The organism is Filimonas lacunae (assembly GCF_002355595.1).
Taxonomy (GTDB): Bacteria; Bacteroidota; Bacteroidia; order Chitinophagales; family Chitinophagaceae; genus Filimonas; species Filimonas lacunae.
In genome coordinates this window covers 922,742-1,038,084 of record NZ_AP017422.1, presented here as the reverse complement: position 1 = coordinate 1,038,084, position 115,343 = coordinate 922,742, and the positions used below count along the sequence as shown (strand labels likewise).

88 protein-coding genes and 1 tRNA gene (1 of these 89 cut by a window edge) are annotated in these 115,343 nt (G+C 44.1%); 37 read left to right on the top strand and 52 right to left on the bottom strand.

Annotated elements, in window-relative coordinates:
* The first annotated feature begins 520 nt into the window (after positions 1–520).
* A complete protein-coding gene (locus tag FLA_RS04335; protein ID WP_076383027.1) occupies positions 521–1,144 on the top strand; it encodes a hypothetical protein in 624 nt (207 codons plus the stop codon).
* 363 nt (positions 1,145–1,507) lie between these two features.
* On the opposite strand, the gene FLA_RS31365 is transcribed toward FLA_RS04335, so the two are convergent.
* The 16 genes from FLA_RS31365 to FLA_RS04260 form a co-directional block, all read right to left on the bottom strand.
* Positions 1,508–1,660, bottom strand: a complete 153-nt coding sequence (locus FLA_RS31365) for a hypothetical protein (RefSeq protein ID WP_159445205.1) — start codon at positions 1,658–1,660, stop codon at positions 1,508–1,510.
* A gap of 111 nt (positions 1,661–1,771) precedes the next feature.
* The gene (locus FLA_RS04325; RefSeq protein WP_076382827.1) at positions 1,772–2,503 is read right to left on the bottom strand and encodes a LytR/AlgR family response regulator transcription factor; all 732 of its coding nucleotides are present in this window, start codon (positions 2,501–2,503) and stop codon (positions 1,772–1,774) included.
* A 17-nt stretch (positions 2,504–2,520) separates the two neighbouring features.
* Positions 2,521–3,258, bottom strand: coding sequence for a sensor histidine kinase (locus FLA_RS04320; RefSeq protein ID WP_159445206.1), 738 nt, complete (start codon positions 3,256–3,258; stop codon positions 2,521–2,523).
* Between the two features lie 73 nt (positions 3,259–3,331).
* The gene (locus tag FLA_RS31360) at positions 3,332–3,571 is read right to left on the bottom strand and encodes a hypothetical protein (RefSeq protein WP_159445207.1); all 240 of its coding nucleotides are present in this window, start codon (positions 3,569–3,571) and stop codon (positions 3,332–3,334) included.
* A gap of 42 nt (positions 3,572–3,613) precedes the next feature.
* Positions 3,614–6,670, bottom strand: coding sequence for a lantibiotic dehydratase (locus FLA_RS04315; RefSeq protein WP_076382831.1), 3,057 nt, complete (start codon positions 6,668–6,670; stop codon positions 3,614–3,616).
* Positions 6,671–6,712: 42 nt separating this feature from the next.
* Positions 6,713–7,450 (bottom strand): putative HlyD family type I secretion protein, encoded by a 738-nt coding sequence (locus FLA_RS04310; protein WP_096510736.1) that lies wholly within the window; start codon positions 7,448–7,450, stop codon positions 6,713–6,715.
* Between the two features lie 11 nt (positions 7,451–7,461).
* Positions 7,462–9,687 carry a peptidase domain-containing ABC transporter gene (locus FLA_RS04305; RefSeq protein WP_231940388.1) on the bottom strand — a complete coding sequence of 742 codons (2,226 nt, stop codon included), beginning with the start codon at positions 9,685–9,687 and terminating at the stop codon, positions 7,462–7,464.
* A gap of 122 nt (positions 9,688–9,809) precedes the next feature.
* Entirely contained in the window at positions 9,810–10,016 is a 207-nt protein-coding gene (locus FLA_RS04300; protein ID WP_076382837.1) for a hypothetical protein, read from the bottom strand.
* A gap of 7 nt (positions 10,017–10,023) precedes the next feature.
* Positions 10,024–10,227 carry a hypothetical protein gene (locus FLA_RS04295; protein ID WP_076382839.1) on the bottom strand — a complete coding sequence of 68 codons (204 nt, stop codon included), beginning with the start codon at positions 10,225–10,227 and terminating at the stop codon, positions 10,024–10,026.
* A 28-nt stretch (positions 10,228–10,255) separates the two neighbouring features.
* Entirely contained in the window at positions 10,256–11,146 is an 891-nt protein-coding gene (locus FLA_RS04290; RefSeq protein WP_076382841.1) for a hypothetical protein, read from the bottom strand.
* A 19-nt stretch (positions 11,147–11,165) separates the two neighbouring features.
* A complete protein-coding gene (locus FLA_RS04285) occupies positions 11,166–12,488 on the bottom strand; it encodes a radical SAM/SPASM domain-containing protein (RefSeq protein WP_076382843.1) in 1,323 nt (440 codons plus the stop codon).
* Positions 12,489–12,524: 36 nt separating this feature from the next.
* Entirely contained in the window at positions 12,525–13,064 is a 540-nt protein-coding gene (locus tag FLA_RS04280) for a flavoprotein (protein ID WP_076382845.1), read from the bottom strand.
* Positions 13,065–13,073: 9 nt separating this feature from the next.
* On the bottom strand, positions 13,074–14,162 hold the full coding sequence (locus FLA_RS04275) for a SagB/ThcOx family dehydrogenase (RefSeq protein WP_076382847.1): 1,089 nt from the start codon (positions 14,160–14,162) through the stop codon (positions 13,074–13,076).
* Between the two features lie 106 nt (positions 14,163–14,268).
* Positions 14,269–14,469: a hypothetical protein gene (locus FLA_RS04270; protein WP_076382849.1), complete on the bottom strand. Its 201-nt coding sequence runs from the start codon at positions 14,467–14,469 to the stop codon at positions 14,269–14,271.
* 78 nt (positions 14,470–14,547) lie between these two features.
* Entirely contained in the window at positions 14,548–16,935 is a 2,388-nt protein-coding gene (locus FLA_RS04265) for an outer membrane beta-barrel protein (RefSeq protein ID WP_076382851.1), read from the bottom strand.
* 294 nt (positions 16,936–17,229) lie between these two features.
* A complete protein-coding gene (locus FLA_RS04260) occupies positions 17,230–17,964 on the bottom strand; it encodes a hypothetical protein (protein WP_076382853.1) in 735 nt (244 codons plus the stop codon).
* An 11-nt stretch (positions 17,965–17,975) separates the two neighbouring features.
* On the opposite strand from FLA_RS04260, the gene FLA_RS32115 reads away from it, so the two are divergent.
* A complete protein-coding gene (locus FLA_RS32115; RefSeq protein ID WP_076382855.1) occupies positions 17,976–18,335 on the top strand; it encodes a hypothetical protein in 360 nt (119 codons plus the stop codon).
* A gap of 70 nt (positions 18,336–18,405) precedes the next feature.
* The gene (locus FLA_RS04250; protein WP_076382857.1) at positions 18,406–19,092 is read left to right on the top strand and encodes a DUF6624 domain-containing protein; all 687 of its coding nucleotides are present in this window, start codon (positions 18,406–18,408) and stop codon (positions 19,090–19,092) included.
* A gap of 67 nt (positions 19,093–19,159) precedes the next feature.
* Here the strand turns inward: FLA_RS04250 and FLA_RS04245 are convergent, their stop codons facing one another.
* Together FLA_RS04245 and FLA_RS04240 are read right to left on the bottom strand one after the other, a co-directional pair.
* Positions 19,160–19,918 (bottom strand): helix-turn-helix domain-containing protein, encoded by a 759-nt coding sequence (locus FLA_RS04245; protein WP_076382859.1) that lies wholly within the window; start codon positions 19,916–19,918, stop codon positions 19,160–19,162.
* A 298-nt stretch (positions 19,919–20,216) separates the two neighbouring features.
* Positions 20,217–21,101 (bottom strand): YfhO family protein, encoded by an 885-nt coding sequence (locus FLA_RS04240; protein ID WP_144264214.1) that lies wholly within the window; start codon positions 21,099–21,101, stop codon positions 20,217–20,219.
* Positions 21,102–21,276: 175 nt separating this feature from the next.
* On the opposite strand from FLA_RS04240, the gene FLA_RS04235 reads away from it, so the two are divergent.
* From FLA_RS04235 to FLA_RS04200, 8 genes are all read left to right on the top strand, one after another.
* Positions 21,277–25,362, top strand: a complete 4,086-nt coding sequence (locus FLA_RS04235; protein ID WP_159445208.1) for a hybrid sensor histidine kinase/response regulator transcription factor — start codon at positions 21,277–21,279, stop codon at positions 25,360–25,362.
* A gap of 357 nt (positions 25,363–25,719) precedes the next feature.
* A complete protein-coding gene (locus tag FLA_RS04230) occupies positions 25,720–28,908 on the top strand; it encodes a SusC/RagA family TonB-linked outer membrane protein (RefSeq protein WP_084206576.1) in 3,189 nt (1,062 codons plus the stop codon).
* Positions 28,909–28,943: 35 nt separating this feature from the next.
* The gene (locus FLA_RS04225) at positions 28,944–30,905 is read left to right on the top strand and encodes a RagB/SusD family nutrient uptake outer membrane protein (protein WP_076382865.1); all 1,962 of its coding nucleotides are present in this window, start codon (positions 28,944–28,946) and stop codon (positions 30,903–30,905) included.
* 29 nt (positions 30,906–30,934) lie between these two features.
* Positions 30,935–32,143: a DUF4959 domain-containing protein gene (locus FLA_RS04220; RefSeq protein ID WP_084206577.1), complete on the top strand. Its 1,209-nt coding sequence runs from the start codon at positions 30,935–30,937 to the stop codon at positions 32,141–32,143.
* A gap of 50 nt (positions 32,144–32,193) precedes the next feature.
* Entirely contained in the window at positions 32,194–33,426 is a 1,233-nt protein-coding gene (locus FLA_RS04215; RefSeq protein ID WP_076382867.1) for a DUF4998 domain-containing protein, read from the top strand.
* 18 nt (positions 33,427–33,444) lie between these two features.
* Positions 33,445–34,686: a glycoside hydrolase family 43 protein gene (locus tag FLA_RS04210; RefSeq protein ID WP_096510728.1), complete on the top strand. Its 1,242-nt coding sequence runs from the start codon at positions 33,445–33,447 to the stop codon at positions 34,684–34,686.
* A gap of 87 nt (positions 34,687–34,773) precedes the next feature.
* Positions 34,774–35,595: an SDR family oxidoreductase gene (locus FLA_RS04205; protein ID WP_076382869.1), complete on the top strand. Its 822-nt coding sequence runs from the start codon at positions 34,774–34,776 to the stop codon at positions 35,593–35,595.
* A gap of 38 nt (positions 35,596–35,633) precedes the next feature.
* Positions 35,634–36,536, top strand: a complete 903-nt coding sequence (locus tag FLA_RS04200) for a helix-turn-helix domain-containing protein (protein WP_076382871.1) — start codon at positions 35,634–35,636, stop codon at positions 36,534–36,536.
* Positions 36,537–36,667: 131 nt separating this feature from the next.
* Here FLA_RS04200 and FLA_RS04195 read toward each other — a convergent pair whose 3' ends face one another.
* Complete coding sequence (locus FLA_RS04195) at positions 36,668–37,960, bottom strand: dipeptidase (protein WP_076382873.1); 1,293 nt, start codon at positions 37,958–37,960, stop codon at positions 36,668–36,670.
* A gap of 484 nt (positions 37,961–38,444) precedes the next feature.
* Between FLA_RS04195 and FLA_RS04190 the strand changes: the two genes are divergently transcribed.
* From FLA_RS04190 to FLA_RS04180, 3 genes are read left to right on the top strand one after another with little or no spacing between them, the layout of a single operon-like run.
* Entirely contained in the window at positions 38,445–39,626 is a 1,182-nt protein-coding gene (locus tag FLA_RS04190; protein WP_076382875.1) for a glycosyltransferase family 87 protein, read from the top strand.
* The gene (locus tag FLA_RS04185) at positions 39,623–40,588 is read left to right on the top strand and encodes a glycosyltransferase family 2 protein (protein WP_076382877.1); all 966 of its coding nucleotides are present in this window, start codon (positions 39,623–39,625) and stop codon (positions 40,586–40,588) included. Before FLA_RS04190 ends, FLA_RS04185 begins: the two co-directional genes overlap by 4 nt.
* Positions 40,551–41,369, top strand: a complete 819-nt coding sequence (locus FLA_RS04180) for a polysaccharide deacetylase family protein (protein ID WP_076382879.1) — start codon at positions 40,551–40,553, stop codon at positions 41,367–41,369. The genes FLA_RS04185 and FLA_RS04180 overlap by 38 nt, the downstream gene beginning before the upstream one ends.
* Here the strand turns inward: FLA_RS04180 and FLA_RS04175 are convergent.
* The 3 genes from FLA_RS04175 to FLA_RS04165 form a co-directional block, all read right to left on the bottom strand.
* Positions 41,359–41,829, bottom strand: a complete 471-nt coding sequence (locus FLA_RS04175; RefSeq protein WP_096510726.1) for a hypothetical protein — start codon at positions 41,827–41,829, stop codon at positions 41,359–41,361. The genes FLA_RS04180 and FLA_RS04175 overlap by 11 nt on opposite strands.
* A gap of 38 nt (positions 41,830–41,867) precedes the next feature.
* Positions 41,868–42,131 carry a helix-turn-helix domain-containing protein gene (locus FLA_RS32010; RefSeq protein ID WP_076382883.1) on the bottom strand — a complete coding sequence of 88 codons (264 nt, stop codon included), beginning with the start codon at positions 42,129–42,131 and terminating at the stop codon, positions 41,868–41,870.
* Between the two features lie 758 nt (positions 42,132–42,889).
* Complete coding sequence (locus tag FLA_RS04165; RefSeq protein ID WP_076382976.1) at positions 42,890–43,906, bottom strand: zinc-dependent alcohol dehydrogenase family protein; 1,017 nt, start codon at positions 43,904–43,906, stop codon at positions 42,890–42,892.
* Positions 43,907–44,006: 100 nt separating this feature from the next.
* On the opposite strand from FLA_RS04165, the gene FLA_RS04160 reads away from it, so the two are divergent.
* From FLA_RS04160 to FLA_RS04150, 3 genes are all read left to right on the top strand, one after another.
* Positions 44,007–44,354: a winged helix-turn-helix transcriptional regulator gene (locus FLA_RS04160; protein ID WP_076382885.1), complete on the top strand. Its 348-nt coding sequence runs from the start codon at positions 44,007–44,009 to the stop codon at positions 44,352–44,354.
* A gap of 32 nt (positions 44,355–44,386) precedes the next feature.
* Positions 44,387–45,328, top strand: a complete 942-nt coding sequence (locus FLA_RS04155) for an AraC family transcriptional regulator (RefSeq protein WP_076382887.1) — start codon at positions 44,387–44,389, stop codon at positions 45,326–45,328.
* Between the two features lie 79 nt (positions 45,329–45,407).
* On the top strand, positions 45,408–46,247 hold the full coding sequence (locus FLA_RS04150) for an oxidoreductase (RefSeq protein ID WP_076382889.1): 840 nt from the start codon (positions 45,408–45,410) through the stop codon (positions 46,245–46,247).
* Positions 46,248–46,306: 59 nt separating this feature from the next.
* Here FLA_RS04150 and FLA_RS04145 read toward each other — a convergent pair whose 3' ends face one another.
* A complete protein-coding gene (locus FLA_RS04145) occupies positions 46,307–46,888 on the bottom strand; it encodes a porin family protein (protein ID WP_231940454.1) in 582 nt (193 codons plus the stop codon).
* A 38-nt stretch (positions 46,889–46,926) separates the two neighbouring features.
* On the bottom strand, positions 46,927–47,292 hold the full coding sequence (locus FLA_RS04140) for a winged helix-turn-helix transcriptional regulator (protein ID WP_076382893.1): 366 nt from the start codon (positions 47,290–47,292) through the stop codon (positions 46,927–46,929).
* Positions 47,293–47,427: 135 nt separating this feature from the next.
* Between FLA_RS04140 and FLA_RS04135 the strand changes: the two genes are divergently transcribed.
* Positions 47,428–48,492: an NADH:flavin oxidoreductase gene (locus tag FLA_RS04135; protein ID WP_076382895.1), complete on the top strand. Its 1,065-nt coding sequence runs from the start codon at positions 47,428–47,430 to the stop codon at positions 48,490–48,492.
* Positions 48,493–48,595: 103 nt separating this feature from the next.
* Here FLA_RS04135 and FLA_RS04130 read toward each other — a convergent pair whose 3' ends face one another.
* Positions 48,596–50,890 carry a hypothetical protein gene (locus FLA_RS04130; protein ID WP_076382897.1) on the bottom strand — a complete coding sequence of 765 codons (2,295 nt, stop codon included), beginning with the start codon at positions 50,888–50,890 and terminating at the stop codon, positions 48,596–48,598.
* On the bottom strand, positions 50,820–51,839 hold the full coding sequence (locus FLA_RS04125; RefSeq protein WP_144264216.1) for a hypothetical protein: 1,020 nt from the start codon (positions 51,837–51,839) through the stop codon (positions 50,820–50,822). The genes FLA_RS04130 and FLA_RS04125 overlap by 71 nt, the downstream gene beginning before the upstream one ends.
* A gap of 107 nt (positions 51,840–51,946) precedes the next feature.
* On the opposite strand from FLA_RS04125, the gene FLA_RS04120 reads away from it, so the two are divergent.
* Positions 51,947–52,960: a hypothetical protein gene (locus tag FLA_RS04120; protein ID WP_076382901.1), complete on the top strand. Its 1,014-nt coding sequence runs from the start codon at positions 51,947–51,949 to the stop codon at positions 52,958–52,960.
* Positions 52,961–53,046: 86 nt separating this feature from the next.
* Positions 53,047–53,121: transfer RNA gene (locus tag FLA_RS04115), tRNA-Val, on the top strand.
* 98 nt (positions 53,122–53,219) lie between these two features.
* On the opposite strand, the gene FLA_RS04110 is transcribed toward FLA_RS04115, so the two are convergent.
* Genes FLA_RS04110 through FLA_RS04100 form a run of 3 tightly spaced genes read right to left on the bottom strand, consistent with a single transcriptional unit; the run spans position 53,220 to position 56,745 of the window.
* A complete protein-coding gene (locus FLA_RS04110) occupies positions 53,220–53,966 on the bottom strand; it encodes a LytR/AlgR family response regulator transcription factor (RefSeq protein WP_076382903.1) in 747 nt (248 codons plus the stop codon).
* On the bottom strand, positions 53,963–55,627 hold the full coding sequence (locus FLA_RS04105; RefSeq protein WP_076382905.1) for a sensor histidine kinase: 1,665 nt from the start codon (positions 55,625–55,627) through the stop codon (positions 53,963–53,965). Before FLA_RS04105 ends, FLA_RS04110 begins: the two co-directional genes overlap by 4 nt.
* Positions 55,624–56,745: a TlpA disulfide reductase family protein gene (locus FLA_RS04100; RefSeq protein ID WP_076382907.1), complete on the bottom strand. Its 1,122-nt coding sequence runs from the start codon at positions 56,743–56,745 to the stop codon at positions 55,624–55,626. Before FLA_RS04100 ends, FLA_RS04105 begins: the two co-directional genes overlap by 4 nt.
* 419 nt (positions 56,746–57,164) lie before the next feature.
* Between FLA_RS04100 and FLA_RS04095 the strand changes: the two genes are divergently transcribed.
* The 3 genes from FLA_RS04095 (at position 57,165) to FLA_RS04085 (ending at position 59,471) form a co-directional block, all read left to right on the top strand.
* The gene (locus FLA_RS04095; protein WP_076382909.1) at positions 57,165–57,863 is read left to right on the top strand and encodes a DUF1826 domain-containing protein; all 699 of its coding nucleotides are present in this window, start codon (positions 57,165–57,167) and stop codon (positions 57,861–57,863) included.
* 539 nt (positions 57,864–58,402) lie between these two features.
* A complete protein-coding gene (locus tag FLA_RS31105) occupies positions 58,403–58,807 on the top strand; it encodes a hypothetical protein (protein WP_148666360.1) in 405 nt (134 codons plus the stop codon).
* A 229-nt stretch (positions 58,808–59,036) separates the two neighbouring features.
* A complete protein-coding gene (locus FLA_RS04085; RefSeq protein ID WP_076382913.1) occupies positions 59,037–59,471 on the top strand; it encodes a hypothetical protein in 435 nt (144 codons plus the stop codon).
* Between the two features lie 57 nt (positions 59,472–59,528).
* Here the strand turns inward: FLA_RS04085 and FLA_RS04080 are convergent, their stop codons facing one another.
* A complete protein-coding gene (locus FLA_RS04080) occupies positions 59,529–60,830 on the bottom strand; it encodes a sensor histidine kinase (RefSeq protein WP_076382915.1) in 1,302 nt (433 codons plus the stop codon).
* A gap of 508 nt (positions 60,831–61,338) precedes the next feature.
* Here FLA_RS04080 and FLA_RS04070 point away from each other — a divergent pair.
* Entirely contained in the window at positions 61,339–63,726 is a 2,388-nt protein-coding gene (locus FLA_RS04070) for a TonB-dependent receptor (RefSeq protein ID WP_084206580.1), read from the top strand.
* A gap of 130 nt (positions 63,727–63,856) precedes the next feature.
* Positions 63,857–64,741: an alpha/beta fold hydrolase gene (locus FLA_RS04065; RefSeq protein WP_076382921.1), complete on the top strand. Its 885-nt coding sequence runs from the start codon at positions 63,857–63,859 to the stop codon at positions 64,739–64,741.
* 389 nt (positions 64,742–65,130) lie between these two features.
* Here the strand turns inward: FLA_RS04065 and FLA_RS04060 are convergent, their stop codons facing one another.
* The 8 genes from FLA_RS04060 to FLA_RS31355 all read right to left on the bottom strand — a co-directional run bounded on the left by FLA_RS04060 (position 65,131) and on the right by FLA_RS31355 (position 88,793).
* Positions 65,131–65,787: a DUF1361 domain-containing protein gene (locus FLA_RS04060; protein WP_076382923.1), complete on the bottom strand. Its 657-nt coding sequence runs from the start codon at positions 65,785–65,787 to the stop codon at positions 65,131–65,133.
* On the bottom strand, positions 65,784–66,149 hold the full coding sequence (locus FLA_RS04055) for a diacylglycerol kinase family protein (RefSeq protein WP_076382925.1): 366 nt from the start codon (positions 66,147–66,149) through the stop codon (positions 65,784–65,786). Before FLA_RS04055 ends, FLA_RS04060 begins: the two co-directional genes overlap by 4 nt.
* Positions 66,139–66,900 (bottom strand): ferritin-like domain-containing protein, encoded by a 762-nt coding sequence (locus FLA_RS04050; protein WP_076382978.1) that lies wholly within the window; start codon positions 66,898–66,900, stop codon positions 66,139–66,141. Before FLA_RS04050 ends, FLA_RS04055 begins: the two co-directional genes overlap by 11 nt.
* 45 nt (positions 66,901–66,945) lie before the next feature.
* Complete coding sequence (locus FLA_RS04045) at positions 66,946–67,290, bottom strand: winged helix-turn-helix domain-containing protein (RefSeq protein WP_076382927.1); 345 nt, start codon at positions 67,288–67,290, stop codon at positions 66,946–66,948.
* Positions 67,291–67,311: 21 nt separating this feature from the next.
* Complete coding sequence (locus tag FLA_RS04040; protein ID WP_076382929.1) at positions 67,312–67,950, bottom strand: hypothetical protein; 639 nt, start codon at positions 67,948–67,950, stop codon at positions 67,312–67,314.
* Between the two features lie 240 nt (positions 67,951–68,190).
* Positions 68,191–69,150 carry a PorP/SprF family type IX secretion system membrane protein gene (locus FLA_RS04030; RefSeq protein WP_076382931.1) on the bottom strand — a complete coding sequence of 320 codons (960 nt, stop codon included), beginning with the start codon at positions 69,148–69,150 and terminating at the stop codon, positions 68,191–68,193.
* A gap of 5 nt (positions 69,151–69,155) precedes the next feature.
* Positions 69,156–88,403, bottom strand: a complete 19,248-nt coding sequence (locus tag FLA_RS04025; protein WP_096510718.1) for an Ig-like domain-containing protein — start codon at positions 88,401–88,403, stop codon at positions 69,156–69,158.
* A 237-nt stretch (positions 88,404–88,640) separates the two neighbouring features.
* Positions 88,641–88,793, bottom strand: coding sequence for a hypothetical protein (locus tag FLA_RS31355; RefSeq protein ID WP_159445209.1), 153 nt, complete (start codon positions 88,791–88,793; stop codon positions 88,641–88,643).
* A gap of 345 nt (positions 88,794–89,138) precedes the next feature.
* Between FLA_RS31355 and pruA the strand changes: the two genes are divergently transcribed.
* Positions 89,139–90,770 carry an L-glutamate gamma-semialdehyde dehydrogenase gene (gene pruA / locus FLA_RS04015; RefSeq protein WP_076382937.1) on the top strand — a complete coding sequence of 544 codons (1,632 nt, stop codon included), beginning with the start codon at positions 89,139–89,141 and terminating at the stop codon, positions 90,768–90,770.
* 62 nt (positions 90,771–90,832) lie between these two features.
* On the opposite strand, the gene FLA_RS04010 is transcribed toward pruA, so the two are convergent.
* Together FLA_RS04010 and FLA_RS04005 are read right to left on the bottom strand one after the other, a co-directional pair.
* On the bottom strand, positions 90,833–91,426 hold the full coding sequence (locus tag FLA_RS04010; RefSeq protein WP_076382939.1) for an FMN-dependent NADH-azoreductase: 594 nt from the start codon (positions 91,424–91,426) through the stop codon (positions 90,833–90,835).
* A gap of 161 nt (positions 91,427–91,587) precedes the next feature.
* Positions 91,588–92,886, bottom strand: a complete 1,299-nt coding sequence (locus tag FLA_RS04005; protein ID WP_076382941.1) for a leucine-rich repeat-containing protein kinase family protein — start codon at positions 92,884–92,886, stop codon at positions 91,588–91,590.
* Between the two features lie 137 nt (positions 92,887–93,023).
* On the opposite strand from FLA_RS04005, the gene FLA_RS04000 reads away from it, so the two are divergent.
* The 4 genes from FLA_RS04000 (at position 93,024) to aat (ending at position 96,914) form a co-directional block, all read left to right on the top strand.
* Complete coding sequence (locus FLA_RS04000; RefSeq protein ID WP_076382943.1) at positions 93,024–94,568, top strand: PepSY-associated TM helix domain-containing protein; 1,545 nt, start codon at positions 93,024–93,026, stop codon at positions 94,566–94,568.
* Positions 94,569–94,730: 162 nt separating this feature from the next.
* On the top strand, positions 94,731–95,840 hold the full coding sequence (locus FLA_RS03995) for an alkaline phosphatase family protein (RefSeq protein WP_076382945.1): 1,110 nt from the start codon (positions 94,731–94,733) through the stop codon (positions 95,838–95,840).
* A 108-nt stretch (positions 95,841–95,948) separates the two neighbouring features.
* Complete coding sequence (locus tag FLA_RS03990) at positions 95,949–96,257, top strand: ATP-dependent Clp protease adaptor ClpS (protein ID WP_076382947.1); 309 nt, start codon at positions 95,949–95,951, stop codon at positions 96,255–96,257.
* A 12-nt stretch (positions 96,258–96,269) separates the two neighbouring features.
* A complete protein-coding gene (aat, locus tag FLA_RS03985; RefSeq protein WP_076382949.1) occupies positions 96,270–96,914 on the top strand; it encodes a leucyl/phenylalanyl-tRNA--protein transferase in 645 nt (214 codons plus the stop codon).
* Here the strand turns inward: aat and FLA_RS03980 are convergent, their stop codons facing one another.
* From FLA_RS03980 to FLA_RS03950, 7 genes are all read right to left on the bottom strand, one after another.
* Positions 96,915–97,265: a hypothetical protein gene (locus FLA_RS03980; protein ID WP_096510716.1), complete on the bottom strand. Its 351-nt coding sequence runs from the start codon at positions 97,263–97,265 to the stop codon at positions 96,915–96,917. It abuts the gene before it with no gap.
* Between the two features lie 164 nt (positions 97,266–97,429).
* The gene (locus FLA_RS03975) at positions 97,430–98,260 is read right to left on the bottom strand and encodes an OmpA/MotB family protein (RefSeq protein ID WP_096510714.1); all 831 of its coding nucleotides are present in this window, start codon (positions 98,258–98,260) and stop codon (positions 97,430–97,432) included.
* A gap of 98 nt (positions 98,261–98,358) precedes the next feature.
* Positions 98,359–100,881, bottom strand: coding sequence for a DNA gyrase/topoisomerase IV subunit A (locus FLA_RS03970; protein WP_076382953.1), 2,523 nt, complete (start codon positions 100,879–100,881; stop codon positions 98,359–98,361).
* A 6-nt stretch (positions 100,882–100,887) separates the two neighbouring features.
* Positions 100,888–101,286 (bottom strand): SMU1112c/YaeR family gloxylase I-like metalloprotein, encoded by a 399-nt coding sequence (gene gloA2 / locus FLA_RS03965; RefSeq protein WP_076382956.1) that lies wholly within the window; start codon positions 101,284–101,286, stop codon positions 100,888–100,890.
* 1 nt (position 101,287) lies between these two features.
* Entirely contained in the window at positions 101,288–102,193 is a 906-nt protein-coding gene (locus FLA_RS03960; protein ID WP_076382958.1) for a DUF1835 domain-containing protein, read from the bottom strand.
* Entirely contained in the window at positions 102,193–102,696 is a 504-nt protein-coding gene (locus FLA_RS03955) for a GNAT family N-acetyltransferase (RefSeq protein WP_076382960.1), read from the bottom strand. Before FLA_RS03955 ends, FLA_RS03960 begins: the two co-directional genes overlap by 1 nt.
* 3 nt (positions 102,697–102,699) lie before the next feature.
* Positions 102,700–104,619: a DNA topoisomerase IV subunit B gene (locus tag FLA_RS03950; RefSeq protein WP_076382962.1), complete on the bottom strand. Its 1,920-nt coding sequence runs from the start codon at positions 104,617–104,619 to the stop codon at positions 102,700–102,702.
* Positions 104,620–104,834: 215 nt separating this feature from the next.
* Here FLA_RS03950 and FLA_RS03945 point away from each other — a divergent pair, with 215 nt between their 5' ends.
* Together FLA_RS03945 and FLA_RS03940 are read left to right on the top strand one after the other, a co-directional pair.
* Positions 104,835–105,749: a transglutaminase domain-containing protein gene (locus FLA_RS03945; RefSeq protein WP_231940387.1), complete on the top strand. Its 915-nt coding sequence runs from the start codon at positions 104,835–104,837 to the stop codon at positions 105,747–105,749.
* A gap of 36 nt (positions 105,750–105,785) precedes the next feature.
* Positions 105,786–106,310, top strand: a complete 525-nt coding sequence (locus FLA_RS03940; protein ID WP_076382964.1) for a YkgJ family cysteine cluster protein — start codon at positions 105,786–105,788, stop codon at positions 106,308–106,310.
* Here the strand turns inward: FLA_RS03940 and FLA_RS03935 are convergent.
* The gene (locus tag FLA_RS03935) at positions 106,261–107,010 is read right to left on the bottom strand and encodes a tRNA threonylcarbamoyladenosine dehydratase (RefSeq protein WP_076382966.1); all 750 of its coding nucleotides are present in this window, start codon (positions 107,008–107,010) and stop codon (positions 106,261–106,263) included. The genes FLA_RS03940 and FLA_RS03935 overlap by 50 nt on opposite strands.
* Positions 107,011–107,071: 61 nt before the next feature.
* On the opposite strand from FLA_RS03935, the gene FLA_RS03930 reads away from it, so the two are divergent.
* From FLA_RS03930 to FLA_RS03915, 4 genes are all read left to right on the top strand, one after another.
* Entirely contained in the window at positions 107,072–108,118 is a 1,047-nt protein-coding gene (locus FLA_RS03930; protein ID WP_076382968.1) for a YCF48-related protein, read from the top strand.
* Positions 108,119–108,554: 436 nt separating this feature from the next.
* Entirely contained in the window at positions 108,555–108,683 is a 129-nt protein-coding gene (locus FLA_RS31925) for a hypothetical protein (protein WP_262496044.1), read from the top strand.
* A gap of 28 nt (positions 108,684–108,711) precedes the next feature.
* Positions 108,712–109,110 carry a hypothetical protein gene (locus FLA_RS03920; RefSeq protein ID WP_076383029.1) on the top strand — a complete coding sequence of 133 codons (399 nt, stop codon included), beginning with the start codon at positions 108,712–108,714 and terminating at the stop codon, positions 109,108–109,110.
* Positions 109,107–110,066, top strand: a complete 960-nt coding sequence (locus FLA_RS03915) for an IS3 family transposase (RefSeq protein WP_096510712.1) — start codon at positions 109,107–109,109, stop codon at positions 110,064–110,066. Before FLA_RS03920 ends, FLA_RS03915 begins: the two co-directional genes overlap by 4 nt.
* Before the next feature lie 218 nt (positions 110,067–110,284).
* Here FLA_RS03915 and FLA_RS03910 read toward each other — a convergent pair whose 3' ends face one another.
* The 4 genes from FLA_RS03910 to smc form a co-directional block, all read right to left on the bottom strand.
* The gene (locus FLA_RS03910) at positions 110,285–110,572 is read right to left on the bottom strand and encodes a hypothetical protein (protein ID WP_096510709.1); all 288 of its coding nucleotides are present in this window, start codon (positions 110,570–110,572) and stop codon (positions 110,285–110,287) included.
* 18 nt (positions 110,573–110,590) lie between these two features.
* Positions 110,591–110,881 (bottom strand): DMT family protein, encoded by a 291-nt coding sequence (locus FLA_RS03905; RefSeq protein WP_231940453.1) that lies wholly within the window; start codon positions 110,879–110,881, stop codon positions 110,591–110,593.
* Positions 110,882–110,948: 67 nt separating this feature from the next.
* Positions 110,949–111,389: a hypothetical protein gene (locus tag FLA_RS03900; protein WP_076381870.1), complete on the bottom strand. Its 441-nt coding sequence runs from the start codon at positions 111,387–111,389 to the stop codon at positions 110,949–110,951.
* An 82-nt stretch (positions 111,390–111,471) separates the two neighbouring features.
* Positions 111,472–114,993, bottom strand: a complete 3,522-nt coding sequence (smc, locus tag FLA_RS03895; protein WP_076381871.1) for a chromosome segregation protein SMC — start codon at positions 114,991–114,993, stop codon at positions 111,472–111,474.
* A 239-nt stretch (positions 114,994–115,232) separates the two neighbouring features.
* Here smc and fabF point away from each other — a divergent pair, with 239 nt between their 5' ends.
* Positions 115,233–115,343, top strand: the beginning of a protein-coding gene (gene fabF, locus FLA_RS03890; protein ID WP_076381872.1) for a beta-ketoacyl-ACP synthase II. 1,137 nt of this gene lie beyond the right edge of the window; only the first 111 of its 1,248 coding nucleotides appear in the window; its start codon is at positions 115,233–115,235; its stop codon lies beyond the right edge, outside the window.

The window sequence follows — 115,343 nt, the reverse complement described above, 5'->3', positions numbered from 1 at the left end:
CTTATCCGTTAGGACGAGCTGCTTGCGCTATAGGGCGAGTTGCCCGGCACAACAGACGAGCAGCTCGTCCTATAGAGCAAGACGCCCATCCTGTAGGACGAGGCATTGGAAAGCTCCTTTTTTTATAAGCAAGCAGGCACACTAAAAAACGGTTTTTGAAACAAAAACCCTTACTACCACTGCATTTGCGGGGCAAAACCTGTGTTACACCTGTGTTTCGTTAGCCAGACACAACATCACAACCAGCTGTATATGAGCCAATTGCGCAGTTTCTAAAGTTTTTTACCGTTTTCGTTTCCACAAAATAAAAAGTTTTTTTTCCGCGTCCCCACTGCGTTTGAGCCCAACACACCTGTGACACAGGTTTTATGCTCTTCACCCCCTTTTGCAATTTTACATCGCAGCTCACCCTCCACTACGTTTCGTTCACCGGTAACTGCGCAGGAGCCAGAACAGTAGAGGGGATCAATAAAAAAGAGCGGCAACAACAATTATTAGTTAATAAACAAAAACACATTTTATGAAAAAACAGTATATCCATTTTGTTCCTAAAGCCGATGCAAAAAAAATAGTATGGGGCAGTAATTTAAAAGAAAAGGCCAGCGTGATAGGCCCCCAACTGGGCCTGAGCACTCAGCAGGTAACAGAGCTGGAAACGGCCTCAGATACCCTGGTAACAGCCATAACCGGTACCGAGGTAAAGCGTAAAGACTTTGAAGAGTCCGTAAAGGCCAGGAACAAAACAGTGCAGGATTCCATACAGGTAATCATCAGGCTGGCAGCACAAATGAAATCCAATGAAAACTACCAGGATTCGCTGGGCAGTGCGCTCGGAATTGTAGGCAGCACCCGAATCTTCGACCTAAAGGAGATAAAACCAATCATTAAGGCCACAGCTTATTCCGGCAGGGTGGATATTACCTTTAACCTGCAGGTGATGAAATGTATTACCATTTACAGCCGTATTAAGGGTACCTACGGTTGGGAAAAACTGGGTAACGATTATGAATCACCTTACCAGGATACCCGCCCACTTGCTGTGCCCCAGCAGGCAGAGATACGCGAGTATATGGCGTTTTATTTTAACGGAAGAGAAGATATAGGGCAGCCGAGTGATATTGTATCGGCGGTGTATGGAGGATAGATAGCATGGAGGGTTCCATGTACCTCCCCGCTTCCCTCCACAGAAATGGGAACAATGCAATCAAATGTGTTGTTCCCGTTTTCATTTTTCGCCAGAACCCGCGCGTGGAGCGCCATACGCTCGAAGGCTTCATTGGTTCTGAGGGCAAAAAGAAAATACTTATTCCGGCCTCAAAAACTACAAAAAACTTCCCGACACCTTCTTTCATAATAATAGTTATGTAGTACGGGCATAACACACAAAAGCAGCTTCCTTGCCTGCCACGCCTCCATAACCTACCATTATTCACGCGGCAGGTTATGGTATTAAAAAGGCATATCTTTTTCAATGAAATAAATACAATTAACCATCACCTGACCAAAATCAATGTCCAATCGTATAAGTAGGTACGGTAATGGAAGAACGGGAATTTTCTTTGGAAGGGTTGGTAGTAATGACATTGTGTGTCACTGGCAGTGCCAGTACTTTACATTTACATACGATACGTTTTTTAATCTGGAGTGTTTTGGTTGCCATAGACTTAGTTTTAGCGTTGAGGTAATATACTTTCACCTAAGTTTGCTTTTTGCCTGTCAAAATCATAATTAATTCGACCAAGCATAGCTGTTCTTCGATGGAGACAGGAGATTAAAACAGTTCTACAATGTGTTTTTTTACATCTTCCCAGTAAGTGGGACCAATAGGAATTCTCTTTATTGAAGGCAGTATAATTTCAATATGCATATCCTGAATATGCTTAATAGCGCTTTTACGTACAATACAGGAACGGTTAACGCGAAGAAAGAAAGGAGGTGGCAGCAATTCTTCGATCTTGTTCATGGTAACGTTCAAAATTACCTTTCCGGCGGGCATTTGCAGCTCCATATAATCTTTTAATGCCTGCACCAGTATAATATCTTCCAGGCAAATCTGCACCCTTTTACGTCCTTCTTTGGCCCATACATAAGTTTTGGCATCATTACCGGTAAAGGTGGCTACAGACGCGGGGTGCGACGCACGCTTCAGCTTATACAACTCATTAGCCTTTGTCACCGCTTTTAAAAAGCGTTCAAAAGCAATGGGTTTCAGTAAATAATCCACCACGTCCAGCTCATAGCTTTCTAATGCATATTCGTGATAAGCAGTTGTAAGTATTACCAGTATATCTTTTTGACGAAAAATGCGGAGCATTTCCAACCCTGTCATTTCCGGCATTTGTATATCAAGAAAGATGAGATCGGGCTGAGATTCCTGTATGGCTTCCAATGCAGTAATGGCGTTATCGTACACGCCCTCAACAGTTAGGTAATTTACTTTTTCAGATAGTTTTTCCAGTATTTGCTGGGCTATGGGTTCGTCATCTACAATCAGTACTTTCATGTGTTAACAGGTATAGGTTAAAGCTTTAACACTAACGCCACCTCATATACATCGTCTGTTTCCTTGATATCAAGACTGTAGCGCATCTGATATTCCAGCTCCAGTCTCCTGCGCACATTTTTCAAACCAACCCCTCCACCTGATTCCGTATTTTTTTTACCCAGGGCAGCAACTGGTTTGTTATTAGCAGCATGAAAAGTCAATATCCCATCTTTCTCCTTGAGTGCCAATCTTATCCAGGCATTGTTAATGCTGGCGTTAATGCCGTGTTTAAAGGCATTTTCAATAAAGCTAATTAAAATAAGGGGTTTTATAATTTTTTCTTTGCTTTCTATTTCCTCAAAATCATACTCAATCTGCACCCGGCTTTCTTTATACCTCATTTTTTCCAGCAGAAGATAATTGCTTAGAAACGCAATTTCCTCCTGGAGTGTAATATGTTCCTTAGCACTATCATATAAAGAAAAACGCAACAGGTTAGATAATTGAATCACCACCTTACTGGCCTCTTCATTATCAATGACCAACCCATAAATACTATTTAAAGAATTAAACAAAAAATGAGGTTGTATCTGGGCACGCAAAAAACTGATTTCCATTGACTTCTTTTCCTGGGCTATCGCCAGCTTTTCTACCGAGCTTTCATGAAAATCTTTGGCAATTTTTATAATAACACCCAGCGGATTAAACCAGATAATAAATGAACAGATCCAGATAATCAATTCACTGTGAAAGGGCCTTGCGAGGCTTTGCATGGCAAATTGCTGGTAAAGCCTGAGCACAAAAGTATTTTGCGGGTACAAATAATGTAATAAAACCAAAGAAGAGCTAAGGACACACAAGGCCAGCACATATATCATTACCATGTCTACAGGCAGCAAAAACCATTTTTTTTTGTGCACGTGCTGAAAAATAAAACAGCTGATGAAGTAATGCAGCAGTATTGCGTTTGCCAATACGCAAGCCGAAAAAATCACATTTACCATGTTCAGCACATTCGTTTTTAAAGAATAGGATGTGACAAACAGGATAAAAAAAAACATCACGAGCCAATAGAGCATATGCCATAAAGGCCGTACTGCCTGATTAGGATAAATAGAAAATTCGTTATTACGCTTCATTTTTCAAGTGAACCATTTGGTTGAAAAACTTCACACAAAAGTGATAAGTGATATATTCCATCAAACGCTGTTCGGCAGTAAACCACCGGTTCATACTCATATGTATGTAACTGGATATATTCTCTAAAGATAATTCCATATTTTGTAACCGGGCAGTTCTTGCGGCAAAAGCCTCCTCCCAGGCTGCCTTCACCTGAAATTGTGCCAAACCCGTTTTCCACTCCGGATATTGCTTATTCAGCTTTCGCTTTACCTCACGACCAAACTCACCGGAAAAGGCTTCCGACATCTCTTCGCAGTACGTTATTTTATCCTGTAACGAAAAGTGATATGCATTTAACCAATGCTCCATATTACAAACTGCTGTAAATAACCTTACCTGCTCGTCTTCTTCAAAATCATCCTCCTGCAAACAGGCAAGCACCGCCTGACTGTCGTAAAAGAAAATAGCTTCTGCCGCAAGAATATCCTTCTCACCATATCTTTCAATTTCGCGCTGGTAAGTATCCTGTTGCACTTTCCAGATAAGCCTGCTTTCCAGGTAAGGGTGCCATACAGGATAAAGCTGCTGCACTACAGCCTGGTACTGTCTGGTATCAGACAACTGCAGCCGTAAGCGGATATGACAATGCGGATCGGCATAGCGGATAAAAAAGAATTTTTCAATAATACCAGCCGATAGCAGGTTATCCAATACAGGTTTCAGATGCTTTAATATTTGATCAGTCACCTTTGCTCCGCAAAATACTTTCACATACAACCATTCGCTGCCCGGTTCAAAATAACGCTGTACCCCGTTCAGCGCTTTGGACAGTAAAGCCGGTACAGGTAAAGGATTTAGTCTGGCGAGCGGCAATATAAATTGTTGTGCATATGCATGTGCGCCCCTACCTTCATCAATCGGTGTATCATACAGCCATTCCACCAACTTTACCACAGAACACCCTTTCATTTCTTTCAGCAATACCTGCAGATATTCATCATTGGTGGTATCAATAAACAACTCATGATCACCCTCGCAAAAGCAAACCCGTTGCGGCACCTGCCACTCCTTACAAAAAATCCGGAGTGCCTGCATGGGGCTATCCGCTGCTTGAATAGCCCGTATATCCGATTCCCTTAACAACCAGGAAGCACGATGCAGGATAAACTGCCTGTAAGCAATGCGAGGTAAAAAACGTTTGTATTGCCCCATTGCTCCCCAGTTGATTTCAAAACCCGATGTACCCTGGTATTGTATCGCCGCCAGAAACTTATAAGCGGTAATAGAACTGCCCATGTAGTTATGGGCATTAGACAAGCGCGGTATAATGCGTTTGTTATGTTTTCGCGAGCGTAACACTATCTCCTCCTGCTGTACAGAAACCATGATATCCTCTGCCATAAGCTGTTGTCCGGCTTCTGCTGCACTGGCAGCCAGAAAAGGTATTTCATATCCTGAAAAGCGTTCCCTCCTTGCTATATTACTGATCCGTCCGGGTGGCATATGAATAAGCTCAGCAAACAGCACCTGCTCATTCGCATCCTGCTCTTCCATAGCAAGTTGTTTGCAAAATTCATCTATCGCTGTATCCAGGTAGGCAAATCTGCCCAGTAAAATATTCGCATGCGCCCCACCTGCATTATGCAGTATTATTTTACCCGAAGGCAAATATGCTCCCATAATGGCAAAATGATTAGACAGCTTATGCAACCTGTCATCCACCTCCTGCATGTCGTTATCTTCCAGGTGAATACCTTTAAACAGGCTTTCCCTGTTCAGCAACTCCATTTTATCCTGCAGCCAGGCGTTTCCTTCCGCAGCTCTTTTGCCCATTTCTTTACTTCCCGGCAACTGCCATTTTTCCAACAAAGCATTATGCGCCATATTACCCATACCCTCCGCCACCGGAAATCCTATACCAAACTCGGGATCTAACACTTCTAACAAAGGCATTTCCATCGTTTCATATCTTTCAGCAAAGCGTTTTTTAAAACGGTCGAGCAAGGCTTCCAATGGTGAGGTAGTGATAGACAGCTTACTAAAAAAAGCCATCGCCTTTGTAAGCTCCTGCAGCGAAACATGCTGCCAGGGAAAAGAAACTGGTGGAGGGAAATACAAATCGGCATGAAAAATATGACGCTGCTCCGGTATAATATCCAATTCTTCCAGCAAAGCTTCTACTTCACACAACGCCGCCACAGGCAAAGTACCCAATGGCAATGCATTTAATTGTGTCAACGTATTATCCAGCTTATGCAATAATGTAAGAAAGCCTGCTGCACCTGTAATTTGCTGGTGAACGAATGAAGATAAAACAGTTTGTACAGGCAAAGTTTCGTGCTCCATAGTAACACCAGGCTGCAACTCACTTACCAGCAATTGCGCCTCTATCAATTCCTGCACGAAAGCTTCAAATGCCTGATAACTGACATCTTCCGGCGAAAGTGTATAAAGCTGTGTAATAGTAGCTTTGCCGTTTTGCTGCAACCAGGCCACCATTTTTTTCAATAATGCTGTTTGCTCAATAGCACTCACCTGGTATTGCTGCTTCCCTTCTTCATCTGTTATTACTTCTGTAAACCTCAACTGATCCGCTACACAATAACACGAGTTATTTACCTGGTAATGCAAATGGCGCCACAATACAGGGTGAGATTCAATCTTCTTTACTATTTGCTGTAACAATCCCATATCTATACGCACACTTCTGCGCGGCATATCCTCATTTTCAACCGGTTTACCTTCTGCTTCCAGGGCACAACCAGCATAAATGCCAAAAGGGGTGGCGCGCGTACTGGCGCGAATAGCATACTTCTTTAATGTATGCAATAATTTATCCTGTTTTGCAACAGCCAAATGACCGGCATTATATTGCAATACCGTTTCCCATAACTGGGGAGAACTCCAATACAAACCCTCTATAAAAACAGGATCGCGTAGCAATTGCTGCACTACTGTTTCCAATGACAGCGTAGTACAGTTTTGGTCGTGTAAACGGGAATAAGAATAAAGGGGTGTTCTGGTAACAACCTTACTATAGTGTTTAAAGGTTTGATGCGGCATAAGTTTGTTAGCTGGGTATAAGCAATATAGGCAAATAAATTATCACCTGCTAAACATGCTTCCGAAAATGCGCTGAAAAATACTTCTGTCGCTCAATAAAATCTCTGCACTTCCTTCCATTACAGGTAAAATAGGAATTTCCTTTCTATCAGAAGTAACAATCTTCTGGTCTTTCAATTGCACATATGCCTGGTGATCCCCTTCTATCTGTACAGGCATAATAGAAGCAATAGTACCTTCCAGGTAACCGTATTCATTAACAGGAAAATCAGACAATTCAATTTTTACCAGCTGCCCCACTTTTACATTGCCTGCTCCTTTATTGCTATACCTGATTTTAACTTCTGCTTTGGACGATTTAGGCACCACCCAAATAATCTGGTCAAGCGTATTTTTTTCATCAATCCCTTTCGAAACATATATTTTCCCCGACATAGGTGTAATAGTATAATAACTCTTCTTCTCTTTAGGATCGAACCGTGTTAACAGCGTATCGCCCGGTAACACCTCGTCGCCATTCCTCACCAGGAAATGAAATTTAAAATTGGCATTTTCATCTGTTCTGCGGATAGTTACCTTACCTGGCTGGTTTTCAGCCTGCATCAACACTGTGGCACGTAATGTATCGGGATAACGGATGATATTAGAAATAACCAGCCCTAACACCGCTACTGTAAACAACACAGTAATGCCCCAGCGAATTACCCAGGGAGGGATGTTGCCCACAATTTCATCCATTTCATTGCTCCTGATTTCTACTATTTGACTTGTATCTGGCATATTGGCAATATTTAAGCGACATCTAATTCTAACTGATTCTTTACCAGTTCAAAATAATATCCTCTTGATTTGGTAAGGGTTTCATGATGGCCTTCCTCTACAATTTCTCCATCTTTCATTACAATAATCTGGTCGGCATTTTTTACAGTACTTAGCCGGTGCGCAATCACCACCACCGTTCTACCCTTGTAAAACTGTTGCAGGTTTTCCATAATCACTTTTTCATTATTGGCATCCAGGGCACTGGTAGCTTCATCAAAAAACAGATATTTCGGGTCTTTGTATACCGCACGCGCAATAAACAAACGTTGCTTTTGACCGCCGCTTAATCCTGAACCCGAGTTACCTATACGCGTGGTAAACCCTAAAGGCAGTTTAGATATAAACTCATGCAAATTGGCTATGCGCACTGCATCATATAATTTATCTTCCCGTATCCGTTCACCATCTACCGCTATATTACGGGCAATAGAATCGGAAAACACAAAGCCATCCTGCATCACGGTTCCTACATTGTTCCGCCACAGTTGCGCTGATATATTTTGCAGGTTTACTTCATCCACCAGTATCTGGCCCTCCACAGGTGGATAAAATTTCAGCAATAATTTCAGCAATGTGGTTTTGCCACTGCCACTGGCACCCACTATGGCCGTAATTTTCCCTTTCGGAATATGCATATTAATGTTCTTTAACACCAACGGACTTTTAGGCGATCCATATTTGAACGACAGGTTTTGAATAACAATGCCTTCCCCACTGTTTTTCCGAATGCTTTTTGTAAACAGTTCATGACTTAAGTATAGAGAATCTGAACCGTTTTCAGGCTCACGCGGCCAGCTGTTTTCATTATAACCAATTAAGTCTTCGCTATTTTCTTCTTCCGGTTTGCTATGTATTTCATTTAACCGGTCAAGGCTTATTTTGGCATCCTGTATACTTTTAATAAACAGAATAATCTGATCAAGCGGGCTATTCATTTGTCCTACTATATAAGAAATACTCAACATCACCCCAAGGCTTATCTGTTGCTCTATTACCAGTTTAGCGGCCAGATAGCTGATGATGATATTTTTTAGCTGTGTAAAAAAAGAAGCACCTATGCCCTGATATTGCTCTAAAGCCAGGCTTTTAATATTCACCTTAAACAGTTTAGACTGTATACGTTCCCACTCCCATCGTCTTGCCTTCTGGCTGTTATACAGCTTTATTTCCTGCATGCCTGTTATAATTTCAAACAGGCTGTTCTGGTTTTCGCGGGATCGCTGAAAACGGTTATAATCAATATGCTTTCGCTTTTCGAGAAAAATCAGTATCCATCCTATTGACAAGGCACTACCTATAACAAATACCAGTAATAAACGGGTATTGTACAGCGATAGCACAAAGGAGAATACAAAAAGGTTAATGATAGAGAATAAAGTATTTAAAGTAGAGCCGGTAAGAAATGCTTCTATCCTTTTATGATCGTTGATACGCTGCGTGATATCGCCCACATTCTTTGATTCAAAGAAGCTGATGGGCAGCTTCATGAGTTTAATAAGAAAATTGGAAATGATACTAATACTAATGCGCGTGCTTATATGCAACAGAATCCAGTTGCGTATAAGATCTACTGCTATACCACCCAAAAAAAGCAATAATTGCGACAATAAGATCAGGTAAATAAAGCTGACCTTTTTACGACTTACGCCAAAATCTACCAGGCTTTGCGTTAGAAAAGGAAAACACATACTGATAAGGCTGCCTAGTAGCATACCTAATACCAGCTGAATGAAATATCTTTTATAAGGGCGTAAGTATCCCATCAAAAAACCAAAACCCGTTCTCTCCTTTTTCACCTCATCTTCATCCCGGTAAAAATCAACTGTTGGATCCATTAACAGCGCCACTCCTTTTTTGTCTGCCGAGCTAATCCAGCATTTTTCAAACACATCCCTTTCTACCCGCACCAGCGTATGACCCGGATCGGCAATGACCAGGCGTTCTACAGGACGCAGCAGGCTCTTTTTTTCTACTGCATATAATACTACATAATGTTCCTGGTTCCAGTGCAGCACACAGGGCAACGGTATTTGCCCGGTTAGTTGATCGTACGTTAATTTGGCAGAAAGCGTTTTTAGTCCAATCTTTTCAGCAGCTTCACTCAGCCCCAGCAAACTAACGCCGTTTTTGGTAATATAGGAGTTAGCCCGCAGGTAATCCAACGAGTACTCTTCCCCATAATACGCAGCAATCATGCGTAAACAGGTAGGCCCACAATCCATGTAGTCTAACTGTTTATAGAATTTATATTTTTTGCTAAATAAGCCCATTGACTTGATTTTTATTCGACGTTAGTGCTGATAAAAGCTGATGTCAGCTATTTTCCCTGGGTAGTAGGCCAATGCGTATCTACAGTGGTTTCATCATCCATTCTGCCACCGTGAATATGATCGCCATCAATTCGTTCGATGTCATCTTTAGGCTCGCCCTTAATAATGCCATCGGCTTTTAGCTTTTCCACATCCACTATGCGGTTTTTCTTGTCTTTAGGTTTGTCTTTCTTGTTATTTTTCTTTTGTGACATAACAGTGTTATTTAGTATCAGTGATATGAATGAATAACTCGGTTGTTTTAAAGGTGGTGTTGCCCTGCCCTTCCTGCTCATATATGGGTGGCTTATACTCTTTAAACCCACCATACAGCTTGTCAGATTCTTCTTTTTCTATTTGGAAAGAAGTGCAATTTTCGAGTTTGAGGGCAGACTGCCTGGTAAAAAAATCCTTTAACTTTTTCATGATCATACAATTTGTGATTACATATAGGTTATCCTGCTTTTGCCAATGCAGCAGCATTGCCGGATATATATGCCCGCAAATAGGCATGCATTACTTCCAGCAACTCTTTGCTTACATTCTCCTTATCTGTAAACAACAGGTTAGCCGCATTTACTTCTCCATTTTCCAGCATCATTTCACGCAGCAGAGCCATCAATGCATCCAGGTGCCGGTAGCGTATATCCTCCGATAACCGTGAAAATTCAATGCTATCCAGCGGATTCATAAACTGCTGCAACCAGTAGCGCAACAACACTGTCTCTTTTTTGTATAGTTTTAGAATCCTGATAAAGGTTTCAGTTAACACCTGTATCAGCATGCCATATTGCGATTCTGCAATTAACGTCCCCTCACTTATTCCGTTCAGCAACACAAACGACTCCCATTTACCCGACTGCTTAGCCATGTCATCCACGCACCGCACACAAACGGCAATCGCTTCTTTGGTATCGCCCTGCGAAAAATAAATCCTGCTTACATTATGCCACTGCTGTATTTCGGAAAAGAACAGGTATTGGTATCCCTGTTGTTGCAGGTATTGATTAGCTGCTATGATCTCGTAGGTGAAATCAAGCGCACCCACAAAATCTTTTTTCTTATACTGGCAATAAGACAACCGTGGTGCACAAAGCGCTTCAATCCACGGCATAATGCCGGCATCTACACTTTCTGTTAGCTGACAGCAATAGGCGTAGGCCCTATCCATTTCTGTTTCCTTATTCTCTTTAGCCAGGGCAAAACAGTTATCATATGCTTGTGACAACCTGTTAAAATCCTGTTTTTGCTGTGGTGTAAATACAGTATCCAATATATAATTCAGGTAAATGGTATAGGGGCCTTCTTTACCCGGCATTCTTCCTATTTCCTGTAGTGTGTTCATAATAGTGCCGTTTTTGAGATTAGCTGTTAGCGGTGACACGGGTATTAGCCATGTTCAAAAACTTGTTTAAGATGACTCCTTTTTTACGCTGCTCATCAAAATCGTACATGCAATAATCTTCATGCAGGTGTTCAATGGCTTCCTGCGAACAACCACCATTGCATATAGGCAGGATAGAACAAGATAAACAGGGCTTATTTTTGAATTTCACATCCAGCCTGTTATAATACTTTTCATTCCAGGTGATAGAGCCATCTGTGTTCAATTCCCCTTCTTTTGACCCGGACGAAAAGTTACGGGCAGTGCATTTAAACACTTCGCCATTATAGTTAATAGTAGCATGATTCTTTTTATCGGCATAGCAGGAATTACGCACCGTATCCGGCAAATCCACATCTCCAAATGTGGTATTAAAACCCTGGCTTCTGAAAAAGCGGTGCAACTCCCTTACCCTGCCAATGAGGGTTACATCTTTTTCCTGCCATACTTTATGAAAAGAAATACGCAGGTAAGGGCGAAAATCATCTTCCAGCGGAAGCAGGTCATGCACAATTTCTTCCAGTTCTTTTAAATTAGTAGCTGTATAATTAATACGTATGCTCACGCTTAGCTGGTTTCGGCAAAGCGACAATACGTTTTCTATAATATCATCGTATGAACCACGACGGGCGCTGACAAAACGTACTGCATCGTGCAGTTTTTTATTGCCATCCAGTGTAATCTGGAAATTGGTAATATGGTACGACTGGAAGGCATCGAACATGGATGGGTTAATTAAAAAACCATTGGTAGTAAAGCCCGTGCTAAAAGAAACAGTGCGATGAGCAAACAAGGTTTTTACATACTCCATTACCGGTACAATCACCTGTTCAAAATAAAGCAGCGGCTCGCCACCAAACCAGGATATATGAAAATTTTTAAGCCGGGGCATACTTTCTACTACATGTGTAATATGTTTTTTTACGTTCTCAATGGTAGGTGTATCCATTTTAGAACCTTTCTCATGTGATTCGTAGCAATACCAGCATTTAAAATTGCAATTCATAGTTGGGTTTATCACCAACTGGTATTGTGTGTCATCTTCTATATCCACCTGCTGACGCATTTGCTTTACCACCTCAATTTCATCGGTTTCATTTTCTACTATAAAACCATTCTTATGTAACGACTGGTAAAACCCGGGATGATAATCTAACAACTCGTCAATATTGCCATTGAGCCTGGCCGACTCTACCAATTCGTTCAACAATGGTTCTACAACCAGGTAGCGGTTGCTCAATGCATTATACAGAAGGAACTTATCTTTTAATGCAATGGCATTATTAAATTGACTGAGTTTCATATTATTGAATTGATATTGAAAGAATGGCAATGCCGGTTATGGTAAAAACTGCTTCAACAATAACAGCACGCTTTTTAAAGACGCCATTGCGCCATACACTTCATTCAGACCTTCTACTTTTAACCCACGCTCGGGCTCCAGCACATGATAGCCATATTGTTTTAGCCTATCCACATTGGCTTGTACGCTGGGCTTACGCCACATATGCTCGTTCATAGAAGGCACAAAAAGCACAGGAGAAGAAGAAGCGGTAATAGCAGTAGAAATAATATCATCGCTGATTCCATTGGCCGCCTTGGCAATAATGTTACTGGAAGCGGGCATAATAGCCATCAGATCTACCTGTTGCGATAATTTAACGTGCGGCACCAGTGCATGCTCGCTAATAGCATAAGTATCGGTAAACACTTCATTACCTGAATATATTCTCAAGGCATAAGGTGTAACAAACTGGGTGGCATTTTTAGATACCATTACCGTTATATTACAATTCAGCTCTTTGCGAAGATGCATAATAAAAGAAGGCATTGCTGCAGCAGAAACAGCACCTGTAATACCCAACGCAATATTTCTCATAGTATATATTTATTGTAATTCTACTGCTTCAGCATGTGCATGCCCCATAGCAATAGCATACACACAAGCTTTGGTAAAATTCTTTTCCTCCATCAGTTCTTCAAACCGGGTGCTGATAACCGCAGCTGTAGGGGAGCCATAAAAACCATATTCATTGGCAGCCAGAATCATGTTCTGTGCTATATGGCCTGCTTCCAGCATCACCGCTTTATAGCCTACCGGGTGCGAGTATTTCCACATCGTTCTTTCAAAATTCGCTACCAGAAAAACCACCACGGCTGCTTCGTTAATCCACAATTGATCGCCCAGGATGGCGGCTGGTGTATGAACCTGTCCGCTGTTCACCAACCCCAGCGAATGCTCTGTAGCAGAATAATGATATAATCCATTAGGCAACCCGTCCACATTTCTGCATAAAACGTAGGCCTCAAAAGGATTACGGGCACCACCCGAAGGGGTAGTTTTCAAAGGCATTTTACCCATAGGAGGCACTTCCCTGAATTTAATAATACCTACACCCGCGTATAAACAATTAACCAATTGCTGCTGTGTAACAGGCTGGTGCTCATCAAAAAGTCTTACCGTTCTTCGACGCGTGATGGTTTTAAATATACCTTCATCGTCGGCAGGCGGTGTATACTCGTATACCTGGCTATAGTGATTCTTGTTTACTGCATACAATTCAGGGCTTGGATCATGTTCTGTTTTATAGGTTATATGCTCATACAACGCTTTCATCTTTTCCGACTGCACCGGGTAAAAATGTGTATGCTTCAGGGTAAAATGAAAAGCCCCCACTTTTTCACCCCATTCCCATCGCTTTTTATATTCGGCATCTTCCTGCTCTTCTTTAGAGTCTTCCGTTACAATAACGCCGCATATTATCAATTTGGTTAGCCGGTCGTAACGGTCGTCTGCCGTAGCGCTTTCAATAAAATTATGGAGTAGAAATTCTTCCCCCACCCATTCATCCATGCCGGTAATCAGGCTTAATTCCTCCAGTGAAACTTTAATGGTTTTGTTTTGCAGGAAATTCTGGACGTATATCTCTCCTTTTTGTATAGTAAAGAAAAGGGAGCGGGCTCTTCTGAATTTCATAATCAATAGTTTAGGACAAAGAGGTAATAGATTAGCAACGACCAATCGTTTTAAGAAAGGATTTATCAACGGTTGATAAATCCTTTCTTTCATAAGCATGCTGTGGTTAGCAAGCGATCAGGTTAATATCCAGAATTACGGAAGCATCTTCACCTGCTACTTCAGAAAAACCACCGCTTAATTGCTTTAATTCATCTTCAGACAAAAGAGCTGGGTTTTCTTTTAAAACAGTGATCAGGTTGGTCAGTCTTGTTTTTGCACTTTCCAGATCCTGGATGGTCTTCTGATTGTTTGGCTGTGTTGACATTGTAGTTAAGTTTAAAAGTGTTTTTGCCTACTCTTTTAACTGGTTTTCGGCGTTTCCCATTTGTTGCAACGACTATCTTTATTTTAATCTGTTTTGTTCATCAGCATTACTGCTTTCTATTTTCCTGGCTTTAAAAGACTTTCCTAAATCGAAGTTGTAAATAGCTGCCAGGTTAAAGGTGCGTGTTTGTCTTTTCTGCTCCATACTGCCTATATTGCTATTGCTGTAGTATATTTTCCCATTTAACCTGTATCCATACCCTATATCACTAATAGAAGCTTTCAATACCAGTTTGTTTTGCATCAGTTTCTTTTGCACTCCTATATCTACCACCACAAAAGGGTTTACCAGGAAATTGCCGAATATGAAGTTGGAATAGTAAGAGGTATTGAGACTAATGCTAAAATTAGCGGGCAAAATAAATTGCTGGTTAGCCTGGATGGTGACAATGGTTTTTCTGATATCAATATGCTGCATGGCTACCGTTTCCCTTCTTAGCATCACATTGTTGTTCCAGTTCCACCATTTGGTAATGGCAACAGGTGCGTATAGAGTAATTCCTGCATTTGTTCTTTTCCCAAAGTTTGCACGTGTATAAATGGTAATCAGCGAATCGATGGGCGATTGCATGGCATATTGTGCAATCATATCTTTCTGACGATCGTACGAAACGGATACGGTGTACTTGTTACGAAAAGTATATCCTAACTCAAACGAATGAATAAAAGAAGGATTGAGATAGGGATTACCTCTGCCAATGGTGTAATTATCGGCGTAACTTTCATAGGGATTTAAATCGCTGTACGAAGGCCTGGACACCCTTTTACCATAATAAAAGCTGATATAATCATTGTATTTTTTATTAGTATTTCGTTTCAGGTATACTGTAGGAAAAAGGTTGAAATAGTTTCTTGCATTTACCAGGCCGGTTGTTTCCAGCTTACCTTCTGTATGTGTATGCTCCCCCCTTATACCCAACTGCAGGGTAGTTTGTAAAATCTTACCACTATAACTTACATACCCGGCCACAATATCTTCATGGTAATTATACACATAGTCCAGTTCATTTTTACCCAGCCACTTGTCATTGGTATACCCTTCATAAGTACCGCTGTTTTCAATACCGGTGTTGGTGATTTTAGCCCCTATATTCAATACCGCATTTCGTTTCCACACTTTAGTATACCTGGCATCAGCTGTAAAAACTGTAGCGGTACTGGGTGTACGGTTTCTGAACGAGGTATCACCTATAAAGGCATTGCCGCCATCGTAAAACAAACTATGTGCTGCACTAACGGTGGCAGATCGGTTGCTGGTATAATCGGAAAGCAGTATAAAGGCCGTACCCAATGTATCAAGGGTAAGATGGTAGTTAACTCCCAGATTATGATAATTCCTGGAACTGGTTACAGGATAACTACCCAGCACTTTTTGATTATTCTCAGGCTGCGGAGCTGCTATAACAATATCTGAGTTATAAGAAAACCCACTGTTCCTGAACGAGCCTGTATAATCTATAGAAACGTATTGCTTTTTATCGATGTCATATACTCCACCGGCACGTACCCTATGCGCTGTAGCAGTGGTTACCCGTTTGGTAATGGACAGATAAGTAATACTGTCGGTAATATTCCTGAAGAAACGCGATTCTTCAAAATCCCTGGTATTATCGTAATTATAGCTTGCAAAAAGCGATACTTTATTTTGCTTAAAATTAAGTTGCATGCCTTCATTGGTACCGGGGTAGCGTCCTTGTGTATACCCCAGGTTAACACTGCCATTTAAACCTGCTGTCTTTTGTACTTTCAGAACTATGTTTATGTAGCCACCGCTACCTTCTGCATCGTACTCTGCCGGCGGATGTGCTATAATTTCAATAGACTGGATATTATCTGCCCGTAAACTGCTTAAATAAGCGATAAGGTCATCACCACTTAACTGTAACATCTTTCCATTGACCATTACCCTTGTTCCCGGATTACCGTTGATAGTAATTTTTCCATTACTCACAAATACGCCAGGCGCCAGCTGAAACAACTCTAAAGAAGACCTTCCCGCTGTGAGTGCATTGTTACTGACATCCATTACCAAACGATCTGTTTTACGCGTAATAAAGGCTCTTTTTGTAGCTACGGTTACTCCTGCCAGCTGGTTATCCTGTTTTTGTAAAACAATGGTAGCCAACTTTAAAGCGCCATTGAGTTGTATAGGCAGAGAAACCTGCTGGTAAGCGGTATGCGTGATACGTATCTGGTATGGCTGATTATCAGTTACCTGCAATAAAAAACTACCATCTTCTGCTGAAATTTTTTCAGCTATTACTTTATTGTTACTTAACACAGCCACGGTAGCAAAGGGCACAGGCGTTGCCTTTTCATCAGCAATTTTCCCTTCCACAGCTACCACTTGCGCTGTCCCTTGCACCAAAAGCAGGCTGTATAAGATAAGTAGGATAGCTAGTTTCATGGTAATCAGGTTTTCAGTTAGCTCGTTGTGCTTTCTGATATAAATTTTGAAAACTTTTTTCCTACTGAAAAATGAGTTCGCTGATTACAGGCGACTCTTCGATGGAGAAGGGGTTTCGTTCGACAAAGAGGTTTTTTAACCGCTCAAAGCAGGTTATTGCAGTATTGTTTTTCCATTCAAAAATAACTCCAGGCCTCCCCGTTCAGCCTTTTTTTAAAAAAAAGCCGCCTTAAAAAGGCGGCTCAAAGCTTATTCCAGGTTTCCGTAAATTTTAGCGGAGAAGAAAACAATTTATCAGAACTTAATATTCAGCTTCCGGGAAGCATGCTTGTCTTCTTTATAATATTCAAAGAACCATTCCCCGTTTCTTTTGAACACAATACCTTTTACATCACCGTCATCCGCAATAAAAGTATCCTGTTGCGAGGTTTTCAGCAATGTCATTACTTTTTTAGGAGAGGTATCAATCAACTGGTAACCGGTAGCGGTAGGTTGTGCATATAACACATCCTTGTTTTCAGTGGAGATAGCAGGTGTTGCCGCTGCCACCACTACGGGCGCTACATTCACTGCAGCGGGTGTAGCCGGAGCCGCTAACGCACTATCGTATTTATATTGCGCCGCACTCAGCGAAGCAAACGCATTTCTTAAAGCTTCTGAGTAGGAAGCCGCCCAATCTTTTTCCCTGCTCTTTCCTTCCTTTCCTCTATAAACAACATTACCCAGGCAATCTTTCAACACCAGGGTTAAACCAGTGGCAAACATGCTATTTTTCTCTTCCAGCTCCATTTTAAGCGCATTACACTTATTGCCCGCCAGTTCTGCAGGTAACATTTCGTCAGTTAAGAACGCAGTAAAACCTACGTCTGCCAGCAAAGCCTTCGAATAAGTATTTAACCCATACTGATTATCTGCTTTCAGGAAATCGAAACGCTTAGGTACTAAAACATACTTGTAAGCATTGATGGTATTTTGAGAACGGGCCGTAACGCATAATGACACCGCCAATAATAAGGCAACTACTTTCATGTGAGTTATTCTTGTATGGTAACGAAGGTAATAAACATCAGCCGTTCAACAGCTCAAAAATACCACAACTACCCCAACCTGATCCCCCCATACTACTGAGCTACAAAGAAATTTTTGCCGCTGCTGAAAATGCAGGCTTACGGCTTTGTCCAGCTGAAACCGGACTTCAGCTACGCCTGCAGTATATGGACCAGCCGTATGAAGAAACATTGGTGATAGCTATGCAGCCCATACCAGATAGTGATAACCTTCCCAGTGTTTTTGCTGTTTGCCATTGGGATTGGGGGATTGGCCTAAGCTCTGCCTGCTGCGGCATAAGCGACATGGAAGACGATTGGCATGCAGATAGCGATTGGGTTTTTATGGTCTAAACCAGCCATGCCCGGCTTCCCCTGAGATGCAGTTACAAATGTTTTGTATATTTAAATAAACTTATATAACATGAGACTGCTTATTCTCGCTCCCGCTTTACTACTACTTCCCTTTACGAACCAGGCACAACAATCGCTGAACATTCCTTTACAAAAAGAACTGGACAGCATACTAAGGCTTGACCAGCACTACCGGGAAATACTATCCAATCACACACCACAAATGGAAGATTCCCTGTCGGCCCTGTATAAGGTTTCCAAAGACGAGCTGTTCACCTACATATGGCACCTGCAGGAACAGGCAGATTCCAGCAACCTTCTAAGAATAGAAGCTATTATTCAACAATATGGTTATCCGGGTAAAACACTGGTAGATAGCCCTGCCAATGAATCGGCATTGATGGTAATACAACACTCCACTGTCATTGACAAGTATTTACCAGTGATAAAAACAGCAGCAGAAAAAAAGGAAGTCCCCTTTCATTTATACGCAATGATGCTGGACCGCTCGCTCATGTACCAGGGCAAACCGCAAGTATACGGCACACAGGGCAAAGGTTTACAGGCACTAGACCCTGCTACCGGCAAAAAAACGTTTAAATTGATTATCTGGCCGGTACAGGATGCCGCTTTGGTAAACGAACGACGAAAAGCCGCGGGCTTTAGCCAAAGTATTGAAGAGAATGCAAAGCGACTGGGCATCACTTACATTCCACTGACCATAGAAGACGTTCACAAAATGGAAGGAAAAAAATAGCTGTTATAGAAAGAGGGGAACAACGTTGGCTCCCCTCTTTCATTATTACACTATCAGCCTGGCCACTTTACTGTTGCGCACTCCATGATACGTTTACATACATCTTGCCATAGCTTTCTTTTTTAGCTACATTAAACAACAATACCCCATACGTTCCTTCCGGAGTTTTAAAGAATACAAACTTGCTGGTAAAGGCATTGTTGCGATCGCCTTCTGCCCGCTTATCATAACCAGTTTGAACAACCGGGCTAAAGCTTTTCTTTTTGGCTTCGTCCCCAATTTTAGCAGCGGTATTAAAATTCACCCTCAGCTTCTCTTCCGAGCCATCTTCCGGCGCAGAAAACACCGTTCCTCTTTTTGACCATTTCGCAAAGTCGTATAAGGTATTAGGCATAGGACTGGCTGCCGGTGAATAAATGATCAATGGATTATAAGTAACCAGGGAATCTACCCCGTTGTTTCGTTTTTTTAACGATTCTATCCGCAACCATTCCCTGGGCGACATTTTATGTACCTTTTTAAAATCGGTGCTGAAAGCCGGTATTTTATTACGATATCCACACAGAATAGCCACTTGCTTAATAGATTGCCTGCCCTCTCCCAGCACTGCCGCGGCCATTTCAAACCGTTTTTGCAACTGGTAATGCACAATCGTGCAGCCTACAATATCTTTAAAGGCATTACGCACCATATTCTGCCCCACAAAAGTTTTTAAAAGCAGTTCCGGAACAGCTTCCCGCTTAAGAGGATTTTCATCTATATACTTTTTTAAATCCAAAACGGCATTCACAACCAACAGAGAATAATGTTTAGAAGGTGTAGTCATACATGGTGATTTGGAAACCGGAACAGAATAATAGATTGGTACAGCATTCATATGAACTCGTTTTTAGAATAACCAGGTGTGCTAGGCGCAATCGGTTGGCATAGGCGCAGTATAAAGCGCAGGAGCGATTTTACCATCACCCCTGTAACAGATTACTTATTAAATTTTATTTATTATTAATTCTCAAAAGCGGTGACACCGCTTACCTGTTAATTATTACCACTCGTCAAGATCGTTTCCCGTTATCATTCACCCGTTCAAGCAGGAAGCTGCAAAAGGGTTAGCCGGGTGTAAACACTTATTTTATATGTATTTGCCTTACGCTGGATAGCCTTTTTTTACTACTAAAAACAATATCCAACCGCATATCGTATGCTCCCGAAAGGGGGCTATCCTGTGGCAATGTCAGCTCAAACTTCAAACCATCCCTACCCAATTCATCCCCCTGAAATTCATCGTCAATAGCCTTGTTATACACCCGTTTCCAATCGCCCAGTGAATCGTACCGGATATCGTTCAAACTTTCAAACTGTTTGTATTCATCCAGTTCCCGGTCGGCCCGGGTAATATATTCATTCAGCGATCTTATCTTTTTATTATTTCTCCATACCGCCAGTGTGATGCGCGCTACCGAATCTTTTTCCAATGCCCTGCTGGTGGGCATTACTTTCATTAGTCTGCCGGTTTCATAATAAAAAGAATCAGACATTACCAGGTTGTACTTTTCCCCCTTTTGCAACACACTGGTGGAATCTTTATTCGCATTCACCAGTTCAATATTCACATCCACTAACCTGGCTACTTCATCATTACACTCCACATAAGAACAGAACATCCACTTGATGTTTTTTTGCACATTGTCATTGGCCAGCGTAAAAGTGCTCACTACTGCTATTAATGCAATCACCACCAGCCACGCTTTAAGCGGCTCTGAACTGTTAGCACGGTAATATTTGATAATAGTAGCAAAGCAGGCAAGCCAGGATACTATCAACACAAAATTACTCAGCCATACAAACGTTTTAATTTCAGGCATCAATGCCAGCGTCATAGCCAGAAACAGGAAAATAATGGTAACCGCTACCAGTAGACGGGCTATTCCCTTCCGCTGCTCAGCCATAATGGCTATAAAAAAGCCAAAAAGAAAAGCCAGCGGTACAAACAATAGTAATAATCGGGGCATAACGTTGAATAATAATACAAAAAGACTACATACTCTTTTTACAGCCCGCCAATATACAGAATAAGCCCATCCGGTAAAGCTTACGTGAATATTTTCCCCAGGCGCATCAGCAAAAATCACTATCTTAAGTTTGAATCTCCCTGTTATTGCCATGCCAAAAACGACCTGCTTATGTGTGCTTTTGCTACAGTGCCTTGTTATACGTGTACTAGGCGCTCCTGTTATTACCCGTCATCTGACCATAGAACAGGGGCTTTCTAACAACTCGGTACGTTGTATTTACCAGGATCACCATGGTTTTATATGGCTGGGCACCTACAACGGGCTTAACCGCTACGATGGTTACCATTTTTCTATTTTCCGTAATAAAATAGACGATTCCACTTCCCTGCCACATAATTACATCAACGCCATTGGCGAAGACCACCGCGGCAACCTGTTTGTTGGCACTGGCCAGGGCCTTTGTATATACAATCCTTTACAATCGCAGTTTACCCCCGCCTTGTACATCCCTTTCAGCAACCGGCCTTCCGAGCGTATTCCTTTTAACGTAGCCGCCATTCAGGCAGATGCCCGGGGCACAGTATACATAGGCACTACCGGTGGCGGGTTAATGATAAAAAAGGAAAACGCCGATGCCGCCATACAACTGCCCTGCACCAAAGACGCCCAGGGCGTTTGCAGAACGGAAGTACAGGCCATGACCATTGATAACCAGCAACAGGTATGGTACTACGTAAAAGATGCCGGCCTGTTTGTGTTTAACCCTGTTACGCAAACACAAACCATGGTGCATAGCCAGCCCCTGGCCGTGCGCTGTATGGAAATGGATAACACCGGCCGCTTATGGATAGGCACACATAACGGATTATTCCAATACCAAACCAGCACCCACACGCTGGTTACTGTTGCCACACAACAAGCCGGCAAGCTTACCGCCCCTTCTGTGTACAGCCTGGCATTGGACCAGGAGCACCACCTATGGATAGGCACAGAAGGTGGTGGCATTGATATACTAAACGTAGCTACCGGTGTGTTCGAGTATCTTTTACCCGGAGATGGCAGGCACGATTTATCCAGCGAAACCGTATATGATATTTACCAGGATAATGAAAACCGCAAATGGATTGGCACGCATAAAGGCGGTATCAATATCATTGACCCGCAAAAGAAGATATTTCAAACCGTAGCGCACGATCCGCTGCACGCCAATAGCCTTGCCAGTAATTTTATTTCTTCTTTTTACAACGACAAGAATAACCATCTATGGATTGGCAGCGATGGCGGCGGCATTAGTGTATGGAACCGGCAAACCAACCAGTTTACCAATTACCGGCACCAACCCGGCAACCCGGCTTCGCTCAGCAACAACTCAGTACCCAGCATTACGGAAGACCACACAGGCAATATCTGGATAGCCACGTTTGGGGGTGGCATTAACCGGTTTAACAAAAACACTCAAACGTTTGAACATTACCGGTGCATTAATAGCCAAACCGGCGAAGAAAATAACTATGTATGGAAGATATATGAAGACCGGGAACATCAATTATGGGCCAGTACATACAACCAGGGTAGGTTGTACGCATGGAACCGGCAGGCGAACCGTTTTGAGATGTTCAGTCCGGACTTTGCCGACCTGTTTTGCCTGCTGGAAGACCGTAACGGCACCCTATGGGGTGGCACTTACGGGTTACGCAAATTAGATAAGCAACATAAAAACTTTCAGCATTATGATATTTCCAAACCCGTCAGGGCTTTGTTTGAAGATGCACAAGGCAGGCTTTGGCTGGGTACAGAAGGGATGGGCCTGTTGTTGTTTGACCGGGAAAAAGAACAGGTAGTGGAAAGCTATAACGAAAGCAATGGCTTATGCAATAACTCTGTATTGAATATATTGGGCGACGACCAGGGCAACCTGTGGTTAAGCACCTTTAACGGCCTTGCCCGGTTTGACCCGGTACATAAAAAATTCAGTAACTTTTTCCAGGAAGATGGCTTGCAAAGCAACCAGTTTGAATACAACGCTGCATTACACCTGCCTACTGATGAAATGGTGTTTGGGGGCATAGGAGGCTTTACCCTGTTCAAGCCTGACAGCTTTGTAATTAAAACGAATATGCCACCGGTATTACTTACCGGCATATTCGTAAACAACCAGCCCATTACCGAAAACAGTTCTTACGTAGCCCATACAGCAGGCACTTTTATACGCAAGCTGGTAGTGCCTTATCACAAAGCCGTGTTCTCGTTCCACTTTGCTGCCCTGGAGTATACTGCCCCCGGCAAAATTAACTATGCCTATTACCTGGAAGGATGGGATAAAAGCTGGAACTACACCAATAACATACGCAACGCTTACTACACCAATGTAAATGCAGGCAGTTACACCCTGCACATTAAAGCCACCAATGCCGCAGGCGTATGGAACCCACAGGAAATACAGCTGCAACTGGAAGTGCTGCCGCCCTGGTACCGCAGCTGGTGGGCTTATTTCGTGTATGCAGGCCTGGCTCTGTTTCTACTGTATCGTTATAACCGTTACCGGGTGCGTAAGGCCAACCTGGAGTATGCCGTAAAGCTGGCCAGTTTACGCAGCGAAAAAGAAAAAGAACTGGCACAACTGGAAATTCAGAAAGAGAAAGAGCTGAATGAAAAGAAGCTGACTTTTTTTACAGATGTATCGCACGAGTTTCGCACGCCGTTAACGCTTATCATCAATCCACTCAAAGATTATTTACACAATAACACACAGAACAAAGAAGACTTACATGTAGTATATCACAATGCACGCCGGCTGCTATCGTTGGTAGATCAGCTATTGCTTTTTAGAAAAGCCGAAGCCCATTCGGATCAGTTGCGCCTGGTGCAACTAAACTTTAGCAGGCTGTGCCGCGAAGTATATGCCAGCTTTGGCAAGGCCGCCCAGTTAAAGCAATTACATTACCAGTTTAGTTGCAGCGATGAAAACCTGGAATTATATGCCGACAGGCAAAAGATGGAAGTTATATTATACAACCTGTTGTCCAATGCGTTAAAGTTTACACCCGAAGGCGGTGAAATAACCATGAGCATACGGGCAAAAGAAAACCACATTGAAGTAAAACTTGCCGATAATGGCATGGGCATACCTCCTGACATTGGCAACAAATTATTCGACCGCTTTTATCGTGTTCAGGAAAACAGTACCTACACCAAATCGGGCTTTGGAATAGGACTTTACCTGGTAAAACATTTTGTAGAAAAACACGGTGGCGAAATCACTTATGAAAGCAAGCCGGGCACTGGCACCACTTTTTGCCTGCTGTTTAAAAAAGGAAAGCAGCATTTTAATGGATTGAAGATATATGACGATGCCGAACCCATGTCTCAACTACCTGACACCACCATACCATCCACTGTGGCCGCTGTAGAAACAGGCAAAACAGGGCTGGAAGAACTGGTAAGTGATCAAAAAGTTATTGTAATAGTAGAAGACAACACCGAAATACGGGAATACATCAGCAGCATTTTCACCAGCGACTTTACAGTGTACCAGGCAGCAGGTGGTAATGAAGGCATAGCATTGGCGCAAAAATATTTACCGGACATCATCATCAGTGATATTATGATGGAAAACGGAAATGGCATTGAGCTATGCCACACCATTAAAAATGATCCCGCCCTGGGCCATATACCGGTAATACTGTTAACCGCCGTATCGGACAACGATATTATATTAAAAGGAACAGAAAGCGGCGCCGACGATTATATAGCCAAACCTTTTGATAAAGAGCTGCTGGTAGCCAAAGTACATACCCTGCTCAAAAACCGGAACAAACTGCAACAGTATTTCCTGGATGAGGTAACCCTGAAAAAAAGCGACTACAAAATTTCGCCGGAATACAAAACTTTCCTCGACAATTGCATCGCCATTATTGAGCAACACCTGGACGATGATGATTTTTCTATCAAAAAGTTATCCCAGGAAATGGGTATGAGCCATTCGGTATTGTACCGGAAAGTGAAATCTATTTCCGGCCAATCCATCGCAGGCTTTATCCGGTTTATCCGTTTGCGTAAGGCGGCCGAACAAATGATCACCTCCCACCTTACCGTGTACGAAATTGCCGCCCTGGTGGGGATGAAAGATGTAAAGTACTTCCGCAAGCAGTTCAGCGCCCTTTTTGGCATGCCGCCTTCGGAGTATATTAAAAAGTATAAGCCTGCCTTTACCCCTACCTCAAACGTTCAACATCGAAAGCAAAACCCGGAAGAGTGATACTCCATAGGGGGAGAAAATGAGCAATTACTGCCTGTAAACAGGCTACAAACCTGTAATTGACTGATTTCTCCCCCCTATTTGAACGATGATTTTCCTCCGTTTCAGGCGGTCTGCTCTAGTTTAGCAGGTAATTAGCTTACGCCATTATGAGTATCCAGAAACTGCGGCAACGTCACCAATTCGTTGCTTTATACCAAAACAAACGCGCCCGTAAACATCTGTTTAAACATTGTAAAAATGAAATAGCCATCATCCATTACATCACCTGACAATTATGTGTCAACCATACACATACAGCTGCCTGTAATATTTGCAGCCATTATCCCTATTAACTGAATCATTTAACGATTGCTCATGACTGAGAAATTATTATGGAGCGGAATAAAACGATGCGTTTTATTCCTCTTACTTACCCCTTTGTGTACCATTGCCTTTTCGCAGAACAATGAAATTACTGTACAGGGCAAAGTGTCGTCCGATTCTGCCTTGCTGGAAAACGTTACTGTTCAATTAAAATCGAACATGAAACGGGTTACCCAAACCGACGCCAAAGGCAACTTCCTGATTAAAGTACCTGCCAACGGCACTCTATTATTTTCGATAGTAGGATTTGAAACACAGGAAATGAATATAGCCGGCCGCGGCACTATTGATGTGTTGATGAAACACATGAGTAACAACCTGAACGATATAGTGATCACCGGTTTTGGTGGCACCCAGAAAAAAGCCAGTGCCGTAAGTGCTATTACCACGGTAGATGTAAAAGACCTGAAAGGACCTACCGGCAACCTTACCAACACGCTGGCCGGGCGCATACCCGGCATGATATCGTTTCAGCGAAGCGGCGAACCAGGCAGGGGCAGCGATAACTCTTCCTTTTACATCCGGGGCTTATCCACCTTTGGCACCGGTAAGCAAGACCCCTTGATACTGATAGACGGCGTAGAATCGTCCAGTATTGATATGGCCCGTTTACAACCAGACGACATTTCCGATTTTTCTGTTTTAAAAGATGCTGCCGCCGCTTCGGTATACGGAGCCCGTGGCGCCAATGGGGTGGTACTGATCAATACCAAAACGGGTAAGGAAGGCACTGCTAAATTCTTTTTCCGCCTGGAAAACCGGCTATCCAGCAACACCAAAAACTTTAAGTTTGCCGATAATGTTACCTATATGGAACTGGCTAATGAAGCAGCGCTTACCCGCTCGGCTTTAGCTATTCAACCTTATAGCCAGAATAAAATTGAGCATACCAGGGCCGGCGACGACCCTATCCTGTACCCCAACAACAACTGGATAGAACAGTTAATCAAAAAGCATACTATTAACCAAAGCTATAACATGAATGTTAGCGGCGGCAGCACCCGTGCCCGCTATTATGTAGCCGGCACCTACAACCAGGATAACGGCGTGTTGAAAGTAGACCCTATCAATAATTTCAACAGCAATATTAAACTGAAGAACTATTCCCTGCGCATCAACATCAACCTAAACCTTACCAATACCACAGAGTTAATATTAAGAACCTATGGTCAGTTTGATGATTACAGTGGCCCTATTAACGGCGGTGCAACAACATTTAACAATGCCATATGGTCGAACCCCGTAATGTTCCCTGCTGTGTACCCACAATCCAAACTGCCCTATATAGAACATCCGCTGTTTGGATCGGCACAGGTAACCAATGGCGCAGCGGTGGCCCCCCTGCTGTACCTGAACCCCTACGCCGAAATGGTAAAAGGATATACTGTTTATAAAACCTCCAATATACAACCCCAGCTGGAGCTGAAACAGAACCTGAACTTTATTACACCAGGACTTAGCTTTCGCACCATGGGCTACCTGAGAAGATATTCTTACTATGCCGTAAACAGAAATTATTATCCTTTTTATTACTCTGCCCTCATAGATCCTAATACCAAAGATTACAACCTGGTAGCATTGAATGATGGCGGTACCACTTCTATTGATACCGTAGGAACAGAATACCTGAATTACAAGGAGGGTAATAAAATTGTAGACTCCCGTTTCTGGCTGGAAGGTTCTGTTAACTATAACCATACTTTTAACAGGCATACTGTAGGCGGGTCATTAATTGGCGTTATCTCCAATTACGAAACCGGCAACTCTGGCAGTGTTACCGCATCCCTTCCCCAGCGTAACCAAACCTTTTCGGGCCGTTTTACCTATGGTTATGATAACCGTTACCTGGCAGAATTCAACTTTGGTTACAATGGCTCGGAACGCTTTGCCAGAAACAACCGTTTCGGCTTCTTCCCTTCTGCAGGCATAGGCTATCGCATTTCTAACGAGCGCTTTTTTGAACCTTTAAAAAGCGTGGTCAACGATTTAAAATTACGGGCCACTTACGGGTTGGTGGGTAATGACCAGATTGGTGATATTGACGACCGGTTCTTTTACCTTTCTAAGGTAAACCTTAACGATAATAATTTTGGCGCCTCTTTTGGACGCAATGATGGGGCTACCCCTTATTTCCGGCAAGGCATTTCCATATCCCGTTATGCCAACAACGATATTACCTGGGAAAAGTCCCGCTCGCTTAACCTGGGCATGGACCTGAAAATGTTTGTAGACCTTACCCTTACTGTAGACGTATATAAACAATGGCGTTCGAACATTTTGCAGCCGAAATCATCAGCCGAAAGCGCAGCCGGATTCTCTGCCACTCCGTATGCCAATTACGGCAAAGCCGAAACACAAGGCATTGATTTAGCAGCTAACTACCAGCACTCTATTAACCGCAACTGGTGGGTAAGTGTGCGCGGCACCTTCACGTATGCTACCAGCAAAGTAAAAGTGGCCGATGAAATTCAATACCCCAAAAACATTGCTTACCTGAGTAAAGTAAACCGTTCTATCAGCCAGGGCTGGGGACTGGTGGCTGAACGCTTGTTTATAGATACCAAAGAAGTGCAAAACTCCCCCATTCAGTATGGTTATTCCAACCTTTTAGGGGGTGATATTAAATACAAGGATGTGAATGGCGATGGTGTTGTTAACGATGACGATATGGTGCCGATCGGCTATCCGCAAGATCCCGAGATCATTTATGGTTTTGGCGCATCTACAGGTTATAAACGCTTTGACATCAGCTTTTATTTCCAGGGATCCGCCCGTTCTACTTTCTTTATCAACCCAGCCAATATTCAACCCTTTTATCTCAATGGACGCTATCAGAACAACCTGCTAAAAGTGATTGCAGATGATCATTGGTCAGAAACCAATCAAAACCCCTATGCTTTTTATCCACGCCTTAGCGGTACTTACCAGATAGACGCCAACAACAAAAGCTCTACCTGGTGGATGCGGAGCGGCGATTTTCTACGACTGAAAAGTGTGGACATTGGCTACACCATTCCAGAGATGAAAGCAGTGAAAATGAAAGGAGTGCGTGTGTATATGTCGGCCACCAACCTGTTTGTGATCAGCAGCTTTAAATTATGGGATGTGGAAATGGGTGGCAAAGGGTTAGGTTATCCTGTTCAATCTGTTTACAGCCTGGGCGCTCAATTGAACTTCTAAACTATTTACATCAACTTTTTGCGAAAGCTTTTTATATGAAAAAGAATCAATGGAAACCAGGTACAGTTGTTATAGGCATTGCTGTGGTTATCAGCAGCCTTTTAGGCAGCTCGTGTAAAAAATACCTGGATGTGGTGCCGGATGATATATCCACCATAGACAACGCTTTTAAGCTTCGGGTAGAAGCTGAGAAATATTTATTTACCTGTTATTCTTATTTGCCCAAAAACGGCGATGGCTGGTTTAACGCGAGCCTTACCAGTGCAGATGAAATATGGTATGCACAAAACGATCAAACCAACTGGCATCCTGCTTTTATGATAGCCGAAGGAATACAGAATGTAGCCAATCCGCTCTTCAACGAATGGCGGGGCGATTTAAAAGGGGGCGACGGACGCTATAACTATTTAAGGATATGGACAGCGGTACGTAACTGCAATATCTTTTTAGAGAACATGCAAAACCCGGCGAAAGTACCCGACATATCTGCTGCCGAACGTTCGCGCTGGATAGGCGAAGGATTGTTTCTGAAAGCCTTTTATCATTTTTATATGATGCGCATGTATGGCCCTGTTCCATTGATCAATGATAACGTGCCGGTAGATGCCGATCTTACTACCTCTTACGTGAAAAGAGCCCCGGTAGACGAATGCGTTAGCAGCATTTCGGCCTGGCTGGATAGCGCCACTGCCCGGTTGCCCGAACGTATTGTAAACCAGAACACCGAACTGGGCCGCATTACCAAAACCATTGCCCTGTCGGTAAAAGCAAGATTACTGATCATGGCTGCCAGCCCGCTGTTCAATGGCAACGCCGATTATGCCGGCTTTAAAGACAAAGAAGGGAAAGCCCTGTTTAACCCTACATTCGATGCCAGTAAATGGGTAAAAGCAAGAGATGCTGTGAAAGCCGCCATAGAATCGGCCGAAGCCAATAACTTTTCATTATACACCTACACCAACGATGTGTATGGTTTAAGCGATGCCACTAAAACACAACTGAACATTCGCAATGCCGTTACCCAGCGCTGGGGACAGGAATGTGTGTGGGGTAATTCACAATCGTATTTTGTCAATGAAGCCTTATGTATGCCGCCAACGGAGCGTGGCTCTAATGCCAGTCGCTTTCAACTACAGGGAGTGTGGGCTGCCCCTATTAAAATTGCAAAGCTTTTTTATACCGCTAACGGAGTGCCTATAGAAGAAGACAAAACCCTCAGCTTTAACAGCTATGACCAGCTGCGTACCGCCACCAGCGCTGATAAGTACAATATAGAACCCGGCTTTGTTACTGCCCGTATTAATTTTGACCGGGAGCCCCGCTTTTATGCCGATTTGGGCTTTGATGGTGGTATCTGGTATATGCGTGACGGCAACAGCACGGGCAGCGATGTAGGCACCTTTTACCTTAAAACCAAGAACTCGGAAAAAGCAGGCTTTGGCCACTATCAGAACTGGAACGAAACCGGCTACTTTATTAAAAAACTGGTAAGCTGGGAATCTACCACCAATGGGCAATCCAGCCCTGTATGGCGTCAGTATCCCTGGCCCGAAGTACGATTAGCCGATTTGTATCTGCTGTATGCAGAAGCAGAAAATGAAGTGAATGGCGGCTCGGCCACTGCTATCACCTACCTGGATAAAATAAGAACCCGCGCCGGATTAAAAGGTGTGGCAGCATCGTGGAGCACATATTCTAACAACCCCACCAAGTATACCACCCAGGCAGGTTTAAGGGCTATTATTCACCGCGAGCGCACCATTGAAATGATGTTTGAAGGCCAGCGCCGTTGGGATCTGTGCCGCTGGAAAGAAGCCGCGGACGAACTAAGCAAAGACATTACCGGCTGGAGCATTCAGGGTAAAACAGATGCCACTTTTTATAAAGAACGCTACATATTCAGCCAGCGTTTTATAGCGCCCCGGGATTATTTCTGGCCTATTGGCAACTACGATACCCGGCGCAACCCTAACCTGGTAGAAAACCCGGGCTGGTAATCATTATTCACTCTTATAAAAGCAGAACAATGCAATTCATTAAACATATATTTTCCTATACAATGCTTGCCGCCGCCCTGCTGTTAACAGCAGGCTGCAACAAAGCCCTGGAAACGCACAAACCCATAACAGACGACCCTACCGTGCCTGCACAGATAAGCAAAGTGAAGGTTACCAACGGTAACGGTTATGCCCTGTTGGAATATTCCCTGCCCGACGACAAGCACCTGCTGTATGTAAAAGCAGTGTACACCATCACCAACGGGCAACAATACGAGGCACAGTCTTCGGCTTTTAACAACGTTATCATGGTAGAAGGTTTTGCCGACACCCTGGAACACGAAGTAAAACTCTATTCGGTAAGTCATTCCGGTGTGGTTTCTCAACCCGTTCCTGTGAAGGTAAAACCGCTTATAGCGCCTATCTGGCAGGTATATAAAAGTATACAACTGGTGAACGCTTTTGGTGGCTATAACCTCACTGCTGTTAATCCGGAACGCGGCAACCTATCCATTATCGTAACCAAAAAAAATGTACTCAATGAATACGAAGCCGATATTAACCAAAGCGTATACACTAACACCGACAGTATATTAAGTAAAGTGCGTGGAATGGACACCATTGATTACAGGTATGGCTTTTTTGTAAAAGACCGCTGGGGCAACCGAACCGACACTATGTACCTGAATATAAAACCCCTGTATGAAACAGAACTGCCCAAGGCCAATTTCAGCACTTTTATATTGCCGGGCGATGCGCCACAGGTAACCAATGGCGCTGCGTTGCAATATGCCTGGGATGGTAAGCTGGGCTGGCCCTACACCAGCTTTACCGATCAAACAGCCGGCGGCAGCGGCCCCCATATGATCACTTTCAACACAGGTGCTTTGGCTAAAATAAGCCGTGTATATATCAGGCCTTTCCCCGAAGGTGTTCGCTACTATTACCTCAGTACGATGAAGCGCTTTGAGATATACGGCTCGGCTTCACCCTCATTAAGTGGTGCGCTGGATAACAGCTGGGTACTATTAGGCACTTACACGGTTACCAAACCTTCGGGGCTTGCTTATGGCACAGACGACAGCAACGACCAGGCCACAGCTTCGGCCGGTTTTAACTGGGAAGTGGATGTTACCGCCCCCAAGGTGAAGTATATCCGCATTCGCTGCCTGGAAAACTTTGCGGGTGGTACCAACCAAAGCATTAATGAGCTGGCAGTGTATGGCGATCCGCGTTAAAACGAACCGCCACAGCTGCACAGTAAACGCTGACATCAAAAAAGTAAAAAATGAACAGGAATATTATTATATTTTTTCTATTGCTGCTGACAGTAGCCGTAGCATCCTGCAGCAAGTGGGATGAATACAAGCAATACACGGAAAATGGAGAAACCCGCTATGTGGGCAAAATGGACCTTGTAGAAACTTTTTCAGGTCGCCTGCGCATTAAAATGACGGCGCTGTTGCCTGCCGACCCACGCATTACCAAAACAAAGATCACCTGGAATTTTGGCAACGACTCTGTTGTTTTTCCCATTAGTAAAGGATCAGGGGCAGACACTTTTAAGCAGATCATCAACATAACAGAAGGCGTTGTAAGCTTTAACATTGTCAACTACGATGCAGAAGGAAACAGATCCATGACCGAGACGGTTTCCGGCACATCCTATGGATCTAAATATGAAAGCGGGCTTACCAACCGCCCCATTACACGCGCCGAGCTATTGCCTAACGGCACTACAGAAGTAGTGTGGGATAGTTTCGACTCCACTTCCGGTGCTAAAGGCGCCTGGCTGATATATACCACTACCGGCAACAAAGCCGATTCGGTATATGTGCCCATCCGCACTACAGGCACCACAACTATCCCCAATTTAAAACTGGGCACCTTGTTAACAGAACGAACGCTCTATTTACCCACCTCTACGTGCATAGATACTTTTTACGCCGCTGCCCAAACCATTCCGGTAAAATCGGATGTAACCAGCCTGTACCTGTCAAACACCGGCCCCGGCTTTCAGCGGGGCACTTACGATGGCAACAGATGGGGCACCCTGGGTACACCCTGGAATACCAATGCGGCAGCTAAAAACAAAAGTGGTTATGGAGGCTATTCCGCTGATGAAGGCGGTGTCATTAACTGGGAAACCTGGAACAATTCCCCTGTTATTGATGGTATTGTATACCAGGTAACGTCTGCCCCTTTACCTGCAGGCACATACACCGTTTCCTTTACAGAATACTCCGAAATTCAGGCCAACTCATCTGTGTACTGCGTTGCGGCTGCCGGCAGCAATGGCATTCCTGTATTGGCCAATTTAACCACAGCGCTTGGTTCTGTGGCCTTGTATAACGGAGCCACCATTGGTGCTACATCGCCCAGCCAATCAGATACACGTAGTTTTTCTTTTACCATCTCCGCGCCCCAGTATGTATCTCTCGGCTTCCTCGGCAACATAGTAGGCAGTGGTAATCCGGGCAGTTATTTCCAGGTAAAGAAAATCCAATTGTATAGTAATTAAAACGCAGTATACTGTAGTATGAATAAATCAAACACTTTTATACAACCCTTACTACTGTTGGCGATGGTCGTATGGCACCTGTCAGGTGCATACGCCGCGCCGCCGGTAAAGCAACCGCCATACTCCGCCTACCTGTTTGCGTATTTTACCGGCAATGATAAAAGCGAGGAACAGATTTGTTTTGCCCTAAGCAAAGACGGCTATCATTACCAGGCTTTAAACAATGGGCAACCTGTGCTGTCGTCTGCCGCTATCAGCGAAACAGGTGGCGTGCGCGATCCGCACGTTATACGCAGTGCAGATGGAAAAGCCTTTTATATGGTAGCAACGGATATGGTGAGCGCTAATGGCTGGAGCAGCAACAGAGGGTTGGTATTATTAAAATCTACCGACCTTATTCACTGGACCTCCTCCAGAGTAAATATCCAGCGCAAATATCATGGGCAGGAGCAATTGAAGCGGGTATGGGCTCCTCAAACCATTTACGACGACTCTGCTAAAAAGTACCTGGTTTACTTTTCGCTGCAATATGGCAACGAGCCGGATAAGATATGCTATGCCTATGCGAATAAAGATTTTACTGACCTGGAAGGTGAACCTAAGCAATTGTTTTATCCGCCGGACAACATCGCCTGTATTGATGGCGACATTGTACACAAAGGCGACAAATACTACCTGTTCTTTAAAACAGAAGGCAGTTCTCCCGGTATTAAAATTGCCGTATCCCATCATCTTACCTATGGTTATACTTTGCAAAACCCGCATTATGTGCAGCAAACCAAAAACCCGGTAGAAGGTGCCGGCACCTTTATATTGAACGATGGCAGCGGCTACATTCTCATGTACGATATGTATACCAGCGGTCGCTACCAGTTTACCAGAACCACCGATTTTGAAACGTTTACCATTATGGACCATAAGGTGTTTATGAACTTCCATCCACGCCATGGTACCGTAATGCCTGTTACAACAGCAGAAGCCCGACGTTTGGCAGCGCACTGGTTGTTACCCGCTGAGGTGATCACCTCGGCCCAACACCCGGCGATACAAAAATTCAGTACCGTTTTAGATACTGTGGCCCAACAACTTACCTACCGGGTAACACCCGGCACAAACCTCAGCGCTTTTAACCCACAGTTTACAGCATATGCAGGCGTAACCATTACACCTGCAGGCCCGCAGGATTTTACTAAAGGTCCGGTCTCCTATACAGTGGTAACAGGCCATAAAAAACAAACTTATAGAATAAGTATTCAGTAATCCGGAAAACGTATAAGTATTCCGTAGATAGATATAATTTCTGCCCGCCGGTGCATGCCAATTTTGAGGTATCAAAACAAGCATCAAATGAAAACAATATTCATCACCGGCGCATCCTCCGGAATAGGCAAAGCAACCGCACTGTATTTTCATCAACAAGGCTGGCAGGTGATTGCCACCATGCGGTCGCCGGAAAAGGAGCAGGAATTATCCCTGTTACCCCATATCACCCTGCTGCCACTGGATGTAACCAGCCCCGACCAAATAGCCAGCTGCGTGGCCCGTGCCACTGCACTGGCTAAAATTGACGTAGTATTTAACAACGCCGGCCATGGCCTGTCCGGCCCGCTGGAAACTTATTCTGATGAACAGATCACCGGTTTACTCAACACCAACCTGTTAAGCGTTATCAGAATTACCAAAGCCTTTATTCCTTATTTCAGGCAGCAGGGCGAAGGCTTGTTTATTGCCACCTCCTCTGTGGGCGGTATTTCGGCCTTCCCTTTCAGCGCTATGTACCACGCTTCTAAATGGGCATTGGAAGGCTTTAGCGAAAGCATGTATTTTGAATTATCAAAGCTGAATATTGGTATTAAAACCATTTTACCAGGCGGGGTAAGAACAGACTATGTGGGCCGCTCTATGGCTTTTGGCGCAATACCTGTAACAGCGTACGACGCCATCACAGATAAAGCCAATAAGATCATGCAACAACTCATGCAGCCGGAAAACCTGACACCACCCGAAGTAATTGCCGCAACCATATATGAAGCAGCCACGGATGGTAAAGACCAAATCAGGTATGTTTCCGGCGAAGATGGCAAACAGCTGTATGAAACCCGACTGACCATGGGATCAGAAGATTTTCGCAAACATTTTGACCAGTTGTTTTTTGGCCATAACCTGTAAACGGTTTAATACCTTTGTACACATAGTATCTTTAAAAGATGGCAGACAGTATTATCAAAATAAACAACATCAACAAATTACATGAAGTGTATGCCTGTGGCAAACCACAGCATCCGCTCATATCTTTGATAGACCTGTCTGCCCTCTATCCCCTCCCCTTTGGGCATGATGTTACTTTGCAGATGGACCTGTATATCATTTCCTGCAAACAGTTTAAAGGATGGTTCAGCTACGGACGCCAGCCTTACGATTTTGCAGAAGGGTCGTTGATGTTTGCCGCCCCCGGGCAGGTATTACGTCCCGGGCCAGAAGTACAGGTAGAAAAAGGCTGGGGCCTGTTCTTTCATCCCGACCTGATCAATGGCACCGATCTGGGTAGAGTAATACACCAGTATTCGTTCTTTCTCTACGATGTAAACGAAGCTTTGCATATATCGGACGAAGAAAAACAGGTATTGCAGGATTGTATAGAGAAGATTAAAAAAGAATACTCCCAAAACATCGACAAACATACCCACGGCCTTATTGTCAAAAACATAGAGTTGTTACTGAGCTATTGCGATCGTTTTTATGACAGGCAATTCCTTACCCGCCGCAATGTAAACAACGACCTGGTACAACGTTTTGAAAAGCTGTTACGGGACTACTTTGCACAGGATACGCTGGTAGAAACCGGGCAACCCGAAGTAAAACATATTGCCAACCAGTTAAACATCTCACCCAACTACCTGTCGGACCTGCTGAAAAAATATACCGGAAAAACTACCCAAGAGCATATTCACCTGCAACTAACAGAAAAAGCAAAGTCGTTATTATTAAGCACCAGCAAGCCAGTAAGTGAAATTGCATATGAACTGGGTTTCCTGCACCCCTCCCACTTCACCAAACTCTTTAAATCCGGCACCGGCCTTTCGCCCAGGGATTACAGGAATAAAAATTAGCGGTATGGATACTAATATTGAGCAACGAATGTCACAGCCAGTGGCAAATAAAAGAGCGTGATAAGGCAAGTGGGCGCTTCGTTCTCCAATGAAGCGCCCACTTGCCTTAATAAAATGTATAACAATAACTATTACTGATGCCCTTTGGTAGCTGCTTCAAATAAACGGCAAAAATTACCGCCACCTATTTTACCTATCTCCGCTTCGTTAAAGCCTACTTTCAACATCGCATCTACCACCGCATAATAAAATCCTACCTGCTGCCCTTCCCATGCTTCGTTGGTGCGCTCTCCTGCTCTGCGACGATTGCCACCTCCAGGCCCACCTGCACCCGGACCACCATGCCCATTGTCCCGTGGAGGACCATCATGCCGTTTAGCAGAATCGCCACCGGGTGGAATGCCACCAGGCTGTGCTCCTCCGTTTTGCTGTGGCCCTGCACCACCAGGCTTTTGCCCAAAACCGCCGGCAGGCCTGTAAGATGGAGTCATTTTAGTATCCGTACCAATGCTCACATGATCTACTCCTATTACATCAACCAATGCGCGAACATTTTGTGCAAACTCCAGTGGTGTATCTGCCAGGTGTGTCCACACACCTATTACCCCACCTGCATCGGCTATAATTTTAGCTTGTTCTTTACTAATGAGCCTTGGCTTCATCATCTTAGCCATCATCTCATTTTTTCCCAATTGGGTATCCAAACCGGTGTGCGATACCAGTACCGGGTATTGCGCAATTTTCACTGCCGCCGCAACAGTTTCCAAATTAGCATGCGCCATATCCACCAATATCCCCATGCGGTTACATTCCTTTATCACCTCTGCACCAAAAGCAGTAAGTCCACCCCATTGTGGTTTATTGGTGTACACATCGCCCAATGGCACAGATGCGTCATTATCATGCAGCAACGTTAAATGTCTTAACCCACGTTGATAAGCTACTTCCAGGCGTTCAATATGTCCTTCCAGAAAATGCCCGCCTTCTACTGATTGAATAACGACAGGCTGATGTTTTTGATGCGCATTGCGCAGATCAGCCATATTCAATGCACGCTTCATCCTGTTGCTTTCCAGTACCTTATCCATAGCGGTAAGGCCATTTAAAAAACGCTCGTAACCATCACCGGGGTTCACCAGTTTTTGATAGTCCACCGCAAATGTCATACAAATAGCCGATAGGCCCGATTTCTTCATTTCACCTGCCAGATCCACTGCAGGGCCTGGTAATTCTGCCGTGGTAAGGGGCACATCCACATGATTATGTGTATCAATACCCATTGTTTTGGCCACTATCGCCGCCACTTTAGGATCTGCTTCTTCTAAAGTCCATGATGCCAGCGGACTTAATGCCAGTGCTGCGCCTGCCCCTGTCATCACGGAAAGAAAGTTGCGCCGTGACCAGGTAGGTTGTGTTTTCTTCATACGTTTCCGGTAATTGATCTGTCTGTAATATCTTAATGAATAGTAGCCATTATCTCCCTGGCCATGATAGTAACCAGCGGGATGGCAACGTACAAATTATTGCATATTTCGCCCCGCTCATCCAGATTTCGGCCAATCACATTTCCATTTTATTTAATTTCACGACCAAAGAAGAGAAAACAAGTTTTAAATAAACAAACACATGGACGAATAGCATCAATAAGGCTATTCCCTCTCCGGACAAGTTGCTGCCTGCCAGAAAAACATTTCAAAATCAACCGATTAAACCTTTACATAAATATTTAAAAGTATATGTTACATACTTATAACCAATACTGAAAATTAAAAATGGCTTAAGAAATTGCTAAGCTTATCTTAAAACAATGTTACATGTAGGCTTTTTTCTACCTTAACTGCGTAAAGATTACCGACGAAATACTTCTGAGTACCGAAAAGTAATCCCCTTCATTTAACCCCCGATAGTATGAATTTTTTGTTTGCTGATGTGCCTATAGGCAAAAAGTATAAACTGCCTTTTCCTGTTTTGTTATGGTTTTTCCTGGCCTTACTGGCCGTGATACTGGAACTATCCAGAAACTCTTTTAACAACTACATCATCTTTAAATATGTATTTGTTCATACCCTACAACAGCAAAACCTTTACCTGGAATACCCCGACTCTTATATTGATAGCAACCACTACGGGCCGGTGTTCAGTTTAGTGATTGCTCCTTTTGCAGTGCTACCTAACTGGTTAGGCGCAATACTATGGGCAATGACCAATGCAACCGTGTTGTACATAGCCATTCGCATGTTACAGTTTAATGAAAAAAACCTGCTTTTTATATTTTTGGTAGGTGCTATTGAGCTGATGTCGTCCACGCACCAGGTGCAATTCAATCCCATGGTAGCAGGATGGCTTATCCTTTCCTATGTAATGGTAGAAAGGAATAAAACCCTGTGGGCTACCTTTTTTATTGCACTTGGCTTTCTGTGTAAATTGTATGGCATTGCAGGGCTTACCTTCTTCCTGTTCAGTCGCGATAAAGTAAAGTTCATCTTATACTTCCTGATGTGGCTGGTGGTACTATTTTGCCTGCCTATGCTTATTTCCTCACCATCGTTTATTGTACAAAGTCATTTTGACTGGCTGCACAGCCTGATGGCAAAAGACAGCATAAATGCCCACCAGTCGGTTCTTTTTGGCCAGCAGGATATATCTGTGATTGGTATATTAAGGCGTGTGCTGCAAAAAGAAAGCATCACAGATATTATGATACTGGCGCCTGCTGCAATACTGTATGGCCTGCCACTACTACGCTTTTCGCAATATAAATTTGAAGGCTTTAGAATACGTTACCTGGCATTGGCGCTGATTTCCATAGTCATATTCAGTTCCTCGGCCGAATCCACCACTTATATCATTGCCATTTCCGGTGTATTGTTCTGGTATGTGATCCAGGAACAAAAAAGTAAATGGCTGGTGGCCATGCTGGTACTGGTTTTCTTTATGAGCATCTTATCTCCCACTGATCTGATGCCCCCTCCCATACAACACTTTATACGTGCTTATGCTTTAAAAGCACTACCCTGTTTTATGGTGTGGCTGATTTTGCTATATGAAGTGGGCTTTAAAAAGTATACAACTGAAACTCTTGCTAAATGACAACTCCTTTAGTTTCCATTGTAGTACCTGTTCATAACGAACAGAATAACGTGCCGGTATTAATTGCCGCCATTGATAAGCAGTTTTCCGATCTGCCATACGACTACAACCTGTTGTTTGTAGATGATGGCAGCACAGATGATACGGTTGCCGTCATTAAAATGCAATGCCTGCTAAACGACAACATCCGTTTCATTTCATTTTCCCGCAATTTTGGTCACCAGGCAGCCTTGAAAGCCGGGCTGGATGCAGCGTATGGAGATTGTGTTATCTCTATGGACGGCGATATGCAGCATCCACCGGATTTAATCCCCGTGTTGCTTAACAAGTGGGAAGAAGGCTATGATGTGGTATACACCCTTCGCCAGGAAGATCCTACTTTAAGCAGCTTTAAAAGGCTTAGCTCCGGCATGTTTTACCGGGTGATCAACTCTCTTTCAGAAGTAAAAATAGAAAGTGGCAGTGCCGACTTCAGGCTGGTAAGTAAAAAGGTAGTAAAAGTGCTGCGTGAGTTTACCGAAGCCGATCTGTTTTTTCGCGGGCTGGTAAAATGGGCGGGGTTTAATCAAACCGCTGTGGAATACGTGCCTGAACGCCGCTTTTCCGGAGCATCTAAATATACTCTCAAAAAAATGGTTCGCTTTGCCTTACAAGGCATCACCTCTTTTTCGGTGAAACCATTATACGTAGCTATTTACCCGGGACTGATTATATCCTTACTGTCTGTACTATATGTGCCTTACGCTATTTATAGCTATTACAGCGGCCATGTTACCCCAGGATGGGCCTCTATTATAGTAACTATTGCCTTTTTTGGAGGTATACAGTTAATGATACTGGGTGTGATAGGATTATATCTGGGCAAACTGTTTACTCAAATAAAGAACAGGCCTGTTTATCTTGTTAAAGAATCCAATATACTACATGAAGAAGCCAAACAACTTCATTCTGTTAAGTTTTGATGCGGAAGAGTTTGATATGCCCCTGGAGTATGCGCACAACATACCGGTGCAGGAACAAATGGAAATAGGCTATAAAGGGTTACAGATTACTACGCAGCTGATGAATGCAGCGCGGGTGGCTGCCACATTTTATACAACTGCAAACTTTGCCAATCAGTATCCGGCCGAGATAAAAGCATTATCTCAAAAACACGAAATAGCTTCTCATACTTATTATCACACCGATTTTGAAGTAGCCCACCTGCGCCAAAGCAAGGAGACACTGGAAAGTATCACCGGCCAACCGGTATACGGCTTACGTATGCCCCGCATGCGCCCGGTGGAAATGAGAGATATTAAAGCGGCAGGCTACCTGTACGATTCTTCTATCAATCCCACCTGGATACCTGGACGTTATAACAACCTCCATTTATCCCGCACAGTGTATACACAGGAAGGCGTATTACGTTTACCCGCCAGTGTATCGCCCCGGTTACGCATTCCATTATTCTGGCTGGCGTTTAAAAACATGCCTTACAGCCTGTTTAAAAATCTAACGCTGCAAACACTCAGGCACGATGGATATATAAACCTGTACGTGCATCCCTGGGAGTTTACCGACATTAGTCCATATCGCATTCCCGGTTATGCCAAACGCTGGAGCGGCGATATTTTATGCGAAAGATTACTGCGCCTGATCAAAGACCTGTTACCGCATGGAGAGTTTATTACTACCTGCAATTTGCCGGCTATACAACAAGTGATTTTACAACACGCACCAGCCGAAACAACTACCTGTTAAATAACACTTCGCGCAAACGAACACCGGATGCCGCGTGGGAAGATTTTATAACAAAAGTGTGTCCTATTACAAAGTCGGTTTCATGGCGGGCGTTTTCAGTAGCAATAAAAAGGGTAATGGCTTCTGCTATTACTGCATCCACATTGTCACCAGTAATGCGCACAGAAAAGGGGAGAATCTGTATAGTTTCCTGCTGTTTGATTTCTCCGGTAATTTCCGTGCGTAACATCACGTACTCACCGGTTTCATCCGGTTCATAAGCTTCGGGGTTTGTTATCAGCAACTTAGGTACCCGGCATTGTACTGTAAAAGGATTGTACCATGCCTCCCGCACATAAGTAACCTCTGCATAGCAGTGGTAGCTGATAAACTCATACAAATGACCCGGTAACGAGACTTTTTCGAGGGAATAACGCAAATCTACCAGTGGTAGTTCGCTAAGTTTAGGGGCTGCTTTCATGTGAGAGAGAAATTTGCCCAATTTACATACAACCCTGTTCAATGACCGTTTTTTCTTAGCACACTCCTGCTTTTACCGTAATGTTTTTTCAGCATCCTGTTTAAATCACTACTCTTAGTAAAGCCCCGCTCAGCTGCAATCTGTTGCATGGGAGCAGCGGTATTTAGGGCACGGCCCGCCGCAATCCTAAGCCTGGACTGCAATACAAAATACTGAAAGCCTTCGCCGGTGTTTCTTTTGAAGTACTCACTGAGGTATGTTACCGCAATATGAATTTTTTGTAACAGGTAGGCCAGGGACAACCTATTGCTGCCAGTTTCATGTCAACAAATTACAGGAAATGGAATTATTCGGCACATCATAGACCAGCTACCTGGCTGAAAACATTCTCCTGATTTTACAGCACTACAGAAACTGATGCCGGAATGGACGGAGGCCGTAACGTTTTTACACCTGTAATATGCTGAGCCTTACACAAGTGGCGGGTACCGGAGTATAAACACAGCATGATATATAATAAGTGCCGCGTCATTCTGTAATGGTGCAAAATAGCGCGACACTTCTGCAATTTCTCCGGGTACATTGCACGCACTACAATGTACATCTACAGTGTAGCACTGTACATCTGCAATATCGTACGTAACATCTTACGCGTCTTTTGTTACGTATTACACGGCATTTTGTACTAGTGCTGAATGTTGTGACACATCTACAATATTTCCGGTAACATCTGCAATATTTCGCGCAACATGTTACACATGATATTGCAGATGTTCTTATTCACGCGTGCAATGTAACGGAGGACGCGTAACATTGCACACATCATCCGTTACATTGCACGCAGAAGTTTGCACTAGTACAAAATGCAGCATAAGATGTGCAATTTCTTCGGGTGCATTGCACAAGCAATCCTGCAAATGTGCAGCGTTGCACTACAGATATGTAGGATTGTACCGCAGATATACAATGTTATGCTATAGATATACAACATTTTACGCCACCCGCTCCGCGTTTTGCATAACAAAGGCAGCGCTATACCGCACCTGCACGTTTCCCCCTACTATAAGGCGATCATCAGTTTACCAAAATGCGATCCGCTTTCCAGCTGACGAAAAGCTTCCTGCACCTTTCCAACAGGATATACTTTATCAATAACAGGATGTATGTGATTGATATCCATTGCCTGTAATAATGCATTAAAGGATTCCGCACTCCCCACAGCAAAACCGGCCAGACGTTTAAAATTAAGGTTCATATCACCATAGATATCCAATGTAATTTCCGATCCGGAAACACCACCGGCAGTACATACCAACCCATTTACCTTTACACTTTGTAACGAACGCACAATGGTGTCTTTACCAGCAATATCCATTGTTACATCCACCCCTTCCCCATTGGTTAAACGCAATACTTCCTTCTGCCATTCGGGATGTGTTTTATAATTGATCACCGCATGCACGCCCATTTCCAGCAATCGTTGTTCTTTGGCTGCCGATCCGGTAGTAGCAATTACTTTTGCCCCCGCTGCTAATGCCAGCTGTAAAGCAAACATGCTAACGCCCCCCGTGCCCTGTACCAACACTGTTTGCCCCATTTGCAGTTGTGCAATATTCATCAATCCCTCCCAGGCGGTAACGCCTGCCACCGGCAAAGTGGCGGCTTCTTCCAGTGATATACTATCAGGTAGTTTTACCAAACCATAGTCCGGCACGCACACATAATCAGCCATTACCCCTTGCGTTTGCCATCCTATACGCACGGCTTTGCTCAAGGGTATTCCCCTTCCGGTAATCCAGTTTTGCACATATTGCAAAGCCACCCTATCGCCGGATTTCCAGTCAGTTACCTCGCTGCCTGTTGCTACCACCACACCTGCCCCATCACAACCCGGCGTATAAGGAAACCCCAGTCCGGTAGGAAAATCGCCCTTTACCACCATCAGATCCAAAAAATTCAACGATACTGCTTTTATGTTCACCAGCACTTCACGGGCCGCTGGCTGTGGCACTTTGCCCTCCGTTACTGTTAACGCATCTACTCCTGTTTGTAATAACTGCACCATTCTGTTTTGCATATCTGTAATTTTGAGAGCAAAATTGAACCAGTATACAGGCAAAGTCAAGTACTGGTAAATTAAACACCTGGTGATAATTTAATCACCTAAAACATGGATTATGTATATCAGAAAAATTCCCCGCTTATACAACTGCTCACTGGAGGTAACCGTAGAGGTGATGGGAGGCAAATGGAAACCCTTCATTATATGTTACCTGCAAAACGGCCCCAAACGTCCAACAGAGTTACAAAAAATGGTGTCGGGGATTAGCAAACGGGTGCTGGCACAGCAAATGAAAGAGCTGGAAGACCATGCCATCATTACCAAAACAGTATACGCTGAAGTGCCTTTGCGTACTGAATATCAGTTGACTGCATTTGGACAGGAACTATTGCCTGTGGTGTTGATGATGGAAAAATGGGGTCGTATGTATCAGCCACACCTCGAAAAAATGCGCATTGCGTAAGTATACTTTAACTTTACCCATATCGTTATCACATGGAAAAAGCAGCTATCCCGCGTTTGGCATTAGAAGCATTTACACAGGAACATTTTAAAGTGCCATTTTTAAACGTAGAACAGTATCCTGTAAATGCCAGCCTTTTTACCATCAAAGACCGGAAGCATACGCCTGTGAACGATTATATATCTCCCAACCGCAGGCAGTTCTATAAAATTTTCCATATTACATCCGGCACAGGCATTCTTACTGTAGGCTTGCATCAGTATCACACGAACCCTGGTGATATCTCTTTTCTGCACCCGGACGAAATTATGTCGTGGCAAAACACTTCTACCGACACAGAAGGACATTTTTGCCTGATACATCCCCGTTATTTTGAACAACAGGCACACCTGTTACAGCTGTTTAAACAATACCCTTACTTTCAGCCATCTAAAGCAGTAGTTCAGTTAACAGCAGCAACATCTGCCACCATTCATCAGTTGTTTCAAAACATACTGGCAGAAGAAGAGAGCCACCACGATGATAAAAAACAGGCTATACTATTGCATTTGCAGATGATATTGCTGGAAGCACAACGCGCCGGCAAAAACCTGCCCGATGTGGCTGTGCCCGAAAGCTACCGTTATATACACGGCTTTTTATCCCTGCTGGAATCCACCTTCCAGGTACAAAGCCCCAATGATATAGTGAAAGTAAAAACCGCCCAGGAGTTTGCCGATCAACTGCATGTACACCCTAACTACCTGAACGCGCTGGTAAAAAACCAGACAGGTAAAACTCTGCGAGTGCATATACAAGACAGGTTGTTATATGAAGCCAAGGTATTGTTAACACAAACAGACTGGGACATACGCAATATCAGTTATGTACTGGGCTTTTCCGAACAAGCGGCCTTTACGGCTTTCTTTCATAAAAAAGAACAGATGCCTCCTTCCGTTTTTCGCGAAAAGCATGCTTTACAGGCACATCTTTGAAACTCACAAGTATCCCTGTTATCCGCATAAATGCCTTCCGCCCACCTGTTTCTTTCTTTGCAGTATAAAATACTGACAAATGGAAAAGCAAAGAAAAACATGGTTTATCACAGGCGCATCGCAAGGCATAGGACTGGTATTAACCCAACAATTACTGGCAGCTGGATTTAACGTAGCAGCCACTGCACGCAGCCTGCAAACATTGATACAAGCTGCTGGCCCTGCATCTGCACAGTTTTTACCCTTACAGGTGGATTTAACCAGTGAAGCCAGTGTACAGGCGGGCGTTAACGCCGCTATAGCACAGTTTTCTGCTATCGACTTTTTAGTAAACAACGCTGGCTTTGGCTTAATAGGCGGCATTGAAGAAACCTCACACCAGGAAGTAATGACCAGTTTTGATGTAAACGTATTTGGCCTGCTGCATGTTACCCGTGCTGTATTACCGCATATGCGTGCAGCTAACAGTGGGCATATATTCAACCTATCTTCCGTATTTGGCTTAATATCCGGTGCCGGCTGGGGTATCTATTGTGCTACCAAATTTGCCGTAGAAGGCCTATCAGAAGCGCTGGCACAGGAAGTAGCTCCCTTTGGTATAAAAGTAACCATCATAGAGCCTGGGTATGTACGCACCAACTTCTTAAGCAGCGGTTCTATGGCTGTGCCTGCTAATCCTATAGCAGCCTACACCGCCCTTGCAGAAGAAAAACGCAAACATAAAGAAGACATACCCGGTAGCCAGATTGGCGATCCACAAAAAGTAGCTGCGGCCATCATAAACACCGCTGCACAAAGCGAAGCCCCAATTCGTTTATTGTTAGGTTCAGATGCTTTACAGTTTGCTAATTATAAAGTACAAATGTTACAGGCAGGAATAGAAGCGAATAAGGCAGTTACATTGTCTACAGATTTTTAAATAGTAAACGGCCATCTGTTTCGAAAACAGATGGCCGTTTACATATGCTTATTGAGCAATCAATCATTATCAAACAACAATAGCCAGAACAAAGACACCTGAAACACATTGGTTTTAAAGTTTACCAGGTTTGCATTGTCTTTGAGATATTGCCCCGTGTTAGTGATGCCTTTAATATACCGGGCTTCAATACCACATCCCGGTGTCATCCGGTAACCAATACCACCCGCTAATGACATCTCTATACTGGATGACCCCAATGGCAGCTTATAGTTCATGATGTATTGCGACACACGGATATTGAACTGAGGACCGCCATTGATAAAGAAACCAGATTGTGTTTTATATTTCAACAACAACGGTACAGAAAAGTAGTTTTGCTTTACATCCAGCTTATATTCTCCTACCGGTACTTTGCCGCCATGCCTGGCAAATTCCAGCTCCAGCTGTATACCTAAATGACGGTTGATACCAAAATAAGTGATGCTGCCCGCATGCCCGAATACATTGGGTTGATATCCCATCAATCCATTGCTGTAACTGGAATAATTCATTCCAGCTTTGACGCCGAAGCCGAAGTATTGTGCCGGTAAAGTATGGAATAAGAAAATAAAGACACTGAGAAAAACGATTCTTGCCATCATATAGAAATGCCAAATTATAGAAAAGTACTTACCTATTATAAAGCATTAGGATGAACGGTTATATCTTCCTGCTCCACCTTCACGCCCGAATACTTCTCATCCCATTGTTCCAGCAGGCTTAGTATAGGCAACAGCTCCAATCCTTTTTCGGTAAGGCAGTATTCCACCCTTGGCGGTAGCTCTTTAAATTCTTTACGGATAATCAGCCCATCCCCTTCCAGTTCACGCAACTGATCGGTGAGAACTTTGCGGGAGATAATGGGTATGCGGGAAGCAATTTGCCCAAACCGCAGCTGACGTTCTTTTATTACACTAATGATAATAGGTTTCCACTTATTACCCAGCGCCGACATGGCATTGAACAATGGACAACTGGCAGCTTTCCAATCACACTCTTTCATACTGGTTACATACAGGTTACTATTGATGGTTACAAGGATGTAACCACTATTTCTGCTTAATAGTTACAAAAGTAAACCATTGGCAGTTACTTTGTGTAACTATTACCAATCAGCGCACATTTAAAGCACGTAAAGATGAACACAACAGCATTGTTTCAACCGTTTCAGTACAAGCAGTTGCAACTAAAAAACAGAATAGTAATGGCGCCAATGACCCGGGCACAATCGCCCGATGGCATTCCTACCGAACAGGTAGCCGCCTATTACGCCAGAAGGGCCGGCGCAGAAGTGGGATTGATTTTATCGGAGGGTACTGTGATCAATCGCCCGGGCAGCAAAAACATGAAAGATATACCTGATTTTCATGGCGATACAGCCCTGAACGCCTGGAAACAGGTGATTGATGCCGTACACGCCAAAGAAGGCAAAATGGGGCCACAAATATGGCATGTAGGCAACACTCCTATTCCCAACTCGCCCTACCCTGGTATTCCCATGGAAAGCCCGGACAACATGTCGGTAGCAGATATACAGGATGCAATTCAGCAATTTGCCGCGTCTGCCGCAGCCGCTAAAAAACTGGGCTTCGACTGCCTGGAACTGCATGGCGCACATGGTTACCTGATAGATCAGTTTTTTTGGCAAACCACCAATAACCGCACAGATGAATATGGTGGCAAAACTATCGGAGAAAGAAGCCGGTTTGCAGTAGAAGTGATTAAAGCAGTGCGTGCTGCCGTAGGTGCAGACTTCACCATTATCATTCGTCTGTCGCAATGGAAACAACAGGACTATACCAGCCGCCTGGCCTTTACGCCACAGGAAATGGAAGCATGGCTGTTACCGATGAAAGAAGCGGGTGTAGATATCTTCCATTGCTCGCAACGCCGTTTCTGGGAACCCGAGTTTGAAGGATCGGACCTCAACTTTGCCGGCTGGGCTAAGAAGCTTACCGGACAACCTACTATTACCGTGGGTTCTGTTGGGTTAAAAGGCGATTTTATTTCGGCATTTAAAGGAGAAGGTACCGAAAAGTCAGACCTGACTGAATTAATACGCCGCCTGGAAAGGCAAGACTTTGACCTGGTAGCAGTAGGCAGGGCTTTACTCAGTGACCCGGAATGGGTAAAAAAAGTAAAAGAAGGCCGCACCGCTGAATTGGCTGATTTTTCACCAGCCAGCATGGGTGTACTTTACTAGTAATAGCAGCCATAAAAAATGATTGGCCCTTGCCTGTTGAAGCAAGGGCCAATTTGTATAAAATGCAAAAGCATGGAAGCTTACTAATACCTTATCTCACAGCCTATTTGGTACTATATACATAATCCTGAAAATAACCACATTCTTTCAATGCTTCTTTGTAATAAGCAGTATTACTGTAAGTACTGTTTAATAATGCAAAGTATTTTCCGGCCGGCGGTAGTGTTGGATGATCATACGTACCCTTGGCCGACTCTGGCTGCGTATACATCCAGTTATAAAATCTATTCCTTTCGCACTTAGCCGAGAGGAAAGCACATTTTGCACGCTGTTCGTTATTGGTAGCATTTTGCGATGCCAGTTGGTAATATTTTTCAGCACTGGCACAGGAAGTAAGCATGAAGCGATAACTACTATCAATATATTCCGTACAGCAGCCCGCCGATATAATAGGCGACTCAGAAAAAGCACGCGCATTGCCATAATGGGTAATATTATAATAAGCATTGCCCAACAGCAGCGCATTGCTATACACATCCTTGCCTGCCGCTATATCTTCTTTCATTTTCTTCATGGTTTCCAGAAAACTGAGTGAAGTGTACTTTGTTTTTTGCAGCGCTTCATGGTCGCAGTCGTGACAGTCATTAATGCGGCCATTGAAGGGATTACCCGGTAACGTAAAACCACCCTTATCCCCTGCTTTCTTCATCAGCTCAATAGCCTGATCTAATTGTTCGCGAAAGGTCGCCACCGTAGCCTGGTGGTAATACAGATCGTCAGCTTTTAAAGGGTAGTAACGCAACATAGCATTTTCAAAAGCCGATTTATCTGTTTTATTCAGCAACTGCAATAAAGCAGTTACATTCACCGGAGCTGCGTAAAAACCAGAGTTATTGCTAAAGCAAACAGCTTTTACCTTATCCTTTTGTTTCGTATACTTTACCGACAAAGCTTCTGATACATGCGTAAGTGCATTAGCAAAGCGCAACTTATTCACGGTATCTTTCTGATCGCGCAAATCGGCCAGCCAGTTCAATGGTTCTACCAATGTAGTTTCTGCATTAGCATCCAGCTTAGGATACTGATCAATCAGCAACAATATCGTTAACAACTTATACTGTGCAGCAATATACTTATTGCCGGCAGGCAGCTGCTTATTCGCTTCGGCATAAAAAGCCCTGGCCTTTGCATAATCTTTATGTAGAAAATGCAGGTAACCTGCACCCAGGTTCCAGAAATAAGGTTTTGCTGTTTTACCGGCACGGGCCACCCCATCTATAATAGCCAGATCGGCAACGGAAGTATCACTGCTTGCTTCCCTGCTATTGATAAGCCTGCTTAATAACAGATCTGCTTTTTCTGATTGTGGATCGAGGGCTATAATTTCCAGTATGCCCCTTCCCGGATCATTCTCCATACCCAGCATATGCCAGAGCGTGATTTTCTCTTCAGGCGTAGTGGCCAGTTGCAGTGTCTGTTTCCAGTCTGCCTCTTCTTGTGGATGAAAACTCCATTTGCTTGGAATTCTCATTTCAGTAGAATAGCTATATCCCAGGCTGTATAAATAATTACTGAGCGCATAGTTGCCATGTGCATAGTAATACCCCGCTACATATCCAAGAGTGCGGTAATAGATGAGATTATGGGGGAAGCTCTTTTCATATTGCCGATACAGATTCATCAGCTTGCTATTGGTAGTGCTATTTTTTGCAGTAGCAGTTTGACTACCTCCTGCCTTTTCCTGGAAATAATAAAAACGGATCAATTGAAACAACAGGCGCTGACGAATAAAGTCATCTTTAGATTGCTGTAAAGCGTTAGCTAACACCTGCTCCAATGCTGCATCTACCTGTATCACAGGCTTATCCTGCCAATCGCACCATACTTCACGTACCGCAAAGCTTTCGCAGTCCTTAGCTATTAACAGGTAGTTGATAAAAGCCTGTAGTTTTTTCTTATCTGCCTTCACCTGGTTAAAGTCGGGATAGCCGGCAGGTAATGCCTGTAGCTTACCATTGAGTTTTTTACCTACTGAATCTACGGCATTACGCGATGCACGGGTAAGTAAAAAATCAAGCGCGTCTTCCGGCATCTTCCCTTCCAGGTAACCGTTCCATTCTTTAATCAGTTGATGATTATAGCGGGCGTTGTTATCCGTCTTCGTTTCTCTCTCCTCATAGCTATCTGCGTAATAAGCATTATAACTATCGTAGAAGAAGGGGGAATAACCCGAATCCACAAAATACTCCGGGCTAAATACAGAATAGTCTTCTTCCCAACCACCGGCACAGGCCCATACAATGCCTGATACCAGCAACGCGCCACCACTAAAAGCAATCAGAAAGCCTAATGAAATCTTTTGTTTGATACTCTTCCGGGTCGAATGTAGAAAGCTCATAATACACTATTGTTCGTTGATGATTCATAGGCAGCACTGCCGCCAGCTGATGTGCTGCTTTCTCAGCAATTTTCCTGCCTGTTTCCTCCAGTTTAAAAATATCGTTTTCCTTTACATAGGTACCGCCCATAAAAAAGCTATGCGTAGCACGGAACACATTACGACCCGTTTGCTCAAAGTCGCCGGTATGCTGTAAACGGCTGCGCCTGGTTTTGCTGTATAGTTGAATAACACGACCATTGCGTATATGCACCGCCCAGCTAAACACAGGCAACGCCACATCCAGCTGTAACGGATAGCGCGGCACACTTGCAATATACTTAGCAGCATCTGCTTCGTTATAAATAGAGCTGGGATGATCAATATTGGCATCCAGGCTACCCATATTGTAATACATCAATATCCCCTTATCTACGGGAGGTACGCCGGTGCGCTCTTTGTACTTTACCTGGTGTAACCGGATAGTAGCTTCCAGCTGTTTATGACTATAACGCTTTAACACCCGCAGGAAAGTGAAATACTTATCGCGGGTGTTTAACGTCCAGTCACAATCGGTTTGTAACGTTTTCCAGGTAATACTTTCCCGCCGGCACATACCATACACCAGCTGCCAGGTATTGCGGGCCAGGCTATCAATAGCGCTGTCTGCTATGTTTTCAAACACTTTATTGGTAATGTATACAACAGGTGTAATGTTCAGGTGGCTTGCGGTTTGTGTAAACTGCACCACCGCCTGCGGAACAGCCCGGTGCTGTGCATCTATCCAGCCTATATCAAAAAAGTGCAGGTATAACCGGTTGCCCGCTGCCTGTTGCAACGCCTCCTGCTGCACACTATCCAATTGATAACTGCTTTTCCAGTAATAAAATGCGCCTGTAGCTGTGTGATTTTTTTTACACGCGGCCAGCATTCCTATCCCCCAACAAAGTATTACCCATCTGTACCTCATAGCATAAATCTGCCACTAAATTAACAACCTTCGTTGCAGCTGCTAGTATATATTTCCATTTCTCCTTACATTAGCTATATTATATACCCTTATACTAGATTCAACTTATGTTCTTTTTTAAGAAGAAACAGGCTCCCGCCACACTTGCAGCAGATTACACTGACAACGATACCCGGTTACAGGAAGCTATTCGCCTGGATAATCCCGAACAATTGTTTCCCTGGGCCACTTTTGAAGAGCTGGAAAAACAGCCTTATGTAAAAAAGCAGCCGATTGATTTTCCTAATCCCAACTTCAAAGGCTTGCATTACTTTATTAAAAAGCCGGTTCAACTATTCGGCATCATTATACCCGAGGTTACCATAGCCACCCCATCATGGGAAAGTCCTAATGTATTTAACCCACACTGGCCCGTTTCACGCCTTACAGCGGAAGTACGTTTTGCTTCACCAGGATGGGATACTTATCAGCAGATAAAAACACATTTTATAAATTTGTGGGGCGATCCCGACAGCATATTTGAAAACGATACCAGCGAATACGCATCCGCTTCCTGCCAATGGCAGCAGCAAAAGATATCTGTTAAGATAAGCATCTGGAAACCCGACCAATCGAACAAGTTTCGCAAAGACTGCTGGCTGGAAGTAGAGCAACAGCCCGACTTAAGCGCCTTTCTTTCCGATGACTACCAGCAAAGTCTTACGCTGCATCCACTGCTGCAATACACCATACAGGAAGGCACTTTTACTACCGGCGGTACCTACATAGATAAAAGCACACTGAAAAATACACCTGACTGCATTGCACAGTTACTCACTAATGACAACAGCTTTATTGTATGGCGCGATAAAGAACATAACAAAGTAGGCTTTGCCAATAAGAAGCTTTGCCACATACTGCCCTTACAAAGCAACAGTGTGCTGCGCTTCAGAGGTTATTTCTTCCGCGACAGCCCTATCGATTGCGGCATTTACTATGGCGCAGGCAAAACGTATGACAATACCGCTTACATAGGCAAGCTTACCAATGCGGAAGAAAGTACATGGGCCACTATACGAAAAGATATAGCCACCCTGCTGGAATGTGACAATGAGTATTGGGAAGACAAGCAATACACCTGATAAGATTTTTTCAAAAAGAATTTGGCAGTAATAAAACGAATCCTATATTTGCAACCCGAACGCATTCAGCGTCAACGGAATGTAAAGGGAGCATAGCTCAGTTGGTTTAGAGCATCTGCCTTACAAGCAGAGGGTCCGCGGTTCGAGCCCGTGTGCTCCCACAAAAGCCTCAACAAATGTTGAGGCTTTTTTATTTTCCGCCATTTCATTTTTTTGTCAAAAATGATGGAACAAAACCAAAACTTTCCAGGCATTGCTTTTACAAGATTTTCTTCTTCACATAATCCCGCTTTTGACGAGATAGCGGAACCTGATCGCCGTTCAACATCAAAATATAACCACCTTCGTCCTTACCTATGCTTTTTACGTAACGCTTATTAATAAGATGAGACTGATGACAGCGAATAAAGCCAAATCCACCCAGCATGTCTTCATATTCAATCAACGGTACAGATACTGTAATCTTTTCGCCGTCCTGCATATAAAAATGCGTATAACTATTGGCGCTTTCACACCGCACAATATCGCGGGTAAACACAAAGCGGGTTTGTTTAACACCTGGTAATGCAATCCGATGTTCGGCCTGCTGAAAGCCCTGCTGTAGAATAGCCTGCAAATATTGCAACTGCCTGTTTTCTTTTTTCTGCTGCATACGCACAACCGATTTCTCTACAGCCAGCTTTAGTTCACCAATATCAACCGGCTTTAGCAGATAGTCCATCGCTGCACGCTTTATTGCCTGTATACCATACTCATCAAATGCAGTAACAAAAACAATCTCAAAAAATACTTCTTTAATATCCCGGAGCATCTCAAAGCCATCTTTACCAGGCATCCGTATATCCAGAAATACAAGATCAGGATTCACAGATGCAATAGTCGCTATTCCGGTATTGGCATCTGCCGCTATACCAACTACCTTCACCTCCGGGCAATATTTCTCCAGCAGTCGTTGTAAATTGACTATATTATTTTGTTCATCATCAATTATCACTGCTGTAATCATACCTCTAACCAGTTTTTATAACGTATAATGCAAGCTGTACCAATTTCCGCGCGTTTATTAAATACAAGACTAATGCTGAGCGGATGATAGATGCTGTTAAATAAGGCAATCCTGTCATTTGTCAAAGCTATCCCCTGCCCTTTAGTGCCCGGGGCTATATGGAAACCTGGCCCGTTATCATTTATTAAAAATACAATATCCCTTCCCTCCACACTTACTGATATACCGAGCATACCAGCTTCTCCAAGGCCTGCCAATCCATGTTTAACAGCATTTTCAATAAGTGGCTGCGACAATAACGGAGGCAACATTATACTATCTGCAATATCAGGCGCAACCCATATAGAATATTTAAAATTGAAACGGAGCGCTTCCAGAGCTATATAACTTTCTACTGATTTCATTTCGCTGGTCACCGGAATCCACTCTTTCCGCGCATGAAGTATACCTGCACGAAGCAGCCCTGCAAAACCGGTAAGATATATGTTGGCTTTCTCTATCTTACCATCATTTATAAGACCTTGTATAGAACTCATAGCATTAAAAACGAAATGAGGATTCATTTGGGAATATACAACCTGCATTTCCAGCTTCTGCTGCCGTAAGCGCCTTTTATTACGGCCAGCTATATACAGCAGCCAGGTAACCACAACAGCAGTAAAAAATATAAAACCGGCTGATAAAACAAACCACAGGGTTTGATACCAATGGGCTGGTGTATAAAAGCTATAAACAGAAACATTACCAGCCCTGTCGGCATACTTTACTTCCAGCTGGTATTGTGTATTGTGTGCCAGAGCAGGTATAATAATTTTTCCATCCGTTTTTGTCCATTGCGGAGCGGCCTGCCCGGGGCTGATAAGACGAAAAAGATATAAAGAATCCCCCTTTCCCGATTCCGGCCGGAAATGACACGTAAGGTTTGAACCTGCTTTAAACTCACGGTTGTTTAATTCCAGCCCTGGAGCCGGCCAGTCCGCATATGAATGATTTTTAACCCAATCTTCTGTACGGAAAAGCTCCTGATGAATAAAGTGCATTGTATTACCAGTAGAATCATTACGAAAAGCACACAGATACGGCTGTGTATATGCCCATTTTCGTCTTATCCTGAAAGCTATAACCGGTTTTCCGGTACCATCATACAACCTGACAGAAAGTACATCTCCCACCTGCAAACTATCATTTACCAATTGAAGACTGGGCGCTACCGGCTTATTATCATTGCGATACACTGAGGTATCTATAAATGGCAATGCATGTTTGCTTAACAGCCCTTCCCGTAGCAGGGTATCGTTTCTTTCAATACGTACAAACAGTTCTTTCAGGTTCTGTTGCACCTGCGCAGGCAGGGAGCTATCAAAAAAGAAAGTGCCTGCATGTTGCTTAAGTTGCGTATACCTGTCTTTTTGTAATATACTAATTGTAGTAAGGCTGCCATAACACTCCAGCGCATATTCGTGATACGGGGTTGAAATTTTATCCTGCGAACTGAGATGCTTACCTGCCAGAAAGTTGTTTGAAATGGTGAGATGCAATTCACCCAGGATGTAGTGGCATGAAATCTTCTGCGGATTATACAGCTGCGCCCTCAACCCGCAGGCAAGCAGCAGCAACAATACCACCATACCACTCCGCCCAGGTACTAAATAAATGCTCATGGTAATAGTTCTTTAAGTTTAGCCGGAAGTATCGGGTCTATTGCTACTATATTGCGGTTGCTATCTACCAGAATAGTTTGCGGAAGATAGGTTATATTCAATTCCCCGGCAATGGGGCTGGCCCAACCTTTCAATTGAGATAACTGAACCCATGGCAACTGATGAAGTTGCAAACTCTTCAGCCAGCTTTTCCGGTCATAGTCCATAGAAATGCCTACAATATCCAATCCCTTATGGTGGTAACTACTATATAACTCTTTTAGTTCCGGCATTTTTTCAATACAGGGCTTACACCAGGATGCCCAGAAATCGAGCAGTATATATTTCCCTTTAAAGCTATCCAATGAATACCAGGTGCCAGTGCTGTCAGGTATCGAAAATGCAGGCAACTTTTTTCCGGGCTGAATGCCTGTAGCATACCCGATCGCCTTTTTAAGGGCAATACCCTCAGGCAGCTGCTGCAATGCCGGGTTTAAAGAATCAAAAAGCCCGTTCAGTAGTGCTGGCCGGGAAGATAAAGAACCAGACATTTCATATGAAAGCCAATATAGCGAGAGATATGCCTTGGGATGCGTGCGTACAAAGTCAATTTCTTTCTTCAGCAACACCTCCTTTAAACCGGCTAGTCTTTCCTGCAAAGCTCTTACAACCAGTGAATCTGCCCCTGCTTTTTCCAGCGAATCAATTAACGGGTACAGCCTGAATACTTCGTTTTTAGCACTGTCGTTTTTTTCTCTCCATTCTTTATACTGGCTGTTTACTTTGCTTTTATCTATTTGTGCAGTGGCCGGAGTTCCATTTCCGTTCCGGGGTATAGCCTTCAACCTTACAACCTTAGGCTCAACATACAACTGCGTAAAAAAATGCTTTACATCTTTCAGATATAAAGAGGCCAGCAGGGCTGGAGTATTAATAGTACCGGAAAATCTAAACTTCCCATTTTTAATCAACGCAGAGTCATGAATTTCCGGGTTCATTTTCGAAAAATCAATTCCCCATAAATACATATACTTCCCATTGTATACAGCAGCTATTTCTCCTTCTACAACAAACTTACCCTGTGCCTGGGTTTGGCTGAAATACAGGATACACAGGAAACCAATAAGACAACATTTCATATAATTATCTGTTTCCTGTAAATTGTTGCAAATCTGCGGAGCGTACCGGGCATGTTTGAGAATGGTTCTTCCGGGTTTGAATCAGGGCTATAGTACAATCCCATTGAATGTGTCTAAAGTCTCCATATAATTATGCTTAGGGTTAAAACATTGGAATAAAGCCAAACTCCAAGTTCAGCCCGCCCAATTATTGGGGTGATAAGAACATATAAACATAAGTATCATCAACCTAAGCATTCAACTTATTACATATTTCCTCAAAATCCTCCAAAAAGTTCGACATTTCCCCGCTCCTCTCCACAGAAAAAGCTTTAACAGAAATGTTAAGGCTTTTTTATTTTTTCCGAACCTCCCCTAGGGTGGCTTATGGATCAAGACACTCTTCATTGTCAAATGATCTTACATTTACAGGAACTATTATGATAGATTTATCCCATTCAGAGAATCAGGTTCACTGTGTAACAAATTTCCATGACCTGGTTTCTACACCCTATAATGGAATGGTCAATGCCATTTGCTGGACCCGTAAACTAACAGGCGATTTTTCTGAGATTGTTAAAAAGGTAGCGTTAAGCGGAAATATCACTACAATTGAACAGGAAGAACTTTATGCACTTCAGTTAAGTGAACAAGGACAACTTGCCCGTGAAATTCTTATAAACGACTTGCAGGCACTAAAAACACATGGAGCATCTCCCACCCTGAATGTGATCAACCACTACGACCGGGACGAGAATTATCCGTTTTTTCCAACCGATGTTTATTCTTTTCATGTAGATCGCTCCCCTATACCTACTGACACCTTTTTATGCACTTACTATGGCGAGTCGAGCGAAATACTGCCCAATTCACAAGTTCAACAGAAAATATTGATTCCTGAAATACGCGATGAACTCAGAAAATTATATCATGGAGCAGAGGAAGGTTTTGATTCTTTCTTAAGTGAACATTTCTTTGATCTGCACTATCAGGCTACTCCTAATGCACACCCTACAAGCTTAGGTATTGGTCACCTATGGAGGTTGGCAATTGATCATCCTGAAAGTAAGGTTCCACCTTGTATTCACCGTGCACCAAAGGAAAAGCCCGGACAAAGTAGATTATTGATGATCTGTTAGAGATAACAATTTAGATGAAAAAAACAAAGAAATTACACAAGCAGGTATAAAGGCAGCAAACATTATTTTTATATTTTGCCTGATATTTTTTAACAACCATGAACTCTGTTCCTGAAAATTTCACGTCCACTTTCAAACTTAAAGAAATCACCTGCAAAATGTCTGTGAGGTATATTATCAAACCCTTTACAGCCTGTTTGCTTTTCTACTTCCTCCTTTCCCTTTCTACAGTAGCACAACAAAACCCTTTTACCGGAAAAAGATTGATAAGTCAAAAACTGGATGAAATAACATTCATGACCGATTCTTCACTTATCTGTAGTTTTTTCGAACATGATTTGTACGTAAAGTATAACATAATCCAGGATACACTTTTTATGCAACCTCTCTCCAATCCACGCCCCGCCATACCTAAAATCGCATGCAAAATATTATTAAACACACCTGATTCATTATATATAATACAACCGCTCTTTCAATCAGGAAAAACGATAAAAGGCTATGACACTCTGAATTTTGTGAATATCAACAAACGGATTGTGCCATTACAGAACTTCCAGCTGTTAAGAATGGGCTATTTTGGCACCTGGGGATCACAACGATATATTGTTACAGCAGATAGAATATTAAAAGAAGCAAATGGTGGCTTTTATACCAATCAGGAGCCACCGGTATGGACATATCACAAATTGAGCGACAACCAATACAAAAAACTACTGGATACTCTTACCAAAAGTCTCGTTTTAATGCTGCCTGCCAATAAAAAGTTCGACTGGAACAGCGTATATGATCCAGGTGTTTTAGACTTTGTAATCCAGTCAAATAGCCAGACCCTTATTGGACAAGGCCTTAAATTTGCTCCTATCCACCATAAAATCTATTCTTACCTGAAGTATCTGGCACAGGAAGACGCCACACACATCATTCCCCCCAAAAAACATTAGCTGAGGGGCATTTTACTCATGATACTCTCCCCCATACCCAAAATCCCCCACTCAACACATCCCGCAACCGTTCACAGGACAAAATAGACTGCAAAAAAGAACTTTTAACGCCGTTTATCAGGAAAAACAGCCGTTCAAAGTAATAAGCAAGTACTATGTGTTGCATAGTACCTACGTTTGTGATGTAATAATTAACAACAAGTACTTAAACACATTAAAAAATACAATTATGAAAAAGTTTATCATCGCCGCAATTGCCTTTATTTCAATGACTTCTATGGCTTTAGCAGCTGGCAACAACGAAAAAACATTAGACCTGTTTAAAGCTAGCTATCCAGAAGCAAAAAAGATACATTACAAAACCGTTGGCGACCTGCTTTGTGTACACTTTGTACTGGACAGCACTCAAATGGAAGCTTTTTACAATGAAGAAGGCGAACAAGTGGCTATCAGCAAAGTTATCAGCTATCAAAACCTGCCTGCACTTGCTATTAGCAATATTGAAAACAATTACAGCGGCTACACCGTAACCGAAGTAATTGAAATGGAGCATAACGCCACAGGCACGTCTTACTTTGTATCACTGGTGAACAACGAGCAGAAGGTAATTACACAGGTGAGTTTAAACGGAAAAATATCCCTATTCCGCAAATCAGCCAGATAATACGTTTTTATATCTACTACTTAAAATGAGTAAAGCCTTCCAGGGATGGAAGGCTTTTTATATAGGTTCACCAGGCAACGTCACATAAAAAACACTTCCTTTTCCTTGTGTGCTGGTAAAGAAAATATCCCCGTTTTGCAATTGCATAAACTCGCGGCACAAGGCTAAACCAATCCCACTCCCCTTTTCATTAGAAGTGCCATAGGTAGATTTTACATTCAGCGTAAAAATATACTGTTGCTTATCGGCAGCAATACCAATACCATCGTCTTTAATAGAAATAGTACAAAGCCCTTTCTTGCCAACGCTGCCTTGCAAGGTTACCTGCGTACCCGCATTGGAAAATTTAACTGCATTATTCAACAAGTTACGTATTACCAGTTGCAGCATATCTGTATCCGCAGTTACCACAATCCGGCTATCTATAACCACCTCCAGCTGTATACCTTTGCGTTGTGCTAATAACCGGCTTAGTGCTATTGTTTTTTGCAACTCACGCGCCAGTTCCAAACGGTGTAATGCCACCCTATGCCCCTTCAATTGGCTCCTGGTCCAGCTAAGCACATTCGTTACCAACTCCTGGGTATTGGCAATGGTTTGCTGTAAATGCTCTTCCAGCGCTTCACGCTCGGGCTGGCCCATTTCAGTTTCGCTGAGTATACCGAAATATTGTTGTATAGCACTCAGTGGCCCCCTTATATCGTGTGAGATGATAGACAGCAATTTGTCTTTTTCTGCATTCAGCTGTTTAAACTCCTGTGCTTTCTTTTCTGTTAGTTGGCGCTGATGGTTATAACTGCCCAGAATATAGGAAAAGCCTGCATATAACAATATTGCCAGCGCAACATAAGCGATTCCATTACTCAGCACCATATTCAACCTGCTATTATAAGGAACAATACTTCCCGGATGGTAATACTCCCACAATATCAAGCTGCCAACAATCAGAACATTCACAGCCAGTCCTATTTTCCAGTACAGTTTTTTAGCAACACAAAGAATCATAAACAATGAGGTGGCAAACAACAGCAGTGCATGCCCCGTAATGCCGGATTCATACTTATAATTCAGACAGGTAAGAATGTTGATTTCGATAATAGACACCAGTACTGCCAGTTGCAGGCGCCCTTTTACCCTGCTTACATAATACAAGGCTATTTGAATGGTCAATACCGAAGCAGTGATAAATATGGAGGGAGTAAGATGCAATAACAGGTTAAAAAGTGTTTCAAAGCCCAAGATGCAAAAAGCAAACATGGAAAAAGAATGAAAGATTCTGCTTTCCAGCGAAAATTGTTCAGGGCTGCCAATGGCTTTTTGCCAAAGCGTGTTTACGGCTGAGGATATGGCACTTGTCATTACATAAAATGGGTCCGGATATAAAACGCAATGTCAAATATATCCTCTATCCCCCAAACATTGTTCATTTTTATCCACGCCACTAATACAAGTAAAGATACCGACTCCCCTATTGCCCCCGGTTAGTTACCCAGCGTGCAGTTCACTTTTACGCACACTACTTTTCAGTAAATAATATAAGAATAGCACCTTCACCAAGTGCTGGTGGATGATATTTCCACATCAATTTATATAAAGGGGCAATTACTATCAAGGGAGCATCGGACATCTCTTGCAGCCACAAAAACCAGATTTTCCGGGGTAGTTTTTCAGATATTGGCATTTTCAAAAGCAGTTCCGTTTTTTTAATCGTGCAAATTAACAGCATTATAGAGGGAATTACTACAGAAATCCGGCTTTTCGATTTCGGGAAAACTTTATCCTTTCTTTCTCATTTTCCCAGTTTCGTTAACACACCGCCACAGGAAGTACTCACATTTGCGCCAGAGAACAAATCATTACCCATTTTATGAACCATCTATTCCAAAAGCAATGGTGCTTTATTGCCACATTGCTGCTACTGCTCATGTGCCATACCCCTGCATTTTCGGCCAGAGAAACAGAAGACAAAACCATTGCGATTACCGGTACTATTATTACCAGTAATGGTGAGCCTGCTGCCGGCGTATCGGTAACTATCCAGGAAACAGGTAAAACCACCATCGCCAACGAAAGCGGTGAGTTTACTTTTAAAAATGTAAAAGCCGGCACTTATCACCTGCAAGCTTTTTTAGTAGGCCTTGAGCCAGTTATAATAGAAGTAAAGGTGACAGAGGGCCAGAAAACAGTTACATCCATAACACTCACCTATACTTCCCAGAAACTGGAGGAAATAGTGATTAGCAGTGGTGGCAACCGTTTTGCGCGGAAAGAGAGTCCCGACGTTTCTAAAATGTCGCTTACCAACATGGAAAACCCACAGGTATATACCGTGGTAAGTAAAGAACTGATGAAAGAGCAGCTGATCACTGATTACAACAGCGCTTTTAAAAACGTTCCCGGCGCCGGTATTGCAGAGATACGTAACCAGGGCCGCACCACCTTTATTTCCCGCGGTTTCCCTACTCCGCAACTGGTACGCAATGGCGTAGGCAGCTTTACTTACACCACTATAGACCCTGCCAACCTCGAGCGCATAGAAGTGATCAAAGGCCCCTCTGCCACACTGTTTGGCAGCACCCTTTCTTCTTTCGGTGGCCTGTTCAACCGTGTAACCAAAAAGCCTTTTGATACCTTTAAAGGAGAAGTTTCTTATTCAGGTGGCAGTTGGGATTTAAACCGCCTGACTATGGACATTAACGCCCCTATTAATAAAAACAAAACCGCTTTATTACGCATAAACTCAGCCCTGCACAGCGAAAAAAGCTTCCAGGATGCCGGCTTTAACAGAAACTTTTTTATAGCACCCAGCTTCTCTTATACAGTAAACGACCGGTTAACACTGTTGCTGGATGTAGAAATGAGCTGGAACAAATCCACTTCTCCTACCCGCCTGGCGCCTTATACCAAAGGAACCGCCAGAAGCATTGAGGAGTTAGGTATTCCTTATAAACTTTCTTTTGCCAACAACACCATTAATTACAGCAGCCAGCAATACAACATCTTTGCACAGGCCAAATATAAATTGTCTGAAAGCTGGACCTCTCAAACCATAGTATCCCGTACGCGCTCTTCTTCAGATGGTTACGTTGTAGCCTTAACAGTACTTACCGACTCTACCTTGCGTCAGGCAGTTACCAATCAGGAATATCCGTACTATGGTACTGACATACAACAAAATTTTATCGGAGATTTTAAAATAGGTACACTGAGAAACCGCATAGTAGCAGGTCTGGATTTCTATAGCCTGCGCTCTACCCGTAACGATGCAACAGTGAACATGCCCGCCCTCAACTTTAAAAAGCCCGGCACAGCCTATAATAACTTTACAGTAGAAAAAGTTTCTCCATTATTTGCCAATGCCACCTTTACCAACTTTGCGGCCAACAGGGAAAACACCTACAGCGCCTATGTATCAGACGTACTGAACCTTACTGACAGATTGCTGGTAATGGCCAGTCTTCGTGTTGACAGATATACCAACCTAGGCACTTATTATGCTTACATTGATTCCACTGCAGGCAATTATAATCAAACAGCATTGTCGCCTAAACTGGGCATGGTATACCAGGTGATTAAAAACAAAGTATCTGTATTTGGAAACTATATGAATGGCTTTAACAACGTTTCCGGATCTGACTTTTCCGGCAATACTTTCAAGCCTACAGAAGCCAATCAGTGGGAAGGTGGTGTAAAGCTGGATCTGAATAAAATATCAGCTACTTTAAGCTACTACAATATTTCTGTAACCAATATGACGCGCGACGATGTTGACCATGCCACCTTCCAGGTACAGGATGGTACGCAATTGAGCAAAGGCTACGAAGCCGAAGTAATAGCCAACCCTCTTCCCGGATTGAACATTGTAGCCGGTTATACTTATAACAACAGCAAGTATACCAAAGCCAAACCGGATGTAGACGGCTTGCGTCCTACTACTGCCGGTCCCCCCAAAGTAGGTAACCTGTGGATCAGCTACCGTATCACCAAAGGTGCCGTAAAAGGTTTAGGCATTGGTTTTGGCGGCATTTATGCCAGTGAATATTATCAAACACAAACCAATACCGTAGGCTCTACCTCAGCCTTCTCCTTTAGCATTCCTTCTTATACTGTGCTGGATGCGGGTGTGTTTTACGACAAACCCGGCTTTCGCATTGGTTTAAAGATAGATAACCTCACCAACGAAAAATACTGGTCGTATCGTCTGGCAGCCCAAAACCCATTAAGGGCAACAGGTAATTTAACCGTTAAATTTTAATTTGTTTTTTTCTAAGGATACCAAAGCCGGGCTGAATTGCCCGGCTTTGCTTTTTATATCTCATTCCCGTGTTGTTAACACTATTGGTAATTAAACAGTAACTTTCATAACGAAATATAAAACCGGATATATGAGATCTTTCATCGTATTATTCCTCTGCCTGCTACCATCTGTGTTATTCGCCCAATCAGAAAAAGACATCACCAAAGTAAAAAAAGAGATATCTGCCCTGATAGACACCACTATCTATGGGCGCAATAAAGCAGCTGGTAAATTTTATACTATCCGCGGTATTAAAATGTATTGCGAACAATATGGCAAAGGTGAACCGCTTTTAATTATTCACGGCAACGGAGGTTCTATCAATAACTTTGTAAAACAAATCCCCTACTTTTCCCGCAAATACCGGGTAATTATTGCCGATAGTAGAGCCCAGGGCAAAACAATTGACAATGCCAGCGACTCGCTCAGCTATGAGATGATGGCCGATGATTATGCAGCTTTATTAACAGCACTACATATTGATTCTGCCAATGTTATTGGTTGGAGTGATGGCGGCATCAATGGTTTACTGCTGGCTATACGACACCCGGAGAAGGTGAAAAAACTGGCTATTACCGGTGCCAATCTGGAACCCGACACATCTGCTGTTGACCCGGGAATTGTAACAATGATCACACCCGACTGGGAAAAAATTAAAAACTCCAGAGACACTACTGTACAAGCAAGAAATCAACGTAAACTCTTCCGGTTGTTAGTAGAAGAACCCCATATCCCTGTAAGCAACCTCCACACCATCAAAGCTCCTACATTAGTAATGGCTGGCGATCACGATGTGTTAAGGGTAAGACATACTGTTCAGATCTTTGAAAATATCCCTAATGCCTATTTATGGATATTCCCTAATAGCGGACATAGCACACCACTTGTTTATCCCGATGAGTTCAATAAAAAAGTAGATGCTTTCTTTCAATCTTCTTATCGTAGAATTGAAGGCGAGAAGCGGTTCTTTTAACATCCTCTATCGATTCAATAAATATTCTGGTATTAAATCTGTCAATAATTGGCCACGCATTCTGTTTAGCTGAAATTCTCTGCTATTGACATAAGCATTTAATTTATGGGTCACATCATTGCTGATTAAACGATCCCTATAACCTTCTGCCTTCCCTTTATGATTTATAAACAAATCGAACAAGGCACCTTTGTCATATCCTGAAAGATCCAGAATTTCTTCTCCGGTACCACTACTCACCTCTTCTTTATGGTCAAAATTTTTCCAGGAGTCTAAAGCATGTTCGTTTCATAGGTGGCCCAGTTATGATGATCATCCCCGACATATTTTACATTCTCTACTCCTCCCATGGGCAACCTATCCCTGTTATATTTTACTTGCATTGCCACCTATCGCTCTTCTACAGACACTCTTTTTTCACGCAACTCTTTCAGAGTAAAGTATACAATGCCAAACATCAGTCCAAACAGGATAGTAAATGCCCAGGTCATAGTATGTTGATGGGGCCTGAGAACAGAACGTGCAATATCTGCCAGCAACCTTCCCGGATTGGTTAACGTGTCCCAGGTATTATAGCGCAGGTACCGCCCAATATATACTCCGTAACCGCATAAAGCACAGCTTGCCACTACTATCACCTGCACCCAGGTCCGTTTCAGATGCCGCATCAGAAAATGCTCCACCTGCATCAGCGACACAATGCCCAGTAACAAGCCATTCCATGCAGCCAGCACCACTATCAACAGATCGTACCATTGCGGAACAGGCGGATTATCTACATAGTGAAACAGATCAGTGACCATATAAGGTGCATTGGGGAAAAATGATAACCAGCAGCCGATCAACACAATAGCTTTCAGGTTGCATTTCTCCACCTTTGCCAACATGCGGCTAAAAAACAAGGGCAGCACTGCCAGAAACGTATTCCATACATAAAAGCCATAGGTGAGCTCACGCATAAAATAAAATCGTACCGCCAGCAACAGCATGTTAAACAGGATAGACAGTGCCAGCATTTTTTCCAATGGTGTAAGTTTCTTTATCATATCAATGAAAGCATTTTAGGTATAAAAATGATGGCCCCCGCAATCACACTCACCAGTGCAGCCAACAATACAGCAGCAGCGGCAATATCTTTTACCCATCTTATTTCGGGATGGTATTCTTTATGTACTACATCACACAATTTCTCTACGGAAGTGTTTACCATTTCCAGGCATAACACAGCACCAATGCAGGTAAGCACTATTATCCACTGCATGGCCGATATCCGCAATAGCACAGATGCTGTAACCGCCACCGCAGCAGCTGTCAGCTGAATGCGTGCATTCCTTTCTTTGGTAATGAAAAAGAACAGCCCGTTAAGGGCATTGAGCACAGAGGATAAAAATGTTTGTTTACTGTACATGAGGATAGCTGCTTATACTGTGATATTGAAATAGTGTTCTGGTTTTAAAAACACGGCCGGCAATCCTGTTATACTTACACTTCATCCTGTACATATACTTTTCAAAAGTATTGCCGCCTGCAGTTAACAGTTTTCTATGGCCTAACCAAACAACAATCGCAGTGGAAAAGAAAAACGGATAATACAACCAACGGCTTACCGCTCTCCAAAAGGGTGTTTTGCTTCTGAACAGGTTACGTAGCCGCTCCGTCTGGAAATCAATATGATAAGCTTCGTCAATCAGGATATCGCTGCAAACCTGTTTTAATAAGGCACAGCCTGTAGCATCCCGCATAGATTGATAAAACAACTGTGCTGTGCTTTCAACAGTTATCACAGCCAGCGTCCAAAGCTCTATATTGCTATTAAGATACCTGATTTTCCGGAATAATGTGTCGCCCCAGTCTTTTTTAACACGTGGTACCCCTATCCTGTCTAAATATGTTCCCAGGTTATTCCCATGCTTCTGCTCTTCTTTAATAAACAACTTTACCGCTTCTACATAAGCAGGATCGTTAAACTTTGTGGCATAAGCAGTAGCCGCCTTCAATAAATGACTGCCATCAGAAGTTTCGCCCAACTGCCAGGCCTGTAGTGAGCGGCCAATGGTATCTTTTTCTATTGCAGAAAGAACAGGTTGTTGCTTCCAGTTCACCCTTTGCTGCAGGGCATTATTCTGGAAATGCGTAATCCATTGCTCCGTTGTTTTCATCTTACTGGTGTTTAAGCGTGTGATAGAGTAATACATCTTTTCCATTTATAATAAAGTACTTTTAGATACAAAGTATAAAAACAAAAAAAAGCCACCTACGGAACGAATTACCTTTTCCAGCGCATCCAGGTGCACTTTCAATGCCTGCTCGCCTGCTACAGTAACCACATAGGTGGTATGGGGCTTTTTGCCCGTAAATCCTTTTTTAACTTCCAGGTAACCACAATCCTCCAATGTTCGTATATGACTGGCCAGGTTACCATCTGTAACCGCCATCAGTTCTTTCAATTCATTAAAATTTATTTCATCGCTCATCAGTAATGTGCTCATGATTCCAAAACGAACCCTACTGTCGAAAACTTTATTCAGATGTGCTATCGGATTGTTCATACCTGTTTTTTAATACGCCGGCTATTGTTCATTCACCTGTTTTCTTTCATACTTCCACCACATGGCAGCACCATATATAATGTGCATGACACCAAAACCCAATACCCAACCATACATACTTAACTGCCAGCTATTTAAACAAACTATGCCTATAACTATTTGTACATAGCCCATATATCTAATCTCCCCCCTGGTATATCTGCTGCCATTTACCATGGCAAGGCCATAAAAAATAAGCGCGGCAGGCACCAGTAGCACATAATATTTCAGCGATAACATTCTCCATATAAAAACACCACCCACTGCTATAGGCAACAGGGTATTCCACAACAATCTGCGGGCAGCACCACCCCAAATGGCTACCCCTTCTTTTTTGCTTTTGATAATAGAAAATATAACAGCTGTAAAAAAAGCAGCTACAAACACTCCTATGGCAATAGGCACCATATTGTAAGAAACACAGGTATTACAGTAATACTCGGTAGCATATTCCTCACTGAAAAAAAACAACCGGTCTATATGCGCCAGCCAGGCGCCCGCAAGCGCATATATGCCTGCCATAACACCGCTAATACCACTTAAACTGATAAACCTACCGCTTCGTTCCATCATTTTGCGGATATCCTGGAGGGCTTCGAGATTCATTTCTGCTGGATTCATCAAATTACTTTGAAGTACAAAGTAAAAGAAAACCGAAGGAACTGTACAAATATTTTTTCCGGAAGACTGTTAAAAATAAATAACAACCCACTTACCTGCATAAAAAAAGCCCGTATTAAAACGGGACTTCTTTTAGCCATAAACAGTTGGAACAAACTGTTTATTAGCAGGATAATTCTGGTGAAAACCCAGGAACATAAAAAGGGTAGCCTGCCAACCAGGCAATAGGATTATATCGTTTTAAAAATAACTTTTGGAAGGTTTATCTTCTTTGCTGCCATCTGCTTTTCCTCCCATATCAATAGGCAATTCGTATTTCAGCATCAGCTCGTGGCTTCCGCTGTTAAATTTAACCAGTTGTGTGGTACTTCTGTCATAAGCATATCCGAAGCGCAAACGCGGTGTGGCCTGCACTTCAGCCATAATAGAAATATCTGCTTTGGAACGGTAAGAAAGCCCTACCCCTACAATCTCTTTTAACCAGAAATTGGCGTTCAGATCTAATTCAATGGGCGCCCCTTTACTGCCTTTGAACAGAAAAGAAGGTTTCAGTTTTAAATCTTCGTTTAAATCAAACACATAGCCCCCAATTACAAAAAGATGCAGGTATTCCCTGGAAATCAATTGATTGGTTACCACTGCAGAATTGTTCTGCAAGGTATTGTTCAGCAAGTGCGGAATAGAAACACCCAGGTACAGCCTATCGGTAGTATAGTAAACGCCAGCGCCAAAATTGAGGAGCGCCTTTTTGACATTCTGCATAAAACCAGGATCATTGGGAGAATTGCCATTCAGATCTACCGAAGTAAAATCGGCCCTGAAAAAACTGGCGCCGCCGCGAATGCCCAGCGCCAGTGTTCCTTTATCCATCTCTATTTTAAAAGCATAGTTACCAAACACATTGGTGGTGCGCGTAATTCCCACCTTATCATTAGACAAGAGTAACCCCAACCCTATTTTTTTGCCAGGCACCGGGGCATCTATTGCCAGCGTTTGCGTTTGCGGGGCACCGGGTACCCCTACCCATTGCCTGCGATATAAGGCTGTAGCACTCAGTACATCTTTACTGCCCGCTACAGCAGGGTTTAAGGCAAGCTGGTTAAACATATACTGGGTATACATTGCATCCTGCTGTGCCCCTGCTTTATAACCTGCTATTACCAACAACAGGAGTATAAAAATCAATTTGCTGTTTTTCATTTTATCTACCTGTTTATTGTAATGAAATTCACGTACTTATCTTTTCCATCCACTACCACAATGTAGTAGTAGGTTCCATCCGGCACTATATCACCTATACGTGGTCCCTGGTTGCTTCTGCCATCCCAGTTATTGCGGTAGTCTGTATTCTTATATATCAGGTTACCCCAACGGTTATACATTTCCAGTGAAATACGACTCGATCCAACATTTCCAATAACAAAGTAGTCGTTGATACCATCGTTATTAGGCGAGAATCCTTGTGGTATTTTCACCGGTATACCTTTTAATGTAACTGGTGTAACATTCTCTTCACCTGGTGTACCATTTCCATCCGGATCAGGATCAAGGCCATTGGTAGAAATATCCGACACTGTACCTACAGCACTGATGGCATTAGCTACAGCCGAGTTATTATAGGTATTCTCAGTAGTAGCCGGCAACAATACATTTACACTGAATGTGATGGTATCGGCAGCGTTAGCAGCCACCGTACTACCTGCTTTCAGCAACAAGGTATTGTTTCGGCCATCGAAGGCATCATTGGCAATCAAACCACCGGTTGCCGTAATCACATTACGCATGGTAAATGAAGTTACATTGGCAAATGTGGTGGTAAGCCTGTCTATCACCTGTACACTGCTCAGCGCCACATTACCGTAGTTTTTAACCGTGAGCTTATAAGTAACCGTATAGCTTCCATCCAGTTCCTGTTTGGTTTCGGTCACTGCTTTGGCCAGGCCTAACAATGGTATTGGACGCACCGTAATAGAAACACCGGCTGTATCGCACATACTTGGACTACCATTGTCACACACACGGTAGCTGAAGGTATCTGTTCCACTATAACCATTGGCAGGCGTATAGGTAAACGTTCCATTGGCGTTCAGTAACAGAGTACCATGCAGTGGCTGCAAAATCAGCGAAGCCGTTAACGCAGTGCCTTCCGGATCACGATCATTGGTAATTACATTATTATTCAGTACCCCATTTTGGGTCACAGTGTAACTATCATCAGTGGCTACCGGTGCCTGGTTCACTCTGGCTACCACAGTAATGGTAACCAAACCGGTATCGCATAATGATGGTGTGGCGTTATCACACGCATTATATACAAAGCTTATTGTACCAGCAAAGCCATTAGCAGGAATATATACAAACGATCCATCTGCATTCAATGTCAGCTGACCACTTGACGGCGGTGTTACCAACGTTACTTTCAGCGGATCATTGTCGGCATCCGTATCATTCACCAGCACACCATTAATGGCCGTAACACGCAGCGTATCGTTCTGGCGAACAGAATAGGCATCCGCATTTGCTGCCGGCGCATCATTTACCGGTTTCACAATAATCACCAGTTGTGCGGTAGCGCACAGGGAAGTGGCATCACATACCTGGTAGGTATAGGTAGCAGTTCCATTGTAGTTAGCCGCAGGAGTATATACGAAGTTGCCATCAGAAGTAAGATCCAGTATGCCTTTTGCATCTATAGAATGCTGCGGCGTTACTATTAAAGTAGTAGTTCCGTCCGGATCATAATCGTTGGCGGTAACAGAAGCTGTGCTGGTATACACTACATCTTCATTAATGGTAACTGTATCGTTAACAGCTACCGGCGCATCATTTTGTGGTGTAATATGGAAGGTAACTGTTACTATTCCTGAACAGGCATTAGCGTCACAAGCCTGATAGCTGAACGAATCGATACCGTAGGCATTGGGTAATGGAACATAGGTGAATGAACCATCCAGGTTCAGCGTCACTTTACCCCTGGCAGCTGTCACCAGTTTGCTCACAATGGCGTCGCCATCAGCATCCGTATCATTTTTGAGAACACCGTTAGCAGCCGTAACTACCAGCACGCTGTCTTCCGATACGGTATAAGTATCACCATTAGCCACCGGTGTATCATTCACGCTGGCTACATTAATAGTGACCTGTGCTGCCGATTCGCCACCTTTGCCATCTTTTACAAGATAGGTAAACTGATCAGCACCATTGTAATTACTATCCGGTGTATATACCAATCCTCCGTTGTCATTTAATACCAGCGTACCATGCGCAGGAGCCGTTTGTACCGCCACAGTTAAAGTATCACCATCCACATCTGTATCGTTAGCCAGTACTCCAGGCGCAGCTACCGTTAAGGCAACATCTTCCTGGGTGGTATAACTATCCGCAACAGCTACCGGTGCATCATTCACCGCAGTAATATTGAGCGTAACAGTTACTGGTGCGCTACACAAAGAAGGCGTACCGTTATCACAGGCCTGATAAGTAAACTGATCAATGCCGTTGAAATTAGCGTTTGGCGTATAAGTAAATGAACCATCCGGCAACAGGTGCAGGGTGCCATTGGCTGTAGTGGTAAGCACTGCAACAATAGACTCATTATCTGCATCCGTATCATTCGCTAACACACCTGAAGCAACAGGAACAACCAATTGCCCATCCTCTGTAACAGTATAAGCATCTGCTACCGCTACTGGTGCATCATTTATTGAATTCACCGTAATAGTTACTACCGCCTCATCACATAAGCCACCAGCATCACATACACGGTAGGTAAATTCATCTATACCATTATAATTGGCCTGTGGTGTATAAGTATATGTACCGTTGCTGTTCAGCACCAGTGTGCCATGCAGCACATTGTTTATTACTGAAACACTTAAAGCAGCCGGGGCGTCGTCTACGTCCACATCATTCGTTAACACATTTCCATTAAGTGTATTATCCTCATCTACATTAGCCACATCGTTCACCGCAACAGGTGCATCATTTACAGCGCTCACTGTAATCACTACCGTTACCGGCTCACTAACAGCACCGTTTGCATCCCTGGCCACATACGTAAACCTGTCTGTGCCATTATAATTGACATCCGGTGTATAGGTAAATGAACCATTTGCCAGTAAGGTTAACCGTCCGTGGCTGGCTCCTGTTACCAGGGAAGCCGCCAGGGCTGGCACACCCGGCTCGTTAGGATCAGTATCGTTACCCAGCACACCAGGCGCATCTACTGAAAGTGCTCCATCCTCTGCAATGGTATAAGTATCGGCCACAGCTACCGGTGGTTGGTTAGGCGTGCCTACTGCAATGGTTACAGCAACCGGCGTACAGGAAGCGCACAGGCGGTAACTAAAGCTGGCCGGGCCATTATAGCCTGTTGCAGGCACAAATACGAAAGAACCATCCGCATTGAATGTAAGCGTTCCGGCTTCAGGTGCCACTGTGGTTACCAGTTCGGCACTCAGCGGACTGTCAACATCCACATCATTAAACAGCACACCAGGTGCCGCTACTGTTAATGTACTGTCGGTAGCTACATAGTAGAAATCGTTGGCCGCCACCGGCGCATCATCTACCGGCGTAATAGTAAAGGTAACTACCGCCGTATCTCTTCCACCATGGTTATCATCTGCCGCATAAGAGAAGATATCGCTACCATTATAATTGGCATCCGGTGTATAACTAAAGGTTCCATCCGCATTGAGCGTAATAATGCCATGTGATGGTGGCGCTACCAGTATAGTATATAAGGTATCACCATCCGGATCGGTATCGTTCACCAGCACACTGGCTGCATTAGATAATGTTTCATCTTCTGCCAGCGTATAGGTATCGTTCACTGCCACAGGTTTGTTATTTACCCCTGTAACATTCATGGTAACCGTTCCTGTTGCCACACCACCTGCACCATCATTCAACTGATAAGTAAAGCTATCTATGCCACTAAAATACATGGCAGGTGTATAAGTAAAGCTGCCATTGGCATTCAGCACCACGGTACCGCCTTTGGCTGTAGCTTTCGTTTCCGCAGTTACGCTTAACACGTCGGCAGCCCCTGAACCAGCAACAATATCCGGATCGGTATCATTAAACAACACCCCATTACCCGTAGAGGTATAAGGTGTATTTTCCATAGTAGTATAACTATCTGCATTAGCCACCGGACTATCGTTCACCGCAGTTACAGTAATAGTAACTAAACCAGTATCACTGCCGCCCTTGCCATCATGCACCAGGTAAGTAAAGGTATCTGTTCCATTATAATTGGCACCAGGCTGATAAGTGAACGTTCCATCACTATTAAATGCAAGGCTACCATGAGCAGGTCCTGACAATACAGAAGCCGTTAAAGTATCGCCGTCTTTATCAGTATCGTTGACCAATACACTGGTAGTAGCCATTAACTGTATATCTTCTGCAACCGTATAGCTATCGTCAGCTGCCAACGGCATATCATTCACGGCACTTACAGTAAAGTAGATCACTCCCCTCACCTGCGCTCCGCTGCCGTCTGTTACAAAATACACTACACTATCTGCACCACTGTAATCAGCAGCCGGCGTGTAGGTATAAGTGCCGTTTGTATTTTTCACAAACGAACCATGCGCAGGCTGTTGCACCGAAGCAATGTATAACGAATCGCCGTCACTATCCTGGTCGTTAAATGTAATCTGCTGCTCGGTCAGTGTCAGTGCTTCATCTTCATTCACGGTATAAGAAACCGGCGTCGTTACCGGCTCGTCGTTAGCCGCCAAGACTGTAAGCTTAACCGTTCCCGAAACGCAGGATCCCGAAGCATCACATGCTTTGTATACAAAACTGTCTACACCATTGTAGTTAGCATAAGGAGTATAGGTAAAGCTACCATCGGAATTCAGCACCACGGTGCCATTAGATGGTGGCGTTACCAGTGATGCTGTCAGTGTTTCTCCATCCGCATCTGTATCATTGACCAACACACCATTTGCAGCAGTAGTGATAAATGGCACATCTTCCTGCACATTACCATATACATCTGCCCCTACCACCGGTGCATCGTTTACAGCATTCACCGTAATAATCACCAGCGCCACATCACAGGTATTGATAGCACTGCAAATCTGGTAACCAATCGAATCTTTTCCATTAAAGTTTGGAGCTGGGATATATAATAATGATCCATCATCCCCTATGGTTACTGTTCCATGTGCAGGTGGCACCACGGTGTTAACAGTGAGTGTATCATTTGCATTCACGCCTGCATAAACATCGTTAGCCATTACACCCGGAGCTGCCACCCGTAAGGTATCATCTTCATTCACCGTGTAAGTGTCAGGCATAGCCACCGGACGACTATTAGGCGGCACAATTTTCACACGAACTGTAATTACATCGCTGCACAAAGCAGGCGTTCTGTTATCACAGGCTTTATAGGTAAAGCTATCCACACCGGTATATCCATCAGCCGGGGTATAGGTAAAGTTGCCATTGCCGTTCAGCACCAGCGTACCCTGTGCCGGCATTGTTACCACGGTTGCGGTAAGCGTATCCATATCGGCATCACTGTCATTACTTAATACATTACCACTTACAGGGGTATCCTGTATGGTAGCAATGCTATCTGCCTGTGCTACCGGCGCCCTGTTTCCAGGAGCCTGCACGGTAATACTGATCAGCTTGCTATCGCATAATTGCGGCGATGCCGTATCACAGGCCTGGTAGGTAAAGGTTTCCGTACCACTAAAGCCTGTTGTTGGCGTATAGGTAAATGCACCATCTGCATTAAACGTAATAGTTCCGTTCAATGGCTGCGTTACCAGCGAAGCAGTTAACGGATCGCCGTCTGCATCGCTATCGTTGGCCAACACATTGCCACTCACCGGTGTATTATAGGCAGTAGTATATACATCGCTTACCACAGTAGGCCTGTCATTTACAGAACGCACCACCACTCTCACCACAGCATCGGCAAAAGCACCGCTTTGATCGTATACGCGGTATACAAAGCTATCCACGCCATTGTAATTGGTATTTGGGGTATACACATAGGCATTATTACCACCAGAACTGATAGTGCCATGCGCCGGCGCTCCCTGTATTACCAGGGTTAAAGCATCGCCATCAGGATCACTGTCGTTCTGCATCAATTGCTGGGCAGTAATATTCAGCGGAACATCTTCATCTGTTGTCAACGTATCGTTTACGGCCACCGGTGCATCATTCACAGGTAAAACTGTTACACGCACGTAGGCGGTATCACAAAGTCCTCCCGGATCGCACACCTTATACTGGATGCTATCCACACCTGTAAAGTTTGGATCAGGAGTATAGGTTAAGGTGCCATCCGCATTGGTAACCAGCGTACCATGCGCCAATGTTCCAATACGTTGTGGTGTAAGCACATCGCCATCCACATCATAATCATTCACCAGCACAGTGTCCGGACGGAATGTAACCGGCATATCCTCCATTACCGTGAAATTGTCATCCACCGCCACCGGTGCGTCGTTGACTGCAGTAATGTTTATCAGCGCTGTAGCATTAGAGCAGGCTCCTGATGCATCGCATACACGGTATACAAAACTATCCACACCATTATAATTAGCCTCTGGCGTATAACGGAAACCGCCATCAGGTTGCAGGGTTACGCTGCCATGCACCGTACCCGTTACCAGGGTCACCGTCATCTGATCGCCATCTGCATCCGTGTCATTGGCTATAACGCCCGGAGCAGGTACCACCAGGGTGGTATCTTCCGAAACCGTATAACTATCGCCTGCGCCTACCGGAGCATCATTCACTGCATTTACAGTAACATAGATAGTTCCGGTTGAGCACGATGGCGGATTACCGTTATCACATACAGTATAGGTAAACTGGTCTGCTCCCGCATAGTTCGCAGCGGGTGTGTAGGTATAGCTACCGTCTGGATTTTGCACCAGGGTACCATGTAACGGCTGTCCGTTAATTACCACGCTCAGCGAATCACCATCAGCATCAACCGGGCTGCTTAATATATCCGACTGATTAATAGGACGCGGAGTATCTTCTGTGGCAGTAAGATTAATATTACCTGCCTGCGGAGCATCTGCAACGGCTGCAACAGAAAGCACTACCGTACCAGTTGCACATAAACCTCCCGGATCGCAAACACTGTAGGTAAAGCTGTCTATGCCATTATAGTCCGGGTTACCGGTATAGGTAAAACTACCGTCAGGATTTAACGTTAATGAACCATGCAGCGGCCCTGTAGCAACTGAGGCTACCAGTAAATCGCCATCCGCATCTTTATCATTCAACAGCACACCTGGCGCTGTAATCTGTAATGGTGCGTCTTCCATTCCATTATAAGCATCATTTACAGCAACCGGCTTGTCAGGCTGTGGCGCTATAGTAATAGAAACCGAACCTACCGTGCAAGCCTGTGACGCATCACAAACACGATAAGTGAAGTTATCTGTACCGTTATAATCAGCATCAGGAGTATATACAAAACTACCATCTGCATTCATCACAAGCGTACCATGTGCCGGCTGGCTGGCTATAGCAGCAGTAAGCGCATCCCCATCTGCATCAGTATCGTTGGCCAGCACTCCATTCGCCGCCGAAACATTTAATACTGCATCCTCATTCACGTTATACGGCCCATCATTTACGGCGGCCGGAGCATCATTTGCCGCTGTTACTGTTAAAGCTACTACTACGGTATCTGACGCACCCGTTGCATCCAGTACCCTATAGGTAAACGAATCTAATCCGTTGTAATCAGCAACCGGTGTATAAGTGAACGAGCCGTCGTTGTTCAACACCACCGATCCGTGAACAGTGTTGGTTACCAAAGCTGACCAGATAGACTCTCCATCAGGATCGGAATCGTTACCCATAACACCCGGCGCTGCCACTGTTAATACAGAGTCTTCCGTTACAACATAACTATCAGCTACTCCTACAGGCGCATCGTTTACAGGCGTTACCGTAATATTCACGGTACCATTGCTACAGTATTGCGGTGTGCCATTATCACAAACAGTATAGGTAAAGAAGTCTGCACCATTATAGTTGGCATCCGGTGTATAGGTAAAGGTGCCATCCGGATTTTGCACTACCGTTCCATGCGCAGGCGCAGCAGCCAGCGTGGCCGTTAACACCTGGCCCTGATCGGCATCTGTATCATTGGCGAGTACATTAATGATTACGGAGCCGTCTTCCGCCACTGTAGCGGTATCACTTACCGCCACCGGAGCATCATTTACATCGCCTATCACAAATTTCACCGTCACATCTGCCGAGCAGGCGCCTGAAAGATCGCAAGCCCTGTAACTAAAGCTATCTATCCCTGTAGCATTCGATTGAGGTGTATATATAAATGAGCCGTCTGCATTTAACTGAAGTGTGCCTTTAGATGGCTGACTTACCAGCGACACAATAGCCTCACCGTCTGCATCATAGTCATTGGCAAGTACTCCTGCCGAAGCATCTACGCGCAGAGTGCTATCCTCTGTCACCTGGTAGGTGTCGGGATTAGCTACCGGTGCATCATTTACAGCTATAACCGTTATAATTAAGCGGCCTTGTGTACATAATCCACCGGTATCACACAACTGATAAGCATATTCAGCTATACCATTAAAATCAGGCGCAGGTGTAAAGGTATAATTACCATCAGCCGCCATTACCAGTGTCCCCCTTCCGTCGGTAGTGGTGCCAGGTGTTACTGCTAATCCAAAAGTACCCTCCGCATCGGTGTCGTTTGCCATCACAGAAACGGTACTGTTATATGTAACATCCTCTACAGCAGTAACACTATCTGTTACTGCTACCGGCGCATCATTTACCGTTACAAAACTGAATCGAACCGTTACCGGATCAGAACAGAGGTTTACATCGCAGGCCTGATAGCTGAACGAATCCACTCCGTTGGCATTAGGTTGCGGTATATATATAAAGGACCCATCAGAACGTAATGTTATGCTGCCTTTTGATGGCTGGGTTAATATAGCCACTATCACTCCACCATCCACAGAGATATCATTTTTAAGTACGCCATTAGCGGCACCCACCGTAAGGGTGCTATCTTCTGTTACATCATATGTATCCGGATTGGCTATAGGCTTATCATTTTCAGCGGTTACTGTAATAGAAACCAGGCCGGTATCCACACCACCATTACCATCACTGATAGTATAGCTGAACTGATCAAATCCATTGTAATTAGCGTTTGGTGTATATACAAAACTGCCATCCGCATTCAGGGTGAGTGAACCATGTGAAGGACCTGTTTGTACAGACGGAGTTAACACATCGCCATCCGCATCTGTATCATTAGCCAGTACACCTGGCGCAGCCACTACCAGCGCTGTATCTTCTGCTGTAGTGTAACTGTCGTTTCCAGCTACCGGAGCATCATTCACGTTACCAACATTCAATATCACTATTACAGGTGCGCTGCACTGGGCAGGCGTACCATGATCACAGGCCTGGTAACTGAAACTATCCACACCAGCGAAACTGGCATTAGGAGTATAAGTGAACGACCCGTCCGGCTGTAAATTCAGTGTTCCATGAGCTGCAGTTACCAATACTGCTACCACAGGATCACCATCCACATCTGTATCATTAGCCAGCACACCTGTAGCCGCAGGCACAACCAGTTGCACATCTTCTGTTACGCTATAAGAATCCGGAGCAGCCACTGGCGCATCATTCACAGCTGTTATGCTGATAGAAGCTACAGCATTGGAACAAGCCCCCGCAGCATCACATACGCTATAGGTAAACGCATCAGCGCCGTTGTAATTAGCATTTGGATTATAGGTAAAGCTACCGTTGGCGTTCAACACCATAGTACCGTGCGCAGGAGCCTGTACTAAAGTATAAGTCAATGCAGCTGGTACATCATCCACATCTGTATCGTTGCTACCTACATTACCGGTTAATTGGGTATCCTCATCTATGGTATAGCTGTCGTTGTTAGCAACCGGTTTATCATTTACAGCGGTTACGGTAATAGTTACCGTAGCATCGCTGCTGTCGCCATTGGCATCTTTGGCACGATAAGTAAAGTTATCCGTACCGTTAAAATCCTGGGCAGGTACATAGTAGAACGAACCATCCCCGTTCAGCTGTAAAGTGCCATGCGACACATTGGTTACCAGTCTGGCTGACAATGTTGGCGTACCTGTTTCGTCCGGATCTGTATCATTACCTAATACGCCCGGTGCATTCACCGTAAGCGCGTTATCTTCTGCAGTAGTATATGAATCGGCGTTGGCTACAGGTGGCCTGTTGCTGGTTCCTACATTCAATGTAACCGTAGCAGGTGTACAAGTGCTGCACAGGCGGTAACTGAACGTTACCGTACCCACAAAGCCGGTTGGCGTTACATATACAAAGCTGCCATCGGAATTAAAGGTTAACCCGGTTGATGGACCGCTCACCAGCTCGGCGCTCAGCGGACTATCCACATCCACATCATTCTGCAATACTCCTGGAGCTGCAATGCTCAGGGTACCATTGGTTGCAATGTAATAATTATCGTTATTGGCTACCGGCGGGTCATCTACGGCAGTAACGGTAAGTGTTACCGTACCGGTATCCTTTCCACCCTTACCATCACTTACGGTATAGGTGAAGCTATCGCCACCATTATAATTGGCATTAGGAGAATAGGTGAATGTACCATCGGCATTAATGGTTACCGTTCCATGCAATGGATTATCCAGCAATGCTGCGGTTAAAGCATCTCCATCCACATCTGTGTCATTTGCCAGCAGGCCATTGGCCGGCGTGGTGGTTAACGGAGTGTCTTCTGCCAGCGTATAGCTATCGTTTGTGGCTACCGGCGCATCATTTACAGCCTGCACCGTCATAATAACGGTACCCTGTGCCTGTCCGCCTTTACCATCATTTACCGTATAACTGAAGCTGTCTATGCCATTATAATTAGCCGCCGGCGTATAAGTAAAGGAACCATTGGCATTTATCTGCACGGTACCGCCTTTGGCAGTGGCTTTGGTTTCAGCAGTTACGGTAAGCACATCCTGCTGACCTGGTGCATTGGTGCTGATATCCGGATCAGTGTCGTTAAACAACACTCCCGGAGCAGCTGCTGTAAATGGCACATCTTCATTGGTGGTATAACTGTCATTAGTGGCAACCGGGTTGTCATTCACCGGTGCTACCACCAATACCACTGTACCTGTATCTGTGCCACCTTTTCCATCACTTACTATATAGGTAAGACTATCTGTTCCGTTAAAGTTGGACGATGGTGTGTATGTAAATGTTCCATCGTTGTTAAAGGTTACCGAGCCATGTAATGGCGCAGCCAATAAATTAGCCTGTAAGGCATCACCATCCACATCTGTATCATTAGCCAGCACATTCACTGTTGCAGTAAATGGCTGATCTTCTGTAACCTGGTATTGATCGTTTACAGCCACCGGCGCATCATTTACCGGGTTTACAGTCAACTGAACCGTTCCGGTTGCTACTCCCCCATGACCATCACTTACCGTATAAGTAAAGCTATCTACGCCATTATAGTTTGCAGCCGGCGTATAAGTATAAGTACCATTACCATTTTGAACCAGCGTGCCATGTGCCGGTTGAGTTACTGCTGTAACCGTCAACGCATCACCATCGGCATCCCTGTCGTTAAATATCAGCTGTTGCTGTGTTAATACCAGCTGCTGATCTTCATTCACTGAGTAGTTAACGGGTAAAGTAACCGGTGCATCATTTACATTAGCAATGGTAAAGGTAACCGTACCCTGAGCGCAGGCACCCGATACATCGCAGGCTTTGTAAATAAAGCTATCCAGCCCGTTGTAATCTGCTACCGGAGTATACGTAAAGCTGCCATCAGCATTCAGTGTCAGTGATCCATGAAGCGGACCGGTAACAACAGATGCATTTAGCACATCGCCATCTTTATCTGTATCATTCGCTAATACACCATTGGCCGCAGTTACGGTATAGGTGGCATCTTCCTGTAAATTATTGTAGCTGTCGTTTACCGCTACAGGCACATCATTTACTGACGTAACAGAAATAATTACCAGGCCTGTATCGCAACTATTATCCGGGTCACATACGCGGTAAGCAATAGTATCTATGCCATTATAATCGGCATTAGGCGTGTAAGTAAAGCTGCCATTGGCATTTATAGTAGCTGTGCCATGCAGCGGGTTACGCACCAAAGAAGCTGTCAGGGTATTCTGTGCATTATCCGGATCACTGTCGTTAAACAGTACGCCCGGGGCAGCAACGGTCAACACGGCATCTTCATTCACCGTATACCTGTCTGTCACAGCAGATGGTTTATCATTTACCGGAGTTACCGGTATACGAACGGTACCTATGCTACAAAGTGAAGGGGAACCATTATCACATACCCTGTAGGTAAAGCTGTCTACTCCGTTGAAATTAGGAGCAGGCGTATAAGTAAAGCTGCCATCCCCATTTTGCACCAACGTACCGTTAGCTGGCTGTGAGCCTATACTTATGGTTAAAGCATCTCCTTCCGGATCGGAATCATTAACCAGAAGGGTAGCTGCCGGAATATTCACCGCAACATCTTCCAATGTAGCCGGTAATACATCATTACCAGCCACCGGTGCATCGTTCACCGCGGCTATTGTAATGATAGCTGTTCCAATGCTACATGCATTGGATGCATCACAAACTTTATAAGTGAAGGTGTCAGTACCATTGTAATTAGCCGCAGGCACATAGGTAAACGAGCCATTGGCATTTACCGTTAATGTACCATGTAAAGGCTGGGTATTTACAGAAGCGGAAATAGGATCGTTTTCAGGATCTGATGCATTAAATAATAAACCAGGCGCTGCTACATTCAGGGTAATATCCTCTGTGCCGGAATAAGTAACAGTTCCCGCAATTACCGGAGGATCATTTACCGGGGTTACAGTTATCACCACTGTGCCGGTAGCCGAGCAGGCACCGCTGCCATCACAAGTCCTGTAATCGAAGCTGTCTTTGCCATTAAAATTGAGCGATGGAGTATAGCTAAAGCTACCATTGGCGTGTAGGGTTAATGTTCCATTAGCAGGCATTCTTACCACCGATGCGGTAATGGCATCTCCATCCACATCGCTATCGTTTGTCAGCACACCTGGTGCAGCAATATCCAAACGGGTATCTTCAGCAGTAGTATAACTATCATTAGCAGCTACCGGCGCATCGTTCACTGCTGTTACAGTTAATATCACGGTAGCAGTGCTGCATAAACCTCCTGCATCACAAGCACGGTAAGTAAAGCTGTCGGTGCCATTGTAATTGGCTGCCGGTGTATATACAAAGCTGCCATTGGCATTCACCGTTACAGCTCCATGCACGGGTTGGGCCGACAGGGAAGCTGTGAATGCATCGCCATCTACGTCGTAATCGTTGAATAATAAACCAGGCGCTGCTATAGTTAATACAGAATCTTCTGCCACTGTATAAGCATCTCTCCTTGCAACCGGAGCATCATTCACAGCCGTTACATTGAATTTAACGGTTCCGGTGGCACAGGCGTTAGAAGGATCGCATACACGATAGGTAAAGCTGTCTACACCATTGTAATCAGCTGCCGGGGTATAACTAAAGCTACCATCAGCATTCATGGTTACCGATCCATGCGCCGCCTGTATTAACAGGGAAGCGGTAAGACGATCTCCATCCACATCCGTATCGTTACTGAGCACACCATTGGCTGCACTCACGTTCAGCGTCACATCTTCCGTTGCGGTATAATTATCAGCCACTGCTACCGGCGCATCATTTACCGGGCTTACGGTAACAGATGCGGTTGCCTGTGTACAGGCTCCGGATGGATCGCAAAGCTGGTAAGTAAATACATCCGAACCATTATAGTTGGCGTTAGGTGTATACGTGAACGAGCCATCGGCATTCACCACCACTGTACCATGTTGCGCCTGTGTAACCAGCGCAGCAGTTAGAGCATCACCGTCCACATCCGATCCGTTAGACACCAATCCCGGAGCGGCAATAGTCAACACCTGGTCTTCCGTAGCGGAGTAAGATGCATTGGAAACTACCGGCGCATCGTTTACGGCACTCACGATTAAGTATACCTTTCCGGTGGCACAGGCATTAGAGGCATCGCACACACTGTAGGTAAAGCTGTCTAAACCATTATAATTAGCATTAGGCGTATACAGGAAGCTGCCATTAGACTGCAGCGTAACCGTTCCTTTAGCAGCATTGGTAACAATGGCGGCAGTTAAGGCATCGCCGTCCACATCCGTATCATTACTTAATACACCTGGCGCCGCAATACTTAACGCCTGATCTTCCGGCGTAGTATAATTATCGTTTGCTGCTACCGGCGCATCATTTACCGGATTAACGGTAACAGATACCGTTGCGGTATCACATAATTGTGGCGATCCGCCATCACAGGCCCTGTATCTGAACTGATCTGTTCCATTGAAATTAGCAGCAGGCGTATAGGTAAAGCTGCCATCTGTGTTTAACACCAGCGTACCATGGGCAGGTGCAGTAACCACAGATGCACTCAGCACATCGCCATCTACATCGGTATCATTTAATAACACACCTCTGGCTGCTACGGTAAGCACCTGGTCTTCATTCACAGTATAAGCATCGCTTTGAGCAACCGGTTTGTCATTCACCGATGTTACAGTAAAGGTAACGGTAACAGGAGAAGAGCATGCACCGGTAGGATCACACGCTTTATAACTGAACTGGTCTGTGCCATTGAAATTAGCCGCAGGCGTATAGGTAAACGTTCCATTGGAGTTTAATACCAGGGTTCCATTACTTACGTTACTCACCAACGTAGCACTTAACACATCGCCATCTGCATCGGTATCATTGCTTAATACACCGGTGCCGGTGGTAGTAAGGCTACCATCTTCGGCAAGCGTATAACTATCCGCCGTTGCCACAGGAGTGCGGTTGCCATTCGCCACATTGAGTATTACCGTGGCTGTAGCACAGGCATTGGAGGCATCGCAGGCACGATAGATAAAGCTGTCCAGCCCACTGAAGCCTGTTGCAGGGGTATAAGTAAACGATCCATTACCATTTAAGGTAAGTGTACCTCTGGTAACAGTGGTTACAAGGGAAGCCACCAGCTGATCGCCATCCGCATCAGTGTCATTGGCCAATACACCAGGTGCATTTACTGTAAAGCTTGCATTACCGGTAAGGTTCACCTGGTCATTTACAGCAACCGGTGCATCGTTCACCGGGGTAACCGTAATAGCTACTGATGCCGGAGCCGAAGCTGTGCCCAGGTTATCCTGTACAGTATACGTAAAGTTATCCGCGCCATTATAATTGGCCGCAGGAGTATAAGTTATTGTTCCATTGCCGTTCACTACAGCCGTGCCATGTGCAGGGCCGGCAACAATGGTAACAGAAGAAGTATTTAAAGTGCCGTCAGCATCAGAATCATTCGCCAGCACAGCAATAGTAGCCGCCACATCTTCATTGGTGGTTACCGCATCATTCTGTGCAACCGGTGCGTTGTTTACTTTTATCAACACATCATCAGTGCTCGCCGCACAAGGGAGATTGGTAATGGTCCAGCGGAATGTATATGTTCCAGGAACCAGGTTGTTCACCACTGTGTTGAACTGGGCATCGTTGACAAAGCTGGCAGTATTGGGGCCAGATACCTGTGTCCACTTACCTGTACCGGTAGTTGGACTATTGGCTGCCAGGGTGGCGCTGGTAATATTAGCCGGTCCCTGGTCGGGGCCTGCATTGGCTCCTGTTGCAGCACCATTCACAGTGATCTGCAGCACATTACTGATAGCATCAGCACACGTGCCGGAGCTAACCCGTCTGCGGTAATAAATAGTTTGTGTTAAGTTACCCGGCGTATAATTCTGTGCATTGCTGCTACCAGCAGCAGTGGTAAAGTTACTTACCCCATCTGCACTGCTTTCCCATACATAAGTATACGCTCCGGTTCCATTAGCCGGCGTAGAGCCGGTTAATGCCGCAGGCGCAGTACCGGAACAAATGGTTTGGCCGGCGGCAATAGTGTTGTTAGAGATAGCAGGCGTAACGGTAACGGTTAAGGTGTTGCTGTTTACAGCAGAACAGGTACCGGAAGTTACTACCCTCCGGTAATAAGTGGTTTGGGACACTGCCGGTGCATCGTAGGTAGCAGCTGTAGCTCCGGATATAGCACTAAAGCTGGAGTTATCTGTTGACACCTGCCATTGGTAGGTATATGCGCCTGTGCCACCCGTAGGCGCTGTTTGTGTAAAGACAGCAGGATCGCCACTGGCGCAGAATGTTTGGTTTGCGCTGACAGAACCTGCCGTAAGTGCCGGGTTAATAGTAACCATAATTACATTACTGATGGCATCGGCACAATTACCGGAGCTTAACACTCTTCTATACCAGGTGGTTTGTGTAATAGCCGGCGCATCGTAAGTAGCAGCTGTAGCACCTGATATATTAGAGAATCCGGCACTGGCACTGGTTACTGAGCTTTGCCACTGGGTAGTATACGTTCCCGTACCACCCGTGGCTGCCGATAACTGTGTAAATGCAGCAGGATCTCCACTCACACAAAATGACTGATCGCTACCTATTGAGCCTGCAGTTAATGCCGGATTAATAGTTATAGAAATAACGTTGCTGACAGACGCCGACGTACAAGCCCCTGAGGTAACGGAGCGACGGTAATAAGTAGTTACCGTGGTACTTGGCGGATCGTAGCTGCTAGCTGTTGCGCCACTAATGTCTGTAAAAGTGCTATTATCAGTAGATGATTGCCACTGATAGGCATAAGTTCCACTGCCGCCTGTTGGTGTGCTGCCTGTGATCACTGCTGCATCGCCGCTGGCACAGAAAGTGGTAGTGGCCGGTGCAGTAATGCTATTGCCCGCTATGGCAGGTTGTATAGTAATAGTGACCGCATTGCTGTATAGCATTGTGCTACATATCCCTGAAGCTACTCCTCTGCGATAATAAGTAGTACTGGAAATAGCAGGCGGATCATAACTGGCAGCTGTTGCCCCGCTGATATCAGTGAAAGTAGTGCCATCGGCAGAACTTTGCCATTGATAAGTATACGTACCCGTGCCACCCGTAGGTGTGGCTCCTGAAATAACAGCTGCGTCTCCACTGGTACAAAACGTAGTAACAGTGGGTGCAGTAATGGTGTTGCCTGCCAATGCAGCCAGTACAGTAATCTGCACATCACTCGTACTGACAGCACAATTGCCATTGGATATGGTCCAGCGGAACACATAGGTTCCGGTTGTTAAACCAGTAACCGATGTGCCCGGTGTGGCTGCATTCGCAAACACAGGCGTTCCCGGACCACTGACTTTACTCCACGCGCCTGTTCCTACAGCAGGTGTATTACCTGCCAGTGTAGTGCTGGTTGCTGCACATAATGTTTGTGCTGCACCTGCATTAGCAGTTGTAGGAAAAGCATATATCTGTGTAGAGGTATTAATAATATTATTACAGCCAACACCCGATGGCAAAGCATCACACTCCGACTGTGGATCGGTGGGCGCTGCGGCATCCGGATTAGTAGCATCAGGATCAGTTACATCAGCCGGACGCATGATACTCGCTTTGGTAACCAGTGAACCGCCTGATGGTATGGTAGAAATAGTACCGGTTACCGTAAAGGTTACTATGGCACCATTATTCATATTTAAGCTGGCATTGTATGCAGTAGAAGTAGTAGTACCGCTGGATACGGTAGAAGTACCACTGGTAAAGGAGCTGGACACGGTTACGTTAGTAAATTCTGCCGGGAAAGTAAAGGCAAACTTAGCACCGGTAACTGCATCAGGACCATTATTTTTTACAGGGATAGTATACGTAATGGTAGTACCCTGGCAAGGCTGCGAAGCTGCATTACTGGTTACATTCACCACCTGCAAATCGGCTTCCCTTAATGTAATAGTAGCACTGGAAGTAGCAGGCGCGCTTAATACATAAGCCCATGTATCCAATCCACGCACATCGCCAAACTCAGTGGATCCGGCACCTGCCGTGCCCCACCTATGGCCGTTCACCGTACTGCTTAACCCATCGATGGTTGTTTTTAATGGATTGGAAGGAGTACCCACCGTGCTGATATTGGTATCATCCCAATACACCGTGTTATCTCCCGATCCCGATCCATTCGTTCGGGTAATAATAATACCATTCACATTTCGCTCCACATCCAGAAAGGGGAAATGAATTTCACCTCCAAACAGTATAGCCCGCATATTAATAGGCGTGCTGGTACTGACAGTGGCACCTGCCTTTACACCTTTCCCATTTAACCCATCCCAATAAACAGTATTGGTGCCTGCAACAGCAATACCCGTAAGCCTTCGGTCAACCGAATCGGAATACACACCATTGTTGTTTAAATCCAGATCAACGGCAAAGTTGCCTGCCTGATTAGCTGTAAAAGTAATATTACCACCAGCGGGGTTAGTACCTGCCGTATTAGGCGTTCCTTCTATACCAGCAAAGGATACAGCGGATGCAACAGGGCTTACTGGCGTAGTTAACAACCAGTCAGTTCCCAGCAGGGAAGCGGCGGTGGCCGGCAGGTCAGATGCCGGTGTATTAAAGAATATTTTTTGTGTAATATCTGTTTGCGTGTCTGCTGTACGTGGGTCTTTGGTAGCCAGGCTTGTTAAAGTGTTTACGCTTTTATAAGAAGGCGCGCCTGAAGAATTTTGAAAGCCCTTATTATTCGCAAAAAAGGAAAAGCCGTTACCAGCCTGTCCATTGTTATTTACAGTATATAAAAAACCATCTTTGGTTAATACGCGAAAGGTAGTGTTAAAGCCTATGTCATAAGCCCCGAGAATACCCGTAAAAACATTGGTAAACACACGCCCTGTAATAAACGCAGTGTTATTGCTGTTCCTTACTGAAACATCGAAAGCCGCTATATAATTGGAGTTGGTAGGCTGTGTCCAGTTGGCGTTGGCAGCAACCGTATTGGGCGATGTATTGGAAGTAGTGCTTGGGGCAACAAAATCGACTTCCCATATACCCGCTTCGGAAGCACCTACCGTAAATATAGCCGGCACCCATCCTCCCAAAACCAAAGGCCCCAGCAATTCCTGTGTACGGTTATTAATAACACCTGCTCCTAAACTTAACAAGCCACCATTACCGGTGGTATACGTATTACCATTAGGCGCCCGCAGGTTGATAGTACCATTACCCACGCCCTGCGCACTGGAACCTACATATATAGACTCTCCGGCTTTCACGTACACCTTCATGGTTCCCGCTGTGGGAAAGGGGTTGGTAGCACTAGCCATAGTAGTACTGTTCAGATACGCACGGTACCCGGAAGCTCCCGAAGGATACATGTCTTTACTACCCTCTGCTTTACCCCGCAGCGAGAAGAACAAACACACTACGCCCAGTAGTAGTGACTTTATATAATTATGGATATTGGATGTTTGATCATAAGGACAGCTAGCGGATAACATAATATAAGTTTACAGGTACGGCTCTTATGCTCAGCTGTCGGCTAATTCCAATCGTTACTAATGCCAATCGAATATTAAAAATAATAGTTAAAACGAAATAAACAAGAGAAAGCAAAAAATTTAATCGACAACAGATAATAATATACTATCATGTTTTACACTGCTAATAAACAGTATACTAAATTATATATGAGCAGAAAAAAAACTTTACTAAAAATGTTATGCAAAAGAGAATAACTAATTACGCGCTTTTAATAACAGATGTAACAACTGACTTACATAAGCCAGTTGCAACTCTTTGGAGAAGGGGTATGATGAGCTTTTCTCAACATTCAGTTTACGACATATGGCTTTGGCTTCATGCTCCTGCACATCAGTCAGTCTGTTCATTACTTTACGGCCGGTAAATAAATTCAGAGCCTGTAAACGCAGCAGTAAATTGTCCGGAAAAAAATGTTGCTCAAATCTGAACAAAAAGTCCTCTTCAGCTGTAGCTAGGGAAATATACCACCCATTTTGCCATTTTCCGGTTTCTAACATCTCATCTACGAATTTTCATCCGGCAAAGTTCATACACCTTGCGAGAACTTCACTAACACATTTCAAAGCATTACTAGCAAAATTCAAACACCAGCGGATAACAAGTGGACAATTTTGGATAAAGCGTCGCCAACGTATTTAAGTTCTTTTGCAGTGTGTGTGTTCTTACACTCAACACTTTGTAAATACCTCATTATGCTAAAAGGCTTTTTTAACGTACCCACCCCGGTAAATGAACCGGTTTTGCAATATGCACCCGGCAGTAAAGAAAGAGCATTGTTAACTGATGCGCTGGCGCAGGCACGTGCAACAGAAACAACCATCCCTATGTATATAGGTGCTGCAGAAGTTACTACCGATAAAAAGGTATCTATGCATCCCCCCCACGATCACAAACATTGCCTGGGCTATTACTACCAGGGTAATAAGCAGCACGTGCAGCAGGCTATTGATGCCGCATTGACCGCTAAAGAAAGCTGGGAAAACCTGGCATGGGAACAAAGAGCTGCTATCTTTTTAAAGGCGGCAGACTTAATAGCCGGTAAATACCGCTACCAGCTGAATGCCGCTACCATGCTTTGCCAAAGCAAGAACGCCTACCAGGCCGAGATTGATGCCGCTTGTGAGCTGATCGACTTCTTACGTTTTAACGTGAAGTATATGTCTGAAATATACAGCCAGCAGCCCCCTGTATCAGGCCCCGGCACCTGGAACCGTGTAGAACAAAGACCGCTGGAAGGATTTGTGTTTGCCTTAACTCCTTTCAACTTCACCGCTATTGCCGGCAACCTGCCTGCCTGTGTAGCTATGATGGGCAACGTAGTGGTATGGAAGCCAGCCAACACCCAGATCTACTCTGCAGCTTTGATCATGAAAATATTAAAAGAAGCGGGCTTACCCGATGGCGTTATTAACCTGGTATACGTTTCAGGTACGGATGCAGGTGACGTTATTTTCCAGCACCCCGACTTTGCCGGCATTCACTTTACCGGTTCCACCGGTGTGTTCCAGAATATCTGGCAAACCATTGGCAACAACATCAGCAAATACAAAACCTATCCACGCATTGTAGGCGAAACCGGTGGCAAGGACTTCATTCTTGTACACCCCAGTGCCGATATAAAGCTTACTAATACTGCGTTTGTAAGAGGTGCGTTTGAATACCAGGGTCAGAAATGCTCTGCTGCATCCAGGGGCTATGTACCTGCCAGCTTGTGGCCTGCCTTAAAAGAACTGTTGGTAGCCGATCTGGCCAGCCTGAAAATGGGCGGTGTAGAAGAGTATGGCAACTTCATTAATGCGGTGATCGATGAGAAATCATTTGATAAAATAGCCAGCTATATCAACAATGCTAAAAATGATGCCCAGGCAGAGATTATAGCAGGCGGCAACTATAGCAAAGAGAAAGGATACTTTATTGAGCCTACTGTTATTGTTACCACCAACCCGAATTATACCACTATGTGTGAAGAAATATTCGGACCTGTGTTAACCCTGTACATTTATAATGATGAAGAGTTTGATCACATTCTGAAAGTAGTGGACAGCACTTCGGGCTATGCATTAACCGGTGCTTTTATAGCACAGGACAGGTATGCCATTGACAAAGCTTCTCATGCTTTACGAAATGCTGCAGGCAACTTTTATATTAACGACAAGCCCACCGGCGCAGTAGTAGGACAACAGCCTTTTGGTGGTGCACGTGCATCGGGCACCAATGACAAAGCGGGCTCTATGATTAACCTGTTAAGATGGGTTTCGCCGCGAACTATCAAAGAAACTTTCAACGGAGCAACCAGTTACCATTATCCTTTCTTAGATAAATAAGCACAAAAAAGCCTGCCTGTACATCCTATACATGGCAGGCTTTTTATTGATAGTTGTATCTGTTATAATACAATGCTGTTAATAGCTGTTTCCAATGCAGTATCCTGCAGGCCACTCATAGCAAAGCCTTCTGCTTTTACAAAAGCAACATCGGTGATACCAATAAAACCTAATACGGTTTTGAGGTAAGGCGCTACAAAATCCATTGCCTGTAAATCGCCACTGTACACACCACCTGTGGCTACCGCAACATATACTTTTTTACCTTTTACCAAACCTTCGGGGCCATTGGCTGTGTAACGGAAAGTAATGCCGGCACGGCAGATATGATCTATCCACGCTTTTAAAGTAGAAGAAATACCAAAGTTGTACATGGGTGCACCTATTACCAGCACATCCGCTTCCATCAGTTGCTGTATGGCTTCATTGGAATGACGGATAGCCATTTTATTTTCTTCTGAATGCTTTTCAGCTGGTGTAAAAAATGCATTCAGGTGCGACTCTTCCAGGTGTGGGAAAGGTGTTTGGGTAAGGTCTTTTACTACTACAGTAGCAGCAGGATTCGCTGCTTGCAGTTTTTCAATAATTGCGTTGGCCAGTTTGATGCTGTTAGAAGCAGCGCCACGCGGACTTGAGATAACACTCAGTACTTTCATTTCTTTCTGTATTTAACAATGTAATATTCTCTATAAACAAAATCCCCTTCAGAACAAATCATTCCTGAAGGGGATTGAATAGCCGTAGCCAGGTTCAAAAGTATACGTGTGACACTTACCTGTCAATGTACAAAACACACCAGCTGTTATACAAATCAACACTACCCCAGCTGTTGCACCAGGGTTTCAAAGGAAGGCCTTAACAGCACTTGTTCCTGCATACAGGCGTCACGCAATGCCAGTAACCCATCCCTCCTTTCCTGCTGTGCAGGTTCGGGAGCCGCATGCAAAAGCAAATCATCCAGCAGGCAACCATAGGCCCTTACTTCCAGCCGCTCTATAGCCGCCGCATGGACAGCTGCCCTGTTATACATAGTGGCTGCTCCATAGTCTACCAGCAGCACACCACCTGCTTTATCTATCAGAATATTATGTGCATATAAGTCGCCGTGCATAATACCGCGTGCATGCAAATGGGCTCCTACAGAAGCCAATGCCCTGGCCACCGCCAACATGGTATCTATGGTAAAAGCAGTGCCGGCAGCAAACGTATCACGCGTGCAGGTATCAAAATCGGGCGGGTTACCCAGGTTGGCAAACGTGGCTGGTATCAGGTTCAGCACCAATCCCTTTTTCTGATCGGGGTGATGACTAATCTGCCCCAGTACCTGCACCAGGTTAACATGTGTTCCTGCGGCCACTGTAGCATTCATTTCTTCCTGTGGTAAGCCATCGCTGGTCACCTCTCCTTTAAACAGTTTTACCGCAATTTCCCGCTGTTGTTGTATATGCTTGTGCCAGTTGCCGGTAGATACAAATCCCGATGCTCCCTCTCCCAACTGATGTGTTACTTCCAGCTCGTTCCAGTGAATCCATTCCGGTGCGGTAACAGCAGGCTGATGGCAGCACGGATTACCTGCCATAGCCAGCCACGATAAACGTGGCAATGTAAATAACCAGTCAGGCAGTGTAGCCATTTCATTGGCTGAAATACGCAGCAGTTGCAGGTTGTGGCAATAGCGCATTTCATCCGGTAAACCTGTTAACCGGTTACCTGCCAGCATGCACTTTTGCAGCCTTATACATTGGCCAATAGCGGCGGGTATTTTTTCCAGGCAATTGTTGGTTAATATCAGCCAGCGTAATTGTGGTGGGAAAGCGGCTTCGGGTATAACGGCTATTCTATTCGATTTAAATCCTACCATTTCCAGTAAGGAGCAACGCGACAACACTTCCGGAAACACTGTAAAAAGGTTATCAGAACAGAACAGGATTTTTAACTTGTGCAGCCGGTCAAAATCAGCTGGCAGGTCGGATAGGCGATTGCCTGATAAATCCAGTATCTCCAGCGTATCAGCCAGTTGAAACAATTCCTGCGGAAATTCGGTAAGTCCGCATGCCAGCTTTACCCGCTTCGCCCCGGCCAGCTCACCGGATAATAATTGTTGCAGCGTATTCATATAGGCGGCAAGATAATTATTAAACCGCCTGCCCCTCTTTTTTCCTGTTACACAAATACTTTTCCGGATAACATAAACCGGAAGTGAGATAAATACAGATTTTGCGCCCGCAAAACACTGTTTATTATCTGCGGAATATGAGTAATAATTACAAGAAAGGATGGGCACGCCATCAACAGCGCTGGTTTGGTAAATGGCACGTATACCTGGGCATTATTGCCGGTTTTATTATTGCAGTGGTAGGTATCACCGGCAGCCTGCTGGTGTTTCGCGACGAGATAGACCAGGCGCTAAACCCCACCTTGTTTAAAGTGCTGGCAGGCCAGCGCCGTATGCCTGTGGAGGAGATTATGCCCATGGTAAAACAAGCTTATCCTAAAGATACTTTCAGCTATGTGTTATTGCCCGGCAAAAACGTAACAGAACCTTATATCTTTTTCAATTACAAAAAGGAAGAACAGCTTTTTGTAAGCCCCTATACGGGCCAGCCCACCGGCAAACGTTTGTATGAAAGCAGTTTTATACATATTGTTACCGAAATACACACCTCGCTGCTGGTGCCGGTAGCAGGCAGGTATATAGTAGGTATCAGCGCTTTGATACTGCTGATATTAACTATTACCGGTTTGCGGTTATGGATCCCTAAAAAGTGGAAGCAATTGAAAACAGTGCTTACCGTAAATTTCAAAGCTTCTTTTAAACGTCAGAATTACGACTGGCATAACGTAATTGGTTTTTACACCGCTCCCTTTGTTTCCTTAATAGCGCTTACCGGCTTTTGCCTTACTTTTTCTATTGTGATCATTCCCATGCTGTTTACTTTAAGTGGCTTACCGCCACAAGGTGCTGCTAAACTATTAGGGGCTAAATCCACCTGGCAGGCCCATGCAGTAACAATGCCGCTGGATAAACTTTACCAGATAAAAGAGCAGGAACTACCAGGCAGTGAAATTGCGGGTATCGCTTTTCCTGCAGATTCTACCGGTAACTTTCGCCTGGACATTCGCGATAAAGGCCTGCCCGCCGAAGGAAAAAGAGAAATGCTGATACTGGATCAATACAGTGGTAAGGTGTTGCTGAACAGCCGGAAAGACTTTCCCCCGGTAGCAGCTGCCTATTTAAGCTGGTTACAACCTATTCACTTTGGCAACTTTGGTGGTATACCTACTAAAATACTGGCGTTGCTGGCAGGGATGGTGCCACTGGCTTTATTTATAACAGGTTTTATTATCTGGTATCCCCGCTGGAAAAAGCAAAAAAGCCGGAAAGAAAATATACAGGTGGATGCAGATGGAGAAGCTGTACAGGCAGCTCCTAAACGCGCTATCTCCTCCACAGAAGAAGCTCCGCTAAAAACGTTCCCTTACTTTGGCAAACAGTTGAAAAAAGGCCTGGTATACGCCGGTTGGTTTATGCTGATAAGTGCTATAATGGGCGCTGTTTACGGACTGTTTGCAGGCATGCCCCTGCAACCTGCTGTTTTTTCCATTGCCTTCAGCACAACCCTGGTAGTTTTAAATGGTGTAGTGGCCTTGTTATGTATGGTTGTTCAATTGTTGCTGTGGCCTTTTAAAAGAAGCAGCCGCAGCCTGAACCGTTACTTGGCATTGTCGTTAGGTTTTGTACTGGCTTTTGTACCTGTGTATTTTTTGCTACTAAACACCGGTTGGCGTCTCTTTTAAACTTTCTGCTACTGCCTTTTAAAGGCTTTGTGTGGTGGAATATACATGGAACATCTTTTGCAACCGGAGCATTGTGCACCACCTGTGTATCAATAACAGTAAGTTAATGCTGCGTTCATACACAGGTTACGTTCTCAAAGTTCCTTTGTAAAACCGTTGGCCATGAAACTGTTTCTCTTTTCCGCAAGTCTGTTACTTTGCATTACAGCCATTGCTCAAACACCTGACACTGCCCGTAATATCTTTATTATCACTACCGACGGCTTCCGTTGGCAGGAAGTGTTTAATGGTGCTGATTCCATCATCATTTCAGATAATGATTATGTGCAGGACACCGCTTTAACGCATCAGATGTACTGGGCTTCCACGCCGGAAGCCAGACGTGAAAAGCTCATGCCTTTTTTCTGGAATGTGATTGCCAGACAGGGACAGTTATATGGCAACCGTGCCTGGAACAACCAGGTAAACGTTAAAAACTTTTATAAGATATCTTACCCCGGCTATAACGAAATATTCACCGGCTATGCCGATCCGCGTTTTAATCCCAACAGCCCAATAGCTAACCGTAATATCAACGTGCTGGAATATATTAACCAGCAGGATGCCTATAAGGGGCAGGTAGTAGCATTTAGTTCCTGGAATATCATGCCTTACATTCTGAATGAAACCAGGAGCCATGTGCCTGTAAATGCAGGCTATGAAAACCTGGAGGAAGACACAGACTCCACCAACATTTTAATTAACCAGGTGCAAAACCAGGTAGCGCATAAAAACAATACACGTCACGATCTACTCACCTATGCCAGCGCGCGCGAATACATTACGCAGCATCACCCTAAAGTGGTGTTTCTGAGCCTGGGCGAAACGGATGAACATGCCCACCACGGCGAATACGATCTGTACCTGCAAAAAGCCAACGACGTGGATCATATGATAGCCAGCTTATGGTACCAGGTGCAAACAGATCCGTTTTATAAAAACAATACCACTTTTATCATTACCACCGATCATGGCAGGGGCCGTAATAATAATAACTGGAAAACACATGGCTTCTGGATCAAAGGTTCGGGCGAAACCTGGATAGCCCTGTTAGGTGCAGGCATTACCCCATCCGGTGAAATGAAAACACCCCAGCAATTATGGCAAAAGCAAATAGCTGCTACTATTGCCCAGTTAACAGGTGTATCGTTTCAAACCAGGCATAGTACTGGAAATCACCCTATTGCCACCACATTTACTAAGGAAGAAATAGCAGGTTTTACGGGTAACTGATTCTCTTGCAACCCATTATTTATATAGTAAAAACAAAAAATACATATCCCCCTGCAATACATTACCGCGTTTTTTGCCTAATGAACCGGAATACGGTAATTTTGCCATATGATTACCCCTTTAGCACATAGTGTAAAGCCTGAATACGAGCAGGATGTTGACGTGTTGACGGATGTGGAGCAACCGTGGTCGCTTGTTGTATGGAACGATGAGGTAAACACATTCGACTGGGTGATAGAAACGCTGATAGAAGTATGTGATCACAGCCAGGAACAAGCAGAGCAGTGTGCGCTGATGATTCATTTTAAGGGCAAGTATGCTGTAAAAAACGGCGACTATGATACCTTAAAGCCTATGTGCGACGCTATTACCGAAAGAGGCATTGGTGCCACTATTGAAACTGTGGCCAAGAAGTGATATTTTTAACGGATGCCTTTACACGTTTTAGATGATAAGCTCTGGTTTCCTCCCGTAGAAGAGGCTATGGACGATGGCATGGTAGCCATTGGCGGCGATTTAAGCGAGGAAAGAATATTACTGGCTTATCGCCAGGGCATTTTTCCCTGGTATGAAGGCGATGTGCCTTTATGGTGGTGCCCCGACCCACGTTTTGTATTACTTCCCCAACAACTGAACATCAGCAAAAGCATGAAAGTGCTTTTGAAACGCGATGCTTTCCGCTTTACTGTTAATACCGCATTTTCACAGGTGATACATCACTGCAAAAGCGTAACACGCGAAGACCAGTTAGGCACCTGGATTACCGACGATGTAGAATTCTCTTATAACCAGCTGCATAAGCGTGGTTATGCCCATAGCGCGGAAGCATGGCTGGGCAATGAGCTGGTAGGTGGCCTTTATGGTATCCGCATGGGTAAAGTATTTTTTGGCGAAAGCATGTTCAGCCTGGTAAGCAATGCCAGCAAATATGCTTTTATCAGCTATGTACAGCAATTGATGCAGGAAAACGTTCAGTTGATTGACTGCCAGGTATATACCAATCACCTCTCAAGCCTGGGAGCCGGCATGATGCCACGCCGGCAGTTTATCCAGGCACTGGATGCCCTTATTTAATTATTGTTTCTTTTGGGTAGCCGCCTTTACCGTATCAGCTGTATTAGCGGTTTTAACAGAACTTCCCTGGGCCACAGCATTACCGGCTGCATGCAGCCCCTGAGCTACCTTTTCTCCAAACGTAGCTCCCTGGGTTTGTTTTCCGGCTTTGGCGGTATCTGCTGCCTGCACTGCCTTACCTGTAGCTGCATAACTGGCCGAAGCAGCTCCGCCCCCTTTAGTATTATTACCTACCGAACGCACAGCCGCCGGTTTGGCAGCCGCCTGAGAAGTTTCTTTTTTTGCTGGTTGCTGAGCCACGGCCAGCAGGCCTGTAAATGACAGCAGTATAACAGAGAGTAACTTTTTCATATCGCATTTTTTAAGTGAACACGTGATTGTTATACTACTAAATCAACCTTACCGGTATTTTGTTACCGGTTTCAGCCATTATTTTTTCCCAGCCACCAGGTATCAATAAAAAGGTGGGCAGCTATTTCTAACTGCCCACCTTTTACTATTTACTGACCACTAAACTATTGTACCCCTTCCAACAGGTTGTACAATTCATTCAGTTTAGGTGTTAATATAATTTCGGTACGTCTGTTCTTCGCCCTTCCTTCCGGTGTGCCGTTAGGCTGAACCGGGTCGAACTGGCTGTGCCCGGAAGCTACCACCCTGGTGGCATCTACCTTGTACTCATTTACCAGCACACGTACAATAGAAGTCGCACGCGCAACGCTTAACGCCCAGTTATCTTCAAAACGGCCCTTGATAGGAATAGAATCGGTGTGCCCCTCAATGTTTACAGAAATATCAGGGTTTACATTCAATACCTCTGCCAGCTTAGCCAAAGCAGTTTTGCCCATTTCGTTTACTTTGGCACTACCGGATGGAAACAACAGATTTTCCTGTAAGCTCACATATACTTTACCGTTTTTAGTAGAGATGGTTAATTCGTTGGAAGTAAAGCCACCTAAAGCAACTGCCATTTTTTTGCGTAATTCGGCACTGGCTGCTTTCTGTTGATCAATTAAAGCCTGCAGTTGCGCTAACTTTCTTTGCTGCTCTTCAATTTGCTGTTTGCTTTGCTGCAATTGGCTCTTTTTCTGCTCGGCATCTGAATTAGCAGCGCTCAGCTTATTCTGCAGGTTGCTGTTTTGATTGTATAACGAGCTGTTTGTGCCTTTCAGCGAATCCAATTCGCCTTGCAGCAGGTTAATCTGGTTGGCTTGTAATGCGCTGTCGCTTTTTAGCAAACGCACCTTAATTTCAGAGTCTACTAACTTTCTTTTGGCTACACAGCTGGTAAGCATAGCAGCGGTGGCTATAGCTATAAATGCTGTTGTTACTGTTTGTTTCATCATGTTGGTTTTTCAATTCGGATGTATTACAAATAAGAGTCGCCAGCCAGAATGCAAAAGCAATGCCTTAATTACATTCGGGCTGGCTAACTACCATTTATCTAGAATAATTCCGTTTGTCCATTATCTTCTCCCGGTTTAACTTTCCTTTCCCACTCCATAGTAACACTCTTGTTATAATCAGCCAGCTTGTTACCAGCAGCTTTCCAACCCATCACTTCCACAAAATCGGCCACCTTCATTTTCTGTGTGCGTTGTTGCGTACCTCTGCCGGTGGTCAATATTAAAATAGGTTTGGCATCGGTAGTGATGGCTTCTACTTTATTGCCCTCTCCTTCTTTAATAAACATAAACTTATTGTTTATCGTGGTGGTTTCAATTTTAAACCGTTTCACGTTAAACTGTAGTTTATCATTATCCAGGTAAACAGCGGTTACTATCTTCTCCGGATCAAACCTTTCTATCATCTTCACTTTCTCGGCATCAAAACGGCGTGTCATTTCTGCATCTGCTATTTCATAGTTGCCATCTTCATACATCACCAGCACTTTCTCATCGCTATCAAAACTACCCAGGTAAATACCTTTTTCTTCCATGTTCAAACGACCAAACTGATCATCGAACCACAATTTTTTACCGGCCAGGGTTGACTTACCTGCTTCCTTCAATTTAATAGAACGGATAGAATACTTGGTAACCTGGTTGCCCATAGAGTTACGGTTTTTAATTTCCAGTTCTTCAAAGTGGAAGTCAAGCTCCTTGGTACGTGCGCTGGCACTGGGGCTTAACAACACTTTTACCACTTCCGCCTCCCCATTGGGGTTGGCGGTAAAGTATAACACCTTCGATTTATCCGAACCTTTGGTTAAGTCGTATTCTTTATCGCGGGTAATACCTGTTACATTAAAGCGTTTGGCATAAGCAACGCTGGTAGCGCCATCGGCATAGATCATATTATAGGTCATGCGCTCATCGCTCTTCTGGAAAATAGCAGCATGAATAATATCTTTTCCTATAAATACCTTGTCAGCGACACGCACAATTTTCATAATACCTCTGCGCGTAAATACAATGATATCATCCAGGTCGGTACACTCGCACAGTAACTCTTCTTTCTTCAAACCACTGCCTATAAAGCCTTCTGCACGGTTAATGTAAAGTTTGGTATTGGCAATAGCTACATTTTTAGCCTGAATGGTATCAAACAGTTTCATTTCAGTTCTGCGGCCACGGTCTTTACCATACTTTTTCAGCAGGTTTTCAAAGTAAGCCACCGCATAATCCACCAGGTTTTCCAGGTCGTGTTTTACCTGCTTTATCTCGGCATCAATACCTTTAATCTGGGTAATAAGGTCGTTAATATCCAGCTTGTAAATACGTCGTACCGGCTTCTCGGTCAGCTTCAGAATATCTTCGCGGGTTACATCGCGCTTCAGTTGCTTTTTAAACGGACCAAATGCCACATCAATCGCTTCTATTACTTTATCCCAGGTAGCATATCCTTTTTCCAGCTCTTTGTATATCTTCTCTTCAAAGAATATTTTTTCTAATGAAGTATAGTGCCATTTTTCTTCTAACTCGGCCAGCTTAATTTCCAGCTCTTTCTTCAACAGATCTTTGGTATGATCGGCCGAATAACTTAACAGCTCTTTTACACCTAAGAACCTGGGGCGGTCTTCCACAATTACGCAGGCGTTAGGAGAAATGCTTACCTCACAATCAGTAAAAGCATATAAGGCATCTATAGTAATATCCGGAGAAATACCAGCCGACAACTCCACCAGAATTTCTACTTCTTTCGCAGTTTCGTCCGTTACCTTTTTAATTTTTATTTTTCCCTGGTCGTTGGCCTTTACAATAGAGTCCATCAGCGAAGAAGTAGTTACGCCATAAGGCACACTTCTTATTACCAGTGTTTTCTTATCCAGCTCTTCAATTACAGCGCGTACACGCACTTTACCGCCACGCTTGCCTTCGTTGTAGTTGGTAGCGTCCAGCATACCACCGGTAAGAAAGTCGGGATATAAATCAAACTTTTTGCCTTTCAGGTATTTGATAGCAGCATCACACACCTCGCAAAAGTTATGGGGTAGTATTTTTGTAGATAAACCTACCGCAATACCATCAGCTCCCTGCGTTAACAGCAACGGAAACTTCATAGGCAGCGTTACAGGCTCTTGCTTACGGCCATCATAACTTACCTGCCAATCGGTGGTTTTAGGGTTAAACGCAACCTCCAAAGCAAACTTGGATAAGCGTGCTTCTATATAACGGGCAGCCGCTGCATCATCACCTGTGCGCACATCCCCCCAGTTACCCTGGGTTTCTACCAGCAGATCTTTCTGGCCCATGTTTACCAAAGCCTCGCCAATACTGGCGTCGCCATGCGGGTGATACTGCATGCTTTGCCCGATAATATTGGCCACCTTGTTAAACCTGCCATCGTCCATTTCCTTCATCGAGTGCAGTATGCGGCGCTGTACGGGTTTTAAACCGTCTTCAATAGCCGGTACGGCACGTTCCAGAATTACATAGGAAGCATAATCCAGAAACCAGGTTTTATACTGCCCCAGTACACCCGAGTCGTTCGTTAAATCAATCTGCTTAATATTCTCCTTAGCCATCTTTGTTTATTTCAGGTCAGTGTGTTCATATAATTCCAACGGCTGGCCGTTAGGATCGTTAAAGAATGTAAATTTTTTACCGGTATACTCATCCACCCGCACATCCTGTACCTCTACTCCTTTGCTGCGCAGGTAAGTGATCCATGCTGCCACATCTTCTACCTTAAAAGCCAGGTGACGTAACCCTGCTGCTTCGGGGTACGATCCCCTGGGCCTGTAATCAGGAAAGCTAAACAGCTCTATCTGGTACAAGCCATCCAGCGCCAGGTCCAGCTTATACGAATCTCTTTCGGCACGGTATACTTCCTGCATTACCTCAAAACCAAGTATCTCTGTATAAAACTGCTTGCTTACTGCGTAGTCTTCCGCAATAATAGCAATATGGTGTATGCCTTTTAGTTTCATGTTACTGCGCGGGTTCTTCTGCAGGCTGCTCTTCACTACTGGTAGCCATACCTGCGGGTTTAACAACAATATCTTTCCAGCCTTTTGCCCAGTCGCCGGTAACATCCAGCTTACCTTCTGCCACCAACTGGCGAATACGCCATACCAGGAAGGCATCACCGGTTTTCAGCTTCATTTTGCTTAAAGTATTACTGATTACTTTATTCAATTTTCCGGCCTCGCTGCCTACTGCTGTGAGTATATCCTTATCGTAAAAAGTTACTTCTTTACTTACTATCTTTTTGCCACCTTCCAGAATACGCACCCCTGCACTTTCATTGCACAGCTTCTTCCACTCATCCGGATCAACTTCAAACTCACTTAAAGTAATAGGACGTGCCAGGCGTTTGGCTTTTAAAAACTCTTTGGGTTGTATTTCAAACAGGTTTACCGGGTAAAAGATGCCGCCTTTTTCGTTGATGAAAGGCAGGTTGTTCATATACAACACCTGTACCCTTCCCTGGAAATCTTTCAGCTGGCTCATTAACCAGTAATAGCCACACACATCGTGCTGGTTTTGTCCCATCCAAACCCAGATAACCGCTTCCTCTTCTTCCCGGTACACTTTAGGCTCTTCGCCTTCAGCCGCCTGGAATGTATAAATGCCTTCTTTCAGATATTTAGCCAACTGGTGTACTGTCCAGCGGTCATCTGTCATATTAAAATCTGCCAGGTAAGGCGAATATTCCAACACCTCTTCCCACCAGGCTTTTCTTTCCTGAAAGCCTTCCGCTTCATATACTTTGCCCAGTGGACCTACCGCAAAATCATCCCTTATCTGCAATACAAGTCCGGCCATTTTTGCATCCAGCTCAATAGCTTTTTCTAATACAGCTATATCAGCCTCCTGAAAAACAACGTGTATCATTACGGTTGTGTATTTAATTTTTTACCCAGAATAATTAACGATCTGTATTCACCATCCAGCAACGCTATACCCGGCATATTGGCCCACTGCGAAAAACCTGCCCATTCAAACAGCTTCATACTGGGAATATTATGTGCAAACACAAATCCCAGCAGATTTTCAATACCTAATGCAGCACTATGCGCAATCGCTTCCTGTAACACTATCTTCCCCAGCCCGCGTCCGCGTGTGCTTTCATGCAGGTAAATGCTTATTTCAGCCGTGATATCGTAAGCAGGCCTGCCATAAAACTTTTGCAGGCTTACCCAACCTACCGGTTGCCCATCTGCTTCCACAATCCACAAGGGATGCTTTTCGTCATGTGCTTCAAACCAGGGTAAACGGCTTTCTACCGATACCTCATCTGTATCGGCAGTTACCATGCGGCCGGCTACAATAGAATTATATACCGCTACCACCCATGGCAAATCTGTTAATGCTGCATATCTGAATACCGGTTTCATACATTATTCTCCCGCTGTTGCAATAGCTGCGGCAGCACTTTCTTCAATCAAATCTAATTCTACCCGCAGGTTATTAATAATAAACTCCTGGCGATCCATGGTGTTTTTACCCATGTAATATTCCAGTAATTGCTGAATATGATCGCCCTGCTCCAGAATTACCGGTTGCAGGCGCATATCGGCGCTGATAAAGCGCTCAAACTCTTCCGGAGAAATTTCACCCAGCCCTTTAAAGCGGGTAATTTCCGGCTTACCACCCAGCTTTTTAATCGCTGCCTGCTTTTCTGTTTCGTCGTAGCAGTAATGTGTATGTTGCTTGTTACGCACCCGGAACAACGGCGTTTCCAGAATGTATACGTGTCCTCTCTTCACCAGATCGGGGAAAAACTGCAGGAAGAAAGTCATCATTAACAGGCGAATGTGCATACCATCCACATCGGCATCGGTAGCAATTACCACCCTGTTATAACGTAAGCCTTCCAGGCCGTCTTCAATATTTAAAGCGTGCTGTAACAGGTTAAACTCTTCGTTTTCGTACACCACTTTTTTGGTAAGACCATAACAGTTTAACGGCTTACCGCGTAAGCTAAACACTGCCTGTGTTTCTACCTGGCGCGCCTTGGTGATAGAACCACTGGCACTATCCCCTTCCGTAATAAACACCGTAGTGCCCTTCTGTTTTTCCAGAACGGCTTCTTTGTCTTTACCCGTAGGCTCATCATTATAATGGAAACGGCAATCGCGTAACTTTTTGTTATGCAGGTTTGCTTTTTTGGCGCGCTCGTTAGCCAGCTTACGAATACCACTCAGCTCTTTGCGCTCTTTCTCACTTTGCTCAATACGCTTTTTCAGCGCATCGGCCACCTGTTGGTTACGGTGTAAAAAGTTATCCAGGTCTTTAGCCAGGAAGTCGCCTATAAAGTTTTTCATGCTTGGCCCACCTTCAAACACATACTGGCTACCCAGTTTGGTTTTGGTCTGGCTTTCAAACACCGGCTCCTGCACCCTTACACTAACAGCAGCGACTATGCTCTGGCGTATATCTGCTGCATCGTAATCTTTTTTGTAAAATTCACGGATGGTTTTTACAAACCCTTCGCGAAAAGCCTGCTGGTGTGTACCACCCTGGGTTGTATACTGTCCGTTTACAAACGAGAAAATATCTTCACCGTAATCATTATTGTGCGTAAGTGAAATTTCAATATCCTCCCCTTTCAGGTGAATAATGGGGTAACGCAGCTCGTCTTCATTGGTTTTGCGTTGCAACAAGTCCAATAAACCATTGCGGCTTACATATTTTTTACCATTGAAATTAATAATCAGTCCTGCGTTCAGGTAACAATAGTTCCACAGCAGGTTATCCAGGTATTCATGTATATAATGGTAGTTACGGAAAATGGTGTCATCCGCAATAAAGCTTACCAACGTTCCATTGGCTTCGTCCGTGCTTACCTCTTTATGCTCTTTCAGTAAGTTGCCTTTTTCAAATTCGGCTACTTTCAGTTTGCCATCACGCACGCTCTGCACTTTAAAATAACTGCTCAACGCGTTCACCGCTTTGGTACCCACACCGTTCAAACCCACACTTTTCTGGAACGCCTTACTGTCGTATTTAGCTCCGGTGTTGATTTTACTAACCACATCTACCAGTTTCCCCAAAGGAATACCCCGGCCATAGTCGCGTATGGTTACCGTTCTTTCTTCAATAAACAGATCAATGTGTTTACCATGACCCATGGTGTGTTCATCAATACAGTTATCCATCACCTCTTTCACCAACACATAAATACCATCATCAGGTGCAGCACCATCTCCCAGTTTACCAATATACATACCGGGGCGCAGCCTGATATGTTCCTTCCAGTCTAAGCTCCGGATACTATCTTCCGTATATTCTGCCTGTTTCTTTTGAGGTTCTGCCATACTACCTTTTTTTATCATTCATCAGTTAAACCCGGCCCTGTACATCCCGGTCAAACCAGCAACTAACTTTTTTAGCAATAGGTGTTGCCGGGCAAATATAGGGGTAAAATGCAAATAGCGCAAAGCGGCAGGACTTTTGTACATGGTGTGAATAAAAATCGTTCCCTTTATTATTTGCTTACAGGGTACCCTTAAAAGGAGTTTATGTTTAAGTTATGGCAGCAATGGCATCAGACGAAAAATACAGTACAGCAAAGAATTTTATAGCCGAACTGGCAGGCATTTTAACAATTATACCCCTTGCCCCGTTCATTTGTCGCTATATACCACCGGTAATGATAGGTCAATGGAATTTTGACCTGGTGGCTGCTGTTTTAATTGCCATAGCCGTGGTAAGGGTAATTTTATGGCTGGTAAAACCCCTGATTATTCCTGCATTCCTGGTAGTGCTGGCCGTTTTAACCTATAATCAGGTGAATGACAAATATGCCTTTCCCGAAATTATAAACGATTATAAAACATTGGCTTATCAAAACTGGATGATCCGGGAAGAGAAGCAACCCGACGGTTTAAGCATCAATCCCCGCTCGTTTGGTAACCCATTAAATAAAACCTCCCAGCTGATTAAAGCCCGGGTTACCACTACCGACTCGGTAGTGCGCAATTTTGCCGTCAAACATTCCCTGGAATCGTTTGACGACTACGAAACGAAGTACGGCATGCTTACACGCTATTTATCTGTATTTCAATACATTAACACACGATTTAAATACGTGCCCGATTCGCAGCGGGATGAATATTTTGCCACCCCACGCGAAACCATTTTGAACGGAATGGGGGGAGATTGTGACGATCACGCTATTTTAATGGCCAGCTGTTTGATGAGCATTGGCGCCCGTTGCCGCCTGGTAATTATTCGAGGCCATATGTATCCCGAGCTGTTTTGTGGCGATAAAGCCGGATATGATCTTATGCAACAAGCTGTTATTCAATTCTTTGATAAAGAACAGATTGACAAAATCTACTACCACGAACATGATAACGAATATTGGATTAACCTGGATTATACCGCACGCCACCCTGGCGGCCGCTATTTGAATGATGACGTGCGTATGGTGATTGATTTGTAAACCTGTTACCGGGCAAAATTAAGCTACCTTTGCCCGGTGAAACTTACCCACCAACTGAATGTTATTGAACAGGCAGGAACTGAAAAAGAAGCGGAAAACTATCAGTTCAGGCAGTTTTTGTATCAGCAAAACAGCGCAGATATAGATGTTATTGTGCACGAACTGGATGCAGCCATTACCCCACAGGTAGATTGCACCGCTTGTGGCAATTGCTGCCAAAGCCTGATGATAAACGTAACTCCGGTCGAAAATGAACGGCTGGCGTCGCATTTGCAAATGCCGGTGGCGGAGTTTACACAACAATATATTGAAACCAGCCTGCAGGGCGATATGATTGTGAATACCATTCCCTGCCATTTTTTACAGAACAAATGCTGTACGGTGTATGAATACCGTTTCCAGGAATGCCGCACTTTTCCCGGCCTGCATCTGCCCGACTTTACAGGAAGATTGTTTTCCACCTTCATGCACTATGGCAGATGCCCTATTATTTACAATGTAACGGAACAGCTTAAACAGCGTCTTCAATGGCAATACCAGCCTGCTGATACAGATTCCTGATCACCACACTGGCCACCATGCAACCAAATATAGCCGGCATATAACTAATAGTGCCTATCAACGATTTTTTAGGAAAAGCCTTTTCGGTTACAATCACTTTGTCTGTGTCTATTTCTTCTGCACTGAACACTACCGTAATACCTTTATAAATGCCATGTTCATGTAAGCGCTTACGCACATATTTGGCCAGTTTACAATCGTGCGATTCGCTGATATCGGCAATTTCAGCCTTGGAAGGATCTACTTTTCCACCTGCCCCCATGGAGCTTACCACCGGCACTCCATTTTCTACACAAGCTTTAATGAAAGCTACTTTAGGACCTAAAGTATCAATGCAATCCACTGCGTAATCAAATTTATGACGGGTTACCAGTGCTTCCATCTGGGTGTCTTCCTGGTAAGCAGGTATAATTTCCAGTTGTAAAGCAGGGTTTATATCCTGTAACCGTTGCGCCATTACTTCGGCTTTTAGTTTGCCAGCTGTACTGTGTAATGCAGGAATTTGCCTGTTACCGTTACTCAGGTCTACCACATCACCATCCACTATGGTCATTTTACCAACACCGGCCCTGGCAATCATTTCGGCGCAAATGCCTCCTACGCCCCCCAGGCCTGCCACCAGCACATGACTGTTCATTAGTTGCGTTACTTTTTCATCACCCAGCAATAATTGCATGCGGCTTAACCAGTAAGGTATCATAGTATTTTTAATTATAAAATGAAAAAACTAATCGTATTTTGATAAAAATCTGTTCCTCTCTATGAATTTGTCTAAAACCTATGCTTTTTTAGCGGTCATTTTGCTGCCCGCACTTGTAAAAAGTCAGCAAAAATATACGGTTTCACTATTAGATTCAGGTCGCTCGGTTAGTTTACGTGGATTAAGTGCTCCCAGTGATGCAGTGGTATGGGTAAGTGGCAACCATGGTAACGTGGCACGCAGTGTAGACGGTGGCCAGCATTTTGAATGGTTTCAGGTAGCCGGCTTTGAAGAAAGGGATTTCAGAGATATTGAAGCTTTTGATGCCGATACTGCTGTTATCATGGCTATAGCGGAGCCTGCCCAGATTTTACGCACTACCGATGGTGGCAAACATTGGAAAATTGTATTTACCGATAGCACCAAAGGAATGTTCCTGGATGCGATGAGCTTTTGGGGTAAGTACGGTACAGTAGTCGGCGATCCTGTTAACGGACGTTTTTTTATCGCTCATACAACAGACGGTGGCCTTACCTGGAATCCCATGCATCCTTATATGCCCGAAGCAGAAAATGGGGAAGCCTGTTTTGCATCCAGTGGTACTAACCTGCATCCATTGAAAGGGAATTTAAGAACCACTTTCCTGGGAATGGTTACCGGTGGCTTAAGCAGCAGACTACACTTAATTCCTTTTGATGGAACTAAAATGGCTGAATTAACTACCAGGCTGCCCATGTTACAAGGTAAAGAAAGCACAGGGGCCAATTCTTTAACAGCCTGGAAACAAAAATGGTTAATTGTAGGAGGAGATTTTACACAACCTGAAAATATGGAAGGCAATTGCCTTATTTCTACTAACGGTGGGAAAAACTGGCAAAAGCCGGGCACACCACCTAATGGATATCGCAGTTGTGTGTTATACCTTGATAAGAATCGCGCCATCACATGTGGACTGAATGGAATTGATGTTAGTGAAGATGAAGGTTTTCATTGGTTTTCTATCTCTACCCGTGGATTTCATGTAGTTCAAAAAGCCAAAATGGGCAATATCGTATACTTCGCAGGAGCTAAGGGACAAATAGGAAAAATGTTGGATATTAAAAATTAATTTAAAAAAAGTGTAAACTTGATTAAACCTTCATTAAAACTACCTATCTTACCACCAGTTTTTTATGCAGCAGGGTTAAATAGGGGGTTCTGTTTCGATCAGAACGCCCTTTTTTTATGCCTTTAATTTTCTGCAATTCAATATTAATAAGGATTTTGGGGCTCCTTTCTTCTACTAAGCGCTGTAAGCAGCAACGTCAATAACTACTTTTACAACTATCCATACATTTTATATCCGGGAACAATATTGCAGATTTACAGGCGGGCAATTTTTTATTCCCGCACCACTTTTGCTTACACGTGGTACTCATAATATTCTTCCCCAACATGCTTTTTCCTGACACAATTCACTGAAGAAACCCCACAGTTTATCAAACAGACCCGCACTATTATCTATGAGAATGAGTTTTACAGCAGTAGCGACAATCCCTACTACTATGGCGATGAGTTTAGCTACTGTTAGGATCATCCCGGCTACTATGGTGATGAGTCTGGCTACTGTGGCGATCATCCCCACTACTATGGCGATGAGTTTAGCTACTGTGTCTCGTCCTGAAATAGCTTGACAGTTAAGAGCCTAAATCTGAAAAGAAGATGGCTAAAAACAGTCAGATCAAGAGTTTTAAAAACGTAATTGGGGTGAAGCTGAGTGATGATCCCCGTATCAATCATTACGAAGTAAGTTTTCGGCGCTGGCTGGCGCGTGAGATTCATTATGGACGCGTTAGCGTAGCTCAGGCAACGGTTGAATTGAGTATAAGCGACACACAGATTCGTTTGATTTGTAAGCAATATCCTCCTGAGGTAGTAACTTTACCTGCAATGACTGAAGCGGAAAAAAAGAAGCTGGAAGAATTAGAGAAGCAGGTAAAACTGCTTCAAAAGCAGCTTGAACACGCTGAGATCAAGAATATTGCCCTCGAAACGCTCATTGATGTAGCGGAAAATGATCTCAAAATTCCCATCCGAAAAAAGCCTGGTGCCAAACAGTGAACCTGCTTACAGAACTGCACCCTCATATTGGGGTAGGTCAGTTTTGTACAGTGTTTGGCAAGACCCGTCAAGCCTGGTATTATGCTACACGCACCCAGGCTGAGCAGGAAATGACAGATTCTATTGTAGTAAAAATGGTGAAAGAAATACGGGAGGAACAACCTCGCTTGGGTACCCGTAAGCTCTACTATCTGTTGGAACCTCAGCTACAGGCGCATGGAATTAAAATGGGCCGTGATGCTCTATTTGATATGCTGGAACGCTATGACCTGCTTATCCGTCATCGCAGACGGCGTGCTATTACCACCGATAGCAACCATCCTTACCGTAAATATGATAACTTAATACAGCACTTGATATTAACAGGTAAAAATCAACTTTGGGTTAGTGATATTACCTATCTGCGAGTATCAGAAGGCTTTTGCTACCTGAGTCTTGTAACTGATGCTTTTAGTCGTAAAATAGTTGGCTACCGCCTGTGGCCTAATCTGGCAGCGCGTGGAAGCATAGAAGCGCTAAACATGGCTTTAAATGAACAGCAGCCTGGGCGGAACATGCTCATACACCATTCTGATCGCGGTGTACAATACTGCTGTTCTGATTATGTTGGACAGTTGCAAAACTATCAGATCAATATTAGTATGAGTCATAAAGGAGATCCCTATCAGAATGCAATAGCAGAGCGGGTTAACGGTATTCTAAAGCATGAATATAGTCTTAATAAAGAGTTTGAAGATCTAGTTCAGGCCACCAAAGCTGTACAGGCTGCCGTAAACTTATACAACAGCCGCAGACCCCATGATAGTTTAAGTTATCTGACGCCGGACCAGGCACATGAACTAACCGGAATAATCAAAAGGAACTGGCGGACTTACAGTAAGCATATTATTAAGAATCAGGACTTAGAAGTAAGCAACGTAGGATTAGGGAAGCTCTGTAACGCCAAACAGGATTAAGTTTATCATAAACAGGACTAAGCGCAAGCCTGTTAAGGAAGCCCGGATGAGCTGGCTGGAACGTAACAAAAAACAGGATTTTGAGAATCCTGTTTTTGACAGCAGGTTTATGCGCTCATCCTGACAGATCAGGATAGGATCACTGAGACCCCTGTAAACTGATGTTAGAATTAAATTTTATCTTGCAACAACTACTTATTATTAACTGCTCTCTACTGTCAAGTTTTTTTAGGACGGGTCACTGTGAGGATCATCCCCGCTACTATGGTGATGAGTCTGGCTACTGTGGGGATCATCCCCACTACTATGGTGATGAGTCTGGCTACTGTGGGGATCATCCCCACTACTATGGTGATGAGTCTGGCTACTGTGGGGATCATCCCCACTACTATGGTGATGAGTCTGGCTACTGTGGGGATCATCCCCACTACTGTGGCGATGAGTCTGGCTACTGTGGGGATCATCCCCACTACTGTGGCGATGAGTCTGGCTACTGTGGGGATCATCCCCACAGTGATTATTGCCTATTTTTTAAAGGCAAAATATACCGCACCCAGTATAAAAAGGAAGCTGATTACGTATTTCCAGTGGAAAGGTTCGCGCAAATACAGCACAGCAAATATACAAAAGATCACCAGGGAAATAATTTCCTGTACAATTTTCAGTTGAAAGCCAGTCCAGCCGGTAGTATACCCTGACCTGTTAGCAGGCACAGTTAAGCAATATTCGAAAAACGCAATGCCCCAACTGATAAGAATGGCTTTCCATAAAGCAATGCCTTTGTCTTTCAAATGCCAATACCAGGCAAAAGTCATAAACACGTTGGAAAAGATGAGCATGCCTATTGTTTTCATAAACGAAGAAAGTTATATGTAAAAATAATTAGTCTTTGTATTTGCGTTTATACTGCGGATCAAACATCGTGCGCTCTTCTGCCAAAGCTTCTTCCGTAGGACGTTTGGTAACCTGCACCGCAATCTGAAACAAGGCCAGCAGTAAAATAACAGACCCTATACACTCCCCCCAGGTGATCCAGTATCCCCAAAAAGCATACACGGTACCATGATGCGGATTGGCAGTTTCTAAAATCACTTCTACTCTTTGCCCTTCGGTTAATTTTCTAAACAAATAGTCTGCCGGTACGCGTACAGTATCTTTTTTACTCAAAGTAAAAACTGCCATAGGCCGGCTTTGGCCTGTGCTATCGGCCCGGTAATGAATAGTGGCCGGGTAAAATTCGCCATCAAAGTAATCTGGTTGACGCGAAAACAGGATATACAAACTAAAACAAACGAAATACAATACAGCTACTAACTTATACACGGTTAATCAAATAAAAAAAGTCAAAAAGAAACCTGCAATACAGATAGCTTTTTGACTTTGCCTTACAGCATTATGAATGGAATTAATTACTTAAACTTCTAAAATCTACTGGCACCAGCTTACTCACCCCTGGTTCCTGCATGGTTACACCGTAAATAACGTCTACTGCACTCATGGTCATTTTATTGTGGGTTACAATAATAAACTGTGAGTTTTCGCTAAACTTCTGAATCATTTGGGTAAACTTACCTACGTTGGCATCATCCAGTGGCGCATCCACCTCATCCAGGATACAGAAGGGCGCTGGCTTAATCAGGTAAATAGCAAACAATAAAGCTGTTGCGGTTAGTGTTTTTTCACCACCACTTAACTGGGTAATGGAAGAAGGCCTTTTGCCTTTGGGCTTGGCTACGATATCAATACCGGTTTCTGCAAGGTTTTCCGGGTTTTCCAGTACCATGTCGGCAGTATCTTCTTCTGTAAATAACGCTTTAAATACCTTCTGGAAGTTGTCGCGCACCTGGTTAAAGGTATCCAGGAACTGCTGGTTGGCAGTGGCTTCCACTTCCTGTATGGTTTGCAACAGGCTGTCTTTGGCGCTTACCAGGTCGTTCTTTTGTTCCAGAATGAACTCATAACGCTTTTTCATTTCCTGGAATGCTTCAATAGCCGTAGGGTTCACCTCACCAATGTTCTCCATCCGCTTTTTCATCCTGTCAGAGGATGCTTGCAGGTCTTCCAGTGGCGTATCCGTCATACGGGGCTGGTCCAGAATTTCGTCCAGGTCAATTTTAAACTCAACGTGCAAGCGCTCTTTCATGCCCGACAATTGCAATTTCAGTTCATTCAGCTTGTCTTTAATTTCAGACAGCAAATGATCTATCATTTCCTTGCTCTTGCTCTTCATACGCAACTCGCTTTCTTTTTCCTGAAGCTGGTTACGCATATTATAATAAGCCTGATCCGTCTCGTTCAGCTTTCTTTCTTCTTCTTCTTTCTTACGCAACAAATCCAGCAACAATGCTTCGCTTTCTTTCAATGCATCATCGCTTTCCTGTATGTTGGCGCTGGCATCGGACAATTGGGAAGTGTTACTTTGTATTTGCTGATGCAGATCGTTCAGCTGGTTTTCTTTAAACACCAACTCCTGCTTCAATGCACCTATTTTACTTTGCTGGCGGGTTAACTGCAGGTTGCTTTCGTTATACTGGGCCGACGCAAAATTGTATTCCTGCTCTGCCTGGTAGTAATCCTGCTCCACTGCCTTCATCGAATCGCCCGTGTTACGTAACTGCTCGTTCAGATTGCCCAACACTTCGCGTGTTTCGGCAATGGCATCCTGCTCGTCCTGCAGGCGCACATCATTATCTTCCAGGCGCTGCTGCGAGTTTTGCTGGGCAGCCTGTAAGTTTTCTATCTTGTTTTTAGCAGCAAACAACTGGTTGGTTAACTGGTTAATCTCCGTTTCTGTTTGCCTGATAGCATGCTCTTTCAGTTGCTCGTTAAAAGCAATTACCTCGTTATGGCGTGCTTGTATATCTGCTTTTAGCTGATTTACTACTGCTTCCTGCGCCACTATTTCTTCATACAGCTTCTCCAGGTTTTTAGCGCGGCCAATTTTTTTACCTTCAAACAGGCCTACGCTACCACCGGTAAGCGTGTATTTTCCTTTTACGTATTTACCCGTTTTTTCCAGCACCACCGCACCATTGCTGTTTTGCAAGGCTTCGTCGCTTTCTGCAATGTATACGTTCCCCAGCAGGTATTCTGCCAGTTTACGATATTGTGCATCCACCTCTATCACATCCATCGCACGGATGGTTTGTGCAGGTTGCTGGGTTTGCACCTGCACATCGGCAAACTGCTCCAGCATAAAAAAGTTTGCCTTCCCTTTTTTATGGGTATCCAGCAGGTGAATAGCTTGTAAACCTTCCTGCAGGTTGTTTACCACATAATAGCTCAGGTAAGGTTCCAGCACATTTTCAACAGCGGCCCGAAACTCTTCCTTTACATATATAATATCTGATAAAATAGGGGCTGTATGGTTCCACTCCTTGTTATTGTGTAAAAACTTAACGCTCTCCGGATAACCTTCCATCGAGTCAATCAGGCTTTTTAACAGGTCGTGTTCGTTACGCTTTTTATCCAGTGTGCGGGTTTCTTCTGCCAGTTTAGAACGCAGTTGCTCCAACTGTGCCTGGGTAGCCACAATCTGTTCTTTGGTTCTTTCGTGTTGTTCCTGTAACTGTTGTAAATCAACACGTTTATCCTCCAGCGTTTCTTCCTTTTCTTTCAATTCTTCTTCCATCTGCCTTATCTGCAACGAACGGTTATGTTGTTCGTCGTTGATTTGCACATGTGAACGTTGCAGGTTTTGGATAGAAGTATCGGCAATAGCCACCTTCTTCTCTGCATCGAACTGATTACGCTGAATTTGCTGGTATTGGCTGCGTAAAGAATCTACCCCGCTCCGTTTTTCATCAAACAGGCGGCGTTTATCTTCAATATCCAGTTTAGAAGTTTCTACCTTGTCCTGTATGTCGGCCAGGCGGCTGTCTTCTTCCCCTACCTGTATTTGTGTATACTGAATAGAGTCTTCTATCGTTTTTAACTGGCCTTCTGCTTTTTGTAAAAAGTCTTTTAAGCTGTTTTCCTTTTCACGCAGGTATTGCAGTTTCTGCGAAGCCAGGTTCTTTTCGTTTTCCTTGGTGCGCAGTTGTTGCAGCAATTCGTTAAACTCGTATTGCTGGCTTTGTAAAGCGCGTTCTTTTTCAATAAAGCCAACTTTTTCCTGTTCAATAGCAGCCTCTTCCGTTGCTATTTCAGCATCCAGCCTTATTTTTTTATCGGTTTCCAGATCCTGCTGTTCGTTCAGCTCGCGGTAAGTGACATTAAACCCTTCCAGCGCTGCCTTCGCCAGCTCTATGGCTATCTCTTTATAATCTTTCTTAATCTCGTAATACTTCTCTGCCTTCTTTGCCTGGTTTTCCAGCGTTTTCAGCTGGTTGTTGATTTCAAATAACAGGTCTTCAATACGGTTTAAGTCCTGCTCGGTAGCATCCAGCTTAGATTTGGCTTCTTTCTTACGGGTTTTATAAATGGTAATACCCGCTGCCTGCTCCAGCATGCGGCGGCGGCTGTTTTCCTTGTCTTTAATAATATCATCCACCATCCCCAGCTCAATAATCGCATAGCTGTCTGTACTCACCCCGGTATCCATAAACAGGTTATGAATATCCTTCATCCTGCAGGCTACATCGTTAAGACGGTATTCGCTATCTCCATTTTTATAAAAGCGGCGGGTAATGGTTACGGTGCTAAATTCTGTGGGCAACAGATTTTTCGTGTTCTCAAATGTTAAGCTTACTTCGGCTAAACCGCTGGGGCTACGCGTTTTACTTCCGTTAAAAACCAATGCTTCCAGGTTTTCACTACGCAGCGCACTAATCTTCTGCTCGCCAATTACCCAACGAATAGAGTCAATAATATTGCTTTTACCGCAGCCGTTAGGACCAATAATACCAGTAATCCCCTCATCGAAGTTTACTACGGTTTTATCAGCAAAGCTTTTGAAACCCTTAATTTCTAATTGTTTTAATCTCACTTCTCGCCCATTTAGCAACTGCGAACTTAAGGGAAAAAGGGAAAAAAAGACGTTTTATTTATATAGTTGCATTCACCCTCCTGTCAATCAGACAGTTTACCTCTTATTACCCCTGTAACAGGGTCAAAGACCACTAACCATGTGTTCGTTTTCAATGAAATTGGGCTAAAGTGTGATTTTTAACTCCTGCCCACCCTATTTTTGCGCCCTGATAAATTTATCTTTTATAACATACCATTATGAGACGAGTTGTTGTAACCGGCTTAGGTGCATTGACACCTATTGGAAATAATGTGAACGATTTTTGGAATTCTCTTGTAAACGGCGTTAGTGGTGCGGCCCCTATTACT

Bases quoted from the DNA above. Each gene is read 5' to 3' on its own strand.
- FLA_RS04100 (WP_076382907.1), bottom strand. From the start codon at position 56,745: ATGAAATGTTGTCTTATTGGTTTCCTGTGTATCCTGTATTTCAGCCAA.
- FLA_RS04285 (WP_076382843.1), bottom strand. From the start codon at position 12,488: ATGAAACTCAGTCAATTTAATAATGCCATTGCATTAAAAGATAAGTTC.
- FLA_RS04290 (WP_076382841.1), bottom strand. From the start codon at position 11,146: ATGAACACACTACAGGAAATAGGAAGAATGCCGGGTAAAGAAGGCCCC.
- FLA_RS04300 (WP_076382837.1), bottom strand. From the start codon at position 10,016: ATGTCACAAAAGAAAAATAACAAGAAAGACAAACCTAAAGACAAGAAA.
- FLA_RS04165 (WP_076382976.1), bottom strand. From the start codon at position 43,906: ATGCAAAACAGAATGGTGCAGTTATTACAAACAGGAGTAGATGCGTTA.
- FLA_RS04225 (WP_076382865.1), top strand. From the start codon at position 28,944: ATGAAAAAGAATCAATGGAAACCAGGTACAGTTGTTATAGGCATTGCT.
- FLA_RS04310 (WP_096510736.1), bottom strand. From the start codon at position 7,450: ATGCCAGATACAAGTCAAATAGTAGAAATCAGGAGCAATGAAATGGAT.
- FLA_RS04095 (WP_076382909.1), top strand. From the start codon at position 57,165: ATGATAGATTTATCCCATTCAGAGAATCAGGTTCACTGTGTAACAAAT.
- FLA_RS03945 (WP_231940387.1), top strand. From the start codon at position 104,835: ATGGCAGCAATGGCATCAGACGAAAAATACAGTACAGCAAAGAATTTT.
- FLA_RS04180 (WP_076382879.1), top strand. From the start codon at position 40,551: ATGAAGAAGCCAAACAACTTCATTCTGTTAAGTTTTGATGCGGAAGAG.
- FLA_RS04215 (WP_076382867.1), top strand. From the start codon at position 32,194: ATGAACAGGAATATTATTATATTTTTTCTATTGCTGCTGACAGTAGCC.
- FLA_RS04130 (WP_076382897.1), bottom strand. From the start codon at position 50,890: ATGAGCTTTCTACATTCGACCCGGAAGAGTATCAAACAAAAGATTTCA.
- FLA_RS03960 (WP_076382958.1), bottom strand. From the start codon at position 102,193: ATGATACACGTTGTTTTTCAGGAGGCTGATATAGCTGTATTAGAAAAA.
- FLA_RS04070 (WP_084206580.1), top strand. From the start codon at position 61,339: ATGAACCATCTATTCCAAAAGCAATGGTGCTTTATTGCCACATTGCTG.
- FLA_RS04305 (WP_231940388.1), bottom strand. From the start codon at position 9,687: ATGATTGCTGCGTATTATGGGGAAGAGTACTCGTTGGATTACCTGCGG.
- gloA2 (WP_076382956.1), bottom strand. From the start codon at position 101,286: ATGAAACTAAAAGGCATACACCATATTGCTATTATTGCGGAAGACTAC.
- FLA_RS04050 (WP_076382978.1), bottom strand. From the start codon at position 66,900: ATGAAAACAACGGAGCAATGGATTACGCATTTCCAGAATAATGCCCTG.
- FLA_RS04280 (WP_076382845.1), bottom strand. From the start codon at position 13,064: ATGAGAAATATTGCGTTGGGTATTACAGGTGCTGTTTCTGCTGCAGCA.
- FLA_RS04025 (WP_096510718.1), bottom strand. From the start codon at position 88,403: ATGTTATCCGCTAGCTGTCCTTATGATCAAACATCCAATATCCATAAT.
- FLA_RS04230 (WP_084206576.1), top strand. From the start codon at position 25,720: ATGACTGAGAAATTATTATGGAGCGGAATAAAACGATGCGTTTTATTC.
- FLA_RS31925 (WP_262496044.1), top strand. From the start codon at position 108,555: ATGGCGATGAGTTTAGCTACTGTTAGGATCATCCCGGCTACTATGGTG.
- FLA_RS04325 (WP_076382827.1), bottom strand. From the start codon at position 2,503: ATGAAAGTACTGATTGTAGATGACGAACCCATAGCCCAGCAAATACTG.
- FLA_RS04120 (WP_076382901.1), top strand. From the start codon at position 51,947: ATGTTCTTTTTTAAGAAGAAACAGGCTCCCGCCACACTTGCAGCAGAT.
- FLA_RS31365 (WP_159445205.1), bottom strand. From the start codon at position 1,660: ATGGCAACCAAAACACTCCAGATTAAAAAACGTATCGTATGTAAATGT.
- aat (WP_076382949.1), top strand. From the start codon at position 96,270: ATGCCTTTACACGTTTTAGATGATAAGCTCTGGTTTCCTCCCGTAGAA.
- FLA_RS04135 (WP_076382895.1), top strand. From the start codon at position 47,428: ATGAACACAACAGCATTGTTTCAACCGTTTCAGTACAAGCAGTTGCAA.
- FLA_RS03955 (WP_076382960.1), bottom strand. From the start codon at position 102,696: ATGAAACCGGTATTCAGATATGCAGCATTAACAGATTTGCCATGGGTG.
- FLA_RS03920 (WP_076383029.1), top strand. From the start codon at position 108,712: ATGGCTAAAAACAGTCAGATCAAGAGTTTTAAAAACGTAATTGGGGTG.
- FLA_RS04315 (WP_076382831.1), bottom strand. From the start codon at position 6,670: ATGCCGCATCAAACCTTTAAACACTATAGTAAGGTTGTTACCAGAACA.
- FLA_RS31360 (WP_159445207.1), bottom strand. From the start codon at position 3,571: ATGGCATATGCTCTATTGGCTCGTGATGTTTTTTTTTATCCTGTTTGT.
- FLA_RS04205 (WP_076382869.1), top strand. From the start codon at position 34,774: ATGAAAACAATATTCATCACCGGCGCATCCTCCGGAATAGGCAAAGCA.
- FLA_RS04010 (WP_076382939.1), bottom strand. From the start codon at position 91,426: ATGAAAGTACTGAGTGTTATCTCAAGTCCGCGTGGCGCTGCTTCTAAC.
- FLA_RS31355 (WP_159445209.1), bottom strand. From the start codon at position 88,793: ATGAACAGACTGACTGATGTGCAGGAGCATGAAGCCAAAGCCATATGT.
- FLA_RS03910 (WP_096510709.1), bottom strand. From the start codon at position 110,572: ATGATCCCCACAGTAGCCAGACTCATCGCCACAGTAGTGGGGATGATC.
- pruA (WP_076382937.1), top strand. From the start codon at position 89,139: ATGCTAAAAGGCTTTTTTAACGTACCCACCCCGGTAAATGAACCGGTT.
- FLA_RS04055 (WP_076382925.1), bottom strand. From the start codon at position 66,149: ATGTACAGTAAACAAACATTTTTATCCTCTGTGCTCAATGCCCTTAAC.
- FLA_RS03930 (WP_076382968.1), top strand. From the start codon at position 107,072: ATGAATTTGTCTAAAACCTATGCTTTTTTAGCGGTCATTTTGCTGCCC.
- FLA_RS04000 (WP_076382943.1), top strand. From the start codon at position 93,024: ATGAGTAATAATTACAAGAAAGGATGGGCACGCCATCAACAGCGCTGG.
- FLA_RS04190 (WP_076382875.1), top strand. From the start codon at position 38,445: ATGAATTTTTTGTTTGCTGATGTGCCTATAGGCAAAAAGTATAAACTG.
- FLA_RS03905 (WP_231940453.1), bottom strand. From the start codon at position 110,881: ATGACTTTTGCCTGGTATTGGCATTTGAAAGACAAAGGCATTGCTTTA.
- FLA_RS04245 (WP_076382859.1), bottom strand. From the start codon at position 19,918: ATGACTACACCTTCTAAACATTATTCTCTGTTGGTTGTGAATGCCGTT.
- FLA_RS04320 (WP_159445206.1), bottom strand. From the start codon at position 3,258: ATGCAAAGCCTCGCAAGGCCCTTTCACAGTGAATTGATTATCTGGATC.
- FLA_RS04200 (WP_076382871.1), top strand. From the start codon at position 35,634: ATGGCAGACAGTATTATCAAAATAAACAACATCAACAAATTACATGAA.
- FLA_RS03935 (WP_076382966.1), bottom strand. From the start codon at position 107,010: ATGATACCTTACTGGTTAAGCCGCATGCAATTATTGCTGGGTGATGAA.
- FLA_RS04110 (WP_076382903.1), bottom strand. From the start codon at position 53,966: ATGATTACAGCAGTGATAATTGATGATGAACAAAATAATATAGTCAAT.
- FLA_RS04185 (WP_076382877.1), top strand. From the start codon at position 39,623: ATGACAACTCCTTTAGTTTCCATTGTAGTACCTGTTCATAACGAACAG.
- FLA_RS04240 (WP_144264214.1), bottom strand. From the start codon at position 21,101: ATGCCCCGATTATTACTATTGTTTGTACCGCTGGCTTTTCTTTTTGGC.
- FLA_RS04080 (WP_076382915.1), bottom strand. From the start codon at position 60,830: ATGACAAGTGCCATATCCTCAGCCGTAAACACGCTTTGGCAAAAAGCC.
- FLA_RS04295 (WP_076382839.1), bottom strand. From the start codon at position 10,227: ATGAAAAAGTTAAAGGATTTTTTTACCAGGCAGTCTGCCCTCAAACTC.
- FLA_RS04270 (WP_076382849.1), bottom strand. From the start codon at position 14,469: ATGTCAACACAGCCAAACAATCAGAAGACCATCCAGGATCTGGAAAGT.
- FLA_RS04260 (WP_076382853.1), bottom strand. From the start codon at position 17,964: ATGAAAGTAGTTGCCTTATTATTGGCGGTGTCATTATGCGTTACGGCC.
- FLA_RS04150 (WP_076382889.1), top strand. From the start codon at position 45,408: ATGGAAAAGCAAAGAAAAACATGGTTTATCACAGGCGCATCGCAAGGC.
- FLA_RS04145 (WP_231940454.1), bottom strand. From the start codon at position 46,888: ATGGCAAGAATCGTTTTTCTCAGTGTCTTTATTTTCTTATTCCATACT.
- FLA_RS04220 (WP_084206577.1), top strand. From the start codon at position 30,935: ATGCAATTCATTAAACATATATTTTCCTATACAATGCTTGCCGCCGCC.
- FLA_RS04005 (WP_076382941.1), bottom strand. From the start codon at position 92,886: ATGAATACGCTGCAACAATTATTATCCGGTGAGCTGGCCGGGGCGAAG.
- FLA_RS04085 (WP_076382913.1), top strand. From the start codon at position 59,037: ATGAAAAAGTTTATCATCGCCGCAATTGCCTTTATTTCAATGACTTCT.
- FLA_RS04250 (WP_076382857.1), top strand. From the start codon at position 18,406: ATGAGACTGCTTATTCTCGCTCCCGCTTTACTACTACTTCCCTTTACG.
- FLA_RS04065 (WP_076382921.1), top strand. From the start codon at position 63,857: ATGAGATCTTTCATCGTATTATTCCTCTGCCTGCTACCATCTGTGTTA.
- FLA_RS04195 (WP_076382873.1), bottom strand. From the start codon at position 37,960: ATGAAGAAAACACAACCTACCTGGTCACGGCGCAACTTTCTTTCCGTG.
- FLA_RS04175 (WP_096510726.1), bottom strand. From the start codon at position 41,829: ATGAAAGCAGCCCCTAAACTTAGCGAACTACCACTGGTAGATTTGCGT.
- FLA_RS04335 (WP_076383027.1), top strand. From the start codon at position 521: ATGAAAAAACAGTATATCCATTTTGTTCCTAAAGCCGATGCAAAAAAA.
- FLA_RS04040 (WP_076382929.1), bottom strand. From the start codon at position 67,950: ATGAATCCAGCAGAAATGAATCTCGAAGCCCTCCAGGATATCCGCAAA.
- FLA_RS03975 (WP_096510714.1), bottom strand. From the start codon at position 98,260: ATGATGAAACAAACAGTAACAACAGCATTTATAGCTATAGCCACCGCT.
- FLA_RS04060 (WP_076382923.1), bottom strand. From the start codon at position 65,787: ATGATAAAGAAACTTACACCATTGGAAAAAATGCTGGCACTGTCTATC.
- FLA_RS04275 (WP_076382847.1), bottom strand. From the start codon at position 14,162: ATGAAATTCAGAAGAGCCCGCTCCCTTTTCTTTACTATACAAAAAGGA.
- FLA_RS04105 (WP_076382905.1), bottom strand. From the start codon at position 55,627: ATGAGCATTTATTTAGTACCTGGGCGGAGTGGTATGGTGGTATTGTTG.
- FLA_RS04140 (WP_076382893.1), bottom strand. From the start codon at position 47,292: ATGAAAGAGTGTGATTGGAAAGCTGCCAGTTGTCCATTGTTCAATGCC.
- FLA_RS04045 (WP_076382927.1), bottom strand. From the start codon at position 67,290: ATGAACAATCCGATAGCACATCTGAATAAAGTTTTCGACAGTAGGGTT.
- FLA_RS04155 (WP_076382887.1), top strand. From the start codon at position 44,387: ATGGAAAAAGCAGCTATCCCGCGTTTGGCATTAGAAGCATTTACACAG.
- FLA_RS03990 (WP_076382947.1), top strand. From the start codon at position 95,949: ATGATTACCCCTTTAGCACATAGTGTAAAGCCTGAATACGAGCAGGAT.
- FLA_RS03950 (WP_076382962.1), bottom strand. From the start codon at position 104,619: ATGGCAGAACCTCAAAAGAAACAGGCAGAATATACGGAAGATAGTATC.
- FLA_RS03995 (WP_076382945.1), top strand. From the start codon at position 94,731: ATGAAACTGTTTCTCTTTTCCGCAAGTCTGTTACTTTGCATTACAGCC.
- FLA_RS03980 (WP_096510716.1), bottom strand. From the start codon at position 97,265: ATGAAAAAGTTACTCTCTGTTATACTGCTGTCATTTACAGGCCTGCTG.
- FLA_RS03970 (WP_076382953.1), bottom strand. From the start codon at position 100,881: ATGGCTAAGGAGAATATTAAGCAGATTGATTTAACGAACGACTCGGGT.
- FLA_RS04210 (WP_096510728.1), top strand. From the start codon at position 33,445: ATGAATAAATCAAACACTTTTATACAACCCTTACTACTGTTGGCGATG.
- FLA_RS04265 (WP_076382851.1), bottom strand. From the start codon at position 16,935: ATGAAACTAGCTATCCTACTTATCTTATACAGCCTGCTTTTGGTGCAA.
- FLA_RS04160 (WP_076382885.1), top strand. From the start codon at position 44,007: ATGTATATCAGAAAAATTCCCCGCTTATACAACTGCTCACTGGAGGTA.
- FLA_RS04030 (WP_076382931.1), bottom strand. From the start codon at position 69,150: ATGAAAAACAGCAAATTGATTTTTATACTCCTGTTGTTGGTAATAGCA.
- FLA_RS04125 (WP_144264216.1), bottom strand. From the start codon at position 51,839: ATGAGGTACAGATGGGTAATACTTTGTTGGGGGATAGGAATGCTGGCC.